Raw genomic sequence first — 113,916 nt, 5'->3', positions numbered from 1 at the left:
GTCCACAGCCTTACCGCTTGGCTACATCCCAATTTGGCTTGCTCTTATATTATACGCTTTTCCATCAAAAAGTCAACCAGAAATTTCAAATTTTCTGGCAAGTCCGCCCCCTGACGGATTCGCTCCGCTGACTCCCCAGGCTTGTACGCCGCGGATGCAGGATATTTTAGCTTGTTCAGTTTCTGACAGAATCAAGACGCAAAGCAGGTTTTTCCCATCGTTCAACCTCTGCGGTTATACCTTGTCCATGAATCGATTTATTTCCCAATTTTCAAAGATGAAAACAGGAAGAAAGATTGATTTTCGGTGTCCGCCACCCCCTTTTCTAAAACCCGGAATACGTTTGTGGGATCGGAAATCGGAGCTGTTTTTTATTTTCTTTCTTCTCGAATTTGTGCCCTTGCCGTCATTGTAGAATTTTAGTTCAAAAACAAGGCTAAAAAACGCTGTTTTCCGGAAAGATAAAATTGCACTTAAGGTTAACTTAAGGTACAATAAGAAAGGTTTTAGAAAAGGAAGCGTGAAAATGGAAAAAGTTAGAACTAGATTTGCACCCAGCCCAACCGGCTACATGCACATCGGAAATCTTCGCACAGCCCTTTACGAATATCTGGTCGCAAAAAAGGATGACGGAACCTTCATCCTGCGGATTGAAGACACCGACCAGGAACGTTTGGTCGAAGGTGCTGTCGATCTGATTTACACGACATTGAAGGAATGTGGTCTGGACCATGACGAAGGACCGGACGTCGGCGGCGATTATGGCTCGTATGTCCAGTCGGAACGTATGGCTTCCGGCATTTATAAAGAATATGCGGAAAAGCTGATCGAGCTGGGCGGCGCGCATTACTGCTTCTGCAGTGAAGACGATATTCATCGTCAGAAGGAAGAAGCCGAAGCCAAAGGCGTCTCCTTCAAATACAACGATCCGTGCCACAACATGACGCTGGAAGAAGCGCGGCAGCGGATTGCCAACGGTGAAAAATACGTCGTCCGGCAGAATATCCCCTTGACCGGCACCACTTCGTTTGACGATGAAGTGTACGGTCATATCGAAGTTGAAAACAGCATTCTGGATGAAAGCATCCTGTTAAAGTCCGACGGATTCCCGACGTACAACTTCGCCAATATCATTGACGATCACATGATGAACATCACGCACGTCGTGCGCGGCAACGAATATCTGTCGTCGACGCCGAAGTACAACCTGGTCTATCAGGCGTTCGGCTGGAACATCCCGAAGTACATTCACCTGCCGCCGGTCATGAAGGACGAGCATCACAAATTAAGCAAGCGCAACGGCGACGCGTCGTTTCAGGATCTGGTGGCGAAAGGCTATCTGCCGGCCGCGATCCTCAACTACATCGCGCTGTTAGGCTGGTCGCCGGAAACCGAACAGGAAATCTATTCGCTGGACGAATTGAAAAAAGCGTTCTCCGTCGAGCGTATCAGCAAATCGCCGGCGATCTTCGATATTGAAAAGCTGACGTGGATGAACGGCATGTATATCCGCAATCTGACGCTGGAGCAGTTCCATCAGCTGGCGCTGCCGCATCTGAAGAACGCCGTCAAGGGCGACTTTGACCTCGTTGAGATCAGCAAGATCCTGCAACCGCGGGTGTCCACGCTCAATGAGATTGACGAAATGGTCGATTTCTTCGACGCTCTGCCGGAATACGACATCGCGATGTACACGCACAAAAAGATGAAGACCAATTCTGAAATCGCCCTTGCCTCTTTAAAGCAGGCCCGCGAAGTGCTGGCGGCGCTGCCGCAGTGGAGCGAAGAAGCGATCCATGATTCCCTGATGAATCTGATTCAGGAATTAGGCATTAAGAATGGTCAGATGCTGTGGCCGGTCCGCACGGCTGTTAGCGGCAAGCAGTTCACCCCGGGCGGCGCGATTGAAATCGCCCACATCCTGGGTCAGGCGGAAACGCTGCGCCGGATCGATACCGGCATTGCCAAACTGAGCGAACAGGCATAACCCTCGTTCGTCTTCCCTGCCGCATCAAAACCAAATCCCATAGTAAAGAAAGGTTGGAATACAATTATGGCTGGATATGTCGTCGTCGGATCCCAATGGGGTGATGAAGGAAAAGGAAAAATCGTTGACGTTTTGGGAGATAAAATGGACATGGTCGTCCGCTTCCAGGGCGGCAACAATGCCGGACACACCGTGGTGGTCGAAGGCGAGAAAACGGTTCTGCACTTACTGCCCTCCGGCGTTCTGCATCAGGACGCACTGTGCGTCATCGGCCCGGGCGTCGTTGTCGATCCGTTTGTTCTGCTGAAAGAGATCGATGAACTGGAGTCCCGCGGCGTCAACACGGAACACGTCAAGATCAGCGGCCGCGCGCATCTGATCATGCCGTATCACGTCAAGCTGGACGAGCTGCAGGAAACGCGGCTGGCCGGCAACAAAATCGGCACGACCAAGCGCGGCATCGGCCCTTGCTACGCGGACAAATACACCCGCATCGGCTTACGTGCCTGCGATCTCGTTGATTTCGATAACTTCAAATCCAAGCTGGCCACGACCCTTTCAATTAAGAACGAACAGATCGTCAAGCTGTATGAGGAAGAACCGTTTGATTACGACGCGCTTGTTGAACAGTTCAAGGAAATCCGCGAACGCCTGCTTCCGCGCATCATCGACGCGGTCACCACAGTCAACGACGCCTTGGATCAGAACCAGAATGTTCTGTTTGAAGGTGCTCAGGCAAACATGCTGGATATCAATTACGGCACCTACCCGTATGTCACTTCCTCCAGCCCGACGGCTGCGGGAGTCTGCGAAGGCGCCGGCGTCAGTCCGTTCAAGCTGGATCATGTCATCGGCGTTGTCAAGGCCTACTCGACCCGTGTCGGCGAAGGCCCGTTTGTCACCGAGCTGCTCGATGAAGTCGGCGAGGAACTGCGTCAGGCCGGCAATGAATACGGCGCAACAACCGGCCGTCCGCGCCGCTGCGGCTGGCTCGATCTGTGCGTTGTCAAACAGGCTGCCCGGATTAACGGATTAACCGATCTCGTCGTCACGAAAATTGACGTCCTGTCCCAGTTTAAAACGCTGCCGGTCTGCGTCGGTTATGAAATCGACGGGCAAGTCACGACTTCCATCCCGGCATCCCTGGAAGAATACGCAAAAGCCAAGCCGGTCTACCGCATGATGGAAGGCTGGGAAGAAGATATCACCGGTATCCGCCAGTTTGAAGAACTGCCGGAGAATTGCCGCAAATATCTCGCGTTGATCGAAGAGATCACCGGCACCCGGATTTCGCTGGTTTCCGTTGGACCGGATCGTGAGAACAACATCGTCATTCACGATTTAACAAAATAACAAAATCTTAGAAAAAGCTCAGTCCGCATTCAGCAGGCTGAGCTTTTTTTCTGTTCCTTGACATCCGCTGATTCCCGAATGTCCTTTGTTTTTCGTTGACTGGCCTATCCTTACTTCTCTCCGGCAGCGTCTGGCGGTTAAAGAATCGGGATCCCGATCTGGATATTACTGAGTCCTTGTTCGTCGGTAAATTCGCCATATCGGATAAGATCATACCGCGCATTTTCATTCAGCTGACATGAAGCTGAGGGAAACCATTGATTATAGATCAGTTCGATGACCGGCTCCAGAGAGTCCTGGCATCGGCCTTGATATTCAAACACCACATAGCGGCTGGCCGGCAGCGTTAACCGCCGCATGCCCTTGGGGACAGACTGAGCTTGATCATCCAGAAGTTCCACCTGAGCCCCAGCCCAATAGGTAAACATCGGCCCCTTCTGCGAATTTGAGAACTCAGTATAATCATGAACGCCGATCAAGAAATCCGGATCGCTGCGTCCGGGGATTAAAGATTTATTTTGATGCAGCTTCCGCCAGGTCCGGCCGATCGCCCCAAACCCATGCCGGAGTTCGGCACAGTAACCGACGACCATGATCGCGTCTTCATCCCGAATTTGAATTTTAAAATTACGCAGCGCATCCGGCTGACTATTCTGCAATTCCAATCGGGGCTGCAGCGGCAAGTACAGCTTTCTGCGCCGATATATTTTTGGGCTGCAGTGATAAACCGCCTGAAACTGGCGGGAAAATGAACGCTGCGTCTGATAACCCGAATCCAAAGCAATCCTCAGGATCGGATCAGCAGTAAACACAAGCCGCCGCGCCGCTTCACTCATCCGCCGGCGCTGGATATAACGATGCACCGGCACGCCGGTCAATGCGGTAAACAGCCGGTGCCAGTGATACTTGGAATAGCCGACGGCAGCGGTCAGTGCGTTGAGATCCAGGGTTTCATCCTGCAGATGCTCCTCAATGTAATCAACAGCCCGGCTAATTTGTTCTCGATTGTCATTCATGCTTTCGCCTCCTGGTTCAAGCATACCCGAATCCGATTTCAGTTTTATCACCATTCTTGCGGCATTGGGAAATTGTCACGATTTTCCTGAATTCACCTCGAAGCTCTGTGCTTCATCCCCGGCTTTCTTCCTCCTCATCTTCACAGCTTAAACGTTCGGAAGACATCGGAATATGACGCTTGAGGAAAGCTTCCAGAATCAGCGCCACGATCAGCAGCAACCCCCAGTCGAGCAGCGGCAGCGAAGGAAATTCAAAATTCAGATTGATTGACGAGAAAGCCAGCGCGTCAATTTCCGTGATCGGAAAGAACTGGATCACCGCCGCCTGAATCAACGGTTCGATCAGTCTCACGGCGCAGAAACCGGCCAGCAGCCGATTCCCCTGACAGCATTTTTTAACGAGGACCGGCGATCTGTCTCCGCTGACAGCCATCCGCAGCAGCTGCCGGTAACAAAACCCGAAACCCAATAACAGAGCCATTTCCAAGACGCCCATTAAGCCGATCACAACCAAATTTACCACGAACAACCGGGAATGACTTAACCCAAACTGGCGCATCGTAAGCAACAGACCGGCGATCATAACGACGTTAACGATCATCACCGTAGCCATTCCCCAGCTCAACAGCCGCGCTAAAAGAAGCATTCGTCCGCGGTTATCTTTACGCCGGTAAATCAATGCCAGAACAATGGCCAGGCCTGCCAATAAGGCCTGCATTCCCAGACCAGCCCGAAACCAAACTATTGCGTTTTGCATCCTTGATTTCCTCCCTTATTCCTTCCACAAATCCAGCCGCAGCAGGTAAGCATCATTTTCAAACGATCGCGGCGTCAGCTCCGCAAACCCCAGCTTCAGCTGGATCGCAGGTTTTTCTAGGATCATCCGGATCAGGAAATGATATTCGTCATCCGCCGGAGCCTCCATTTCCACAATGTAATAACCAAACAGGGTCTTCCGGCTCCAATAATGCGTCAAGGGCAGCTGCACGCGCTGGCAGCTGCTCCACATGCTTGTCGTGTCCAACTCAGAATTACCTGGATAAGTAGTATTCAGAGGATCCAGCGAATAGACTGCGGCGTTTTTAGCCTGATAAAAATGTTTCTGTTCCACCAGCTGCATCGCAAAGCCCGAACAGGGCGTTCTTTGTGCGCGATCCTCATCAAACAGATACAGCCTTCGGCTGACAGCGGCCGCCGTGTCCTGCTGCACATAGTTAAAGAAAAGCGTCAGTTTCCCCTGCGGATTTTCAAACAGCCGGGCAATCGCAAAATGATCTTCTGTGCGATCAGAACCGCTGGTCAGATAGTGGAGCTGATGTTCTTTAACGTACTGATTTTGTTCTTCCGTCAAATTCATCGGATTAATTGAAGCTGTTTCGAATTTTGTGCGGTTCTGACTGACGCTGCATGTCAGCAGTACGCCCAGGATTATCAGCAGTACAATCCCGCGTTTCATAGTCCCATCCCCTTTTTCACCTTGGTTTCCCCTGCGCTGCGGCCGAACCGCGTTGATTTGCTTAATTCTATTATAAAAGAAGCGGAACTGAATAACCAGCGCCGCTTGTAAAACGTCATGAATTTGTAAATGATTCAGCTTGTTAAAAAAGAGAAATCTGCTGCGGACCACGGCTGAAGCGATAAGCCTCAATAATCGCTTTCATCTGGGTTAACAGGCCCAGCTGCCGGCATTCCGTTTCAATCATCGCCTTCAGCTCAAACGGCTTGCGGCAGGCGCAGCTGTACCGATTGCCATACCGGCGGATATATTTCTCTTTTAATCCCGGAAACTGTTCATCCAGGCATTGATAATAATACTCCCGCTGGCGATCGCGCATCGTCATGCCATAGCTGCAGTAAACAAACTGCGCGCCGGCTTCTTTCGCGCGAATTAAAATCTGATGAAGGTTCTCCCGGTCATCCGTAATTCCCGGCAAGACCGGCATTAACAACACACCGGTAAACAATCCTGCCTTCGACAGCTGTGCCATCGCTTCAAAACGCTGGGTGCTCGACGGGGCATGGGGTTCAATTTTCCTTGCCAGCGCATCGTCCGCCGCCGTGATCGTAAATTTGCACAGCACCGGAGAATGCTGATGGATCCGGCATAACAGATCGATATCTCTGACCGCGAGAATTCCCTTGGTTGCGAAACCGACGCCGAAGCCGTATCGATCCAGCAGAGCTAACGACCCGCGCGTCACCTCCAGCTGTTTTTCAAAGGGATTATAGGGATCGGTCATCGCGCCGTTCATGACGACACCGGTGCGCCGCTTACTTTTTAATTCTTTTTCCAGCAGTGTCAGCACGTCTTTTTTAACCATCACCGTATCAAACTGATCATTGCCGTAGCATTCGCTGCGTGAATCGCAGTAAATACATCCATGACAGCACCCGCGATACAAATTCATATTATAATCGCCGCCAAACCACCACTGGCCGTTCTTCATCGGCGCTAACAGCGTCTTGGCGCTGATCTCCGGTACTATACTCATCCTGTGATCCCTGCTTTCTGCTTGTGTTCTCTGCTTTATCCTACTTGGTGAAATCCACTTTTGCATCCCGTTGGATTTCCTATGAAACTTCTTTTAGTTTACCAGGGAATACCTGACAACAGGATGTCAGGTATTCTGTTTTTATTCTAGTTCCACTTCCTTATTATACTCTTCTGCCAAAGCAAGGATACACTGCCGCATTTTCTCCCGCACGTCTTCCGGCGCCAGCACCTCCGTGCAATCGGCCATGGACAACAGATAACTCAGCAGCCATTCACTGTCCGGGCAGGTAAACCGCGCCGTCGTCATTTCCGGCGTTGATTTCAGCTCGATCTGCTGGAAATCATCCATCAGCCGCGCAATCCCCTGCGGCTGGACCTTCATGGTAATCGTCACGCTCTTCCCACTGTCCGGCAGCGGCGTCAGAATGGTATCCGGCAGCGGACGCGGCTCAAAACTTTCGTCAAGTTCTATGACTTCGCGCATCCGCACAATTTTGAAAAACCGTTCTTCCTCCCGCAGTGTGCACCAGCCGTAACAGTACCAGGCCTGAGCCTTAAACACCAGCCGCAGTGGTTCAACAATTCGATGCGTCGCCTCCCGGTTCAGTCCGTAATAATCAAATTGAATGCGTCTGCGATTACAAATCGCATGGCGCAGAAGACTGAATAAATCCGGTTGATCCGCAGTCTTAGACCATAACGAAAAATCCGCTTCGATCCAGGACTGACGCGGCTGGCCCAGCAGCGCGGAGACTTTTTGCAGTACCTGCGTTTCTTCCTGAACACCGGTGGACCGCAAGCCTTCCAGCAGCGCCGTCAGTTCCTGCTTCTCCGCTTCTGAAAAAACAGTTTTGTTTAAGACGAACGTATCCCACAGCTCGATCCCGCCGTCTTTTCCCCGCCGAGCGTAAATCGGAATTCCCGCCTGAGAGAGAAAATCAAGATCGCGGTAAATCGTCCGCACGGACACCTCAAAGCGGTCTGCCAGCTCCTGAGCTGTAATTTTTTTCCGTTCTAAAAGCAGGTAGACAATTTCAAAGCATCGGTTCATCTGCATTCCGGGATCCTCGCTTTCAGAATTTACATATCCTGCTCTGATTATATCAGAACCGGACCGGCCTGCCTATTGAAAAGGCAAGCCTTTCTTGAATACCTCATCGAATACAGCTGAATTAGTCCAAATTAGTATAAAACAGAAAGTTCGATCCCAAGCGTTCGTTTTTTCGTTTATTGTTCTGATCCTGCAAAAAAGCTCAGGCTTTCCCGCTTTCCCGTTTCTGTTTCAAATAAGCGCGGTTATGCAGATAGGAAGCATCATTCGGTTTCAAGGCGCCCGCCTTTTCATTCGCCTGCCAGGCTTCGTCCCATTTCTGCATCTGATCATAGCAGCAGCACAGCCAGATCCACGGGATATAGCCGTAGCAATCCAGATTGACAAATCCGCCCCGGTCGAGCGGTAAGGGCAGCGTCGTCGCCAGCTGATACCAGAAAACAGCGCATTCCCAATTCTTTTCAATAAAGAAATATCGTCCCAGTCCGCAGCAGATTTCCCCACGCGGCGGCGCATAACGAAACGCCTGGATCAAGCTTGAAAATTCTTTTTGTCTTTGTTTCAACGCATGCCAGCAGCGAGCCATACTTAAACAGGCATCGATTTTATTTTCCGACCAGCCGGCGGGATCCATCAGAAATAACTCATATTCGGATAAGGCTTCCTCATACCGTTGATGATCCGCCAATTCCCGGGCGTAATAATACCGCTGCCGGGTATCCATCGTTCCCGCCTGCTTCAGTTTTTCCAAAATTCGCAGATTGCGCTGCGGATCCGCGCAATGCAGCTTATGATGTTCAATGGCGATGTCGCTGACATACCGGCGGGGCACGAAAGGAATTGTTTCATGAACCGCTCCCTTCCAGCGCAAATGTGCTTTCCTGCGGATCAGCCGCTCCCGGGGGAAGCAAAAGGTTGGCCGGCCTTCTTTGTCAAAACTCGTCCGATATTGCATAATGACCATATCACAGCGCTCATCCAGGGTTTGTTTCAGTGCGATCAATTTATCAAGTTGATCCGCAGGCAGGATATCATCCGCATCCAGCCAGAGAATAAAATCCTGGGTCGCCTGATCAAAAGCATAGTTCCGCGCGGCCGCAAAATCGTCAATCCAGGGGAATTCATAAATTTTTGCATGATGACGTTCCGCGATGGCGCGGGTCTGATCCACCGATCCCGTATCCACGATCACCAGTTCATCCACGGCTTTTTCGACACTGCTGAGGCAGCGGTCTAAGACGTCTTCTTCGTTTTTAACGATCATACATAAACTGATCGTAATCATAACCAACCTCCTTTTTTAAACCTCACTCACCTTACTTTATGCCATCGTTGCGCAAAGCGTTCGGCAAAAAAAGCTGCGCATAAAAACCGGCAGCTTTTTCTGTGTCAGCTTTGACTTCTGCGCAGCTTGACAATCGTCATCGTGAGCGTACATTCCCTCACCGTGCCGGCCGTGTTAAACGTCAGCGTAAACGGTGTTGCGGACGGGACCTCAATGATCATAGATACTGCCCCAAAAGCACTAGAGCGTTCCACAGCTGTCATAAAATAGATACCGAATTCGATATGCGCAGCTCCGTTGTAAAACGGCGTTACCTGAATAAAGGTCGGTGTCATTGTAAGCGCCGATACTTCGTAATCAATTTTATAGAAACCCGGCGCCAGCGTTACCCGTGTCGGTTCACTCAACACAATATTACCAGTTGGATCCACCATCGACTGGCCCATCGGTATCAACGCCGCATTGTCAAACACGGCGCCGAAGTTAATGAAGGAAGCAAAGATGTCGTCGGGAACCGGCCCTTCCGGACCGGTTGGTCCCGTAGAACCAGGGCTTCCCGTTATTCCGGTTGCACCCGTAGGTCCGGGAGTTCCTTGCGGTCCAGTTGCCCCGGTAGCCCCGGTTATACCTGGAAGCCCCTGTGGACCTGTGGGGCCTGGATTCCCAGCGGGTCCTATTGGGCCCGTGACGCCTGTTGTTCCACGTTCGCCCTGGGATCCCTGACTGCCGGTCGGACCGGTAGGACCAGGTATACCTTGGATCCCCGTGACTCCTGTGGGACCGCGTTCTCCCTGCGGCCCTTGACTGCCAGTCGGCCCCATCGTGCCTTGCGGGCCGACTGGCCCCTGTATACCTTGAATTCCCTGGAAACCTCTTGGTCCTGTAGCACCAGCAGGGCCAGGAATCCCCTGACTTCCCTGAGCCCCCGCCGGGCCCGTGGCACCCGTTAAGCCTTGCGGCCCCTGAGGGCCGGCAGGTCCCGTTGCCCCTGGCAGGCCAGGATCTCCAGGAACTCCTTGCGCACCTTGCGGCCCCATTGGTCCTTGAGCACCGGTAGGACCTGTGTTCCCAACAGCACCTGGAATACCTTGAGGGCCTGCTGGTCCTTGTTCACCTGGATAGCCGCGGGGTCCTGGATTTCCCTGAACACCAGGTCTTCCTTCCGGTCCTGGAATCCCCGGCTCTCCCTGCGGCCCTGCCGGCCCTCTTGCCCCTCTCGGTCCAGTCGGCCCAGGACAGCCGCGCGGACCTGTTGGCCCCGGACAACCACAACAGGACCGCTCACATGAATCTCCTTGATGATCTCAATCCAGAGAAGAAGCATAATTTCTGTTTCGCATTCAATACACCTTCTTTCAGTCAAGTTATTTTATGCCTTCTCTAAAATTCGGTCTTTGACGCCGGCCTAGTAGGAATCATAGATTTTTCCGCAAATTAAAATATAAAACCAGCCAATCGTCAGATTTCTGACAAATCGGCTGGCATTTAAAACGCCTGAAATCAGATTATTCCATCCGTTAATCACAGAATTGGAGTATAAGCCTTGTTTTTAATCGTCTTCTTCAGGCGCCGGATCGAGCTTCTTGACGGTCAACGTCACTGAAACTCCTGAGCCCAGTGTTAAATTCAAGGCTAGTAAAGCGGAAACCGCCATTGTAAGAACATCGCCGGCGGCCAGTACTTCAAGCACGCTGCCGGAAAAGATTGATTCTATTCCGATTGCCAATAAATGCGTTTCCCGAGTGCTGGTAATCGCTGTTCCGTTCTTTCTGACCGATAGGGAAACCGCAGCGCCTAAGGAGGAGGAGGCATTGAACATATAGTTAATTTCATAAACGCCCGCCTGTTTAATCGTCAGACTGTTAGCCGTAGCCGTTCCGACATTTTTGATCGGCATCAGCTGCGGTAACGGCAGCGTCACCGGGGTATTGATAATGAGACTTAAGGACTGCGATGTGGCATTGTAGCGTCCGCCATAACACGGCAATCCACCGCCGGCCCCCGTTGCGCCGGTTGGACCCATTTGGCCGTCAGCACCAGTCGGGCCTGTTGCCCCAGGTTCACCCGCTAAACCCTGGGCTCCATCAGCACCATCCGCCCCTGCCGGACCGGTTGCCCCCGTAGCCCCTGTTGCGCCAGTCGCTCCCGTTGCTCCCGTTGCGCCGGTTGGACCAGTTGGACCAGTCACGCCGGCTGGGCCTTGAACGCCTTGTGGGCCAGTTGCGCCCGTGGGACCTGTAACACCGGTAACCCCCGTCGGACCCGTTGCGCCATCAGCCCCCGCCGGACCTTGTGGACCTTGTGGACCTTGAACGCCTGTCGGGCCGGTCGGACCGGTTGCTCCCGTGGGACCGGCAATTCCCTGAACACCTGCTGGACCGGTTGCCCCCGTGGGGCCTGTTAATCCCGGAACACCTTGAATCCCTTGCGGGCCCTGTGGTCCAGTAGCTCCGGTTGCACCCACCGTACCGGCAGCTCCGGTAGGACCCGTTATCCCTTGCGGGCCAGTTGCGCCGGTAGGGCCTTGAACGCCTTGTGATCCAGTCGGGCCGATTGGGCCTTGAACACCATCAGCTCCGGTTGCACCCGTGACCCCTGCGAAGCCTTGTAAGCCTTGCGGACCTGTAGCGCCGGTTGGTCCCACGGATCCAGTTGCACCGGCCGGACCTTGTGGACCTTGAGGACCCTGTGGTCCCTGCGGACCTTGAGGACCCTGAGCTCCGGTTGCGCCGGTATTTCCCATCGGACCCTGAATTCCTTGGAAGCCCTGCGGACCTGTCGGACCCGTAGCTCCAGTCGGACCGACAGGTCCTTGTAAGCCTTGTGCGCCAGTTGGTCCTTGCGGACCTTGCGCACCGGTAGCACCAACTAATCCTTGCGGACCCTGCGGGCCGGTTGGACCTGTTATTCCTGTATCTCCTGGGATTCCCTGCGGACCCTGCGCCCCAATCGGACCCTGTGCGCCGGTTGGCCCCCGTGAACCTGTCGGTCCCGGAATTCCCTGGAAGCCTCTTGGACCGGTAGCACCCGTAGCGCCCGTATTTCCCGGACGTCCCATCGGGCCAGGTTCCCCTTGCGGACCCTGCGGGCCCGGATAACCGCGCGGACCAATCGGGCCTCTTGCGCCGGTTACGCCTTGCGGGCCGGTCGGGCCCGGTTCTCCCTGAGGACCTTCGGGTCCCCGGCAGCCACGCGGACCTTGAGGACCCGGAACACCTGGACATCCTCTTGGGCCGGTCGGGCCCTGTTCACCACGGCAGCCCCGTGGTCCTTGTGGTCCTTGTTCGCCGCGGCAGCCGCGCGGCCCCTGCGGACCTGTCGGCCCGGTGCAGCAGCATTCCGGGCGCGGACGCGGCGGGCAGCAGGAACGTGAATCTTCTTCCTCCTGCCAGTCAATCGGCCGGCAGCCATGATGTCTTCTTTCATCGTTCATCATCTTCACCTGCTTTCTGAATGAGGATTCTCATTCAATCCATACTATGGTCCTTTCCTTTCATTCGTTTGACGGCGGCCTATCCAGACGCCGGAAATCTGAATTCTTTTTCAAAAATTAACCTCCGGTTTAGGCAAAGGGTGTTAGTTCATCCCTATCTGCACTCATGAAATATCCGTTTATCAATTAAGCATAAAAAAACCCGGATCTGTTTTTTTCAAGATCCAGGTTCAATAATCCATTTTATATAGAATTCAAGCCTAAAGCAATCCGACACGCTTGAATATGTCGTCGACGTGCTTCAAATGATATGACGGATTGAAACAATCATCAATTTCAGCTTTGCTTAACAACGCCGTCACCTTCGGTTCCGCTTCCATTAACGAACGGAAATCAATCTTCTCATTCCAGGATTTATTCGCGTTCGGCTGGACCAGATCGTAGGCTTCCTCCCGCGACATTCCCTTTTCAATTAACGTCAGCATAAACCGCTGCGAGAAAATCACACCGTAAGTCTTATAGATGTTATCGCGCATATTGTCTTCAAAGACCGTCAGCGTATCAACGATCCGCGTAAACCGGTTCAGCATGTAGTCGAGCAGTTCCGTCGCATCCGGCGCGATGATCCGCTCAGCACTGGAATGCGAGATATCCCGCTCATGCCACAAAGCGACATCCTCGTAGCTGCTCATCATGTAGCCGCGTAAAATCCGGGCGCAGCCGCACATGTTTTCAGAACCGATCGGATTGTGCTTATGCGGCATCGCGCTGGAGCCCTTCTGTCCCTTGTTGAAGTATTCTTCCACTTCACGGACTTCTGTCCGCTGCAAATGACGGATTTCCGTCGCCATCTTTTCAATTGACGTCGCGATCAGCGCCAGCGTCGCGAAATACTGTGCATGCCGGTCGCGCTGCAGCACCTGCGTCGAAATCTTCGCCGAATGAATGCCCAGCTTTTCACAGACATAATCCTGAACGAACGGCGGGGTGTTGGCAAACGTACCGACGGCGCCGGATATCTTCCCGGTTTCCACCATCGCCGCCGCTTCCTCAAACCGCTGCAGGTTCCGGTTCATTTCTTCAAACCAGAGCGCAAATTTCAAGCCGAAAGTTGTGATTTCCGCATGCACGCCGTGAGTCCGGCCCATCATGACCGTATCTTTGTACCGCAGCGCTTTTTCCTTCAAAACATCCTGAAACCGATGCAGATCTTTCCGCAGAATTTCATTGGCCTGCTTATACAGATACCCATAAGCCGTATCGACGACATCGGTAGAGGTCAGGCCGTAATGAACCCACTTCCGTTCCTCGCCCAGCGATTCGGAAACCGCCCGGGTAAACGCCACGACGTCATGTTTGGTTTCACTTTCAATTTCATAGATCCGGTCGATGTCAAACGAGGCATTCTGCCACAGCTTCGCCACGTCTTCCGCCGGGATTTCCCCCAGCTGACTCCAGGCCTCGCATGCCAGCAGCTCGACCTTCAGCCACGCGCCAAACTTGCTTTCCTCGTTCCAGATCGCCCGCATTTCAGGGCGGGAATAACGGTCTAACATAGCTCTCCTCCTCTAGTTTATTTCTGTTTAATCACTTTTTGGAAACTGAACAGCGCGGTCGGATACTGCCCGCTGAAGCATGAAACGCACAGATCCTGCGTCGGGATCGCCTCGCGCATCTGTTCGATCGTCATGAATTTCAGCGTATCCGCGTTGATGTAGGTGCACAGTTCGTCAACATCCATCCGGGCGCTGATCAATTCTTCATACGTCGAAGTATCGACGCCGTAGAAGCATGGACTGCTGAATGGGGCAGAAGCGATCCGCACATGCACTTCCGTCGCTCCGGCATCCTTTAACAGCTTGACAATCCGGCGGGATGTCGTGCCGCGCACGATGGAATCGTCAACCATGACGACGCGCTTGCCGCTGACAATGCTGCTGATCGCGCTCAGCTTCATGCGCACGCCGCGTTCACGCTGCTTCTGCGTCGGCTGAATGAAGGTCCGGCCGACATAGCGGTTTTTGATCAAGCCGATTTCATACGGCAGACCGCTGGCTTCGCTGTAGCCGATCGCGGCTGACAGACTGGAATCCGGCACACCGATGACGATATCCGCTTCGACGTCGTCGCTCTTGGCCAGAAGCATCCCCGCATGACGACGGCTGGTATGGACGTTGATGCCCTCGATGCTGCTGTCCGGGCGGGCAAAATAAATGTATTCCATCGCGCACATTTTGTGCTGAACTTGATCTGTATAATGAAAGCTCTTGACGCCGTCGCTGGCGATTCTTACGACTTCGCCCGGTTCGATATCCCGGATAAACTTCGCGCCGACGATATCAAAGGCGCAGGTTTCCGAGCTGATGCAGTAGCCATCCTCAAGGAACGCCAGGGACAGCGGCCGCAGACCATTCTTATCGCGGACTGCGTACATGCAGTCCTTGGTCATGATGATGAACGCGTATGCCCCTTCCATCTTACGGCAGGCGCCCATGATCTTCTCGACGAACGTTCCCGCTTCCCGCTGGATCAGGTGCAGCATGATTTCGCTGTCGCTGCTGCCCTGGAAAATGCTGCCCAGATTCTCCAGCTCTTCTTTCAATTCGCTGGCGTTGACGATCTGACCGTTATGCACCGCCCCAAAATGACCGGTATGCGCGCGGACCATGATCGGCTGCACGTTTTCGATCTCATTGCCGCCGTCGGTCGAGTACCGGACATGACCGATCGCATGAATGCCGTCCATCTTGTTGATCGTTTCGGTATTGAAGACCTCCGTGATCAGACCCTTGCCCTTGATGCACTTGATGTTCTGACCGTCGCTGGTCGCAATCCCGGCAGCCTCCTGGCCGCGATGCTGCAGCGCGTGCAGACCGAAGTAGGACAGCGAAGCGGCCGAGCTGACATGATACACGCCGAACACGCCGCATTCCTCATGAATCTTACCGTTTAAAAAATATTCGTTTTCCATTTTCATTTTGTATTCACCCACTGGCTCAAACGCCCGTATATCTCCTCATAAGCGCCGATGACGTCGCCCATATCTCTTCTAAAACGATCCTTATCCAATTTCTTATCCGTGCCCTTTTCCCAGAAGCGGCAGGTATCCGGCGAAATTTCATCCGCCAACAGCACGCGTCCGGTGCTGTCCTTCCCGAATTCCAGCTTGAAGTCGATCAGGCGGATGCCGATCTGATCCAAGATTTCCTTTAGCGCTTCATTGACCTGCGCGGTGATCTCGTAGATCTGGTCCAGTTCCTCGCGCGTCGCCAGTCCCAGGCCGACCGCATGGGTGTCGTTGATCATCGGATCGCCCAGCTCGTCGTTCTTATAACAAATTTCATAAACCGGCGTTTTCAGTTCTGTCCCCTCGTCAATTCCAAATTTCTTCGCCATGCTTCCGGCGACGACGTTGCGGACGATGACCTCCAGGGGAACGATTCTGACTTTCTTGCACAGCTGATCGCGATCATTCAACGTTTCGATCCAATGCGTCGCAATCCCGCGGCGATTCAGCTCATTAAATAAAATCGTCGTGATCTTGTTGTTGAGCACGCCTTTGTTGCGGATGCTGTCCTTCTTCAATCCGTTAAACGCCGTTGCGTCATCCTTATAATGGATGATTACCCGGTCCGGATCGTCGGTGGCATAGACCTGTTTGGCCTTGCCCTCGTACATCATTTCCTGCTTTTCCATTCGCTATCCTTCCTTTTCTCTCAATTGACCTTTCCAAAATAAAAAACATATTGTATCCACAATATGCACTGAAAAACTCCTAGAATGAAGTCTGCGCCTGATTCGGTCCTTTCTTCATAAAGAGTTCCTCCTTTAGGGTCACTCGGCATTCACCTTGACTGCTCATTTATAAAAATGGGGGAAAAGGTTACTTGTAGTCCACACATAGGCCAGTGGGTAGATACGTGTCAGCCGAAATTTGACACCTATACAAGTAATGCAAATCTGACTGCTATCAGATTTACAGGTATATAATACACTTCTTCCCCTTGCTTGACAATGATTTTTTAAGCTTTTTTCAGCTTTTCAGGATTGTTTTTCGCTCAGCTCCATCCAGCGCTCCGTTTTGCTTTCCAGCTCGCTTTCCGCCGCCTCCCGCCGCTCGCTCAGAACCTTAAGCTGAGCATAGTCCGACGTGTCGCTGAGTTGAACATCCAGCTCCTGAATTTTCTGTTCCAGCGCCGGCAGCCGGGCCTCGATTTCATCCAGCTCTTTCTTTTCCATATAGGTCAGCCGGTTAACTTTCGGCTTGACGCGGACCGGCGTTTCCCGCGGTTTAGCCTGTTCCGCTTCCGCCTGCTGCTCCAGATAATCAGTATAGCTCAGGTTGCTGAAGCTCAAATGTCCCTGGCCTTCATAGATCAAAAGCCGGTCGCAGGTGCGGTCGAGAAAATAGCGGTCATGACTGACGGAAAGCACCGCCCCGCCGAAATCATCGAGATATTCTTCCAGAAGCATCAGCGTCGGAATATCCAGGTCGTTGGTTGGTTCGTCCAAAAGCAAGACGTTCGGCGCTTTCATCAGGATTCCCAGTAAACCGAGCCGGCGTTTCTGGCCGCCGGAGCATTTGCCGATCGGCTGCCATTGCTGCTTCGGATCGAATAAAAACCGCTGCAGCATTTGCGAAGCGCTCATCTGTCCGTCCGGCGTGTCGATCACCTCGCCGATCGCGCGGACGTAATCAATAATGCGCTGATCGGGATCCATTTCTTCCAGCTCCTGGGAAAAATAGCCGATCCGCACCGTTTCCCCGATGATGATCTTCCCGGCGTCAGGCTGCAGCTGCCCTACAAGCAGCTTCATCAACGTACTTTTGCCGCAGCCGTTAGGGCCGATAATGCCTAAGCGCTCGTGCCGGCGAACGATGTAGCTGAAATCCGTGATCAGCGGCTGACCGTTGATCGCCTTGGACAGATTGCGGATCTCGATCGTCGTATTGCCTAAACGGGAACTCAGGGAGCCGAGCTTAAGCTGATCAGGATCCTGAATCCGTTCTATCGCGCTGAGCTTTTCAAAACGTTCGATCCGTTCCCGGCTCTTGGTCGAGCGGGCCATCGCCCCGCGCTGAATCCACTGGGCTTCTTTGCGCAGATACGCCAGCCGCTTGCGCTCGCTGGCCCGGGCCATTTCCTCACGCTGCGCTTTCAGCTGTAAAAAGCCGGAGTAATTTGTCTGATAGGCATAAACATGCCCCGACTCCACCTCCAGAATTGCGTTGGTGACGCGGTCGAGAAAATAACGGTCATGCGTGACCATCAGCATCGCTTTATTCGATTTGATCAGCCGCTTTTCCAGCCACAGAATCATCTGTTGGTCAAGATGATTGGTCGGCTCGTCCAGGATCAACAGGTCGCAGGGACGGATCAAGGCGCAGGCCAGCGCGACGCGGCGGCGCTGACCGCCGGAACACGTTCCCACCTTCTGACTCATGTCGTTCATTTTTAACTGGGTCAGGATCGATTTGGCTTCATATTCCTGAACCTCGTCTTTTTTCTCCGCGCTCTCCAGCACGGTTTCCAAAATGGTTTTCTCCGGATCCAGCTGCGGCTGCTGCACCAGACAGGAAATCTTTTTGCCCGGTACCAGCGTAACCGTTCCTTCATCCGGAGTTTCAAGGCCGGCAATTAAGCGCAGCAGCGTCGATTTCCCGGCGCCGTTGACGCCGACGATGCCCCATTTTTCTTTTTCATTAATGACCAGGCTGACATGATCCAGAACCGGATCTGCGCCATAATTTTTAACCAGATTGTCTGCCGAACAAATCAATCGCTCCGCCTCCCTTCCTTATTTCAGACCTGCGCTGCACACCGCTTCGGCCTGTTCGCCGACAACGACCGCAAACACCGCACCGTCGTTTAAAATGCAGGCATGTTCCAGCTTATCCGCTTCTTCCGGAAAATAATTGGCATTCTGCTGCTGCATTGCCGCTAGACTGGATTCGATCACCTTTCGCGCTTCGTCCGGATGGCTGACCTCAAACACCGCAATCTGATCGGCACGGGTATCCGCCGCCATTTTCATCTGCTGATCGAGCACTTCGTCCGGAGCGAAGAAATAAAACGCGTCGATCTGATCGGTGTCCACATCGACCAGCGTTTGTTCAGGATCTGCTTTCCGGCTCAGCTGCTCCATCACTTCCGCCACGCTCTTCGCGTTCGGCTTGGCCGGGCTCTGGCAGCCTGTGATCAACAGCGCTGTCAGGATCAATACACTCCATTTTTTCATTGTTGCTCCCTTCCTCCACATGTGTTTTGATATAATCTTGATAAATTTTGAAACCGGCGGTATTCAAATGCACGCCATCGTCCGTCAGTTCCGCGCGCAGATCGCCGTTTTCATCCGTGAACAGCGGCGCCGGGTCAAGCAGATAGACTCGTTTTTCCTGCGCCAGTTCTGTAAAAATCGCATTGTATTCAGCGATTCTTTCCGGTGTAACCTCTTTTTCACGGGCATAACCTTTGGCGCTGCAAGGATAAATTTTTTGAAGCAGCAGCACGGCGTCCGGCTGGATTTCGCGCAGTCCGTCAATCAAGCTGCCCAGCTTCTGTTTGAAAACTGAGCTGTATTCCCATCCCAGTTCGTTGTAGCCGACGATCAGAACCAAACGCCGGTAAGGTTTATTTTCCAAGGCTTCCCATACGGTCTGTTTCTCAGTTCCTTCCCCAATCACCTTTTTGATCTGCCACTGGTTGATCGACAAGCCGATCGAAGCCAGGACGTCCGACTGCGGAAATACCTCGTAGTCAAAAACGCCAACAGCCCGCGAATCGCCTAAAAACGCCGTATCGGAAAAGAATTCATCCGAGACCGGCGCGGTCTCCGCCAACGGCTGGCTGTAATCAAATTCCGTGATTGTTCTATAACAAAGACACCCTTTCGGCGTCGTGTTTTCTTTCAAAACGGCGGAAGAATCCACCGGTTGTCCAGCACAGCCGGTTAAACAGAACGACAGGAGTAAACTCAAGCTTTTTTTCATCTCATTCACCTGCCTTCTCTATTTTACAACCTTTTGAACGAAGTGCAATTCTTCTTTCATGAAAGAATGTGGAATTCGCTTACTTTCAAAGGAAGGAAATATTTTCCGGTCCGATCGCCCGGCATTTTTATTTCCACATAAAATAGAATGGTGAGTTTAAAATGAAAAAAGGATCTATTCAAACAGATCCTCACTTTCGCTTTCCGTATAGTCCGGCAGTTCCGGCAGCTCATTAAGGCTGACCAGCTTGAAGCTGTCCATAAATTCCTCGGTCACTTCAAACAGAATCGGCCGTCCGGGAGCTTCTGAACGTCCCGCTTCCCGGATCAGTCCCCGCGCCTGCAGCTTACGCAGCATCATATCGCAGCCCACGCCGCGGATTTCTTCAATTTCCACCCGGGTAATCGGCTGCTTGTAGGCAATAATCGCCAAGGTTTCCAGCGCCGATTGCGACAGCGCCGTGTTTTTGGCGTTCGCGAACAGCTTCTGCGCGTAAGGATGAATTAAAGCCTTGGAGACAAATTTGAATACTCCGCCGTAATCAACGACCTCAATCCCGCGCTGATCCTCTGCGTACATCCGCTGTAAATCCTCGAGCACCCGCCGCGCCTCGCTTTCGCTGATATCCAGCACCGCCGCGCATTGCGGCAGCGTCAGACCTTCGTCGCCGACGATAAACAACAAACCCTCGACGATCGTCAACGCTTGATTTTCCATGGTTAAGCTCCCCTCCTAAACCAGATCGTATCCGCATCGTCGACAGTAAAATACAACTGATGCGTATGCGCCATATCCAGAATCGCCAGAAATGTGACGATCGTTTCATGAATTTCATGACAGTCTTCCAAAAGCCGTTCAAAGCTGAACGTTTCCGGTAAATCCGCTAACCGCGCCGTGATCTGCAGGATCCGATCCTCAACGGAAATTTCCTTCGCCGTATATTTTGTTTCAATCGGTCTTAACAGCTGCATCCGGCGCAGACATTTTGTCATCGCTTTCGCCAGTTCATACGGACTGCCCTGCACGGGTTGGTTTTCGTTGGCTTTGATCCATTCCTCCGATTCGATGGAAATCGGCTTGGTTATTTGACGCTGCCGGTCCAGATACAGCTGTTTGAGCTGTTCGCTGATCTCCTTGAACTGTTGATATTCCAATAACCGGCGGACTAAGCGGTCTTTCGGATCTTCCTCATAGGCGTCGTTGAGTTCCGCCTCCTGCTTCGGCAAGAGCTTCTTGCTTTTGTATTCAATCAGCGTCGCCAGCTCGACGAGGTATTCGCTGCATACTTCCAGATGCATTTCTTCCATCTTATTTAAATACAAAAGATACTGTTCTGTCAGAACATGGATATCCAGATCAAACAGATCCAGCTCCTTTTCCTTGATCAGATGCAGCATCAGATCGAGCGGTCCTTCAAACTGATCCACGGCGACTGTAAACGACACAAAAAACCACCTCTTGTTTCTCATTATAACAAAAAGTGGCTTTCAGCACTAGATTTTATTTCTTATCCATCGTGAAGTTGCCTAAGAACAGCCGCTTGAATTCTTTTCCGTTGAACGGAATGAGCGGATATAGATAGGGAAAAGGACCGACCTGGGTTTGTAAAAGCAGAATCAGATGGATCAGGATTCCGATCAAAAAGCCGCGGTAACCGCCGATCACCACCATCACGATCAGCGCCAGACGCACAATTTTATTCGCCATCGACAACTCATAGCCCGCGGTTACGAAATTACCGATGTTGACAATTGCCGTCATGATCAGAATCTCCTGCGTATAGGCTCCGTAGGCAATCGGCGCGTCGCCCAGCACAAACACCGCGACGATGCCCAAAAGGCTGGAAAGCATCAACGGCGAATGAATCAGGGAGAGCCGGATCCACTCGATCAAAAGATCCGCGATCAAAACCTGCACGCCGAAAGTAATCGGCCCGGGGATTTCGGGCAGCGGCAGGTTCAGGCGCGTCGGATTCTGCTGCATGACCAGCACCATCCATAAGGGCAAAAGATAAATCGAACAGAACACGCCGGCCAGTCGGATCGCCCGCATGACCAGCGAGATCACCGGCGTCTGGGTATATTCCTCAATCTGCTTGGTCTGTTCAAAGAAGGTTGTCGGCAGGATCACCGCCGAAGGACAGTTGTCAACCAGAATGATCAGCGAACCTTGAAGCAGATGAATCGCCGCGATGTCAGGCCGTTCGGTATAGCGCACGTGCGGATAGGGATTCCACGTCTGTCCATACATCAGCTCGCACAGCTGGCGTTCGCTGGTCACCTCCGCATTGACCGGCAGATGATCGATCCGATTTTGAAAATCGTGAAGAATCGAGGGATGGATCAGATCGCTGATGTATAAAACAAAGATATCGGTCTTCGTCCGGCTGCCTTTCTGATAGGCTTTCGTCACCAGCTTGGGATCACGGATCCGCCGCCGCACCATCCCCAAATCCAGCATGATATGCTCGATGAAGCCGTCGCGGGCGCCGCGGACGCTCTTTTCAACCGTCGGCTCGCTCGGCCCGCGGGTCGGATAGGAACGCGTGTCGACGATAAACGCGTACGCGCTGCCTTCCAGAATGACCAAAGTCTGGCCCTGCAGGATCTTATCGAGCGCGTCCTCCAGACTTCCCGCCTGTGTTACCGTCGCTGGAAAGAATGCCAGATTGCCCTTGTCGAAGACCAGACTTTCAACGATCGGTTCAATGGAGGTCGTACCGGTCACCCCGCCGACGAACACCAGCAGGCATTGCCGGTCGTTGACGTTGACCGAACGGATCGTCAGGTCGAAACAGTCGGTCGCCTGCCGCAGCCAGTCAACGTTCTTCCAGGCTTCCGCTGAAAACGGGGTCTTCCCGGTCATAGCTTCGGCTTAAAGATCAGCGCCGCTAAAAATGCAAAGTAGATCGCGCTGGTAATCCCAGCCGCCGTCAGATCCAGCATCCCCAACGGAATCCCTAATAAGCCTTGCTGCGCCACTCCATCCATAACAGAATGCATCAGCGAATGGCCGAAGCTGGTGATCGGCAGCAATGCGCCGGCATGGCCGAATTCAACAAGCTTATCATAGAGATTAAAGAAATCAAGGAACGCGCCGAGCACAACGAACAAGCTCGTAATGTGCCCGGGCGTCAGATTGGTATTATCATAAATCAGCTGTCCGGCCAGACAAATCAAGCCGCACACGACAAACGCGCCGAAATATTCCATCATCATTCACCGACCGTCCCTTCATACACGATGGCGTGCGCAATGCACGGGATCGACTCCTTCTGCTGCACGATCACCGTTGAAAGCAGCGCGCCGGTTGCGACCACCATGATCTTATGCAGCGCTTTCGTTCTTAATAGATCGAACAAATAGGCGATCGTCACCACCGCGCTGCATGCGCAGCCGCTGCCGCCGGCAAACACTTCCTGATGTTCGCGGTCATAGATCAGAAGACCGCAGTCGATCAATTTATCATGCGGATCCATGCCCTTCTGCTTGAACAGATCGATCAGCATGCTTCGGCCGATTTTGGACAAATCACCGGTGACGATCAGATCATAGTCGTCAAAACTCGTCCCGGTGTTCTCAAAATGCCGGCAGATCGTATCGAAGGCGGCCGGAGCCATCGCGCTGCCCATGTCATTAGGATTGGTGAACTGCCAGTCGAGAATCCGGCCCAGCGTGGCCTGCGTCAAACGGATCGGCGTCTTTTCATGTTGGAAGATCATCGCCCCCGCCCCGGTGACCGTATAGGTCGTTGTTTCCGGCTTCTGCACACCGTATTCATTCGGATAGCGGAACTGTCGTTCAGCCGTCGCGTTGTGCGAACTGGTTAAGCCCAGCACCCGTTCGGCGTGACCGCTGTCGATCCACATCGCGGCGTTGGCGGCGATCAGCGTGGAATTGGAACAGGCACCGTATAAGCCGATAAACGGTATTTCGAGGTCGCGGGCAAAATAGTGGCTGGTCCCCAGCTGGTTGAGCAGATCACCGCCCAGGATCAGATCAAGATCACTGGTTTTACATCCCTGTGCCCGCAGTGCATGATCGCAGGCTTCGGACATCAGCCGCCGCTCAGCCTGTTCATAGGTTTTCTCTTCGCAATAAATATCGTCGAACAGCTTGTCAATTTTATCCTTTAACGGACCCTGAGCTTCCATCGGACCCGCCGCCGTTCCGCAGCCGCCGACAAAGACAGATTGAAAATGCAGCGTCTTCATAACAGCGACACCACCCATCGCAGCAAGCCCAGCGTATACGCCGCGGCGATGCCGTAAGTCAATACGGATCCGGCCAGCTTGAACATCGTGCTGCCGATGCCGTAGATCGGTCCTTCACTGCGGCCTTCCATGGCGCAGGATGTCAGCGAATTGGCGAAACCGGAAATCGGGATAAACAGACCGGCCCCGCATTTCTGCGCGAGCTTATCGTAAATGCCCAGTCCTGTCAGCAGCGCCGTAACAAACACGACGGTGATGACCATCGGCCCGGCTGCGGCCTTGGCGTCTAAGCCCAGCAGCTGTTGATACATCGTTAAAAGACCCTGTCCGATGATCCCCATCACCCCGCCGCTGACAAACGCCCACAGCGCCTTGCCTAACGTTCCCTTTTTCGGTGCGGTCCGCTTGGACGCTTCTTTATAGCCTTGTGTACTCATCAAGATTCCTCCTGTCTATCCGCTAGTATGGACAGGATTTTTCCGAACAAACATCAAGACCGCAAAAACCCGGCAGACTTCATTATTCAGTTAAAACGGAGGAAAAATAGAAAAGGCGGCAGACGCCGCCGGTGATATTTTCTTTTCGCTGATATTAGTCGCCTGTCCGATGGGATTGCGCTGAATAGTCCTCAGTTTGATTAAAACCGGAAACGATTTCTTTTTTTAACTGTTCCAGTTGTTGAAGACTGATCTTGGTACAGAGCTGGATGAGCTGATCATTACAATGATTTCTCAGCATTTCCTTTGCGGTTTCTAATCGTTGCTTTTCGATGCCTTGTTCAATACCTTCTGCCAAGCCTTCCCGTTTGCCTTCAAAGCGCAGCTGCGCCATGTCCATCATCCGCCGGTTATGCTCAAACGCCGCATCCCGCATCGCCGGATCACTGCTCATTCGCTTCATTACGCTGTCCGCCTCCTTAAAGATTTCATCCTCTTCCACTAACCGGGCAGCCACCGAATCACTGTGTTCCTCGTCATACCGTTTGAGAAACCAGCACCACTTTTCCGCCCGGCTCAGTTCTTCATAGCTATGATTCATCTGAATTATCTTCTTCATCTCTATGATAACCACCGAGATCAGATTTGTCAAGATGTCATGATCCAGGATCTCCGCTAACTGATAGACATGAATCGCTTTCTCCGGCTGATCTGCCTTCGCCGGAAAGTCGAAGTCCAGCAGAAACAGCTGATCCACCGGCGTCAACGCGGTATACGCCAGGCCTTTGTTATCCGGCCGGTTGACAAGCGTCGCAGCGTAATAAGCGCTGCGGTTGGGAATCTCCATCTTGTTGGAGCCGCACTGCATCTCGAAATCGATCAGCCGATCCGGCGTTAAGCGGGCGCAGATATCCAGACGGATATCCTTGGCCTGGAAGCCTTCGGTCAACAGCTCCGTAGAAGTCAGATCGACCTTGTCCACGACATAATCCCGAATACTTTCGGTCAGATCCTTCACCAGCCGTTTTCCAATCTCCGGATCATAGGTCATCAGGGATTTGAACACAAAGTCATTCGTACAGCGCAGCTTGTAGTTGGATGGAGCCTGAGGTTTGGAACGTTGCTTTTTCGCTTTTATTAAAGTCATAGGTTTTATCCCTCCCTTATACCTATTGCGCTTTTTTGCGAAAAGCCCCGCTATTTCTTCATTTTTCATCATTTTTTCACAGAATGAAGACTCTTTCCAACACAAAAAAAAGCGAACAACAAGCTCTTTTGTCCGCTTATATCCTCAGATTTCTTGTTTTACAAGTTTAGTCGGTAATCACATCGACGTTTAACTGAACGCGTTTCCCCAGCCGCACCAGTTCTACGCCCGCTGCATTGAGCATCTTCTTGGAAGCGATGACGTTATCCGCCGCCGCATACTTATCGTCTTCATAGACGATTTTACGGATCCCGCTCTGGATGATCGCCTTGGCGCACTCATTGCAGGGAAACAGCGACACGTACAGCGTGCAGCCGTGCAGATCGCGCGTGCTGTTGAGAATCGCATTCAATTCGGCATGAACGACGAATGCATACTTCGTTTCCAACATACCGCCTTCCCGATCCCATGGAAATTCATCGTCAGAGCAGCCGATCGGCAGACCATTATAACCGATTCCGACCACCTTGTGCTCCTGATCGACGATCACTGCGCCGACCTGGGTTGAAGGATCCTTCGACCGCATCGCCGACAGATGAGCCAGGCCCATAAAATACTCGTCCCAGCTTAAAACATGTTCTCGCTTCATCGTTCATTTCCTCCTAAAGTGACGAACCCACGTAAGTTTCGACCATCTTCTTGCTTAAATGATCGCCGTAGAAGTCCAGATGCAGATCTTTCAGCATCTCCACCACCATCCGGTCCGTTCCCGGATAGATCGTATCCAGCTCCCGAGCCTGCGGCTGAACCGTCTTCAGGCCAAGGAACACAACGGCTACGCACAACGCCACCATCGTATTCTTACGCAGCTGCGCCCACGAATCATTGCGGGTCAGCACGACGCTGATCAACAAGCCGCCGACAAAGCCGCCGAAATGCGCGGCCAGCGAAACACCCGGCATCAGACTGATCATCAGGTTGATCATCAGGATCAAAAGGAACTGCGTGCGCAGCTGCGGCTGAAACAGAATCCGCGTCTGAATGCCGTACACCAGAAACGCCGCCAACAGACCGTACAGTCCGCCGCTGATGCCCATCGCCACAACGTTGCCGCTGCCTAAGAAGACAAACGCCGAGCCGAATAAAATCGAACCGAACAGAATGATCAGATAATTCCGCACGCCCATCAGCTTTTCACAAAGCATCCCCATGTTGTAAAGCGCCATCATGTTCATCAACAGATGCCACAGATCGACGTGAACAAACGCGCTCGTCAGCCAGCGCCAGTACTCGTGGGCGCCCACAACAAACGCTTTATAGTAGCCGCCTAACAAAATCGCGACGGAAACGCTCACTTCCCCTGAGCCGCCCAATTCCCTGAACATCCAGGAGAACACCACGCTTAACAAATAAATGACAAGGCAGATGCCCATCAGAATCATCGTCGCTTTCGGCGGCGCCAGCGGTGATTTTGCCTGCGGACTCTGCGCGCGCTGCCGCTGCAGCTCAGCCAGTTTCTGGGTGATCTTATTGTATTCCTGCTGCGGATCCTGGATCGGCTGAACCGCGTGGTCCAGCCCCGGGAAGACTGCCGTCAGCTGCGGGTCGGATACCGTCTGCGGCGAAATCGTCACCAGATCGATCTGTTCCTCCTGATCCTGCACCGCTTCATCGCTGATATGAATATCCAGCAGATCACAGTTGCGGCGGAATAAATTCCGGATCGACTGATGGATCTTCAAAATCCGCGTCTTATCGAAAAACACCGTGCTCAAACGGGTTTGCGACAGCCGGATGACCGGGTATTCCGGATGCTTGGGATTCCCCAGCCAGATCTCGTCCTGCGCCTCGCGCAGAGAGATAAACTGATATTGGCAGACGGATATAAAGTAATACGCCAGCTGCAGCAGCTGCACGTCTTTTTCAGTACAATTCATAGCCCGCTCCTCTCCTGGCGCAGCTGTGTTAACAGCGCTTCAAATTCCGGCGGCAGCGGCGCTTCAAACGTCATCCGCTCGCCGGTGGAAGGATGGGTAAACGACAGCTGGTAAGCATGGAGCATCTGGCCCTGCGTCGGCAGCGTCTTGCGCAGCGAATACTTCGGATCGCCAACGATTGGAAAGCCGATATACTGCATGTGTACACGAATCTGATGCGTGCGCCCGGTTTCCAGGCGGCAGCTGACCAGCGTGTAGTTGTCAAACCGCTCCACAACCTTGAAATGTGTAATGGCCGGCCGGGAGTTTTTCTCCGTAACCGCCATTTTCTGACGATCCTTCTCATCCCGCCCGATCGGCGCGTCGATCGTTCCGTATTCGTGATTGATCGCGCCGTGCACCAGCGCGTAATATTGCCGGCCTGCGGTTTTTTCCGCCAGCTGCTTCGCCAGCGACTGATGTGCATTGTCATTCTTGCAGGCGACAATCAGCCCGCTGGTATCCTTATCAATCCGATGCACAATCCCCGGCCGCAGCACGCCGTTGATCCCCGAAAGATCATGGCAGTGCCAAAGCAGACCGTTGACCAGCGTATGATCCGGATTGCCCGGTCCCGGATGGACGACTAAGCCCTTCGGCTTGTTGATGACGATCACGTCGTGATCCTCATACACGACATTCAGCGCCATTTCCTGCGGCTGCGCTTCCAGCGCTTCCTCCTCCGGCAGCGTGACCTCGATCTCGTCCCCGGCTTTCACCTTATAGCTGTTCTTGACCGGCAGGTCGTCGATCCGCACAGCTTCCTCGTCGATCAGCTGCTGCGCGCGGCTGCGCGAACAATCGTCCATCGCTGTGCTTAAATACTTATCCAGGCGCACGCCCTGGTCTTGTTCCTCAACGATCAAAATGCGTGTTTCCATTACTGTTTCTCTCCTTCCGGCCGGATCAGCGTGATCAGGATCAGCAGTCCGACGCCGACGCACAGCGCCATGTCCGCTACATTAAAAATCGGAAAATCATATCCGAAGATGATAAAATCAAGAAAATCCCGGACATAGTGAAACGCCACGCGGTCGATCAGATTGCCCAGCGCACCGCCGATCACCAGCACCGTCGCCAGCCGCGTCCATGTCTCTTTCTTGTCCGTCTTCCATAAATACCAGGAGAAGCCAACGACGGCTACGGTGGTGATGATGTAGAAAAACATCATCTTCCCCTCGAGCAGACTCCAGGCCGCGCCGGTATTCTGCGCGTAAGTAATATTGAAAAAACCACGGATGACCGGGATGCTCTGGCCGAGCGTCATCGTCGACTGCACCCAGAACTTCGTCAGCATATCCAGCGCCAGCACCCCTGCCAGCAAGAGTATTTCTTTTAATTTCATAACTTCCACCATTTTCTATAACGCTAGTATTGTATCATACGCCGAACGGTTTTTCAAAGCCTACACTTGCGCGCCTTTGTCGTGTTTTTCAAAGAGAATCAACGCTTTTTTTCAATCGCCCGCTCCCACAGCCGGACGTGCACCTGATCGCCGGGTTGTTTGCCGATCTGAGCGCGGATATCCTTGCGGATGCCGAGAATGTGTCCGGGCGTGCCCATCCGCACCAAACTGCCCTGATAGGGGATACCGTCAAACTCGGCGAAAACCGCGGCGCGGCCGCGGCCGAATTCAGTCCGCACATCCCAGGGAAATTCAATATATGCCCCGTCCAGCCCTTCAACTTTCCGGATTACGGCATCAAATTCATAGATTTTTGGATTCAATTTCATCACCTTCCCGTAACTTAGTCTGGCTCTCAATCTCGCGGATCACCCGAATTACAGCGAAACTTCCTCCACCACCAAAGAAAACCGCCGTTCAGCGGTTTCTTTGATTTTACTTCAACTCGAACCAGCGCTAAAACCTGAGCCTAAGCGCAGCGCACACCAAACTGAATCAGCCGGGCCCGCGCCTGTTCCAGATCACGGTTGACGTCTGCCGGATCATGAGCGTCGCTGGCCGTAACGACCCGATTGCCCACCTCGGCCAGAAGGGTCAGCCACAGATCGGACAAGCCGAAATCCGGATGGGCGTAGCGCCAATGACAGCCGGTGTTGCATTCCAGCGCGATCCCCCGCAGCTTCGCTTCCTCAGCGATCTCACGAATCCTTCCCGGATCCATGACCGCCTTGGCAGACGCCATTTTCACGGTATCGGGATGTCCGATCTGATCGAACAGCCCGCTTTGCACAGACTGCAGCACGCAGTCCAGATAGCGGTCAACGACGGTCTGATGCTCGTATTTCTGCCATAACAGCGGCTGGGAAAATGGCATGTCGTACAACAGACCGTCAATCGAATGAACACTGCCCACCAGAAAATCCAGCGGCAGCTCACGGCAGATTTCCCGCAGAAACAACTCGCTTTCCGGCGTGTAGCAGACCTCCAGACCAAACCGGACCTCCAGCGGCCAGACGCGCTGCTTCAGCTGCCGGACCAGCTCCAGATAGTCCGTTAAAGAATCTTTGAATTTTCCTTTTCCGCTCAGCCATTGCGCCTGCAGCGGATCGGCTTCGATCACGCTTTGGTAGGCCGGCCGGAATTCACGGAAGCGGTGGGTATGGTCCAGGATCTGCAGACAGTCCAGTCCGGCTTTCTGCGCCGCCGAGACAAATTGTTCAACATAGGCCGCGCTTAAAGGTCCGTGTTCCAAATGCACATGTCCGTCGATTCTTTGCATCCTGACCGCCTCCCGCCAAAGTTCTTAATATTCTTTCTTCTCTACGATTTTAACAGAGCAGATCCAGGAAATCAACAAACTGGCAAGAAATGCAGCGGCAATTCCGCCGATCAATATCGGCAGCGTAATCCAATCCGTGCCGATATTCAACATCTTTAACAACGCCGCCCCGCCGTAAGTGATCCCAAAGATTACCACGATCACCATCATCATCATCATCCGGCTTTTTTCCGCGCCGTATTTATAAATCAGCGGGATTAAGACGAAGTCGATGATGCAGGCCGCCATCGAGATGAGAATTCCCGTGACAAACTGTTCAGCAAGGCTGACTCCCGGCTGCAGCGCGGCGAACAGCACGGACACCAGTCCGTTAAACACCACCGCCAGCACGCCCAGCAGAAGCAGAAACAGATATTTGGAAGCGACCAGCTTTCTGCGGCTGACCGGCAGCGTTGCGGCGAAGCTGTCCCAATGCGCCAGATCATCGTAGCTGAACGAGGAGATAACCAGCGACACGACGAGCAGCGAAATCATCGCGCCGATGACTGAAAAGCCGTCGATCGCCATCATTGAAGCGATAAAAACGATCGCCATCAGCGTCAGCACGCGGACAAATTCAGAGACGACAAACAAGTCCTTCAACAATAAGCCTTTCATTACCGTAATTCTCCTTTCACCATGCAAAGCATAATTTCTTCCAGCGTCGCCGCTTCGACATTCAGCTTGCCAAACGCCTGCCGGACTTCCTCGCGGTTGCGGACTAATCCCTGACAGGTTAAACTCTGCGGCACGATCGCCAGCAGCGAATCGGAATCAATCTTTTCAATCTCCGAACGCGCCCCCTTGACAATCCCATATTCGTCATGCAGGACATCCTTCGGCAGCGAAAACTGCAGCCGGCCCTGATGGATAAACGTCACCCTGTCGGCAATCTTTTCAATGTCCGTTGTGATGTGGCTGGAAAACAAAATCGAATGCGTTTCATCCTGAATAAAGTCGTAAAACAAATCGAGCATCTCGTCGCGGACGATCGGATCCAGGCCGCTGGTCGGTTCGTCGAGGATCAGCAGGCGGGCGTTGTGCGAGAGCGCGGCGATGATCGACAGCTTCATTTTCATGCCGGTCGAAAATGTCTTGATCTTCTTGTTCAGCGGCAGCCCGAAGCGTTCGCACAGCTGCAGAAACTTCGTTCTTTCCCACTCAGGATAAATGCCGGACAGTATTTGTTCAACGCGTTTGACCGTCAGCGGATCGTGGAAGTGACAGCCGTCCAGCACGACGCCGATCTGCCCGCGTTCCCGTTCGCTTAACTGCTCGAACGGCTTGCCAAAAATACGAACTTCGCCGTCGTGGCGGATTAAGCCGAGAATTGATTTGATCGTCGTCGTCTTGCCCGCGCCGTTCTCACCGATGAAGCCCATGACTTCGCCCGGATTCAGCTGCAGACAAAGATCATTTAATTCAAAACCGGAATATTGCTTGTGCAGATGTTCTATTGATAAAATGGCGTCCATGATTACTCCTCCTTATACAGCAGGGTCAGAATCTCAATCATTTCATCCAGGGAAATCTCGCTTAAGCGCGCCAGATTCACCGCAGTGAGCAGCTGCTGCTCGATCCGGCGGTAATTCTCCTCGCGGATCAGCTCCACATTGCGCGCCGCCACATAGCTGCCCTTACCGCTTTGCGTTACGATGAAGCCTTCACGTTCAAGTTCTTCATAGGCTCGCTTGGTTGTGATCACGCTGATCCTTAACTCCTTGGCCAAGATTCGCATTGAAGGCAGGGCGTCCCCTTCCTTTAACGCGCCGTTAAGAATCAGATTTTTGATCTGGGCGGTAATTTGTTCATACAACGGCTTGTCGCTCGTGTTGCTGATAAAGATTTCCATGCCGTCACCCTTTCTTACTGTATATATACAGTATATACGCTATATTCATTCTGTCAAGTCTCTTAACATAAAGAAAAAACAAAAATAATTTTACGATTTACCGAAAATCTGTCTCATTCAGAGTCAGAGTCATGATTTTATGCCTGGGATATTCATGTTTAAAGGATCCAGCTATCCTGATGCAAAATTACAACCGGGATCATTCCAATCCTACGTTTGAGGAATGAGCGCTGACTCTGCCGAGAAGAACAGCGAAATTTCAAAATTGAATATTCTCAATGAACGTCCTTCTTTCATTGCTTTTTGAACGAGGATTAACAGAAAAATGGAAGCCTTGTCGAACGCTGGCTTCCATCCTTCTTTGATTTCCGTTTTTCGTATTTAGAACGCTGCGGTAAACAGCGCCTTTTCTTCCAGCTCATACGGCTGGTAGCGAGCCTGCGTCTTGTCGATCTGATGGTTTGACACTTCCGCTTCATAACCCGCATCCAGGATCCGCTTCAGCTGCTCTTTCACCTGCGAGCTTTCCGCATTGCCCAGCGTCAGCTGCCGCAGCGCCAGCACCTCGTCCTGACTTGAGATCAGCGCCAGCGTCACCGGCATTCCCGTCTGAGCCAGAATGGCATCCGCGCTTTCGCTTTCCTGAATCACAAACGGCAGATCCGAGGTTTCCAGCACGTCATCGATGTTGACGGTAAAAAACACGACGGTATCCAATGGCAGAAATGCCAGCCGGCCGGGATTCCGGCGGAAGGCCTTGATTTCCTCATCCTGCCACACGGCGTCTTTGATCAAGATCAGCCACTGATCCTCCACAAAATCGATCATCACGCCTTCTTCAATATGGAACGGACAATGCGTTCCGACTTCCAGTTTCATGGTTTGACTTCCTCTCCTTTAACTGCGGCCGCGGTTAAGCAGCTGGTTCTCCAGGTCTTCGTTGAACTGCGCGGTATACAGCCGGGCATAATAGCCGTCCAACCGCATCAGTTCGCCATGCGTTCCCTGTTCTACTATCTTACCCTTTTTCATGACCAGAATCAAATCGGCGTTGACGATCGTCGAGAGCCGGTGCGCGATGATGAAGCTTGTCCGACCTTTCATCAGGTGTTCGATGGCATACTGGATCACCTGTTCCGTTTCCGTGTCGATCGAAGCGGTCGCCTCGTCGAGCACGAAGATCCGCGGATCCGCCAGCACGGCGCGGGCAAATGAAATCAGCTGCTTCTGCCCCGTCGACAGCCGTGAACCGCCCTCGCCTACGTCTGTGTTGTAGCCGTTTTCCAGACGCAGAATGAACTCGTGCGCGTCGACCATTTTCGCCGCCGCTTCAATCTGCTCATCACTGGCATCCAGCCGGCCGTAGCGGATGTTATCCTTTACCGTGCCGGAGAACAGATGCGGCGCCTGCAGCACATAGCCGAGATGGGAGTGCAGCCAGCCCAGCGAGCGTTCGCGCACGTCTTTCCCGTCGATCAGCACCTGTCCGTTCACCGGCTGATAAAACCGGCATAACAGATTGACGACCGTACTCTTGCCGGAACCGGTTTCTCCGACCAGCGCGACGGTCTGGCCGGCTTTCACCTTCAGGTTGAAATCGGTCAGCACACGTTCGCCCTCAAGATATTCAAAATCGACATGCCGGAACTCCACGTCGCCGACTAACGGTTCATAGTTCTGCAGCTTCGGCTCCAGCTCTGTTCCGTATTTTTCAATCACTTCCGGGGTATCGACAATCTGCGGTTCACTGTCCAAAAGCGACAGCACCCGCTCCGCGCTGGCCTGCGCCAGCTGCAGCTCGGCGATCAGCCGGGCAATCTGCCTCAGCGGTTCAAAGAACTGCGTGGCGTACTGCGTAAACATCATCAGCGTGCCGAACTGCAGCGTCTGCATCAGCACCTGATGGCCGCCCGACCACAGGATCGCCGCGGTCGAGATCGCACCCAGACCCATGACCACCGGCATAAACAGCGCGGACAACGTCGCCGCGCGCACGCTGGCCGCCTTCATCTCGAGCGTTTCTTCATTGAATTCTTTTAAGTTATCATCTTCGATGACCAGTGTCTTCGTCGTCTTGGCGCCGGTGATGCCTTCGTTGAACGCGCTGGTAATCCGCGAGTTAATCCGCCGCACGCTGCGGTAATTCTTGAGAATCCGAACCTGAAACCACACGCTCAGCCAGGCCAGCACCGGCACGACCATCAGCACCAATAACGCCAGCTTCCAGTTGACGAGCAGCATGACGACGCTGACTCCCAGCATCACCGCTAAGCCCCAGATCAAATCCATCAGACTCCACGACAGAATTTCCGCCAGCCGGGCAATATCGCTGTTCATCCGCGCCATTAACCAGCCGATCGGCGTCCGGTCAAAGTAGGAAAACGAGAGCGTCTGCAGCTTGGCGAACGCTTTCTGGCGCACATCGTAGGAGAACGCCATTTCAATTTTACCCGCCTGCATGAAAAACAGATAGACGCTGAATGCCTGAAACAGCACGCCTGCCATGTAAACTCCGGAAAACATCCACAGCGAGCTGTCCGGCTGACCGCCTGCGGCAAACGTGTCGATCGCGATTTTGTTGAGGATCGGAAACAGGACATCGCAGCCGGCGACGGCGACCATCAGGATCAGCAGCCGCACCAGCTCCTTGCGCAGCGGTCTCATCAGCACGAAGATCCGCTTCCACAGACCGGCATCCAGCGATTCCGTATTGTATTGTTGTTCTTCAAAACGAATCTGACTCATGCTTCCTCCCCTCCTTCATTCATCCGGGCCGTCTGGATCTCGACGATCCGGCGGTACAGCCCGTCTTGCTCAAGCAGCTGAGCATGCGTTCCCGCCTGAGTGATCCGGCCTTGTTCCAGCACCAGGATCAGGTCGGCATCCATTGCCGAAGCCACCCGCTGGGTGATGATCAGCGTCGTGGTCTGGCTTTGCACCTCTTTTAAAGCCGCGCGGATCTTTGCGTCGGTCTGGGTATCGACCGCCGACAGCGAATCGTCGAAGATCAGAATCGGCTGCGGCGACAGCACCGTGCGGGCGATCGCGATCCGCTGCTTCTGTCCGCCGGAAAGCGTGACGCCTTTCTCACCGACTAACGTGTCGTAGCCGCGGTCAAACTCCGCGATGACTTCGTGCACCGACGCAATCCGCGCCGCCTGTTCCACTTCCTCGCGATGCGCCCCGCGCCGGGCTAAGTGAATGTTATCGTAAATTGTTTTCGAAAACAGGAACGGTTCCTGCAGGACGATGCCGATGTTCTGGCGCAGCCATGTCCGCTGGATGTCTGTAATTTCATGTCCATCGATCCGAATCTGGCCGGACGTCGGATCGTACAGCCTCATCAACAGATGAACCAAAGTGCTTTTGCCTCCGCCGGTCGGCCCGATCAGCGCCACCGTCATGCCCTTCTCAATCGTAAAGGTCAGATCCTTCAGCACCGGCTGACTGTCGCCTTCATATTGAAACTGAACATGATCGAACTCAATCCGGCCCTCGATCGGCGGCGTTTCCCCGCTGGCCACATCTTCCGGAGTTTCGTCAAGAATTTCCTGCAGACGTCCGATGGACACGCTCATTTTACCCATATCGGCAAGAATCCGGCCGAGGTTGCGCACCGGCCACAGGATCATGCCTTCATACGAAATGAACACGAAGAAGCTGCCGACGCTCAGATCACCCCGAATTGCGGCGAAAATCCCGGCCAGGATAATCACGAAGATCTGCGTCAGGCAGATCAGGTCGCTTGTCCCCCAGTACGCGCCCAGATACTGAATCATTTTAAACGTCAGATCCCGGTAGCGGGCATTTTTCTGCTCGAACTTCCGGATTTCCTCCCGCTCGTTATTAAACGCCTTGACAACGCGGATGCCTGATAAATTCTCCTGCACCGCCGTACTCAGATCCCCCTCAGCTTCATCCGACGCTAAAAACGCCTTCTGCACGCGGGTAAAGAAAACATACGCGTAAATCACTAACAGCGGCATTGAGATCACCGCCAGCCAGGCCAGCGGCCGGTAGATGGAAAACAGAATCAACAGCGCGGCCAGCGCCGTCGCGACGGAATAAACGACCTCTGAGATCTGTCCCGCCAGAAAGCGCCGGATCTGATCGACATCGCTCGTGCACCGCTGCACCAGATCGCCGGTTTTAATCCGCACATGGTAACTGAACGGCAGAGACTGCAGATGCGCGTACAGCCGGTTGCGGACCTTGCGGCACACTTCCTCTGAAATCACCGCGTTCCAATACCCCCGCAAGAACACGCACACGCAGATCAGCGCGTTAATCGCCAGAATCGCCGCGGCGCCGATCCACAAATTCCGCTGCAAATACGCCGCCCCGCCCAAATGATCCAACAGCCACGCCAGAACCGGATTGTTAGCCGGCTGGGCATGGATGACATTGTCGATCATAAAGCTGAACAACAGTGGTGAACACAGGTTCAGAAACGCATACACGCACACCAAAATAATCATCGCTGCCATCCGTTTCCGGTTGCTTTCTAAAAACTCCCAAATAAAATGAAACTTCCGCATGATTTCCCCTCCTTCCGGAATCCAAAATAAAAAGCACGCTCAGCAGTGCTTTTCATTTGTTTCTGATTCATTTTCATCCATCACTTCTGCCAGATACTCAACCGGCGTCACCTGCGTCATCAATTCGATGACGTCAAACGACAAACCGATCTCCACCAGCGTTTTCGCAACTTCCATCTGCGGTTTTTTCATACGCTCTCACCTGTTCTTAGGCTGAGCGTTCCGCACTGAAACTATCCTTTAGTTTGATTGGAAGTGTTTGGTTAACGCCGTTGCGATCTGATCAGGACAGGACGTCGGCTTCGCGCCGCAATGAACTCCCTGAAAAGCTTCTACTACTTCTTTGACTGTTTTCCCCTTGATGATTCTGGAAATGCCTAACAGGTTGCCGGGGCAGCCGCCGGTGATCACAACGTTGGTAATAACGTCGCCTTCCAGCTCAAAATCAAAGCGCTTGGAACAAACGCCCTGGGGGATATATGTAAATTTATCTTTTGTCATTGTCATATAAAAAACCTCCTGTCGACTACGGTTATCATGATACCATGGTTCATTTTCCTTCACAAGTCCAAAAATACAGAAAAGCCGGAATTTTCCGGCTTCGATTCAGATTCTGAACAGTGATTCAAATTTCTTGAAGATTTTATTATCCGCGATGACCAGCAGCTGGTCGTTGGCCTCGATCGTGTAGAACGCATCCGGAGAAATCGAGAGATGTTCCTTCGGATTCTTGCGGATCCCCAAAACGTTAATGCCGTAATTGGTCCGCAGTTCCAGCGCTTTCAGCGTCTTGCCGACCCACTTGGCCGGGGCTGCGATCTCAACGATGCTGTAATCATCGTCGATGTCGATCAAATCAATGATGTTGCGTGAAACCAGCTTCTTCGCTACCCGCTCGCCCATCTCTTTTTCCGGACGAACGACGTAATCCGCGCCGATCTTCTGCAGGATCTGCATGTACTTTTTATTTTTCGCCTTCGCCATGATAAACGGAATTCCCAGCTCGCGCAGGTTCATGACGCCCATGATGCTTTCTTCCAGGTGCGATCCCGTCGCCACCACTGCCGCGTCGCAGTCCTGAATGCCGATCGCGCGCAGCTGGTCGATATCCGTGAAGTCCGCCTGAATCGCCTGCGTTACAAAATCGCTGACGCGGTCCACGCAGGCCAGATCCTTATCGATCGCGATGACTTCGTGATTGTATTGCGAGAGGGTCTTGGCGATCGTCGATCCGAAGATCCCTAAGCCCAGAATAACATACTGTTTCATTTCCGACATAATTCCTATTCCTCCTACCCGATCAGCACGTCCCCGTGCGGATAAACGAGATTGTTTGTTTTACGGTTTTGTTTCATTCGCATCAACGAAAGCACGATCGTAATCGGACCGACACGGCCGATATACATCAGCGCGATGATCACGATTTTGCCCAGCGCCGACAACAGCGGCGTCACCCCGGCAGACAGTCCGACCGTCGCAATCGCGGAGAACGCTTCAAACGCGATCGGCAGGAAACCGATTTCCGGATCGCTGAGCGTCAGCAGAAAGATCGCGATGATCAACACGCAGGCATAAGTCAGCGTGACGGCGAACGCCTTGTGGAAGGTGCCGGCCGGCAGCGTCCGCTTGAACAGCGTCATATTGCCGGCGTCGCGGATCTCGGACACGATCAGCACGAACAGCATCGAGAACGTCGTCGTTTTGATACCGCCCGCGGTGCCGCCCGGCGAACCGCCGATGATCATATAGAACAGCATGATGAACAGGGAAGCGCCTCGCAGCATCGAGAAGTCAATGGTACTGAAGCCCGCCGTTCGCAGCGTCGTCGACTGGAAGAACGCCGCCATCACTTTCTGCGGGAAACTCATCCATCCGAGCGTATCCGGATTGGTAAACTCCACTAACAGGATCAGCAGCGTCCCGCTGCCTAACAACGCCCCGGTGATCACCAAAACCAGCCGGCTGTGCAGCGAAAGCCGCGTCCACAGCCGTTTCCAGCTGAACTTTTTTTTCTCCGGCAGCACCCGCCGCAGGTCAAACCAGACCGCAAAGCCTAAGCCGCCGGTGATGATCAGACCGCAGACCGTGAAATTAATCAGCGGATCGGTCGCGTATGCCATTAGGGACGACCGCGTGATATTATCCAGTCCCGCATTGCAGAACGCGGAAACGGAAAGGAATACCGAATTGTAAAGCCCCTGCGTCAATCCATATTCCGGAATGAAGCGCAGCGCCAATAGCACCATGCCGATCGCTTCAAAAATAAAGGTGTAGCGGAAGATGCTTTTTAGAAAGTTGGGAATGTTGTCGGCGTCGTTTTTATTTAACGAGTCCTGCAGCATTTTCTTTTCAGAAAAGTTCAGCTTGCGCCGCATCAGCGTCAGAAACAGCGCCAGCAGCGACATCAGGCCCAGTCCGCCGATCTGCATCAGGAAAATGATGACCGTCTGACCGATCAGATTGTACTGATCGATCACGGCAAACGGCATCAGCCCGGTCACACAGGTCGCCGAGGTGGCAACAAACAAACTATCTAGATAACTGGCCCGCATGCCGGGATTCTGCGAAAGCGGCAGCCACAGCAGGAAGGAACCTACAAGGATAACAAGGACAAAGCTCAGCGCGATCATCCGGGTCGGCCCCAGAAACCGCAGCAGCTTATCTCTGATCGGCAGTTTGAAGTTCATGATCTATTTCCCTCCTTAGAAAGGAATCGAACCAGCGGCATTCCAAACCGCAGCGTTACCAAATCGTTTACAACCTGACATATTTCACTATTGCCTTCCAGGCTCATCAGCATGCCCGCCGTTTCCGGCGTACATCCCAACTGGCGCTGCAGCTGGCAATTCATTTTCTGACAACAACGTTTCAGCGCTTCCTCCATCGTTTTGGCGGAGGCCAGCGCATAGAGCTGATCCTGATCCGTCACCCATGGACCTGCGCAGGCTTGCTTGAGGACTTCGACCTTTACCGAGACCTCAGCCGCAATTTCCGCGCCGCTGCCCATCACCTCGCCGTCGCCCATAGCCGCATGCACATCACCCAGTGCTAATAGCGCGCCGGGATGAAAAACAGGCAGATAGACCACTGAGCCTTCACGGATTTTACGGCAGTCCATGTTGCCGCCGTGTTCACCCGGAGTTCCGCAGCCAACTTCTTTTCCCTGCGGGGCTACGCCGATCACGCCGATCATCGGATCCGCCTTGACGATCAGATCGCTGCGAAATTCCAGCTGGCGCTCCTGTACCGGCAAAAAGTGAATCATTCTGCGTGTCACAAGCTCTTTCATCGTTCCGCTGTTGGGATAACTGCCAACCAACGCCCGGCTTCCCAGCGAGATTTTCTCGATCGTGACCTTCAGCGTATCACCCGGCATGGCTTCTTCCACTGCCGCCGGCCCGTTTGCCGGATTAATCCGATGACAACGCCTGTCCGGCTCGTCCGGCGTGACCTCGTCACTATAACAATCCATCGTTTCAAACGTAATCCGATCTCCTGAATGTACGTTGAGTACCGGTTTATTCTCAGAAGACATCGCATAGATCACATGATCTTTCGCAATCTTATTCATAACCAACCCTCTTTAAGCGTATACGATTCCTAGTCTACACCTTTTAATACAAATACTCAATACTCGGGCTTTGAAAATTTTACAAAAAAGCATAACATTCTTTCCGCGCAGAAAAAAGACTATAAGAATTCACTTATAGCCCTAGTACTAATACGCTAAAATAAATCCACATTTATTTTAGCGGACATTTCTTTGAAAAATGTGATAAATCACTTCCACATTTATACCAAGTTCCCCATTCTTCTGAAGAATTTGATGGATCTGTGGCAGTCCCTCCATTATCCTTCGGAGTATACCATATACCATCCTTTAAAACATATTCGTTTTTATAATATTGCTTTGAGTCTACATAATCAGGATTAGAAATGCAGAATACCTCATTACCCTTTATAAGATCTTCTAGATTGGAATTTTTATTTATAGACAGGCCACTCCCATGAATACGATAGACATTCCCTTTATAAAAGAAATATTCACCTTGAGGAACATGTTTCCCTATTTTAACAAGATCTTCTAATGACGGAATTTTATCTAAGACTGAAAAATCTACGTTATTGCCAGTGCTGCCTAAAGCGTATGCCGCATAAATGAAATTAGGATTATTCTCATCAACATAGAATGGTCTATCCGTTATTTCTTCAATAACACAGACTTTTTTATCAGCATCCCACGTGTTCCCATCAGCCTCACATTTCTGCTGGTTGGCTTTTTCCTGATCGAACACGCACATCTTGGTGTTGTTATCAAGGATGAGATCGCCGGAACACGTGCAGGCCTGAGTGGCTTTGTCATAAGTCCCGCCGCTGCTGACGCACATATATTGTTCGACCGGGATGCAGACCTTATATTCAACGCCGTCTTTCTTCTCCGTTCCTTCCAGAACGTAACCCGCCAGGCATGAACAGGTTTCCGCAACGATGTCAAACTGGCCCTTGCTGGCTTCACAAACCGCCTTGTAAGGCGAAGGAATGTAGGTCGGCATCGGTTTAGACGACGGGTACACCGTCGGTTCCGGCTTCTTTACGTCGTCCGGCGTCAATGAACCATCCGGATTGGATGAAGGTTTATAACTGCCGCCGCAGCCTTCCGTGGATTGAACATAGCGGATCCATTTCTGATCGGTAATGTTCCAACAATAATCCCCTTCCCCGTTGGGATGCACCGGCTGCTCAATCAGGCCGTCGCTGACCAGCACCTGCTGCCGCGCGGCGTCGTCCGCGACCGATTCAAAAATATCTTTATTTTCGATCTCATGAAACGAAGCGTAGGAATGCGTGGCAAAATTCAACAGCTCTAAATTAGAATCTGAAATCTGATCGCCTGCGGATTTCGCGAAGCCTGACATCGTCGGGACCAAGATACTCAAAAGCGTAAATAAAATCGCAACTGTCACGATCATTTCCAATAATGTAAAACCACGTTTCTCTTTCATTGTTTTCACCTTTGTTCTTTGATTAGGATTATTATATCATACTTCTAAATCTGCCTGCTTAATTCGTTTTACTTTTGTTCATAATAATGATATACTCCTAGGCGAGCGATTTTAAGATGAAAGTGAGAAATACATGAAATTTAACGAACTAAACCTATCCCCTGAGATGAGCCGCGCCATCGCAGACTGCGGTTACACAGAGGCTACCTATATCCAAAGCGCGTGCATCCCGGTCGTCATGAACGGCGGCGACGTCATCGGACAGTCCCAGACCGGCACCGGCAAGACCGCCGCGTTTGCGATTCCTATCATTGAAATGCTGGAGGTCACAGACCGCAAGCGTCCCCAGGCCCTGATTTTATCCCCAACCCGCGAGCTGGCGATGCAGGTCTGCGATGAAATCCGCAAGTTTACCAAATATAAAGAAGGGATCCGCACCGTCGCCGTTTACGGCGGCCAACAAATCGGCAAGCAGATCCTGGAATTGAAAAAAGGTGCCGACATCGTTGTCGGAACCCCGGGCCGTGTACTCGATCATATCCGGCGCCGGACGCTGCGCTTTGATCAGTGCCGCGTACTGGTTCTGGATGAAGCGGACGAAATGCTGAACATGGGCTTCCGCGAAGATATTGAAACCGTCATCGAAGCCCTGCCGCAGCAGCGCCAGACGGTCTTGTTCTCCGCGACAATGCCCAAGCCGATCCTGGAGATCACCTCGCAATACCAGACCAATCCGGTTCATATCAAGACGCCGCAGACGCAGATCAACACGCCGAAGATTGAACAGGTCTATTACATCTGCCCGAAGGAAGCCAAGAAAGAAATTCTGATGCAGCTGATCTCGATGCAGAATCCGCATCTGGCGATGATTTTCTGCAACACAAAGAAAATGGTCGACGAGCTGACCTCAGATTTAGTTTCCAAGGGCTATCCGGCGGCCGCGCTGCATGGCGACATGAAGCAGGAAATGCGGACCGGCGTCATGGACAATTTCAAAAAAGGCAAGATCAACATCCTGGTGGCCACCGACGTTGCCGCCCGCGGAATCGACGTTGACTCGATGGACGTTGTCTTTAACTATGATCTGCCGCAGGAATCTGAATATTATGTTCACCGCATCGGCCGGACCGGGCGTGCCGGTAAGGAAGGCCTGGCGGTTACGCTGATCACTGCGCGTCAGAAATACGCGCTGCGTGATCTGGAACGCACAACCCGCTCCAAGCTGACGCAGAAGCCGCTGCCGTCACTGGAAGAAGTCCGCAAGATCCGCCTGGACTTCTTGCGCGAAGATCTGGAACACCGGATGACCCGCGATGTCCCGGAGCCGCTGGCGGCGATCATCGACACGATGAAGGACGACGGCTATTCCTACCGTGAAATGGCCTTAGCTCTGGCCTATCAAATTGCCGGACATGAGATGTTCGATGAATCGGCCTGGAACGCTTCTGCCCGTCCGGCGTTAACCGTTACGGAAAAAGGCATGAGCGAACTGATCCTGGATATCGGTTCCGATCAGGATGTCAGCGCCGCGATCATCGTCAGCGCGATCGCGACCGCAACCGGACTGCCGGGCAAGGATATCGGCAAGATCCGGATCAGCGCGCAGGAAACGACCGTGCAGATTCCGCGTCAGTTTGACCGTGAGATCGCCGACGCAATGAAGAATACGCCGATCAAAGGTCAGACGGTCCACCCGCTTCTGATGGTTCGTAAAGGCAAGGATTATTCCAATCTCCCACCGAAGCGCCGGGCGGCTTCCAAAGGGCCGCGTCAGCGCGGACGCCGCCGCGACAGCCGCGATTAAATTTAACACATGAAAAAGCCCCAAGCTGCGGATCAGGATGCAGCCTGGGGTTTTTCTTTACGCTTCCGTCTTCTTTTTTATTTTACGGTTAAGCTGCGGGTGATCCAGATAACACTGCGTCACGCTGACGATCATGTTGACATCGTAGGAGCCGCCGATGGAATAGGATAGCTTCATAATATCCTTGGTCAGATCTTCCAGGTCGTCACAGTCAGCCTGGTTGGCCTGGAGCTTCCGGGCTACGATTTGTTTGCAGGATTCCAAATCCTGCACCGTCGCAAAATCAAACAGGATTGATTCTTTCATGTCATTTCCCACCCTTTTGCTTCAATCATAGCATAATATTTTGAAGTTTCAATTAAATTGAGATGACCGGAAGAAATAACCATGGTAAAATAATTCAGGAATTATCGTATTTTTTAGATAGGGGTATTTATGAAGCATATATTCATCGTGAATCCGACTTCCGGCAAAGGGGACGGGAAGCGGGCCGCGGCCGCGATTCAGAAAGAAATCGAACAGAATCATCTGGACGGCGAAATCCGGCTGACCGAATACGCCGGACAGGCTCAGAAGCTGGCGGCGGAAATCAAACCGGATCCGGAAACGATCGTCTATGCGGTCGGCGGCGACGGTACGATCTGGGAAGTGCTCAACGGTCTGCCGCCGGGATTGCGCATGGGCATTCTGCCCTGCGGTACGGGCAACGACTATTACCGGATGATCGATCAGCGCAAGCTTCCCTTCGCGCAGATGCTGCACGAAACCATTCAGGGAAAAACGGTCGAGGTCGACTTCGGGCAATGCCATCACTGGCGCTTCCACAACTGCACGACGCTGGGACTGGACGCGCGGGTCAACGACCTGGCGATCAAATTGTACCAGAACTATCCGCTGCCGCGGTTTTCCGTCTATGGTCTGGCAGCCGTCCTGTGTGCGCTGAAACCGGCGCCGTTTGAGCTGGTGTTAAAAACGAAAACAGAAACGATCCGGCAGAAAGCGATCATCGCCGCCGTGATGAACGGCAGCTGCTACGGCAATGGCTTTATTGCCGCGCCGCAGGCGGATCTGCAGGACGGCTTATTCGACATTTGTGTTATCGAACCGCTGACGTTATGGGAAACGTTGTGGCTGATGCCGAAATACAAGCAAGGCAAGCACACTCATTTGAAGCAATGCAAGATGCTGCGGGCTTCTGAAATTGAGATTCATGTCGACAAACCGATCTTAATGCAGTCAGACGGCGAGGGCTTTACCTCCAATCATGTGCGGATTACGACCGGGCCGTACAAGCTGCCGCTGATCGTACCGCAGGCTTCGCCGTTAAAAGCTGGAACCGAAGAATGAAAAAAGATCCTGAATACCGGACTTTCGGTCGATATTCAGGATCTTTTCTTCTTGCCTGAAGCTTATTATTCAAGAAGCGTACTCTGCCGTTCAGCGGATCACCGCGGCGAACCGCGCATGAATTAACTCGGCTAAGAGCTGCGGCGCCATTTCAATCTGCGTGCCGATCTGACCGCCGCTGAAGATGATCGTCGCCTGTTCCAAAGCGGTTTGATGAAGAATCGTCGGAAACAACTTCTTCATCCCAATCGGACTGCAGCCGCCGCGGATATACCCGCTGACGCCCAGCAGATTTTTTACCGGAATCAATTCGACCGCCTTTTCATTGACCGCCTTCGCGGCTTTTTTCAAATCCAATTCGGCCGCTACCGGAATCACAAATACATAATAGGCTTTACTTGACGCCTGCGTGATCAGCGTCTTATAAACATGTGCGGGATCTTCGTTCAGCATCGCCGCCACGCTCACCCCGTCGACTGCTTCCTTATCGTGATGCGGATAGGTATGCACCTGGTAGGCAAGCTTCTGCTTATCCAGAATCCTCATGGCATTTGTTTTAATTTCCTTCATCGCTTGCGCCCCTTTTCTTTTCATGGAATCTGTGATTTATTATACCACGATCTCAAGCCAGGAAAAGAAAAACCATCCCCGCAAAGAGGATGGCTTGCTTTCACGCTAAGAATTAATAGTTCGTCGGACGCAGCATGAAGTAGCTCTTCGGATGCGCGCAGACCGGGCAGACTTCCGGAGCGCTTTCGCCGATGTGCAGATGTCCGCAGTTGCGGCATTCCCAAACCTGTTCGCCTTTGCGGACGAAGACTTCGCCGCTTTCAATGTTCGCCAACAGCTTCAGATAGCGTTCTTCATGTGTCTTTTCAATAGCAGCAACGCCTTCCATCGTCTTCGCAATGGCATCGAAGCCTTCTTCGCGGGCTTCTTCCGCCATCTTTGCATACATGTCGGTCCATTCGTAATTTTCGCCGGCCGCCGCGTCTTTCAGGTTGTCCACGGTCGAAGGCATACCGCCGTGCAGCAGCTTAAACCACAGCTTCGCATGTTCTTTTTCATTATTGGCCGTATCTTCAAACAACGCCGCGATCTGCTCATAGCCGTCTTTTTTCGCCTTGGACGCATAGTAAGTGTACTTGTTGCGAGCCTGGCTTTCACCAGCGAATGCAGTCATCAGATTCTGTTCAGTCTTTGTGCCTTTCAAATCTTTCATGTTAATCTCTCCTTTTCTTTAGCGGCCAGCTTTCACAACTGGCGATGAGGGTACAGCCCGCCTGCGCGCGCTGTTCTCTATTCTCTATTTTACCAGAGATTGCCAGAATTACCAGAGCCGGCTGCAAGAAAGTTCGCAACGCGGAAGAATTATACGCCGGATAGTTTGGAAAGCAGGGATTCTCCCCGGCGCAGCAGGTAAAAGCCCATTCCTGCAGCCAGCAGCGTCATTCCCAAAGCGACCGCCGCCATCATGGCCGCCGGTTCCAACGGAGCCCAGAACAAGAGACCGGCGATCAGCAGAAAGCTGAATCCCATTCCAGTGAAAACCGTGATCATTGTGCTCAGACTCTGCTTTACCACAACGATCTCCCGGTCATAATCAAACCGCGGAAAATGCAGGTTGACGATCAGCCCAAACAAGCCGGAGCACAGCGCCGTCAACAGGGTCAGCGCCAATAAAAGCACGGTTGTGACCGGCGCGAAATGATAGACAAAGCTCAGGATCAGAATGCTCAGCCAGCTGACCGGCACGTTGAGCATCAGGTTCAACGCCAGCTTCGCGCCCAGATAACGGTTGGCCGGAATCGGCAGCGACCGCATGATCCAGAAATGCTTGCCTTCCAGTGAGATCGATGTCGCCGTGATCGGACAGATCATCTCGCAGAACAGACACGCCGCCAGCAGCAGCATCGCAACCGGGTCGGCAAACGCGCGGAAGTCGACGCCGCTTTCCAGCATGATCTGCACCATCAGATCCTTCTGCGCCGCCAGCATCACCGCGCACAGCGCTACCATCACCGGACCGACCATCGTGTTCATGACTAACGACGTGGAGCCAAAATACCGCCGCAGCTCCTTGCGCAGCAGCGCCGCGTTCATCGAAGAGACTTCAAGCTTAACCTTCCCGCCCGCTTTGGCCGGGGTCGTCCGCGCTTTTTGATTCAGCGCGTTCCAGACCGGCGCAATCAAGATCAGAAACAGAATCAGGACCAGCGAGGAAAGGGCGATCAGCTTCAGCAGCTCAGCGAGATTCCCGTTGATCATCGCCATTGTCAGCCAATACACCGGAGCCAGCCACGTTTGAATCGGCTGAATCAGCGCGGCGATATCCTGCGCCTGTCCGGCCTGCCCCTGAAACAACGTCATGACCGTCATCAAACCGATCACCATCCCCAGCGACAGCACATTGCGGATCAGCACCGGATGCTTGACATGACTGGAAACCAGGCGCACCACAACCGCCGCCAGACACGCTACACTCATCGGTACAATCGGCAGAAACAGCTGGCCGATCAGTCCATACAGCAGAAATGTCGCGGGCATCGCATAGCGCAGCTGAAACAGCGCCATCATCGGCAGCGTCAGAAACGCGCTGTAGATCAACATCATCGCAACTAAAGCGACCAGTTTGGACATCAGGATCTGACGCCGCGTCAGCGGCATGCTTGCCAACAGATCATAATCTTGGAAATCAAATAAATACCCTTGCGCGTGATAGAAACCAAAAACCAGAATCAATCCGAATGCCGCGCTCAGCATCGACAGCGGGATCAGCATGTTCAGCGCCGCCGGCACGCTTTCGATCATCGCCCAGCTGTAAAGGCCTGACAACCCGATCAGCATCGCCGCCGCCAAAAGCACCAGCAGAGAACTGAATTTCTTCCGGCCGCCGAAGGTGCGGGCCATCTGCCAGATCAGCTGTTTCAGCGAAAGCCGGATCAGGACAAACGTTCTATTCATGATCGGCCAGCTCCAGGAACACCTGTTCCAGCGACTGGTTGCCCGTGACTTCCTCCATCGTGCCCAGCGCCGCCAGACGTCCGTCTTTCAAGATTCCGACATGATCACAAAGCTTCTGCGCGACTTCCAGCACATGCGTCGAGAAAAAGATCGTATTGCCGCAGTCGCAATGCTCGCGCATCAGTTTTTTCAATAAGAAGGAAGCCTTCGGATCCAGACCGACGAACGGTTCGTCCAGCACCAGCAGTTTTGGTTCATGCAAGAATGCGCTGATCAGCGCCAGCTTCTGCTTCATACCGTGCGAATAACTGCTGATGGGCATTGCCAGCGCCCCTTCCAGCTCAAACAACGCCGCATATTTCTGAATCCGCTTCGTCCGCGTTTCTTTGTCAATTTGATAAATGTCGGCTACGAAGTTGAGATATTCATCTCCGCGCATGATATCGTAGAGATCCGGATTATCCGGAATATAAGCCAGATTTTGCTTACAGACTAACGGTTCCTGACGAATCGAATGACCATCGATCCGGATTTCCCCCTCGTCGAAGTCCAGAATCCCGACGACCGCTTTGATCGTCGTGGTCTTCCCTGCGCCGTTAGGACCGATGAATCCGAAGATCTCGCCGTTTTCACACGTCAGATCGAGATGATCCACCGCCGCCTTGGCGCCATAACGCTTTACTAAGCCTTTAATTTCCAGCATTTTACTTCTCCTTTTCCTTTTTCCTGAACAGCAGCCAGGAATAACCCAGCGGCAGCAGCGCCGCGGTAAAAATCAAAATCAGGATAACAGCCGTCCGCCAGGCCAGCGGCACAAAGCAGGACAACAGAAGCAGCGCGCCGGCGAGGCAGAAGCAATATCCGCCGAAGCGCTGGGTTTTATTCCAGTTATCGGGATCGTCAAAGCTCCAGATCGTCTTCACCCCGACCAGATAGTTCTGCTTGATTTTCGGCATGACGTTGCCCAGCGCCAGAAACATCAACCCCGTCATGACAGGCAGAAGCAACTCCCCGTCAATCAGCGTCACGCCGAAGATCTGGCCTAAAATCCAGCCGTACATCAGAAACAGAAAGATCTCGGTGACGCCCAGAATAACGCCGTAGGATTTTCTAAACTTCACATAGTTGCGTTTGCGCGGATCGATCATCGGCGAGATCATCATCAGCGCCGGAAGTAAAAACAAGGTGACCGGGAAAATCCAGATCATGACTTTCGGACCCGTATCGTCCGCCAGTCCCTGAACATTAAAATGCGTCGGGATCACTTCCGGCAGCGACGGCCATACGATGAAGGTGATCACAACCGCCAGTACCGGAAGAATTAATAATTTCCAATCGAAGAACTTTTTCAACTCAATCCCCACTCTCTTTTTCCTTGATGAACCCTAAGGCCCAGCCCAGCACTTCAGAAAACACGCTCATGTTCAATTCGTAATAGATAAACTTGCCGTCGCGGTCGTCGCTGATCAGATCCGCCTTCCGCAGCACCGCCAGATGATGCGATACCGTCGCGTTGGTCATCTGAAAATGCGAAGCGATTTCACCCGCGGTCAGCCGTTTCTCCTTTAACAGCTCCAGAATCTCACGTCGTGTGGGATCGGATAAAGCTTTAAAGGTCTCCTGCATCCCCACTTCTCACTCCTCCTATCATTTAGATAATTATCTAAATGTATTATAGAGTCACCTTCTATCCTTGTCAATTCTTATTTTTCTTCTTTTCTTTCTTCAGGCGAAGGATTGCCCGGACTCCCCATTCAGAGTAAAATAAGATTAACGCCAAAACGGCGAAGGAGAATGTTATGTTGGAATTCAAATTTGACACGCAGCTTTTAATTGAAGGCGAGCATCTTTCCGAGGATGCGATTCATGATTACATCACAGAGAATATCGAAGGCGACTGCCTGTTAGCAGTGGGCGACGAGGAACTGATCAAAATTCATTTTCACACCAACACGCCGTGGAAGGTACTGGAATACTGCGCCAGCCTGGGTGAGATTCACGATATTGTCGTTGAAAACATGGAACGTCAATCCCAGGGGCTGCAGGGTTAATCACGGATTTTCCGTGAATTAACAGGTTACCGCCATGGAATGGTTCATTCTACTGTTTTTCTTTTTATTCGGATTGGTGATCGGCTCGTATCTTAACGTCGCGATCTACCGCTTACCCCTGCATCTGTCAACGGCGAAAGGCCGCAGCTTCTGTCCGCAATGTCATCATCCCTTATCCGCGATGGATCTGATTCCGGTTTCCAGCTGGCTGGGCCTGCGGGGAAAATGCCGCTATTGCCACGCGCCGATCTCCCCGCGTTATCCGCTGATCGAGAGCTTAACCGGAATCTTATACGCGTTGTGCGGCTTCTATTACGGGGCTACGCTCACCGCCGTGCTGCATTGTTTGTTTCTTTCTATCTTGATTGTCATGGCGATGATCGATCTGGATACAATGGAAATTCCCGACCGGCTTTCCGTGTTCATTCTGATTCTCGCCGTAATCGCTCTGATGCTGGAGCCTTCCTCCATCCCCAGCCGGATTCTGGGTGCGCTGATCATCAGCGTCCCGTTCTGGATCCTGTCGCGGTTGAACGCGATGGGCGGGGGCGATGTAAAAATCATGTGCGCCGCCGGGTTTTATCTGGGTGCGCCGTTGGTTCTGACTGCGTTTGTCTTAAGCAGTTTCATCGGTGCGATCGCAGCGTTATATCTGATGATCTGCAAAAAAAAGGACCGGAAATCCGAGATTCCCTTTGGTCCCTTTCTGGCAATCGGCCTGACGCTCAGCGTGCTTTGGGGCAACGCCTTGATCCAGGCTTATCTCGCCTTATTCTAAACGACAGCTTACGCTGTCTTTTTTTAAAAGTAGTACGTTGAAGCCGAAGGCGCATAGGACAGGTATTGCTGCAGATCGGCTTCTTTCAGACAGCGCTCATGCGCTGTTTTTTCAGAGATCTTCCCTTCCTGCACCAAACGTGCCAGATCGTAATCCATTTGCCGCATCCCGGCCTTCTGGCCTGTCTGTAAGACGCTGCTGATCTGATGCGCTTTGTTTTCACGGATCATGGACGCAATCGCATCGTTGGTCAGTAAAATCTCAAAGGCCGCCAACCGGCCCGGCTGATCCTGACGGACTAACAGCTGCTGCGTGACGACGCCCTTCAGCACGCTTGCCAGCTGAACACGAATCTGACCTTGCTGAGCTTCTGGAAACACATCGATAATGCGGTCAATCGTGCTGACCGCCGAATTGGTATGCAGTGTGGAGATGACCAAGTGACCGGTTTCCGCTGCCCGGATTGCGGCCTGGATCGTTTCAAAATCGCGCATCTCGCCGACCAGAATGACGTCCGGATCCTCACGCAGCGCACTGCGCAGCGCATCCGCAAACGACGCGACATCCACGCCGACTTCGCGCTGGTGAACAACGCTGGACGCATGTTCAAAGCGATATTCAATCGGGTCTTCAATCGTAATGATATGCGCTTTGCGTTCATGCGAAATCGAATTGATCATCGCAGCCATCGTCGTTGACTTTCCGCTCCCGGTTGGCCCCGTAACCAGCACCAATCCCCGCGGCAGCGTGGAAAGCTTGCGCACGGCTTCCGGAATCATCAAATCATCAAAGGAAGGAATCGTATTGCGCAAAAGACGCAACGCTGCGCACGGATTGCCTTTCTGATAATAAGCATTGACACGCACGCTGTAGCCATGCGCGTCCTGGAATCCGAAATCCAGATCCCCCTTCTGATATTCTTCCTGCTGAGTCCGGTTCATGACCGTCGCCAGCATCGAGTGAATGTCTTCCTTCGTTAAGGGTTCATCGCCAAGGATCGTCAGTTCCCCTAACATTCTTGCCACAACCGGCAGGCCGACCGTCAAATGTAAATCGGTACAGTCCATCGCCCGTCCTCGATCCATCCAAGCTTGTAAATCCATCATGATCACCTCGTTTATACTGTTCATTGTACGCTGAAATGCAAAGAAAGAAAAGAGAGCGGTTACGCTCTCAAATTTAGAATTATTTTCCAGGATCAAACTCAACTGGGAAATAGCCTAGTGTATTTGCATCAGTCCCGTACTTTACATATGATCCTGTGGAATCATCTACATACGTACATACAGATGTTTCAATGTCACCATCTTCCCAAAATTGTTTATATACATTAGCAGTTGCTGAACATAACTTAACCGTTTTATCTGCAGCAGGATACATTTCGGTAGTTTCCGCTGTCTCAGACGCTTTTATTGCTGTATAAATTGCTCTAGCATTGGCTTCATTAGCTGTTCTTTTCGCATCTTCTGTAAATCCAGTCAGCTTCGGCACCAGCATCAACATCAAAGCGACTAAAATAGCGACGACAACGATCAATTCAATCAGGGTAAAACCTTTCTTGTTGTTCTTTGCATTCTTCCTCATAATTTTTATATTCCTTTCGTATTGAACACTATCATTATATCACGGTTATCATAAAAGCGTTATGATAACCGTGTAAAAAAATTAAGATTTTTGTAATAATCCAATTAGGATTCCGAATTAAATCGTATAGATGACCCGCAGCATTTCTTCCATCGACGTCTGTCCTTTGATAATCATCTTGACCATTTCCTCCGACAGCGTAGTCATTCCAGCTTTGATAGCGGACTCTTTAATCTTATTCGTATCGTTGGAGCTGACGATCAGATCGCGGATCTCCGCGGTCAGCGGGAGAATTTCAAATAATGCGGTACGCCCTTTATATCCGCTCTGGTTGCACCGGACGCAGCCATGCGGCTTATAGATCGGACCGGTATAGCCGCCAAGCAGCTGACTTTGTTCCGCGGTCGGCATGACCTGTTCCTTGCAATGCGGACAAAGCTGACGGGCTAATCGCTGAGCGACGATACCGACTACCGATGAGGATAACAAATACGGTTCCACATTCATGTCTTTTAAACGGGCAATCGCCGTAGCGCTGTCGTTGGTATGAATGGTAGATAAAACGTAGTGGCCGGTGATCGCTGAACGCACCGCAATTTCCGCGGTTTCTTCATCACGGATTTCACCGATCATAACGATATCCGGGTCCTGCCGCAGAATTGAGCGCAGAGCTGAAGCAAAAGTTAATCCCGCCTTGGCGTTGACCTGAACCTGATTGACGCCCATCATCCGCTTTTCAACTGGGTCTTCAATCGTGATGACATTGACTTCCTCTCTTGCCAATTCATTGAGGATCGCGTACAGCGTCGTGGTCTTACCGCTGCCGGTCGGGCCGGTGAATAACAGGATTCCATACGGCTGATGAATCATCGATTCCATCAAATCATAGTCTTTCTGCTGCAGACCGAGATCTTTCAACGTCGTAAGCTGCTGCAGACTGTGGCCTAACAGACGGATAACCATCTTCTCGCCATACACCGTCGGCAATGAGGATAAACGGATATCCAGACTCTTGCCGTCAATCTGACTTTCAATATGTCCATCCTGCGGAATTCGTTTTTCCGCGATGTTCATATTGCCCATGATTTTGATTCGCGTGATCAGCGCATCATGAACGGACTTCGCAATCCGTGTGAATTCATGCAGAACGCCGTCTGTTCTAAACCGGATCACCGTCGTCATTTCAAAGGGTTCAATATGAATATCGCTCGCGCCTGTTTCATAAGCCTGGCGGATCATGTTGTTGACAAACTTGACAACTGGCGCATTATCGACGCGCTGCGTCAATTCGGAAAGCTCTTCGTTCAGCGCTAAGTCCTGATCCTCGGTCAGATCTTTCTGAATTTCGTCGATTGCGCTGCTGACATTGGCTTGCGCGTAGTTCCGCCGGATTGCGTTTTCAATCATTTCTTTTGGAGCTAAAACCGGAGATACCGGGATTCCGCAGGAAGCTTTGATATCTTCCAGCGCGTAGAAGTCAAGCGGATCGCTGGTGGCCAGCTGCAATGCGTTGTTCTTGATTTCTAACGGCATGACCTGATATTTCTTCGCAACGTCTTCGGAGATCAGCCTTACGATATCACTGTTGACATTAATCTGGAAGCCTTCGTATACCGGAACGTTCAGACGCACGCTTAACGCTTTCAGCTTCTTTTCTTCTGTGATATAGCCTAATTCAATTAAAACGTCGCCCAGGCGATTGCCGGGATGCGCTTTCTGATGCGCCAGCGCGCTGTTCAGCTGTTCCTCTGTAATATAACCCTGTTCCAGCAGCAGCTGGCCGATCGGAAGATTTTTCACTTGCCTGCGCCTACCTTTCTATCGCGATATAGCCTTCAGACAGGACAATGCTGAAATCCTGGCGGCCATAATCAATATTCATACATTCTACCGCCGATTCCGCGCGATATTTTTCACCATTCTTGTTAAAGATTAATACGATCTTCACCGTCGTCGTATCGCTGTCGTAATCTTTAGTTGCCGTCGACAGCTTGACATCGACTTTGTAGCCGTTATAGAAATCGGAAGAATACAAGGGCTTCGGCGTCCCGCCAGGAGAATCCCAAACCTGCAGCTGTCCGTTGACAACACTGTAAACAAGAAAGTTCCGGCCATATTCGTCTTTGAATTCCGTTATCGCTTTTTTCTCGCTGACAAGGGATTTCGCAGTCTGCATCGGCTTGCTGATCTGCTCGATCAGAATCTGTGCTTTGTCTTTGAGATCGGTCTGCAAAGCGCTTTTCTGAAAGGTTGCGATCATCGGTCTGAAGATCGCGGTCAGACCGATCACCAGCGTCGTTAACAAGCCGACGACCAGCACCATCTCAATCAGCGTAAATCCACGCTTTTTCATGAAGGATCCGCCTCAAAATAACGATAGTTAACCCGGCCCTTGGCATCGGAATACGTCTTCATTTGTCCCGGAATGGAATAGCTTTGTCCATCCAGCAAGAAGGTCAGCGACGAATCCTGCGCCGTAATTTTCACGCCGGCAATTTTTTCACCCGCGATCGCCTTGCGCACCTTTAACTCGCTGCGGCTAAGGCTGTCTGATTCCATCGTCAAGGAAACGCCGGAAGTAAAAACCTTCGTCAGCGAAGTCACGATAATGACCAGAATTCCTAACGAGATCACGATTTCCAATAAAGTCATGCCGCGTTTATTCATGACGGTCCCTCCTTTCTTTAAGGTTGGTAATAGTACAAGTCGAAATAATAAGCTTCTGCTCCGCCTAATTTGAACACCTCATAAATATCCGCATTATTTCTGGCCTTCAGATTGACACTGCTGACGAGTTCACTGTGCTCGAATTCACAAGCCTGCAGCCGACCATTCATCGTGATATTTTCGGCCTCAAAAATAATCTTAGGCGCAAAAACACTCACATTGACGTCGCCCTGAATTCTAACCGGATGAGTAAAAACGAGGATAATATTTTCACTGTTCAACAGATTCGTCGAGACCTGATCGCTGAGCACCGGATTTTCATCTTCAATAAAAAAGACCGGCCGATAAAACTTGTTTTCACTTTCAACGATCAACTGATTCGGCATTTTAGCTAAATTAACGAACGAAATATCAAGTAATTTTCCATTTTTAATCTGTAGTTTTTCCAGATTAGGATTTGAAAATTCATAAAATATCGCTGAATCGTCGGTAATTTTAATATCTATATTGTCATCCGACGAAGTAACTTTACGATAACCTTCAATACTTTCAATTTTTCTGGGGATTAGCGGAAGATTAAACATATACTTTTCAAAAAGCGCATCGGTAGGTTGAATTTGCCGAATTTCCCCAGTATAAGAGGCATTCACGGGTTCAAAGCTGCCTGTATAATAGATCGCTCCCGTTACTGTCGCATTCTTCAATACCAGATCACCTTTACAAATGACGTCGCCATCGATGACGACTTCCCCCAGCGTATCGCTGCCAATCGTCGCTTTTGTGTATTCAGCTGGTTCCAAGACGACATTGCCGTCAATATGGCCGGTAACCACAGGATTCTTAATGTTCCGGTAAATTAAGACAACTTTGGGATCCAGATTTTTCTGCAAATCGTCAATTTTTTCATCTTCAGAACTGATGTTTCCGTTTACGTTCTGCTGCGTTACCGTCAAATCGGAAATTGCATTAATCCAGAAGCTGGCGGAATGATCCGTTGGAATCCGGCATTCGTTAATCAGGACGGCACGTTTTGACAGGCTTTCCTTACTGGCAATCTCTCTTTCAATCCCATTGGGATCAAAAAACTGATTCATATATTTTGTAGCCTGCACGACGGCGGTCATCTGAGATGTTTTATCTTCATATTTTGCCTCTGCAGTAATAAATATCCTGCTCTTAGACCACAAAAGCCAACCGTGAGATTCATTATAAAATGCATCCCGAGTGATAGTATATCGGTATTCACCATGATCGCCATAGCTGGCCCAATCACTCACAACCTGATCTTTACTTTCTTCAACAACCTCGATCAGCGTCTGCCGCAGGCTTTCTTCATCCAGCTGCGTGATCAGCGCCTCTACCGCGCTTTGGGCGATATAATCCGCCTGCTGCTGGGTCACGTCCGCAGCTGTCTGCTGGAAAGCCCGGCGGGAAAGAGGAATCAAAGCGGCGGCAAAAATCAGGAACACCATAAACAAACAGATTGTCAGCAACAATGTGCTTCCCCGTTTTGACCGCATCGCGACGCCCCCTTTCTCTTTAGTTAATCGTTAAACGTGTAGAACTGGATATGAAATGAACCCTGCATCTGCTTTTCTTTCTCATTGACCGACAGGGACGTAATCGAAATGACCTGCGGCAGCTGCTGGATTTTATCCATCGCGCCGATCATCTGATCCATCGAACCAGTGACCGTGAAATCCGCTTCCACCATCAGCACGACGCTTAACGCCTGTTCGCTGCCGGGCAGTGTCGCGTAAGTCAGATCCGAGATCGTCAGAGAATCCCATTGTTTGATAAAATCCGCCATCGTTTCATACAAGTATTCATCCTTCAATTCAGAATACTTCGGCGGCACGAAGCGGTCGGCCAGATTCTGCAGCTGAACCGCCAGATCCTCATGATCCTGATTCAGGGCGTCCAACATGTCGATCATCAGCTGCTGCTGCGCCAGCTCGTCCTCGATCTGCGTCCGCTCGCTGATCAACTCCTCATGTTTATTCTGCATCGGCGTTAAGAGAAACTGAATCCCGACGACGTTCAGCAGCATAAATGCCAAGACGACTAACAGAATTTTTTCGCGCTCTGAGAGTTTCATTCAACGTCCACCCCCTTCAGCGTCAACGTGATCAGAAAATTGTAATTTTTCTTACTTTCATTATAGGTAAAACCGGTATAATTCACATCCGCAAACCAGTTTGTCGAACGCAGATCCTGCGTGTATTGGGATGGAGAAAGCCGGCTGCCTGCCGTACACGTCAGCTGAACTGCCAGTCCGTCCTGCACCTGCAGCCCGCTGATCGCGACATCCTTGGGACGCAGCGCCTGGATCTGCTCGAACAGCGTTTTGGAAAACTGCTCGGTCTGTTCGCTGTACTGCAGCACCTGCAGCGCGTCTTCAATCTGTTGGCGGGTCAGCGAATTCTGCGTTGACAACATCAGCGCATCGTCATACTGCTGCAGCCGTTCCGGCAGCTGCAGCTGGGCTTCCACCTGCTTGATCGCGTTGTCTTCAATCTGATTTAAAGCAAATTGACGATAGCACAAACCGCCGAGAATCAGCGCGTTGATTACGAACAAGCCCAGGATCACGCGCAGGCTGCGGCGCTGCTGGTAAGCCTCGGTATAGCGCTGGTGATTAATCCCTTTAAACAGATCATACGGACGGGCCAGCAGCGCCAGGCCATAAACGGCGCAGACCTGCGAGGAAACCTCGCTTGCGCTTAAGCCGCTGACTGCCGGGAAGATCTCCGTCGGCAGCCGCAGCACCTGCGTCAGCTCGCGGGCAATCGACTCGGCATTCTCCGTCGTTCCGATCCGCACCAGCTCCACCGGCGAATCCGGATTCTTAATCCGCTGGAATTGAACAAGCTGGGAAATCCGCTCGTTCATCACGGTCAGCGGCGTCTGATTGCGGTCAAACCGGAACACATTGGAGAACATGAAGCGGCCGTTGTTGAACAAAACCGACGTACACACTTCATCGGAACACCACGAATAAATCGCGGTCTTTTCTTCCTGCAGCCGCATCCCCGCCTGGATTAACGCCAGCGTCGAGGTGATCATCCGCTGCGGCTTAAGCCCCGCGGCTTTTAACGCCTTACTGTAAGTATCGCCATACGACTGCGGAACAACGACCGTCAGACTTTCGCTGCCGTTTTCCGCCTGCGGCAAAATGGCGTAATCGACGGTATTTTCTGTGATGTTGCCGATCTGGCGGGCTAAATTGAAATAGAGATTCTTTTCCAGCGCCTTCGCCTTCAGCTTCGGGGTTTCAATCTGGCGGTAGATCACTGCCGTGCTGTCGGCGATCACCGTCACACTTTTGCCCTTAAGCCCCAGCTCGGAAACCATCGTCTTCGCCCATTGGGCAAAGGCTTCCTCATCCTGAATAAATCCGTTGATCAGCAAGCCTTCAGGAATCGCGCAGGAATGCGTGCGCTGAACCTCAAGCTTGTGTTTTTTTGCTTTTCCCCAAACCACAACGGCATGCCGCTGCATAATATGCAATAGTATCATAATGCTTCCCCCTGCTATGCGATCATCCCGTAGGAATCATAAATTGGCATGATGATGGAAATAATAACGAAGAAGATGATGATCGCCAGAATTACGATCATGATCGGCTCCATCAGCGCGACCATCTTCTGCGTCGCGTTGTCCGCTTCCGTATCGTAATAATCTGAGATCGAATTCAGCACTTCCTCCAGTGATCCGGATTCCTCACCGACATACATCATCGAGTTCAGCAAGGGATCGAACGCTTCGGAAGCTTCAATCGAGCGGGAGAGCATCTCGCCCCGCCGCACCCGTTCGCAGATCCAGTTCACCTTTTCGGTAAAGTAGCTGTTGTTTAAGACGTCGCCGGAAACCTGCAGCGAATCGATGACGGAAATCCCGCTGGAATACAGCGAGGAAAACGTCCGTGCAAACCGCGAGGTCGCGACGATCCGGTTCAGCGTTCCAAACACCGGGAATTTCACTTTTATCTCATCGAAGCCCCGGCGGATTGCCGGCACTTTCAAGGCCATCCGGAAACCGAGGATCGCAACCAGCACACCCAACAACAGAAACGGCCAGTACGCGACGATGAAGTTGCTCATGGAGATCAGCAGCAGCGTATTCCACGGCAGCTCCATATCTCCGACCATGCTCAAAAAGCTCGGCACCACAGAAGTCATCAGCGCGAGAATGACGGCAACGGTCACCACCAGCAGCATAATCGGATAGATTAAAGCAGAGGTGACCTTGTTGCGCAGCTTATATTCTTTATCGTAATGTCCCGCCATGCGCTCCATGACGGAATCCAGCGTACCGTTCATCTCCCCGGCCTGCACCAGATAGATCAACAGCGGCGGAAACGCCTGCTGGCATTGCTTCATCGCCAGCGTCAGCGAGGAGCCCTTGCGGACTTCCTCGACCAGCTGGGCATACAGCTTCTTCATTTTCTTCTTATCGCTTTTCTGCCGCAGCATTTCCAAAGCGTTGACTAATGGAATCCCGGAGCTTAACATCGCCGACAGCTGCTTGCACATCAGAGAAAGCTCCTGGTTTTTCGGTTTCACTGCCTGGTTTTCCCATTGCGCCTTGCGGTGCGCGTTCAAGCAGTACAGGCCTTCGTTATTTAAAAGCGAGTAGAGATGCACGACGTCCTCCGCCCGCTTCTCACCCCGTACTTTTTTACCTTCGTTGTTCACCGCCGTATAAAGATAGGATTCCATTCGCTACACATCCTTCGTTTCGGTTAGATCATTTTTATTATTATATCATTTTTAAGGATGTCTGCCCAGAATTCAGCCGTAAACTTCCAACAATTTTAAAGGAGAGAGAGACTATGCGCATTGATTTCAATTGGATTCAGGAGCTTCAACAGAAAAACATCGAGCTGCAGCGCCGGGTGACGATGGCTCCGTACACTTCGTTTCACATCGGCGGCCCGGCGGAGTTAGTGGCGCTGCCCGACACCGCGGACAAACTGCGTGCCTGCATAGAGCTCGCCCGCCGTGCGAAAATTCCATACCGCGTCTTAGGCCAGGCCAGCAACGTTCTGATCGCCTCCGCCGGTTATCCCGGCATGATCATCCTGCTCAGGTCCAACTGGGCCGGACTGAGCCGGGAAGGCACACGGCTGCGGGCGGATGCCGGACTCACGATAAAACGGCTGTGCGACGGCGCGATGCAGGCGGGCTTATCCGGTTTGGAACGTTTGTATGGAATTCCCGGCAGCGTCGGCGGCGCGCTGCACAACAACAGCGGCGCTTTCGGCACAGAGCTTTCAGAGATCCTGGAATCCGCCCAGATTTTAGTCGACGGTGAAGAAAAAACCTTCACCCGCGATCAGCTGCGCTTCGGCTATCGTTCCAGCCTGCTCAACGATCAAAACCACGTGTTAGTCAGCGCCGTCTTTCGCCTGACGCCGGGCTGCCGCCAGGAAATCAAAGCGCTGATGGAAGAAACCATGGCCCACCGCACTGCCAAGCAGCCGTTGGACTACCCCAGCGCGGGCAGCGTATTCAAGCGGCCTGCCGGTCACTACGCCTCAGCCCTGATCGACCAGTGCGGACTCAAAGGCAAACAGATCGGCGGAGCCCAGGTCTCGGAAAAACATGCCGGTTTCATCATCAACCGCAATCAGGCTTCCAGCGGCGATGTAACAGCGTTGGTCGCGCACATACAAAAGGAGGTCTTCGATCAGACCTCCGTCGTTCTGGAATGTGAAATTGAAACGCTTTAACGTGTGAATTCTTCCTTGACCTGCTGCAGCAGCTGCGGATCCGAGGCCAGCTCAACCGCGCACATCGCCAGTGCGCTGGCGCCGTTTTCCAATCCGGCGCGGCCCTGCGGACTGATCGTCGCGGCCGCCATCTCGCGGGAATGACCAGTCACTTCACATCCGCAGATCTGGATATATCCGTGCAGCGCCGGACAGCGGTAGCTGACTGCACCGATATCACTGGAACCGCCCGGCACCTCGTCGACCTGCTGGATCTCGCTTAACCCCAGTTCGGCATATTGCTTTTCCAGCAAACTGCACAGCGTATAATTGATTTTATTGTCTTCATACGGACATTCGTACATGCTTGTTTTCAGAGTTGTCCCCGCCATCTGGCACGCCCCCTCGGCGCACTGCACCGCCCGCTGCGACATCGCCTTAGCGACGGCCATCGTCGGCGCGCGGAAATAGTATTCCAGCGACGCATAAGCCGGAATGACATTGGCCGCTTCCCCGCCATCCTTAACGATCCCGTGAATAAAGCTGCCCGGTTCCGTAAACTGCCGCAGCATGTTGATCGCGACAAACGTATTGACCGCGGCATCCAGTGCGCTCCGGCCTTCCTGCGGATGACAGGCGTGCGCGTTTTTGCCAAAGAATTCAAATTTCAGCGGCATCAGCGCATTGGTTCTGCCGCCCAGCCGGTTTTCCGTGCCGGGGTGGATCATCATCGCAGCGTCGAGATCGTCGAAGCAGCCCTTCTCGGCCATCCGCACCTTGCCGCCGAAGTTTTCCTCAGCCGGCGTCCCGATCACCCGGACTTCCCCGCCCAGCTGATCGATCACCGCTTTATAAGCGCCGCCCGCCAGCACGCCGATCGCCGCGATCAGATTGTGGCCGCACCCGTGGCCGACCTCCGGCAGCGCGTCGTATTCGCATAAAAACGCGATCTTGGGTCCCGGCTTTCCGGAATCATAACGGCCGATGAAGCCGGTTGGAAGCAGATAGCTGCGCTCCACCGCAAACCCCAGCTGTTCCAGCTTTTCACATAACAGCGCCATCGATTCAAATTCCTGATCACCCAGTTCAGGATGCTCATACATCGCCTTGACCAGATCCATGCCTTCGTCAAGATGCTGCTTAACCCATGCCTTGCATTGTTCTTTCATACCCATTCACCTCATGGTTAAAAATTTATCATGTTCCATCCGGTTTGTCACGTCTTTCCGCTTAAATCCGGCCGCAATTCCGGATTTCTTTTGCTTGCGTGCAGAGAAAAAGCAGGGCGCTGCTGCAAACAAACGCTCTGCTTCATTCTTATTCGACGATCTCGCCGGCCTGCGTCAGCGCCCACTTGGACACGCTCGGGCCGATCAGTTCATAAATCAGGGTCCCGCACAGGACAACTGCCCGCACAGTTTCCGCGTACTGCGGCACGACGGTCTGCGCGACGACGGTCAGACCAATCGCGACGCCGGCCTGCGGCAATAACGCCCAGCCCAGATACTTCTGCACCGGTTCGCTGGCGTGCATGATCTTCGCGCCCGCCCAAGCGCCCAAGAACTTGCCGACCACGCGCATGACGACGTAAATGATGCCGACCAAGCCGATCGAAGGCAGAATGCTCAGCTTCAGATCCGCCCCGGAAAGGACGAAGAACGCCATGAAGATCGGCGGCGTCAGCCGGTCGGCAATCGCCATGACCTTGTCGCTTTCGTTGGAAATGTTCGCAAAGACCGCGCCCATCGCCATGCATGTCAGCAGATCGGAGAAGCCGAACGTGCTGGAAACAAACAGCGCGATGAAGATAAACGCGTAGATCAGTGCCTGACGGTTATCCTCGTCATGGAAGAATTTCAGCGGGATCAGCAGGACAAAGCCCAGGACGGCGCCGCTGCCCAGCGAACCGAGAATCTCGATCACCGGATCCATCAGCTGCATCATCAGGTTGCCGCTGCCCGGGTTTTCGATCATCTGGGCGATCGCCACCGCGATGCCGAAGCCGATCAGCGCGACCGCGTCGTCCAGCGCGACGACGCTCAGCAGCGTTTCCGTCACCGGGCCCTTCGCGCGGTACTGGCGGATGACCATGATCGTGGCGGCCGGCGCGGTTGCCGCCGCGATGGCTCCCAAGACAAATGAGAACGCAGGATCAAAGCCGAAGGCAATCAGCGAGGCAATAACCAGCACGACCGCCACCATCGCTTCCAGGATCGCGATGACGATCGGCGTCATGCCGACGCGTTTGAAATAGCTGGCCTTGAATTCACTGCCGATTGAAAAGGCGATGAAGCCCAGCGCCACACTGGAAATAAAGCCGAGCTGACTGAGCGCGTCGGCGTGCACAAGATTTAAAACGGATGGACCGACGATCAGACCGCCGATCAGATAGCCGGTGACGTTCGGCATTTTGACCAGCTTCATCAGCCGGCCGAAGACCAATCCCGTCAGCAGCAGGATCGCTAAACTCATTAATTGCTGCATCGTGATTACCCCTTCTTCACAATGCCCTTAACATAGCTGACCGGCACCGTGAAGACGACGCCCGTGTTCGGCTCGTCCAGATTGCCGACGTTCTTTTCGATGATCTGCACCGCGTGTTCAACATCCTCATGATTGAGCACCATGAAGATCGTCTTGCTGTTGACCTGTGAGTTGTTTAACAGCGCCCGCAGCGAACCGAACAGATAATCGTGATCCGCTAACAGACGCGCCATCCCCGCGCTGTCGATGATCGTCGCGCTGAATTTCTTTTCGTTCGATAAGTCTTTCAGCAGCTGATCTAATTTATCAATCTGATTCATGACAAAAAATAATAATTCCATACAACGTCCCTCTTTTCTTAAAACCTGTTTTATTATAGCACCGGTTTTCCGTTTGACAAGGAATTTCCCCGCAAGAAAACCGCAGATTTGGGAATACTGGAAACGAGGTGATTTTTTTGGAAAAATCAAGCGCTTTCACCGTCGAGTTCTCCGCCGATCTGCACCGGCGGCTGCCGATTGAAGAAAGCTTTGACTGCGTCAGCACTGTCTTTGATCTCAAGCAAGGTCAGGGTGAGCTGATCTTTATCGACGGCTTCGCCAAGGACGAAGTGATGGAGAAAATCATGGAACACATGATGAAGCTGGATCCGCTGGCGGAGGCTTCCGTCAGCGGCTGGCTGGCCCGGCAGATTCCCTATCTGGAAGTGGAAGGCACAACGGATCTGGCTCAGGCCGCCGACGCCGTCTTAAGCGGAACGTTGTTATTTCTGGCTGAGGGCGCTCAGGAGGCGGTGCTGATCGACGCCCGCAGCTATCCGGTCCGCTCGATGCAGGAGCCGGAGGATGACCGCGTGCTGCGCGGTTCGCGCGACGCGTTTGTCGAAACGCTGATTTTCAATACCGCGCTCATTCGAAGGCGAATCCGGGATCCGAAGCTGATCTATGAATATGTCCAGGTCGGCAGCCGGTCCAAAACCGACGTCGTGCTGTGCTATCTGCGCGACAAGGTTGATCAGGAACTGCTTGAGAAGGTGCGGACGAAACTCAACGACACCGAGGTCGAAGGTCTGAGTCTGTCTCAGGAAAGTCTGGCGGAATGTCTGCTGCCCAGGCAATGGCTCAACCCGCTGCCGCGGATCCGCTTCACCGAACGGCCCGACACCGCCAGCGCCAGTATTCTTGAGGGCAATCTGATCGTCCTGACGGACAACACGCCTTCGGCGATGATTCTGCCGACGCATTTCTTCGATTTCTTTCAGGAAGCCAATGATTATTACTTCCCGCCGTTAATCGGAACGTATTTAAAGCTGGTGCGGATTCTGATCTTTTTCCTGACGTTGTTCTTTACCCCCTGCTGGTATCTGGCGCTGAGCTGTCCCTGGCTGCTTCCGGAAAGTCTGCATTTCATCCTGATTGAACAGACTGCGGCGATCCCTGTTTTAGCGCAGCTTTTGATCATCGAGGTGATGATCGACGGGCTGCGGCTGGCGTCGTTAAACACGCCTTCGTCTTTATCCAGCGCCTTCAGCATCCTCGGCGCGGTGATTTTAGGCGAATATGCCGTCAGCACTGGTTGGTTCAACGGCGAGGTTATTTTATACATGGCCTTTGTGGCGCTGAGCAATTACGCGCAGCCTAGTTTTGAGCTGGGCTACAGCTTTAAATTCTTCCGCATGAGCTTGTTGATTCTGATCGCTTTGCTGGGGCCATGGGGATTGTTGCTGGGAACGGCAGCGATCCTTGTGCTGATGCTGAAAACCGACACGCTTTCCGGCAACTATTGCTATCCGCTCTATCCCTACGACGGCACAAAGCTGCGTTCGCTGCTCCTGCGCAAGCCCGCAGATCACCGTCATCCCGGCCGGCCTTCCTGATTCTGTTTTTAAACTTGGCTATGAAAAGGCTGCGGCAAAGGGGTTCCCTATACCGCAGCCTCATTTTATTTGTTGATTTCGATCTTCAATGCGGAACACAGCGGTTTTAAGGCATCGGGATCGCACCAGTCGCATGCTCCCTGTTTTTCGCTTTCCAGCATCGCCCGCGCCCAGGGTTCAAGGGCAGCCGGATCTTTTTTAAGCAATGATTTTTTCAGCATCCGGCACAGCGTGCGGTCCGCAAAATTCATCCGTTGTTCATCGTAACAACCCCGGCCATAAAACAAGACCGCTTCCGGCAGACTCGCCTTCAGCCGGCTCTGCATCAGGTTCAGCCCCTCTGCGTCAGCCGGACTGGCGCCCACCGCAAACACGGCGATCGTTTTCCCTTGCAAACGCGCCCGGTGTTTTTTCAGAAAATCAACGCCGGCCACCGTTCCGGCATATACGCCGCCCATTAAAACGATCGTCTCATAGCGGTCAAAATTCCGCGGATTGAAATCTTTTGTTTCTGCGAGATCACAAGCCGTGATCGCTGCCAGCCACCCGGCGTACCGCCGCGACGCACCATACTTCGATTTAACAAGAATCAAGATCGGTTTCATCGACGTTCTCCTTCCAGGGCGTCAATGCCCGCGGTCAATTTAACGAAAAGCTTGAAGAATTGTTCTGTTTCCGCTTCGCTGAATGCGCCGAATAACATTTCCAGACGCGCTTGAAACAACGCGCCCATGGATGTGAAATATGCTTCCAGTGCCGGTGTGGGTTCGATCAGCGAAGCCCGGCTGTCCGCCGCGCTGGGATGCACGCTGACCCATCCCTTGCGCTCCAGGGCCTCCGCCAGTTTTTTTACATTCTGGCGCGAACAGCCTAACAACTTTCCCGCCTCGGTCAGCGTCAGCTCGCTATCAGACTGCCTTACGATCGTCAAAAGCATGAACTGCTTCAGCGTAATCTGCGGAATCTCCTGATCAAACACCGTTTGAAGCCGGGTGGCAGCGATCATCAGCTGGCTGAAAATGGCTTTTCGCTGATGCTGAGGCGTATCGGAAAAGCGCTGAACTAAATCCGAAATTTCCATGATTTTCTCCTTTATAGTAACTTATTACCTTTTTATTATAGTAACTAGTTACCCATTTGTCAATCGAGATCAGTTTCTCAACAAAGAAAAAGCCGCGGACATTCATTCAGAAACGCCGCGGCCTGACTTTTATTTTAGGACAGCTTCTGCTGCCCGTCCTCTCTCTTTCTGCCTATCCGGCACAAGCGGGAACACTTTTGGAATCGGAAGCCATTGAAAGCTCAAACCAGAACACTGAGCCTTGACCGACCTCGGACCGCACGCCGTATTGGGCATGATGAAGCTCCAGAATCTCCCGCACGATCGCCAACCCGATCCCGCTGCCGGCGCTGGAGCGCTTGTGCGTCTTATCAACCTTGTAATAACGATCCCAGATGTAATTCAGCTTATCCTCACTGATCCCTTCGCCATGATCCTCTACTTCCACGCGCACCCGGTTCCCGTTGACGAGCTGACGGATCACAATCCGTTTATCGTCCAGCGAGTAGTTGATCGCGTTGTTGATGAAGTTATACAAAACCTGACCCAGACGGTCCGGATCGGCGTTAACCCGCACGGATTCCGCAGGCTGAAACTGGATATCAAAGCCATCCTGCGTCATAAACTTCTCATAACGGTACAGCACAGTCTGAATCAGCTGTGTCAGATCAAAATCCTGGATGTGCAGCTCGATTTTATTCTCCTGCAGCTTCGACAGGTCCAGCAGATCGTTAACCAGATTGGACAGCCGGTGCGCTTCATCAATGATGACCTGCACGTTTTCCGGCGTATTCTCTCCCGGCAGATCGCGCATCATCTCGCCATAACCGCTGATCATCGTCAGCGGCGTGCGCAGATCGTGCGATACGTTAGCGATCAAATCCCGGCGCATCTGATCGACTTCCTTCAGCTTGCGCGTCGTGTGGTTCATCGTATCGTTGAGCTGCGTGATTTCCTTATATCCCCGGCCGGTGAAGACAATATCGTAATTGCCCTCCGCCATCTGCCGGGCGCTCTGGTTGATATTGACGATCGGCTTGACGATCTTGCGCGACATCAGATAGGCCAGCCCCAGCGAAGCGACGACCACGATCAGCGCGATATAGCCCAGCTGCGTGCGCAGCGTTTCCGTCGTCGCATTGATCGGCGAAATATGTGTATTGACCATGATGATCGTTTTAAAGTAAGAGGTATTGTCCACGATTTTAAAATAGATCAGATTCTTTGATCCATGTTTATTCGAGAGAAGCAGGTTGCCGTTAGGCAGCTCGCTGACGACCTTCTCCGACTGAATATCCAGATAGGAACCGCCGTTGGCCTGAGCCTGAGCGACGTATTCGGCAATTTCGGCATTGCTCAGATTATACAGCTGACAGCCCATCGTGTTCGTGGTCTGAATCTGCCCCAGCCCGTTGAGCACGCGGATGCACGCGTCATTTTGGCGGGCCTGCTGAGCGACGATTTCCGTAAACTTCTCGCTCTCCAGATTCGCCGCCAGCGTATTGCCGATCTTTTCTATTCCTTCAATCTTAAAGCGCTGGTAAAAACTGTCTAAGAAAACAACCTGAAACAGCCACAGCAGCGCTAACAGCGCGATCACAAATGCCAGAAGGTACTTGACGAGCTTCCACTGCAGGCTAGTTTCCGTTTTCAAAGCGATAGCCTACCCCTCTGAGCGTCGTGATGTAGCGGCTGTATTCCCGCAGATTCTTACGCAGCAGCTTGATATGCGTGTCCAGCGTCCGCTCGTCGCCGAAAAAGTCATAGCCCCAGACATTCTGAAGCAGCTTTTCCCGGGTCAGCGCGATCCCGCGGTTTTTAACAAGGTAGAACAACAAGTCGTATTCCTTCGGCGAAAGATTCAGTTTTTCATCTTTAATCTTCACGATCCGCCCGGTGAAATCGATCGTCAGATCGTTGATTTTGATCAGCTCTTTTTTCTCGCTTTGGGACGTCCGCTTCAGGATCGCGTGGATCCGCATCATCAGCTCCTTCGGTGAGAACGGCTTGACGACGTAATCGTCCACGCCCAGATCGAAGCCGTGAATCTTATCGTACTCCTCGCCCAACGCTGAAAGCAGGATAACCGGCACGTTCTCATGCGTTTTGCGGATTTCCCGGCAGGCTGAAAAGCCGTCCAGATTCGGCATCATAATATCCATGACGATCAGATCGTAATTTTCCTTCATCGCCTTGTCAACCGCTTCCAGCCCATCACAGGCCTCATCGACCGCAAAGCCTTCATATTCCGCATATTTACGGATCATCTCGCGGATTCGCTGTTCGTCGTCCACGACTAAGATTTTAACCATTCGGATACACCCCCTGATTTCTTTCTTATTCTACCCTGAAGATGTGAATACTAAGTGAAGTTTATTCCGGTTGCGTCAGCGAACTGACAAATTCCTGCCATTTTTCATTCTTCTCGATAAAGATCGCGCCCTGACGCTGCCGCTGGGAATCATAATAGGCAAGCGTCATGAATTCCTCCGAGGACAGCGGCGCTTTCTGCAGCTGCTCCGGCAAGTTTTCAGCCAGCCACTCAGACAGCCTTAAATTAAAGCTTTCATAATCCAGTTCACTCTGTTGGCGGATCTGTTCGAGCTGATTGTCATACATACTGTAAAAATCCAGAAACCGCACATGATCGGCATAGGTCTTTAAAAACTGCTGGTTGACAAACGAGCTGTAAAGCTGAAAGACGGACTGGTAGCGAAGCAAATCGACATTCTGCTCAGTGCGTTCACCGTTTTCAAACGAGATCAGCGCTAAACTCAAAAAGCAATAGGAATCCTCGGACTGGCGGCAGGCAATCTGCTTTGTTTCGTGAAGCAGATCGGAAAAACTCTGCTGCTGTTGCTCCTGCTGCAGTTGACGGGCAAGCTGATCGACCTGACTCTTGTCCAGTCCGGCTGAAGTTCCATTGGCTTCAATCCAATAAACCGACTGCGGATCAAGACCGCGGTAAAGCAGCTGATATTGATCATTAGCGCTTAATATCGCTTCCAGCGGCGGAATTTGATCCGGTGAAAAATTCACATAGAAATCAGAATACCCCTGCCCCTGATAAAACCGCACAATCATGTTGATCGAGCCTTCGGTATATTCGTTTTTAGCGTTGCTTTTGAAGATGAGCCGGATCAATTCCGGATCCTCCAGCCGCAGCTTCAGCAACGCCTCGTACTGACGCGTGCCCGCCAGCGAAGACGGCGCGATGCCGACCGCGCTGACCTCCTCGATCGGGATCTGCCGCGAAGCCTCGCGGCGGACCAGAATCCGCATCGGAAAACGAATCAGCGCTGCGATCACCACCACCGCCAGAAAGCTGATCAGCGTCTTGCGCAGACTGATGAATTCCCGCCGTGCCAGATAATCGTAAAGATGGTATAAAATCAACAGAATGCCCGCATACAGAAGCGCCGAAATCCAGTCCTTCATGCCCAGCGTATAGAAAATCGGCACAAAAGCCGCAATCCGCACCGCTTCATGCGCGGCTTCGCTGATAAAGGAAGTCTCCGCCACTTCGACCTTGCGCCGGATAAACGCCCAGCAGCCCAGCGCGGAAGCCGCCAGCGTATTGATCAGCATTATCCAGCAGCGGCTGTAGCTGAATGCCGTGTGGTTGTTGTAATCCGTCACCCGGAACGACTGACGCATGCCGGACAGACTGCTGGTCAGCTGATCGAACGCGATATATGGCAGCGTATCGGTTCTCCCTTCATCCTTCACGATCCGCATGGAGTAGGGATTGGTCAGGGTATCCGTCGCCTTCGAATTTGAGAATTCAGTCTGCGACAGCTGATCATAATTGTAAAACTGCGTCTGGAATGTATAGTGAAACCACCCTGGCAGAAGGGTCAGCACCGCGACCAGGACAAACTGCACAAAGCGGTTGCCGGTCAGCGACACCGCCAGACAGCAGAACGAATACACCATCATCATGCTTAAGCCCCACAAGATCAGAAACCGGATCACCACGCCGTTTTCAACGATCAGCTGGGGATTGCGCAGCAGCGTAATGTGCAGCATCAGAGCCGCGATCAGAACGTTGATCAGCAGGAAAAGCATCCCTCCGGCCCAGTTCGACCCGTATAAAGTTTTACGCGGGACCGGCGAGGAAAACACGAGATCACTTTTCTTCTTGCTGAAAAGAAAATCAAACAACGTCGCGCAGGTTGCGAGGGGAAGCAGAAAACAGGCCAGAAAGCTGACGATCCCTGAAATTTCGGAAAACGCGGCGACCTGCATCACCTCCGGCGCGCGGCTGAGCGAAAAACAATTGATCAGAATTCCCGCCTGATAAATGATCATCGCCACCAAAAGCAGTCCCTGAGCGCTGCGGAAATTCTGCCAGAACACTTTAAAATTAAAGACGGAGCGAATCGAACTCATAGCCGTATCCCTCCATTTCATAGATAAACACTTCTTCCAGCGACAGCGGAAGCAGATCGAGGATGATCGGCTGCTTGCTGCGAAGCACATCGGTCACCAGCTCGCGGTCGCCCTTGACGATCATCGTCGCAATCGACCCGCTTTTCTTGTAATACAGCACCTTGAGCTGACGGAATTCATCGCGGTCAAACGTCTTATCCGGCAGCGCAATCTGCACCTTAAACATCTCGGTTTTCAACGAGTCGATATCACTTTCAAACATGATCCGCCCTTCCACAAGCAGTCCCATGTGATCGCACAGATCTTCCAGCTCCCGCAGATTATGCGAGGTTAACAGCACCGTTGAATTACGCTGGGCAACGTCCTCCGACAGCACCGATTTTACCAGCGAGCGCATGACCGGATCCAGTCCGTCAAATGTTTCGTCGAAGAAAAAATAATGCGCCCGAGTCGACAACGCCAGAATCAACGCGCCCTGCCGCTTCATACCTTTGGAGAAATTCTGAATCCGCGCCTCGGTATCAAGCTTGAAATGATCGCACAGCATCTGAAACCGGTGGCGATCGAAATGCTCGTACAGACTGGCATAATAATCCGCCATCATCCGGAAGTTGTAGTTGGGAAAAAAGTACAGCTCATCCGGAATAAAAACGATTTCTTTTTTAATCTTCGCGTTGTCAAACACCGCTTCCCCATTGATCTCGGCCTTGCCTTCACTGGGCTGATACACCCCTGCCAGCATCCGCAAAAACGTCGATTTTCCCGCGCCGTTTGCGCCGACTAAACCATAGATGCTGCCCTCTTTGATCGCACAGTTCATCTGCCGGATGACAGTTTTATTCCGAAATTTCTTGCCGAGATTTTCCGCGACGATCATGCCTTCACCTGCCTGCGGCTGACGGCGGGTTTCACCCAGCGGGATTCAAACTGTTCCGCGAACAATTCCATCTGGATGCAGTCGTACCACTGGCCGCCGATTTTCTTAGCCTGATGATAACGCCCGCATTCCTCAAAACCGACTTTTTTGTAACAGGCGATCGCCGGCAGATTATACGAATAGACCTCCAGGCGGACGCTGTGACAGTTTAATAAATTCAGGCAGTAATCGCACAACAGGCCCAGCGCCTCGCTGCCGCAGCCCTGGTTGTGATAATTCCGGTCGCCGATCATGATACCCACGCTGGCCCACTGGTTAACCGGATCCCAGTTTGTGATGCCGCAGGTGCCGATCGGCTGCTTGCTGTCGCGGGCGATAATTAAGAAATCCCGTCCGCCCTGCTCCATTTGCTTTAATATCTCGATTTCCTTCTCCAAGGTGATGTTGGAAGCGGCCAGCGTCGTGCCCAGCGTCACCTCCAAATCATTGACCCAATGGACGAGCCGTTCAGCCTCCCGACTGTCCAGCGGTGATAAAATGACTTTCTCACCGATCATTTTCTTGATGTTCATCGCAATCTCCTACCTTTGCTTCTTTCATTATAGCCGAGCCGGGAAATGAAAAAAAGGCTCAATTTCTTAAGCCTTTATGACAGGATCTTATTTTTTACGAATGCTTGCCGCAGCTGCAGCTGTGACCTTCGCCCTGATCATGGTGATGCGTGCAGACCGCTTCCGGATCATCTGCGATCTGTCCTGCTGCATAGCTTTCCAGCACCGCTTCCGCGCTGCCGCTGACACCGCGGATGACCGTGATACCCTGCGCTGTCAGCGTCTGGTACGCACCCTCGCCCATACCGCCGCACAGACATACGGTTACACCATGTTCCTTTAGAAAGCCTGCCAGTTCGCCATGACCTTTGCCCTTTGTCGGCACGACAGCGCGGTTCACGAGTTTCCCGGCTTCTATGGTCGCGATCAGAAACGCCTGTGTCTTACCATAATGTCCGAAAACCTGTCCGTTCTCGTAAGGAATTGCCGCTATCTGCTTCATTTCTCCAACAGTCCTTCCAGTTTTTCAGCCGCTTTCGTCATCCATTCGCCTTCAAAATCTTCAATTCGTCCAGCGTCGCACAGGCTGGCAAACTGCGGATTGATCGGCAGCCGCGCCAGAATATCGAGTCCCTTCTCCGCTGCGACCTCGTCAAGTTTGCTGTGACCAAAGACTTCGATCCGCTTGCCGCAGTCCGGGCATTCCAGGTAACTCATGTTTTCCACGACGCCCAGCACCGGGATGTTCATCATATTCGCCATATTGACAGCTTTGGCAACAATCATGGAAACCAATTCCTGCGGTGAGGTGACGACGACGATGCCGTCTAACGGCAGCGACTGGAAGACGGTCAGCGGAACGTCGCCGGTTCCCGGCGGCATGTCGACGAACATGAAGTCGACGTCCGACCAGATCACTTCGCCATAAAACTGCTTGACCATCCCCGCTAAAATCGGTCCGCGCCAGATGACCGGCGTTTCCTCGTTGTCCAGCATCAGGTTAACAGACATGATCTGAATGCCGGTCGAGCTGACAGCCGGCAGAATTCCGTCTTCATTGCCATAGGCCATGCCATGGATCCCGAACACCTTCGGAATCGACGGGCCCGTGATATCGGCATCCATAACGGCGCTCTGATGCCCGCGCCGCTGCATCGTCGCCGCTAACAGCGAAGTGACTAACGATTTGCCGACGCCGCCCTTGCCGCTGACGACGCCGATGATCTTGCGGATCCGGCTGTGCGGATTCGGTTTTTCCAAAAAGCTCTGCGGCTCCTGCCGGCTGGCGCAGTTAGCGCTGCAGCTGCCGCAGTCGTGATTGCATGTTTCACTCATAATTTAGTCCCTCAATTCTTTTTCTCACGATTGATATTATACCATTTCTTTTTACAACAATCCAACGCTGTGCCTGAAATCTTTTGAAATGGTTTTCCTGTTTGGGTGGATTCTTATCCGGAGAAATCAAAAAGAAATTTTACTTTTCCTGAAGATTCCAATTCTTTTTTGCGTTTTTTTGCACAAAACACAAATCCTAACCTATGAGGAACAAAGCTGAAAAAACAGTGAAGGAACGCCGTAAAACCTGGTTTTTGTAAGCATAATCCGGTATATTCCTGATTTGTTGGCAATATTAACCTTTTCGTTCACCGCTTAGAATGGTAGTGAAATGAGGTGAATTTATGATCGATTACAGTCCATTTTGGAAAACCTTGAAGGAAACTGGCGTAACACAGTACGATTTGATCTACCATCATAATATCAGCCGCGGCACGATTCATCGCATGCGCAAAAATAAGCCGCTGACCTTAGTCACCGTCGATATCTTGTGCTCGATTCTGGAGGTTCCCATCGAAAAAGTCGTCTGCATCCGTCCATCCGATCCGGATTGCGGAACTTCGCTTTGATCCTTGCCCGGTAAACAAAAAGACCCTCATCGGGTCTTATTTTTCTTATGGTGACTCGTACGGGATTTGAACCCGTGAATGACGCCTTGAGAGGGCGCTGTGTTAACCGTTTCACCAACGAGCCAGTGCTTAATTATTATAGCTTATCAAAAGAAAATATTCAACAAAAAACGGTGCGAATTGCACCGTTTTTTTCATTCAGGTTCTGACTTATTTCGCTAACGCTGTCTTTGCGGTTTCGACGATCGCCTTAAAGCCCTTCTCGTCGTGAATCGCGATTTCCGACAACATCTTGCGGTTAATCGTGACCCCGGCCAGCTTTAAGCCGTGCATCAGCTGAGAATAGCTCATATCGTTCATTCTCGCCGCAGCGTTGATTCGTGCGATCCACAGTTTGCGCATATCGCGCTTCAGCTGCTTACGTCCGATATAGGAGTAACGCAGAGAACGCATGACCTGTTCGTGGGCTGTACGGTACAGCAGGTGCTTCGAGCCGAAATAGCCCTTCGCTAACTTTAATGTTCTTTTTCTTCTTGCGCGGGTAACAGTTCCGCCTTTTACTCTTGGCATGTTCTAACGTCCTCCTCTAATTAGTCCTGAATCAGGTACTTGATCCGCTTCATGTCGGTCTTGTCGACCAGCGCCGACTTTCTCAGCTGTACCTTCTGTTTATGGGTTTTGTTTGCTGCAAAGTGAGAGATATAAGCATGGCTTCTCTTCAGTTTTCCGCTGCCTGTTCTTTTAACACGCTTTGCCAGCGCCTTTTTTGTTTTCATCTTTGGCATAATCAAGTCCTCCTATACTTTTTTATTTCTTCTTCGGTGTCAGAACCACAGACATCGTATTGCCTTCCAGGGCCGGAGCCTTTTCAACGGACGCAATATCCGACATCTGTTCGACGAAGCTATTCATAACCTTTTTGCCGACCTCCAGGCGCGTGATCAGACGGCCTCGAAAGCGCATATCAATCTTGACCTTCATTCCGTCTTCAACCCAGTTGCGGGCCTGACGAAGCTTCGTATCAAAATCGTGCGTATCAATAACCGGGGATAAGCGCATGGGTTTAACCTCTGTGACATGCTGATTCCGCTTGGCTTCTTTCGCCTTTTTCTGCGACTCAAAACGATACCGTCCGTAATCGACAATCTTGCAGACCGGCGGATTTCCATTCGGAGCGACACACAGCAGATCAAGTTCATAATCGTAGGCTTTTTCCAGGGCTTCCCGGCGCATCATCACGCCTAGCTGCTCTCCTTTTGGGCCAATGACTAAGACTTCTTTGAAACGAATGTTTTCATTGACCAGATCATCGTTGGTCATGACTTTCTTGCTAATAAACGACACCTCCATATTGCAAAAAAGCAGGTACTCCTAGAATACCCGCTTCTACTTACACAGTTCTCTTTGTGTTTGCAGCGTCAACCCAAGTCTGAAGGACATCAGGTGAGAAGGGGCACTTCTACTTTCTACATACTTTTTCTTTGCTTGTTTACTTTACCATGGAACACACGGCTTGTCAAAGGTTTTTTCCAAAACTTATCCGGCTGCGGAATGTTTTGCGCCACAAGCCTGCTTAACGAAGTGCGGATCGCCTCGGTAATCTTCAGCTTCAGCGCTGCATAAACTCCCGCAGCGCTTCCGCCTGAGCCGCGCCGTCTTCAACTCCCGCGCGGTATAAGGCATGCAGCTCGCTGCGGTCCTTTTCCAAGCGGCCGATAACGACCGGCTTTTGCGGCTGGATTACCAATACCTTGCCCTGCGCTTTTAACGCTTCGATTTCCTCAAGCGTTTCATTATAACGCAGATGACGGGTTGCCATCTGCTCGATCAGCTTCGGATAGCGGCGGTATTTCGTGCGGATCAACGGCATGAGTTCGTTCGGCTTTTTCCGATATTCAGCGCACTGCGTCAGTACGATGACGTTCTTTTCGCAGCCCAGGCGCATCGCTTCCTTGACCGGAATCGAATCGCTGATCCCGCCGTCCAGATATTCCTGACCCTCGATTTCGACTGTGCGCGACAACAACGGCAGCGAACTGGAAGCCTGCAGCCAGCGGATATCGCGATGCAGATCTTCGATGAGCGGATATTCCGCTTCGCCGCTGGCCAGATTGGTCACCACCGCCCGAAACCAGCCCCGGCGTTGCGCAAATGCGGCATGATCATACAAATCCAACTGATTGGGAATCGTATCATAAAGCATCTTCACGCCGAAAAAATCCCCGGTCGTCAGCCACGAACGCACGCTGCAATAGCGCCAGTCGTTGAGATAGCTGACATTGACGCGGTAAGCCCGGCCGCGCTGTTTCGATAAAAAGCTCGCGGCGTGGCAGCTGCCGGCGGAAACCCCCAGCGTCCCGTCAAATTCCAGACCGGCGTCTAAAAACGCGTCCAGCACGCCCGCCGTATACACGCCGCGCATGCCGCCGCCCTCCAGCACCAGGCCGATCTTTGTTTCTTCCATTACGCTTCACCAACCCTTTCCGCGTTCAGTTCGTCATACCCGGTCAACGGGTCCGGCGTCCGCGTCAGCCGCCAACCGTCCAAGTGAAGCAGAACGATCTCCGCCGTCGTGTTGACAAGGCAGCCAGACGTCAGGTGCCCGCCGAAAGTATGCAGATCCTGATCGCATACGCTGATATGCACATGCATCCCCTGCTCGCTGATCGTACCGCTGAGCGAAACAATCTCCGCGTCAACTTGTTTTTCATAAATCGTAACGCCGTCGGCCATCCGGAACCGGACGACGCTCAAGCAGCCGGCGCAGGCCATAACCGCCGCAGCCTGAATCTGACGCTCGGCGCAATAGCGTTCTATCGTCTCCGCCAGATCCTGTCCCGGCAGCACTCTGAAACATTCTGTATTCATTTACGATACCTCCTGAAAAAAAGAAAAAACCGGAATGAAATCCGGCTGTTTGTTAAAAGAGAAATCCAACGACCTTGACGTCAACCAGATTGCATTTCAGGCTGGTCATCTGCAGAATATTCTGGTAGATCCGATCCTGCAGCGTTTCGCAGACCGCATTCACGTTGGCTCCGTATTTCACTTTGATTTCCGCCATAACGTTTAAACGGTTGTTTGCGATTTTGCATTGAATCGGTTTCTTCAGCGTTGTCGGTTCGATGGCATACGCCTGGTCGACGTCGTCGATCGAGATCTGGGCAATCGTTTCAAATACACCTTTTGATAAGGCGATCAGGCCTGTGCCTTCGTCTTTTTCTTTAATCTGAATATATTCCTGAGCCAATTCATTCACCTTCTTTGTTCCTATTATACCAGAGAAAGCCCAAGATGCCAAAGAAAATGAAACGGGGTTTTTATTTTTAGCGAGCCTACTTGAACGTGACTTCCGGCACCCGTTCATCCTGCAGCTGATCTGCGGCGATCTTCATAATTTTCGAAGCGTTCTCCGCCCCTGCCAGTGTTTTCGGGCATCCGATCCGCACGACCTCATCCTCCAGCTCCGCGACGCAGCCCTCCATTCCGGCCTGACTCAGCGCAGCGACAATCGTTTCCTCAGTCTTCTTGTTTTGTTCCACCTGTCCCGCCTGCTGCAGCGCGTCCTGTTTTTCTTCGGTGCTGGCCGACGGCGACGCGACGATCGACTGGGAGTTCTGGGCCTGGGCATTATGTTTGTCCTGCAGCTGCTGCTGCATCGTGGCCAGGGAATCCTGATCCTCGTTCTGTCCGGTTAAAAGCTGATCGGGATTCAATTGTCCCTGATCGGCCGGCAGCGTCACATAGTAGATTGAAAGCATCAGAATCAATGTAAATAAAGTGAGAAATGCAAATGCCTGTTTATTCATATCACGGCCTCCTGCTCACTTGTACTGTATGCGGCAGGCAGCCTGGTTATGAGCGTTTTGAAGATCAATAAAACAGGGCGCAGATTTTATGCTTCAGATGCGTAAGGATATCCTTGCGCTGCAGCTGATATTCCTCCAGACTTTCCAACATCTCGTCCAGACGGTCGATTTCCTCATGAAACAATTCCATAATCTGAAGCAGACGGTCTTCGTGGATGATCTCGACCTTGCCGACCTCCACCATCGCTTCCGCGACGCACCGCAGCAGATCGTCGCGGATCGTCTGGGCACTGACGTTGTCCAGCGCAGTGAATTTCTTCTCGTACCAGAAGCGGTTGACAATCAATGATTTCAGCACTTCGACAAACATCGTGAAGTCCTGGATATTGTTGCCCGGCTGGATCGCGAAAAGCATGACGAAGAACACATGCCACTCAAAATCAATGTTGATGATGCTTTGCCAATACCGGCCGAGCACATCGCAGAACGGATCGTAATGGATAAATTCTTTCTCGAGCGTAATCGGTTCCGTGAAATCAAGATCGCTGATTTTCAACAGGTTGAAATGTTCGAAATATTCGACCATTTTCTGCTGCGGCTGATCCGACTGAACGAAGTCTTTAATATAGATATACTGGCTGAGCACGGCGCTGCATTTCTTGAAATCGGTCGTAAATCCGATCGACTCAATCATTTTGATCGCATACAGGTCGCTGATCGATTTCGCCATAAACATCTTGAAACCCCGTTCGCTCATGCCGATATCTTTGTCTTTATTCTGGTTGAGAATCTGGGTATAGACGATTTCCAGCTGGTGATCGACGACATCCAGATTATCGCGGATCGAAGCCAGTATGTCTTTCATAAAGCTGTCGAACATCACATACTGGGTATTTTTATAAACGACCTGATGCTCGATCTCGCTCCAGAAGGAATGCACCATGGATTTGATCTGCAGTTCAAAATTCACTTTACGGCCGTTGAATAAATAATAACCGTCGATCCGGTAAATCGTAAAGCCGTTGCGCTGCAGCTGGGGCTGGGGCATCGCCAGATTCAGACAGAGATCCGGATAAAGCATGCATTGGGCATATTCCTGATCTTCGACAAAGCTGAAATGATGGCGGATCGCCTGGTAAATCCGGTTTTCATCGCTGATAAAGCGGCATTCTACGGTCAGGCCGATCAGATCGGGAAGGAAATTGAGAACTTCCTCGCCTGTTGAAAACTGCAGATAGTATTTGTTGCGGATCATTTTTTCTTTCAGCGAGCCGATTGATTTTATCCGCGAGCTGAAGCCGACGACATAATCCATATAGTCTTCCAGAAGATGCTCGAAGCAGCCTTTAATCGCTCCTTCGACATATTGGTAAGACGGGTTGTTCAATTCCAGCAGTTTGACCGAATCGTCGATCAAATCGAACAGTTCAAGACGCATGGGATCAGCCTCCTTCAGCGTGTGCGCAGTCCTTTGGGATATTTATTTTTAATCACGGCGCCGTCGCTCTTGCCAAAGCCGACGGGATAGCCTTCATAACTCAGGCAGAGAAAACCGCGCGGAGCAGCGGCAGTTAACGGCAGCCCCTGCAAATATTGCGCGAGCTGGTTTTCATCCAGCGCCGCGGTGTTCTTAAACCGGTCCTGAAGCAGAGCGGACATATAGAAATGATGGTGCGGCTCCACTCGATTTTTGACGATTTCCCCGGCCATAACGCCCTGCCGCAGCACCGGAATGTTCTCCAGCTGGATAAATTCATGGCGCATCAAAGACAGCCGGTCTTGCTCAAGATGGAAATGCAGATCGGAAAGGTCCGTCAGCTGATCGCTGAGAAACTCCCGGACGATTGACGACAGCGGCGCACTTTTGAAAAACCGCTGACGGACAGCAGGCTGAGCCACTGTTTTACGCAGCTTCGCAACGAAGTGTCCTTCGCCTTGATCCATCGGAAAGATCCGGCGGACTTTCGCGCCGTCGACCAGTCCGGTTGACAAACCGGGCCGGCCGAAATCCACGCTGCAGTCAATCAGCTCCATTTCCGGATGCTTCCGCAGAAACTGATCGATAACCTGTTCGTTTTCCTCCGGCGCGTAGGTGCAGGTTGAATAGACGAGAATTCCCTGTTCCTTCAGCGTGAATACCGCCGATTCCAATATTTTCTGCTGCCGCTGGCCACAGGCCCGGACATGTTCGACGCTCCAGTCGGCCAGCGCCCGGTCTTCCTTTTTAAACATACCTTCACCGCTGCAGGGAGCGTCGACCAACACTTTGTCCATCCAGCCGCCAAGCTGCGGACACAGCCGTTCCGGGGAAGCATGGGTTATCACCGCTTCGCTGACGCCCAAGCGTTCCAGATTGCTCATCAAGACGCGCGCCCGGCCGCCGTCGATTTCATTCGCGATCAGAAAACCGGATTGACCGATCCGCGCCGCGATCTGCGTACTTTTCCCGCCCGGCGCCGCACATAAATCCAGCACCCAGTCGCCCGGCTGCGGATCCAGAATGGTCACCGCTGATGAGGCTGACGGCTCCTGCATGTAAAACAATCCCTGTCGATGATAAATATGATTGCCCAGTCCTGTTTCCGAGCCGGTCAGCACAAAGCCTTCCTGAGCAAACGGCGACGGCGACAAGGAAGCGAATTGACGCTTGACTAAGGCATCCGGCTGGATTTTTAACAAATTGGCGCGCAACCCGCGAAACGGCGGGTTGTTCAAGGTTTCAACGTAAGCATCATAATCCGGCCCCAGCAGCTCCCGCATCCGCGCTAAAAATTGTTCATTCATCGCGCAGTTCCTGAAAATAGTCGCGGACAGCCTGCTGATCGCGGTGAAGCTGCTCGATCAGTTCCTGCAATGAGGCAAACTGCCGCTCCGTCCGCAGCCGTTTGTAAAAGCGCAGCCGCATCGGCTGATCGTAAAAATCTTCCGTACAGTCCAGCAGATTGGCTTCGACCGACAGCTCGCGGACCGGATTGCAGGTTGGATTATGTCCAATATTGATCATTGCCTTCCAGCTCCGTCCTCCGCTTTCCGCCTCGCCGGCATACACTCCGCCTAATGGCAGCAGCGTTTCCTCCTCAGTCTTTAAATTTGCGGTAGGGAACCCCCACTCGCGGCCCTTCTGTCGGCCATGCACAACCACGCCGCGGATTTCATAGGGATAGCCCAACAGCCGTCCGGCTTCCGCCACGTCGCCTTGTTCCAGACAACGGCTGATCCGCGAGGAACTGATCTTATCTCCCTGATCGTTGACCGCTTCAATCACCACGACGTCAAACCGTCCGGCGGCCTCGGCTTTGAGCGTTTCCACGCTGCCGCTGCCGAACTTTCCATAATGAAAATCAAATCCGCAGATCAATGCCTTCAAACGGCAGTGCTCCGCCAGCATATCGATGAACGCCGAAGGCGAAAGCTCGGCCATTTCCTTAACGAAATCCAGCACGATCACCCGGTCGATTCCCATTTTGCCCGCCAGCTCGATGCGCTGCTGCAACGTCGTTAAATGCTGCACCTTTTGCATCCGTCCGATCGTAATCCAAGGATCGGGGGAGAATGTGATCAGCGCGCTTTCACATCCAGCAGCTTTTGCCCGCCGGATCGTTTCGTCGATCAGCGCCCGGTGTCCGCGGTGCAGACCGTCAAAATAGCCAATGCAGGCGCAGACCGGTTCGGTCAGAACCGGCTCGCCATGCGTTTTTATCATATCTACTTTCATTGATGTTTCTCCTACCATAATCCCCGCAGGCAGCGGTAAATTCCATCTTCCTGCCGTTCCATCATCGCCAGCACCTGATTTCCGCTCACGACGCCGACGACAGGCTCCATGCTGTCCAGACACAAACGCTTGCCGTTTTTAATATCCGGAATCTGCGCCGGTGTCGCTTCTATCAGCGGATATTGACTAGCAATGCCGTCATAGATGGAAACAAGCTGAAAATGCCCCTGCTTCACCTCATCCAGCGGCTGACACTGATCCAGGGTATAACCGCAGGCCCGGGTGCGGATCAGACTGCTCATCGTGCCGACGGTGCCCAACTTTTCCGCGATATCCTCGCACAAGGTGCGGACATAAGTTCCGTTAGAACAAACGACACGGAACCGGATGCTCGCCGCAACTTGCAAAAGCTCGATTTCGATGATCTCGACAGGCCGTTTTTCCCGTTCGACCTCCACGCCCTCACGGGCATATTCATACAGCTTTCTGCCGTCCTTTTTGATGGCGGACACCATCGGCGGCAGCTGCATTGAAACGCCTAAGAAGCTGTTCAGCACAGCCTTTATCTGCCCGGGTTCAAGCTTGATCTCCGGTCTGGTTTCCAACGGTTTGCCCCAGATATCGCCGGTATCGGTTTTCGTGCCCAGCGTCAGCTCGGCGATGTATTCCTTCGTCTTGCCTGATAAATACGGCAGCGCCTTGCAGGCCCGGCCCAGCAGCACGACCAGAACGCCCGTCGCCTGCGGATCCAGGGTACCAGTATGGCCGACGCTCTTGATGCCGGCGGCTTTACGGACCTGATAAACGACGTCGAACGACGTCATTCCTGCCGGTTTATTAATTAAACAAATTCCGTCCACTGTATCACTCCAAACTCTACGTTTCATTATACCAAGGCTCACTTCCGTTTGCAAAGCCTATCGCCGCATCCGCGCAAATCTCACACGGAATGTTCACCTGGGCTTCAAACAGGGCCTGTGGTATAATAGGACGGAAGAAAAAAACGCAGGAGGACTGACTGATGAACGCGATGAAACAAATTTTAGGCTGTATCCGCAAAGCCGACCAGGACTACGGTATGATCGCCGATCACGACCGGATTGCGGTCGGCGTTTCCGGAGGCAAGGATTCCATGCTTTTGCTTTATTGCCTGCATCTTTACCAGCAATTCTGCCAGCGGATTCAAAGCAAGCAGTTTGAAGTCGTCGGCATTCATATTCAGATGGGCTTTCCCGACATGGACTTCACGGACGCCGCAGCTTTTTTCAAACAGCACGGTATCCGCCTGGAGCTCGTGCCCAGCCGAATTTACGATATTTTAAAGATCCAGGCCAATGACGACGGTTCTTTAAAGTGCTCGTTATGCTCGACGCTAAAAAAGGGCGCCGTCAACCGGGCCGCAAAGGACTTCGGCTGTACGAAGGTCGCGTTTGCGCACCATGGAGACGACGCCATTGAAACCTTATTAATGAATGCGATTTACGGCGGCCGACTGGCGACCTTCGCGCCGAAGATGTATTTGTCCAACGCGGAAATGCCGTTTATCCGCCCGTTTATCTATGCCCGGGAAAATCAAATCCGCGCGGCCGTCGAAAGCTGCGGCGTCCCGGTAGTGAAGTCGACCTGTCCGATGGACGGCTTTACCCGCAGGCAGGATATGAAAGAAATGCTCGAGCGGCTGTATGCGGAATACCCGATGGCCCGCGACAACTTTCTGCTGATGCTGCACAACGAAAAGCAGCTCAGTCTGTGGCATGAGGAAACCGCTGATGAGCAAGCTGAGCTTCACCCCATCAGTAAATCAGAATCTTAAAGCCGTCCGGCAGCCGCAGCTGGGCGGCTGTTTTTTGTTCGTCCAGGATGCGATGCTCGCAGGCGTCGCATAAGATCAGCGGCTGGCACAAATCGAATTCCTCACGGATTTCCGGCGGACTCATTTCCTGCAATCCTTCGACAATTTCCCGCAGCGTCAGCGACGGGTCGGCGCTGCATTCAAAATATTGGTCGCAGCAGACTAACTCAAAACCTAGTAATACTTCATTTTCCATGTTATTTTATCTCCCTCAATCGTTGCATTTGTTCACCTTGAATCCACACACTTTCCTGCTCTGTTAAATTCGCCACAGCGGCGGGCACCGGAAAAAACAGCTGCTGCCGCAAGCCCGGCCCCGACCAAAGCGTCAAAGAAAAATCAACTAGTCTCCGCCAAGAACCGCGCTGGATTTCATGCGCGGCGGCGACCAGGACGAACGGTGTTTCTCTTTCAAAAAAGGAAAAGATTTCCACTTCGCTTTGCCGGGAAGTTTCGACGATGGGATAAGGCCCGCCAAGCTGCCGGATTCTGGCTGCGCAAAGGCTGGCGTCATAGCCGGTCACAACCAGATGCTGCCGCGCGTGCAGCGTTGCGTAAACGGGCTGGCACAAAATCGGATCCACGCCCAGAAAAACGGCGTTCTTTTTCAGCCAGCTGCGCGGCAACCGTTCGGGCAGCCGCGGCAGCTGCCAGCGTTTCGGCTTCATTTCCGCAGGCGGAGGAAGCGGCCGGGCCAGAACAAAGTCCATGACGCTTTCTTTAAAAAACAAGCCCTTTCCGGTCGCCAGCGGCTGAGTCCAGGTTCGTTCCAGCGCTTCGCCAAGCTGCGCCGGCGCGGCCGGGCCGAGGATGTAGCGGATCCGCAGGTTCTGCGCCAGGCGCAGCGGCAGCCGGCTGATCTGCTTCTCGGCACAAAATAAATACAGGTTCAGCGACGGGCCCTCTTCCAATAGCCGTTGAAACAGCGCCAGATGATCCCAGCGATCCAAAATTGCGCCAAGCTGAAGCACCACAATCAGTAAGGGGATTTCAGCAGAACGGCGCTGCCGCAGACCGCGGTCAAGCAGGCTGAAAAATCGCTCGATCCATTCCGGATGCTTAAAGGACAGGACTTCGATCACTGCCGGCTCTGCCGAGAACTGCGGCAGCTGATCCAGCGGATCCAGCACGACAAATTCAGCCGTTTCGTCAAACCGGCCCGCGCTTTGCACAAGACATTGCAGAAATGCCCGCTGGGCCGCTGCTTCCTCGCTGATCAGCAAGCCGTGCGCCAAAGGGTGTACAATCACCGGCGTTGCGCGGTGAAGAGGATCGTCGCCGATCCCCAGAACCAGACCCGCTGTCTGTCTTTTTAACATGTCCAGCTCTACCGCCGTGGGAAGCGGCGGCCATAACGGTGGAGCAGATAAACCGCGGCGGTCCGCTTCCCGGATAATCGCCGCCATCAGCGCTTCGCTCTGACGCAGGCTGGCATTTTTCCCATGCTGCGTTTCGCGGATGGGTTTCAACCGGAAATCCAGCCAGCGCACGACCGGGTCCGGCGTCTGCTTGCCGCCCAGCCAGGCGCATTGCCCCTGTACTAAATCCTGCTGACTTAGCAGAAGAAACTGCCCGGGCCGGCTTAACCGCAACGCTTTATCGCAATGCAGAAGCTCCTGACTGTCCTGTTTCTGCGCCACTTTCAAGCAGAGCTTAAAATTGAAATTACTCCACATCTGTTCATCGACAATCCCTGCCGGCCGCTGCGTCGCCAGGATCAGATGCAACCCCAGGCTGCGCCCAATCCGGCAAATCTGAATCAGATCCTGCATAAATTCCGGCTGAGATTGCTTCAGCTCAGCGAATTCGTCGATGATCAGTACGCAATGCGCCAACGGCGGCAGCTGGGGATGATCAAGACAAAGCTGGCGGTAGTGATCCAGATCGGAAACAGGCTGTTTTAACGCCGTCTGCGCCTGAGCGAAATACCGCTGCCGCCGTTCGCACTCCTGACGCAGATAGATCAAGGAACGTTCTACACCGTTTTCTGCGACATTGTTCAGCTCTGCGCAGCAATGCGGAAGCAGCCGCCCTTGGAATCGCAGCTGTTCGATCAAACTGCCGCCCTTGTAATCGATGATGGCAAACTGCAGCTGATCCGGGCTGTAATGCCAGGCCGCCGAAAGCACGAGTGTTTCCAGCAGCCGGCTTTTCCCGCTGCCCGTCATTCCGGCGATCAGGCCGTGGGGTCCCTGCCCTTTTTCGTGCAGATCCAGAATGACCGGCTGCCCCTGTTCGTCCAGTCCCAAAGGAATCCGCAGCTGCGTCAGGCTTGCCGCTTCCTGCCAGGGCGGAGCGGAAAGCATTGGTTGGGCAACCAGGCTTTGAAAATCAACCTGACGGTGCGATCCCCGGCTTCTTTGTTCCGCGCGGTAAAGGGACAGAGCGCTTTCGCGAAAATTCTTCGCATAGCTGAAATCAACGTCAAATTCCTGGACCAGCTGTCCCGAGCGTGTCAGAATCCGGCCATGACCTTGTTCGATCATCAGAATCCGCTGCGCCGCCAGGCGCAGATCCGATATCCGAGCGGCCCATTGCCAGACGCAGGATTTCGCTTTGGGTGTTCCAAAGCAAACAGCCGCACCCGGATCGCTCACCAGCGTCCAGACCGGAATCATGATTTCCTGAATCTGCCGCCGCCCGCGGTCCCAATCGTCCTGATTTGTCCAGATCCGCCGCAGGCCCTGGTCATCATAGAGCTGAGGCAGCCAGCAGAGCGTTTCAAAAATGTCCTTGGAAATGGGACCGAGCCAGGCCAGAGCCGCGCTCTGAGCCTGGTGATGGACCGCAAACGTCATCAAAACCGTATTGAAAAACGCAAACAGCGATTTCTCATCGCAGACCAAACCGATTTGGTCAAATTCAAAGAGATCCCAGGGCAGCGGCGCGGCGGCGCTGAAGGAATGCGTCGTTTGCCAGACCTCGATCTGCCGCTTGACCTCCTGATCCGCGGCATTGCGCAAATCGAGTGTCTCCAGCTTCATTTTGGGAATCAGCGTCAGCCGCTGACGGCCTAAACACAGCTTACCGAACAGCGGATGAGCCGCGTCGGTATCGAATACAGTCTGTTCCTCAATCTGTGCGATTAACCTTTCGGCGTCCGGATAGCACCGCTTCAAAAACGTAACCGTTTCCCGCAGCGCCGCCTGGCAGGTTTTCTCCCAATCTTCCAGCACTCCCGTCAGCCATCGTTTTTGCCGGAGCCGGTCACGCCGGTTCAACAGGACGTTGACGGTCAGCTGAGCCAGCGGCCAGAACACCGCTGAAAACATCATGACGGCCGGCATCAGGACCATCATTCCCGCCGCCCCCTGACCTAGCGATAAACCGACGGTGATCGAGGCTGCACCCATCATCAGCGAAGGTCCGATCGTCATTACACTGAAGGTCATGGGTCTGAATTTAACCGGAGGGCCCTGAGGTAAGGTGAGCGAGCATTGCGGATCAGCGGGGTAAAACTGAAACGCCGGATGAAAGGAAAGCGTCAGCTTATCGGATGGCTGGTACATCCAGTCGGTCAAGGTTTGCCAGCGCAGCGGCTTCAGCTTGATTTTGAGCCGCATTCCCGGGTTGTTGACCGCGATAAAAGCAGGGTGAATCAAAACGGTGACCGCCGCAAACTGCAGGCGCATTCCTGCTTCCAGACGGGTCTCGCGCTGATGAACGCCGTTGACGATCATACCGGGAAACATCGCTTTTTCCTCAGCCACATTCTGATCGAAGTCCAGCATCGCCCACGGCTCGTCCTGATTGCCGCAGGTATTCGTCAATGCTGCCTCGCTGAGCATCCAGCGGCCTTGAGGCCGTTGATAAAGCTTGTATTGATCGTAACCGACATCCTCGAAATAGTAGTAAAGATCAATTTTTTCATAAAACGGAAGATAGCAAAGCTCGTCATGACGCCCTTTGATCAAGCGGCAGCGGCGTGAGCTGTCCAGAAACTGCAGCGTCTCGCTGAGCTGCGCCTGCCAGCCTTCCCCCTTCCGGGTAATCGCCAGCACGCCGTCGGCCTCCACCGCGAAGAATAAGCCGCGCTGAGAACAAACATGGCGGACCGCCAGCCGGTGCTGCCATAAAATACAGACGATCATGCCGCCTCGGTCCGCACATGAATATGGCAGCTTGTCTTGTAGGTTTCAGTCGGCTCGGTAATCGTGACGATCGTATCCCCGGCTTTAACCGCCCGCACCCGGCCGGTCTGCACGACAGTCGCGATATCCGGCTGTGCGACGGAATAGATCAGATCCGACGCCGCCACGCCTTCCGGCAATCCGCGGATCACGATCTGTCCGCTTTGACCGGGACTTAAAATCAGCTGGACTTCCGCCAGTTCGATCCGGTCGGTGTTGATGATCGGGGCCGGGGTCGGCGTGGACGCGGAATGTTGGCCGCGGGTGCAGTGATCAACGAAGATCCCATTTTCCAGGTGTGTGCGGCCATGCGGATTGAGTGTCGCGTTATTCTCGTTCAGGATGGAGAATGTGCGGCCCATGCCTAACCGTCCTGCCAGCGAGTCGGACGAATTGATCTCCAGCTCCAGGATGCCGTGGACGTTCAGATCGCTGCAAAACTGCAGATTTGCATGGACGGGCTGACTTTCCAAAGGTAATTCTCCTGCCTCGCGTGGTTCCAGCCCGCCGTTTTCTCCAATCCAGGCCGTCGTTCGCATCACGCCGCGCAAGCCGGTCTGAAGCAGCAGATCCATCAGTGAAATTCCGGCGGCCCGGGCGGAAGCTTCCACCGCAGCTGTCATTTTCGAAGACCCTTGAAAAATAAAATCATGACGGTGTTCAAGCTGATGAATCAGCCGCGGAACGCCGTTTCTTATTTCCATGCCGACGCTGCCTTCCTGACTTAAAAGCAGCTCGATCTTGCCGCCGGCGTAGCAATGCAGCTGCAGGGTTAAAAGCAGATCGACAATCGGAAACTGCGGCACCGGCAGCTTGATCTTCGCAATGGGGATCACGGTGTTCGCCTCCTTCCGCGCGTTGGTAAAGGAAGCGGTCAGCGAGCTTAACAAATCATGCGGATCCAGGCCGGAAAAATCGCTGGTCAGCGTATTGGACACCCCGCGCGTCAGACCGGCTGATTCGCTCATCGTAAAATCCAGCTGAAGACGGCCCTCCTTGCCTAAACCATTCCAGGCGATCACCGGATGCACGCCCGTCAGGTCATAGTCCATCTGCAGCGTCGCGCCGTTCGTCATTTTCTTGGCCGCGTGGACATGAATGCCGCTGGCCGCTACGCTCCAGCTTACCTGCGTCCCGCCGACTTCAAACTGCTGCTTCATCAGCGCGAACCGCGGTTCTGCCGCTTCGGTCAGGTTCATCGCGACCGGCAGCAGACCTGAACTGTCCTGCGCATAGGGCAGGATCTCCGCCTGACTCCAGTCGGCGTCAAACGAGAGGTTAAACTGTGTCTCAGCCAGCCAGGTCTGCGGATCTTCCGAATGAACTTCAGCCAGAATCTGATCTTCCGTTTCGACAAGGGAATCCGTGACATAAACTTCATTCTTATCCGGATCCGTGAACCATTGTCCGACTTGTCCGCTTTGGGTTGGCTCCAGCGCAATCCGGCCCGTTTCATCCGGCCTGGCCTCGCCGCCCCATAACCCCGCAGCCTCCCATTCGAACCTTTCCTGATCCTCAATTTCATTCAGGGAACGCGTCAGCGCCGCCAAGGAACTTGCGGCTTCCTCCGCCGTCAGCCAACCGTCCAGTTTCGTCAGAAATCCCAGCGTTTGGCAGCGGTCCAATGACTGCGCCTCGCCGTCGTAAGCTTGAAGCAAATTGATGCATGCCGCTGTCCGTGAAATCCGCTGCCGGTCCGCTTCGACCTCCACGCCCCAGTCTTTCAATGCGGCCAGGCCGGCGGCGGAAGCGTCAAAGAACAACGTTTCCGCCAGCATCTTCGCCCAATCGCACCGCAGAACGCCCGACGGCTGCGGCATACAGCCGTCCGCCATCATCAGCACCGTCAATCCGGCCGCGGCCAGACTCCGCCAACGTCCGCGCATATGCTAAAACGAACCGGCGTTGTTTTGGATCGTCGCTTCCAGTGTATCGTAACTGGACACGGCGGTATCCAGAAACCGGGCATACGATTCGATGATCTGCTTCTGGGTCTCAAACTGCGCCGCAAATTGATTGAACCGTTGCCGGATGGCCTCGGAACCATCGCTCTGCCACACCATCGCCAGGTCGTTCATCTGTTTCTTCGCTTCGATCAGCGCGCTGTAAATCTGTTCGTTGCAGACGCGGATAGCGCCGGATGTATCCTTAACTCCCGCTAAAGAAATCTTTAAGTTGTCCATTTTTTCTTCCTCCCTTTAATTAGCCAGCCGGCTGGCCTGCGCCGCCAGTTCTTCCTGCATCTGCCGGTAGCTGCGAGCCGATGCATTCAAAAATTCGCTGTACTGCTGCATCAACAGCTCCACTCTTCGAAAATCGTCCTGATAGCCCTGAATCTGTGTTGTAAAGGCCAGATTGTCCCGGCCGATCCAGGTGTTGGCCGCCATCAGCTCAACGCGTTCATACAGCCGCGCTACCGTCCTTTCCACCTCCTGTCGCAGTTGTTCGATCTGTCCGGCACACGCTTCCAGCCGGGTGGGTTCCACCGCAATCGTTCTCATTGTGTTCTCCTTTCTGCACGCCCCTAGTATTAATATTGCGGTTTTTTTGAAAAAGCCCCCTAAAAAATGGAAAAAAGTTTAAAAAAGTTAAAAAAAATCCTGTCTGATTTATTTCAGACAGGATTCCTGGTTACGCATCGTGATTAATTTGAGAGATAATCGAGTCGATCCGTTCGCCTTTTTCTAGCGAATCGTCGAGCTTGAAAATCAGATCCGGCACCTTGCGGATCGAAAGCCGCTTGCCCAGCTCCGAGCGGATAAAGCCCTTCGCCCGGTTGAGCACCTTCAGGCCCGCTTGCTTGCGTTCTTCCTTGCCTAAGAAAGAAACGTAAATCGTTGCGTAGGAGTAGTCGTTGGTCACCTGTACGTCAGTGATTGTGACGAACCCGACGGACGGATCCTTCAGGGAAAACTGAATAATATCCGTGACGTCTTTGAGAATGATCTGCGCTACTCGTTCTTGTTTGACAGACATGAGCGTCCCTCCTGTTTCTTCAGGAAAAGCGTGTCCTTAATTCTGAGGAACCTCCTGATCGGCGTAGGCCTCAATCAGGTCGCCTTCCTTAATATCGTTAAAGTTCATGATCGTTAAGCCGCATTCATAACCGTTGCTGACTTCCTTGGCGTCGTTCTGGAAACGCTTCAGCGAACCCAGCTGACCGTCGTAAACGACGATGCCCTGACGAATTAAACGCACCTTGCAGTCCTTGACCAGCTTGCCGTCGGTTACCATACAGCCGGCGATCGTGCCAATCTTGGAAACCTTGAAGGTCTGGCGGACTTCCGCCTGTCCGATGACGACTTCCTCGTACACCGGCGCCAAAAGGCCCTTCATCGCCAGTTCCATTTCCTCCATAGCTTTGTAGATAATGTTGTGCAGACGAATCTCGACGCCTTCTTCTTCCGCCTTTTTACGCACGTTGGCGTCCGGACGGACGTTGAAGCCGTAGATTACCGCTTTGGAAGCGCTCGCCAGCATGACGTCGGATTCGCTGATCGTGCCGGCGGTCGAACGGATGACGTTGACCTTAACACCCTGCACGTCCAGCTTCTCCAGCGAGGACTTGACGGCTTCCGCCGATCCCTGCACGTCGGCCTTGACGATGACCGGAATTTCCTGGACCTCGCCGGCTTCGATCTGACGGGCCAGATCGTCTAAGCTCATCGCTGAGCTGCTCTTGCGTTCCTGTTCGATCTTGGTCTGGGAACGGCGCTCCGCGATCGCGCGGGCCTGCTTTTCGCTGTCGAAAACCTTGAACATATCGCCCGCCACCGGAACGTCGTTTAAGCCGATGATCTCGACCGGTGTCGACGGCTTCGCTTCCTTGATTTCACGGCCGCGGTCGTCGGTCATCTTTCTGACCTTGCCGAAGCAAGCGCCGACCACAATGCAGTCGCCCGTATGCAGCGTGCCGTTTTGAACCAGCAGCGTAACGACCGGTCCGCGGCCCTTATCGAGCTTCGCTTCGATGACCGTGCCGGTAGCGTTGCGCTTCGGGTTGGCTTTCAGTTCGCGCATCTCCGCAACGACCTGAATTGTTTCCAGAATATCCTGGACGCCTTCTCCCTGCTTCGCCGAACACTTGACAAAGATTGTATCTCCGCCCCATTCTTCCGGCAATAAGCCCAGATCTGACATTTCATTCATGACGCGGTCCGGGTTGGCAGCCGGCTTATCCATCTTGTTGACAGCGACGATAATCGGAACATCCGCCGCTTTGGCATGGTCGACCGCTTCCTTGGTCTGCGGCATAACGCCGTCGTCCGCAGCAACGACGATGATACAGATATCGGTCACCTTCGCGCCGCGGGCACGCATCGCGGTAAACGCTTCGTGGCCCGGCGTATCCAGGAACGTAATCTTCTTGCCCTGGACACTGACCTGATAGGCACCAATGTGCTGCGTGATGCCGCCGAATTCACCTTCGACGACCCGCGTCTTCCGGATCGTGTCCAGCAGCGTGGTCTTGCCGTGATCGACGTGACCCATGATCGTAACGATCGCCGGGCGCTGAACCAGATCCGCCGGATTTTCTTCAATTTCATCTTCCAGGCTGTCCTGATCCACTGGAATTTCTTTCTTGACTTCAACACCGTACTCCATGCAGACTAACTCAATCGTTTCATCATCCATCGAGCTGTTGATCGTCACCATCTTGCCCAGCATAAACAGCAGCTTGATGATATCGCTGGCATTGCGGTTCATCTTCTGCGCTAATTCCCCGACGCTGATCCCTTCCTCGTAGGTAATGCTGGTTACGGCTTCCATCTTCGGCCGTGGGTTATAGGAATTATTGGAATTGTTGGATCTGTGGTTATTCCGTCTTCCCGAGTTATTCCTTCTTTGTTGTTTAGCCAATACCTTCACCTCATTTCATAACTGCATCCTGAATAGACCGGGCCAGTCCCTCGTCCAGAACCGCGCATGCGATCCGTTTGGGCTGACCAAGCGCGGCCGACAGTTCTTCAGCCGTTCCCTCGACTATCCAGTCAACGCCGTAGAAACGGCATTTATCCTGAATCTTCTTCTGCGCGTTGCTTCCGCAGTCCGTGCAGAGAAGAACCAGCTTCGCTTTGTTTTGGCGGATTGCCGCCATCACGCTGTCCCCGGTTGCGACCTTGCGGGCGCGGGCAGCGATCCCCAGCAAGCCTGAAACCTTGTTATTCACCGAGAACCTCGCGGATTTTATCATAAACCTCTTCGGGGATCTCGCATTCCAGAGCGCGTTTCAGACTTTGCCGCTTGATCGCCAGCTCGAGCGCCGCCGCATCTCTTTTCAGATACGCCCCGCGGCCGTTCAGCTTGCCGGTCAGGTCCACTTCCACCGTGCCCTGCGGTGTTTTCACGATCCGCAGCAGTTCCTTTTTCGGACACTGTTCCTGCGTCGCGACGCATTTGCGCATCGGTATTTTCTTCATCGTACTCCCTCCCGTCTTTCCAGTTTATTTTTCTTCGTCGTAGTATTCGTCGAATTCGTCGAAATCGATATCGTCCTCAATCCAGCTGTTCTGCGCTTCCAGTTCTTCCTGGCGGCGGATTTCTTCCAGCTCTTCCTCTGAATAGACTGGCTTGAATTCGTAGTCCTTATCCTTCTTCAGATCTTTCAAACGCAGCTTGCGGTCATCCTCGCGGACGTTCTTGCGGCGGCGCAGCGGCGCTTTTTCTTCGGTATGCGACGGGGACTGCGTCGGATCGGCCAGCCGTTCAAAACGGGATACATACTCGCGGCGTTCGCGAATCTCACGCTTGGCCCGGACCGGTTCCTCTTTCTTGACAGGCGCAGCCGGTTTGACTTCCGGCTGGACTTCAGCAGGTTTGACTTCCGGCTGAATTTCCGGTTCCGGTTGGATTTCCGGCTCTGGCAGTGTTTCTTCTTCCGCTATCTCCGGTTCCGGTTCGACTTCCGCTTCCGCCTGCGGCGTTTCAACGACCGCTTCTTGGACAGCTTCCGCTTCCTCAGCAACTTCCGGTGCTTCGATCACAGCTTCCAGCTCGTCATCCGGTTCTGTCTCCACTTCCTGGACGCCGGCTTCTTCCAGCTGCTTTGCGATCCGCTGTTCCGCCAGCCGCTTCTGTTCCTCAGCGGCGAACTGCAGCATCATCGTCTTCCAGTCGATGCCCTGTTCCTCAATCTCGCCGGCCGTCTTGATATCGATCCGCATGCCGGTCAGCTTCACGGCCAGGCGGGCGTTTTTACCCTTCTTGCCGATCGCCAGCGACAGCTGGTTGTCCTCGACGACGACTAACAGCGAACGCTTGTCCTCCGTCGGCAGCACAGCCAGAATCTGGGCCGGAGCCAGCGCGTTTTTAATCAGCTCGCTGATGTTGTCGCTCCATTCAAAGATATCGATTTTCTCGCCCTTCAGCTCGTCGATGACGACCTGAACGCGGCTGCCGCGCGGACCGATGCAGGCGCCGATCGCGTCGACGTCCGGATTGTTCGACCAGACGGCCATCTTTGTCCGTTCGCCGGCTTCCCGGGCAATCGCTTTGATCTCAACGACGCCTTGGTAAATTTCCGGAACTTCCTTTTCAAACAAACGCTTGACCAGCTTCGCGTCGGAACGGGAAACCAGCACCTGCGCGCCCTTGGTATCCTTGTTGCATTCAGTGATGACGACGCGGATACTCTGGCCTTCAACGTAGCGTTCGCCCGGGATCTGAGCCGCGCGCGGCATCAGCGCCATCGTTTTTCCCAGATTGACGACGACAAACTTCTCCTCAACCGACTCAATCATGCCGGTGACCATTTCGTCCAGCTGATCGATGTATTCATCATAAACCGCCTGCTTCTCCGCTTCACGGATTTTCTGCTTCATGACGTTTTTCGCCAACAGCGCGGCAGCCCGGCCGATCTGGCTGATATCGACTTCGTGATCGACTAAATCGCCCAGCTGATAACCCTTGTCCTTGACGTCGGCCAGCGCGACTTCCAGTTCCTCGTCTTCGACTTCCTCGACGACGGTATATTGTTGGTACACATGAATCTGACCGTTGGCTTCGTTGATATCGACACGGACCAGCACGTCCGGAATGTCGATGTGTTTGCGATAGGCTTTGGCTAAAGCCTCCTGCAGTGCGGCGATGACGATTTCCTTGGTGATCTTGCGGTCATCCTCGATCGTCTGCATCGCCTTCAAAAATTCTTTGAAATTCATTGCGATTTCTCCTCCAAGTCCTTACAATTTCACAGCCAGGCGGATCTTTTCAATTTGATCCAATTCCACCTGAGCCTTGCGGGTTACGGCTTTATCGCGATAGCTAAGGGTCAGGGTGGTTTCATTCATTTCCAGTAAATCGCCGGTGATTTCCATCATCGATTTGACCGGACTTTTTAAACGGACGCAGACATGCTTGCCCAGCGCACCGCGGATTTCCCCGGCGTTGCGCAGTTCACGTTCCGCGCCGGGCGAGCACACCTCCAAAAAGTATTCAAAGCTGATCCAATCGTCATGGGCATCCAGAGCTTCAGAAATTTTCTCCGAAACTAAGGCGCAGGTATCGATGTCCATAGATCCGTCAGCTCTCATCACTGCGATCTGAAGAATCCGGGATTTCTTTTCGTTCACCCATTTCAGATCGTAAAGCTGAATGCCAAGGGAGTCCAGGACAGGCAGAATCAACGTCTTAATGTTTTCTAACTGTTCCATTTTTCTCTCCTTATAACATGAATGAAGGAGTGGCTTTCACCACTCCTGCTGTTTCTTTATACACTCTTACTATACACAGAAACAGCGTAAAAATCAAGCTTTTTCTGAAATCAAGCCGCGCTTTTCCTCACGTTTTTCAGAGTTTCTTCTCCTCCGCAACCTTACGGCGGAATTTCAGCAGTCCCAGATACCGCAAAATATACAGGCTCCAGTGCAGCCGCGCGCCGGCGCAGAAGACGACTAAAAAGACGATCACCAGCGTCTGTTCCGGCAGAAAGAGTTTCAAAATCGTAAACACCGGAATAAACAGGATCAGCGCCGCAACCGGAAACAGCTGCGTCAGCGACGCCGCAAACGGCTCCATTTCAATGCGGTAATGACAATGCGGACAGTCGAATTCCCGGATTTCATTGAGCTGGGAAGCCGGGATTTCTTCATGACAGACAGGACATTCAATTTTCATAGCACCGCTTCCTTCAGAAAGAACGGATTCTCTTCTGTCTCTATTATAACAGGAAAATCCGCCCGCTGGCGGATGATTTCACCGGTTCTTTTCAATGGAGTCCTTTTCTTCCAGGCTGCCTGCGCTCCCCGGCAAAATGCCGACTCCCGCTTATTCCGTTATCCTGAAAAGCTTAAAACAGACTCAGCTGATTTTCTTCCTGCATGCCCTCCAGCGTGCCCAGCACCTCGAGCTTGCGCATCAGCGTTTGGGAGAGCTGGGTGCGGTTTAACAGATCTTCTTTGGATAAGAACTCGCCCTGTTCCCGCGCCTCGACGATCGACCTGGCCACGTTGGCGCCCAGACCGTCGACTGTCGTAAACGGCGGAATGATTGTCTTGAGATCGTCCGGCAGCACGCGGAATTCCGTCGCCAGGGATTTGTCGATATCAATGTTGGAGAAGCGGTAGCCGCGCGCGTACATCTCCAGACAGGCCTCGAACATCGAGTACAGATCTTCGTCCTTTTTCGTGACCTGACGCTTGGTCTCCGGATTCGATTTCATGGCCTGAATCTCGTCCATCCGCCGCTTGATCGCATCCATGCCCTTGACCATCGTTTCGATTTCATAGGCGTCGCAGCGCAGCGTAAAGAACGCGACATAGTACCAGTAGGGATGATGGACCTTAAACCACGCGATGCGGATCGCCATCATGACGTACGCGACGGCGTGGGCTTTCGGGAACAGATACTTAATTTTTAAGCAGCTGTCGATATACCATTGCGGAATGTTGTTTTCCTTCATCAATTCGATCCATTCCGGTTTTAAGCCCTTACCCTTACGGACGCTTTCCATGATGAAGAATGAATCTTTCTTCGGCATTCCTTTTTCAATCAGATACGTCATGATGTCGTCACGGCAGCCGATGACGTCGTGCAGCGTCAGCCCGCCGTCGATCAGATCCTTGGCGTTGTTCAGCCAGACGTCGGTGCCATGGGACAGACCGGAAATCCGCAGCAGTTCGGAGAACGTGCTCGGCCGGGTCAGTTCCAGAATGCCGCGGACAAACTTCGTGCCGAATTCCGGCAGGCCGACCGCCCCGGTCGCTTCGCCATACACCCGCGGATCGGCTTTCAGCGCGTCGACGGAATTGAAGATCGACATCGTTTCCGGATCGTTCATCGGAATCGTCGTCGGATCGATCCCGGAGATATTCTGCAGCAGACGCATCGCCGTCGGATCGACGTGGCCGAGGATATCGAATTTCAAGACGTTGTCATGGATATCATGGAAATCGAAGTGCGTCGTTTTCCATTCGGAATCCGGATTATTGGCCGGATACTGAACCGGCGTAAAGTCATAGACGTCCATGGAGCTCGGGATGACGATGATGCCGCCGGGATGCTGGCCAGTTGTCCGCTTGACGCCCTCACATCCGTTAGCTAACCGCAGCCGCTGCGCCTGGCGCATGTTTTCCAAGCCCATTTCCTCCGCATAACCGCTGACGTAGCCGAACGCCGTCTTCTGAGCGACCGTGCCGATCGTCCCGGCGCGGAAGACGTGATCCTCGCCGAAAACCGTTTTCGTAAAGGCATGCGCCTTGTCCTGATATTCGCCCGAGAAGTTCAAGTCAATATCCGGAACCTTATCGCCCTCAAAGCCCAGGAAGGTTTCAAACGCGATATCATGGCCGTTGACAATCATCTCCGCACCGCATTTCGGACATTTCTTCGCCGGCAGGTCAAAACCGGACTTCACCGAGCCGTCGGTGATGAATTCGGAGTGCTGGCAATCCGGGCAGACGTAGTGCGGGATCAGCGGATTGACCTCGGTGATTCCCGACATCGTCGCGACAAAGGAGGAGCCGACCGAGCCTCGCGAGCCGACCAGATAGCCGTCTTCATTGGACTTCTTGACCAGCAGGTGGGAAATGTAGTAAATAACCGCGAAACCGTTGCCGATAATCGAGTTCAGCTCACGCTCCAGACGTTTCTCTACGATTTCCGGCAGCACTTCGCCATAGGTTTTATGCGCGTTCTCATAACAGATCGTCTTGAGCTTCTCTTCGGAGCCTTCGATGACTGGTGTATACAGCTTGTCATGCACCGGCAGCACCTTTTCCACCTGATCAGCGATCGCGTTGGGAGCTTCGACGACCAGCTCATAGGCCAGCTGGCGATCCTCAACCCAGTCGAATGCCTGAAGCATCTGGTTGGTCGTCAGGAAATGCTGATCCGGCGTCACGGTGCGGGAGCGCCGTTCCTTATCGTAGATATACAAAGGATGACGGACGCCGCCGATCCCCTGCGTCTGAATGTAGATATCGCGCAGGATTTTTTCTTCCTTTTTGCAATAATGGACGTCGCCGGTCGCGACGACCGGTTTGTTCAGCTTCTTCGCCGTCCGGATTATCCGCATCAGCACCTGCTTCAGCCGGTCGGTATCCGGCAGGGAATGAGATTCGACCAGTGGCCGGTAATTCTCCAGCGGCTGAATTTCGATGTAATCGTAAAAAGCAATCGCCGCTTCGAGATCCTGCTGGTTGCGGTTAGCCGCCAGCTCGAACACCTCGCCGTTGTAGCAGGCCGAGCCGATCAGCAGATTCTCACGCAGTTCCTGGATGCATCGCCGCAGAATCCGCGGTTCAGCCAGAAATTCTTCGCCGCTGCTTTTGGAATTGGCTTTGCCGAAGACTGCCAGATAATCGGTATTGGACAGCGTAACCAGCTTGAACAGGTCCTTCAGACCGGCCTGGTTTTTAGCGATCACGTTGACATGACGCTTCATGACTTTGACAAACGCCTTTTTATCCTGCAGATTCTGCAGGTCGGCGACAGTCTGTGCGCCGCGGTCCTTGCATTCCTTGATCATTAGCATAAATACGCTCGCCAGCACGTCGGCATCGTAGTCCGCACGGTGCGCGACTTCTTCGTCGTAGGTAATCCGGTAATGGCGGGCGATGTTGCCCAGACGGTAGCTGCGGCGGTCGGAATGCAGCGCGCGCGCCAAGTCCAGCGTATCGACGACCGGATTGGTCAGCGGCGCCATGCCGATGCGTTTGAGTTCTTCATTGAGGAAGTTGTAGTCAAAGGTCGCGTTGTGCGCAACCAGCACTTTATCACCGATAAAATCGACCAGCTCCTGCGCCACCTCGGCAAACGGTTTGGCCTGGGCAACGTCTTCGTTGGTAATGTTGGTTTTTTCTGAAATAAAGGCGTTGATCGGCACCGGCGGCTTGACGAACAGCTGTTTGGTTTCCTTGATCTCGCCCCGTTCGATCACAACCGCGCCGAATTCGATGATGTGATCAAAGCTGCAGGATAAGCCGGTGGTTTCCAAGTCATAGACGACATACGCCGTATCGCTCAGCGAATCGGCACGCGGATTGCGGATAATCGTCAGGAACTCGTCGACCATGTTCATTTCAACGCCGTAGAGAATTTTAAATTCGCGGTCCTTGTTGCCCTTGAGCAGCTTGGCGGCGCAGCTCTGCGCCTTCGGGAACGCCTGGCAGGCCATGTGATCCGTGACCGCGATCGCGCGGTGTCCCCACTTAAACGCCTGCGTCACCAATTCCTCGACTTCACAGACGCCGTCCATTTCCGATTTATTCGTGTGACAGTGCAGCTCGACGCGCTTGACGTCGGCCGTGTCCTGTTCCTCTTCCTTCTTTTCCAGCTTGACGATATCGTCCGGGAAAAACACCAGCTCCTTAGAAAAGGAATCATAGCGGACTGAACCGTATACACGCACGTCGTCCCCGACGCCGACCTCGTTCAGCTTTTCCTTCGGACAGCGGGCGCTCTCAAACCGCTTGCAGGTAATCGCATCGTCGTTATCCTTGACGTAAAGCGTCTGGATCTCGTTGCCGGTCTTTTTGATCGTGATCGAATCCTTCTCAAAAATCGTTCCGGTAAACTGCACGTTCTGGATCTCATCGTTGATTTCCTTTAACGCCAGCACGGTATAATCTTCCATCTTTGTACGCCGTGAACGATAGCTTGGCTTATCCGCGGAATACGCCGGCTTGGCCTGCGGCTTCGGCGCTTCCTTCGGCATCTTCACTTCGATCTGAGTGAAGCTGGCCGCCCGGCAGGAAAACTCAAAATCATAGCTGATCCCGGCATTCTGCATGAAGTGATCAAGCTCTTCCCGGCAGGCCAGTGCCTGCTGCTTCAGCGTTTCGTCAGTAAACAGACAATCGACAACCTGATCCTTCACCGTCGGGATCGCGTCCTTCAAGCCCTGACCATAGCGCGAATGTTCGCTGAAGTATTTGCAATATTTCAACATCTCGCCGGAATCCAGATCGCAGACGTCCGCGCTGATCCGCAGCTCCACCGGACAGCCGATCAATTGGATCAGGCCGTCGTTAAAACACTGCAGCTGTTCCAACGGCAGCGTCCGCGGCAGCTGAAGCTCCAGCACGACTTTCTTTTTCGCGGCGATAAATTTACAATGCGTGATTTTCCCCTGTTCAAAATAAGCGCTGTCCAGACCTTCGATCTGAACCTTGCTTAACGTTTCTTTTAATTCGATTGTTCCCATTGGCGCATCTCCATCCTGTTCCTGGGTATCATTCTACCATTTTTCACCTTGAAATAGAATTGAAATTATCTTTCATCAGACTGACGGGAAATTGATAGGACATTCTGAAAATTAACTTCCTCTAAAGTTACTTTTTTCATTGCAAACCCAAAATTGACAGAATTCACAACGGCCTTCGCAGCTAAGCTTTTCCAGGTAAAGGGATTTCCCAGGAATAAAACAGTGCCAATCTTCCTCTGACCTGTCTGATTTATTCGTTTCCCTGCTCGTAAAATTAAACGTCATGTCCGATTTACTTTGAAATGAAAAACGAAGCCCGTTTTTCATTTCAGGCTTCGTTTTTAACTTACTTTTTAAAGAGAGGCGACAACTTCTCCGGCAATCCGGCCAAACGTCAGCGTTCTGCCAATCGCGACGCCGACAATGTACTCCGGATAATTATGAGCGAAGAATCCGCCGCTGCAGTCACCCGCTGCATACAGCCCTTCAATCGGCTCGCCTTCGGTGTCCAGAACATTCATATGGGTATTGATCCGCAGTCCGTCCAGCGTGCACAGGATCGTCGCTCCCTGACGGGCTCCATAGAATGGCGCTTTATCCAGTGCCAGCATCCGGTAGCTTTCCTTGCCGAAGTCTTCGTCTTCACCCTGGGCGCAAAGTTCGTTGTAGCGGTTGACGGTGGCAACAAACTGATCTGCCGGTATATGCAATTTTTCAGCGAGTTCTTCTAAAGTATCGGCCTGCTGAACATAACCGCCTTCGATTAATCCATGCAGCAAGCCTTCTGCCGATTCGTGATCAAAGATCTGCAACAAGCCGCCGGACTGGCTCGGCTCAATGCGGGCGCAGCCAATTTGATACATCTGTTTTACATGTTCATGCCAGTTGCTGTCAAAAATCGTATTGTATAACCGCTTAGGCTGCAAACTTCCTGCATGAAGCATGAAATCATACGGCAGACTTTCATTCACAAAGCGCTCGCCTTTCAGATTCACCTTCAAAAACGGATGCGATCCAAAAATCAGATAGCCAAAGTCATCCCAGTTTCCATCGATAAATCGGTCCGGCTGAATTGCGCCGCGGTCAAACAACATGGCGGTCCCGTCGTCGTCTTTCGCCGCGCCGATCCAGACAGCCGCTTTTATTCCATCGCCGGTATTGTAGCCATGAGAATCCGTACTGGTAATGGATTTATAGGCGGTAGGATTCAATTCCTTGAGCATTTCCTTATCCGCGGAATAGCCGCCGCAGCACAGGATCACACCTTTGGAAGCGTTGATGCGAATGTAGTCCTCACCATTTTTCGCGATAACACCCGTCACCCGTCCGCCTTCTTTTCGTTCAATCTGAACAAGCGGAGTTTCATAGCGGATTTCTACGCCAAGACTCTTGATATAATCAACGACGGGCATGAAGTAATCAACAGTTTCATGCGTCTCATCATTTTGCAGATTATGCATCGTCGGAAATATCTTGTAGCTGCCATGGCTGCCATGACCAATGTCCCACTCCATGTGCATTTTTGTGCCCGGGACCTTCTCCGCCATCAAATCAGCCAGCCAGTCGATCATTTCCCCAGAACGGTCAGCCCATAACTGAATCAGTTTCTGATCCGCCCGGCAGGAAGCATATTTCATCAATTCTTCTACCAGCTCCTGCTTATCGAAATCCACACCGGCTGCTTGCGCGGCCTTGCTTCCAACCGCTCCCAGCCAATGTCGTTCGGTGCCATGGATAAGGAGTTTTTCAATCATCAGAACCTTGGCGCCTTGTTCAGCCGCTGACGCCGCCGCAAAAAGGCCTGCTCCGCCGCCGCCGACAACTAATACTTCAGTTTCAACCGTTTCCTTGATTTGATCCTCAGCAATTTTAGCCGGGGCTTCGTTCCATTTTAAAGCAGCCTGTGTTTCTGGTTTCGGCGTTGTCTGGTTTGTTGTTTCACCGGTTGAGCAAGCGGTTAACAGCCCCATTGCTGCGGCGGTGACGGCCGTTGCCGCGCTCCCTTTCAGAAATTCGCGGCGGGTAATCCCTTTTCTATTCATATTTTTCTTTCCTCCTGATTACTAGTTTATTCACAAACTAAATTAAAAAAAGGGTGAAAATTAAGAATGATACAACAAATTCATTCTTAAAAACTACCCCTTTAAAATAAAACCGATACGTTTAAAATACCTTGATCCGCCAGTTTAGCTTGTATTTTTTCGGCTTCTACAATTTCTTTTTCATTTTGACAAATCAAATCTACCTGCCAGCGCGTTAAGTAAAAGCGGCCAAAACGAAGCAATGATTGCAACACGTATTCATCGAGCGTAACTGCATTGTACGCTTCCGCCTGATTTTCGTATTTCATAAAATCCATTGGCAAGAGGATCCGCAATGTCCAGTTATAACGAACAGCCCATCGCATCAGAAGATCGTAGCCAAACATCACTAACGGCTGAATGGATTCAGTTTCCATGCTTAAGGTATCTGTCAAATCCACGGTCACGGTTAACATTTTTCTCAATACCGTTTCACTCATCGCTGAGAGGCGCTGATATTTTCGATACATCATGGAATCCATCGGTTTCTCAAATAAATTATTCTCTTTTCTGAATTTTGAAAGCAGTGGTCTGATTTGACTTTGATCCAAGATTGAATATTGAGACGGCGCAATCCGCCAGCGCTGTTTCCACTGACTCGGTGAACAGCTATACATCTCATGGAAATTGCGATAAAAGCTTTTACGATCGCTGAATCCACAATCCAAAATGAGATCTGTAATGTTCATATCACTAAAAAACAGTCGTTTTTCTGCCTGTTCCAACCGCAGCTTCATCACATAATCCATAAACGACATACCAAATACTTCTTTCCATAAAGTACTCAAGTGTTGCGGCGTGACGCCTGCAGCCTGCGCCGCTTCTCTTAAAGTAATTTTCTCATGAAGATCCTTCCGCAAATAACGCAGGACTTGAAACAGCCGGTCTTTCTTTTCTATCGACATATACTGGTAATATTTCAGCTGATCATTAAACACGGTATATTCTAAACAAAGCAGCGATAAAATGAAATCAGCCTGGCAGCTTAACGCTTTATCCTGCGGTTCTTCTTCCATGATGAAATTAAGGCAATCGGAAAGAAAAATCTGGTCACGCCCGGATTGAAAGGTGTCGCTGCGATCCTTCCAACGCAATGTTTCCGCTTTAAAAATCAAGTCTTGTATTTCCGGATAGAACGCTGCCGCACGCTCGGCGTCGATTTGTATAACCTGGACCAGACAGCCCTGATCACTTCGGCACTGCCCCAGCGTATAGCGGTTAACGATCAAGAATTGACCTTCTTTCACCTTTTCAAAGGAAGCGCCGAGTTTGACTGTCATTTCATTTTTCAATACATAAAACAAATAGAAAAACTGCTCCGAATAAAAAAGCGCAGTTGACTTCATATCCAGTACTCTGGTTCTTACAATCGCTTCCATCCATCATCCCTCTTACCTAGTATAACTGATAACCGCATCTTTGCCGAGAACTTTTCCTGTCTCCTTTTTTGACCTGCCGATTGCGCGTCATTCCGATTTACCTTGCTTCACAGAAAACACCTTGCCAAGCAGCTCGGTCCGTGTTTTGATAAATTTTTAATCCGCATGCGCTGAATCCCGGGCAAAGTGCTGCCCAACGAAAAAAAACCGATTCAAAGCATTCCTGCGAACCGGTTTTTATCAGATTTCAGCGCAAACCTGGATTTATGAATCAGAAGATCCCGCTCAGCAGGGAAGCAACCGCTTTTGCCAGCATGCCGAACAGCGAGAAGTCGTTGCCAGCGTTGATCAGCATCCAGTTGGCAATCGTATGTGAATACGCCAGCGCTGAGAAGCCGACCATAACGACCATCACCGCCGCAGCGACAAATGTCCCGATCACCGCGCCGCGCAGACCGCCCTGGCCTTCGCCCAGGATCGCCGCTGTGCCGCACTCGAAGAACGAGGTGATGACTAACGGAACCAGCATAATGCCGAAGACCTGTGTCGCGTTGCAGATCAAAATTAAAACAGTAGAGGTGATCATCGCAACGACAAAGCCGATCAGCACCGCGTTCGGTTTATACGTGAACAGCATCGGGCAGTCGTAAGCCGGAATTGCATTCGGAACGACTTTCTCCGAAATTCCCTTAAACGCCGGAACGATCTGGCTGATCAACATGCGCACGCCCTGCAGCAACAGGATTAAGCCTGCGCCGTAATTCAATCCCTGCGCAATCGCCACGACGACGACGTTTTCCCCTTCTGCCAGCATCGTCGGAATCGTCAAACCGACGATCACAAACATCACAAAGATGACCAGGCAGCCGGTGATGGAAATTTCACGGAAGAACGACAGCGCCTTGGGAATTTGAATGTCCTCCGTCGATTTTTCCTTGTTGCCGACTTTGGAGGCGACAAACCCGGAGATCAAACCGAGATAACCGGTCGGATGTCCCAGCAGGAAGCTGTTGTCCTGGGTGACCGCAAACGTGTATTTCTTGAGTGCCCACGGCATCAGCGACCAGTATAATGCGGAACAGATTGCCCCGAAGAGAATCAGCGGCATTCCGCGCAAACCGCCTTCGACCCCGGCGGCCACAAAGATAAATGGGAACCACCAGAGCATGTGGCCGGTTAAGAAGATCGTTTTAACCGGCGTGAAACGGGCGATCAACAGATGCAAGATCATCCCGATAAACATCGCCATGCCGATATCGCCGCCGAAAGAGGCGGTGAAGGTCGCGTCGTTCAGACCTTCGGCAACGGTGCCGTTCAGCGACTGAAACGCCGTGTTGATCGGCAGGATCGACTGCACCAGCATCGAAACACCGGTGTTCAGGATGACCATGCCGAAGGCTGTCATCAATGCGCCCTTAACGATCGTGCCGAATGGTTTTTTCTGCAGAGCCAGTCCGAGGGCTGCGATCAAGCCCAGCAGAACCGGCGGATTACGAAAGATACTGTTAATTATAAAATTCATCAATTCCATGGTGTAAATCCCCCTTTCGATTTACTGCTTATCCTTGAGAAACTGGCGGACCTGACTTTCTACTTCAGCCAGATCCATGTAGCGGGTAACGGCCAAAACAGGAACGGAGACACTTTGCGACAATTCCGGCTGCAGCTGCGGACTGGTAAAAATAACATCGCAGTCCGTACTGTGAGCCGAGGTCAGATCAGTGTTTTCGACTTCGACGTCCAATCCCAGCTTGTCCGCGACTTTCTGTAAGCTCATTGCCAGGATCAGGCTGGATCCGACCCCGAAACCGCACACGGCGACAAATTTCATTTCGTTCACCTCCTTTGTTGAACAATTTATCTAAGATTCATCCTGACGGATCAATCTCAAGATCTCCTCAGCGCTGCCCTGGCACAGCTTGTCAATGTTGGCCTGATCGTACAGAATCTCGGTCAGCTCGGCTAACGCGCGGATATGCGAAGTGCTGTCCACTGTCGCCAAAACCGCAAACAAATTGACCGGCTTTCCCAACAGATCGACGGCTTCCTTCACGGAAAGAATCGCCATGCCCAGCCGGTGGACATGCAAAGCTCCGCTGGCATGCGGCAGCGCAAAGCGGTCGGCCAGCACAATATAAGGACCATACTTCTCAATCGAAGCGATCATTTCCTGAATGTATTCCGGATCGATGCTCCCATCAAGAACCAAAGGCTGCGCCGCTTCGGCAATCGCGGACTGCCAGCTGTCAACATGGTTTAAAACACGGATTTTATCGGATGTGATCAGTTCTTTCAACATAGGACTTCCCCTTTCTTCTTTATGTTTATAGAGCAGAGCTTCCAACTCTCTGACGAGCGCCGGCCGGTTTTGAATTTCGCAATACTTTTCGATAATTTGCAATAACGGATGAACCTCCGGTACCGAATCAGGCATTGAAATCCCTGTGCATTTCTCCATTAACAGACAGACGTCCTGACGATTCAGCAGCGGGTTGACCTGAATCAACTTATCGTCATAACCCGCAATCGGCATCGTGGACACAATATAATCATACGCGGCTGTGATCTGCGGCAGGCGCTGCAGCGATACCTGATCGACGATCTGGATCAGCGGCACGCTTTGTTCGATCTGAATCTGAAGCATTTTGGAAACCATCAGCCCCTGCGGACAGACAAGCAGAATCCGGCTGCGCATGCGCCGGTGATTTTCCTGGCTGCGCAGCACACCGCCGAAATAAGCGGTGAGAAAAGCAATTTCTTCTTCCCGGATGCCTTTGAATTCAGGGAATATCTGTTCGTCCTCCAGAATCAGGCGGATCATCGTAAACAATTCAAAATAACGGGATTTAATCTCATCCAGACAGAAATTTCGAATTGGAAACTGAAACTGAATCCGGTAATAAGAAGCTAATAGATGCTGGGCAATGCTGCGGCGGATCATTTCCCGGTCTTCAATAACCACCGCCATCCGGCTTTCAAAACAGGTGATCAGCCGCGTCACGCCCTGGTCAACGATCGTCTGTTTTTCACCGGCGTCCAGCGTTGTCAAGGAGCTGATAAACGCCGTGAGATAAGCAGCTTCCAGCGGATCGGCGATGTTTAAGTCCTCCGCCACGGATTGACGGTAGCGGAAGGCTTGGGTTTCCTGCGTCCAATCGGAGCGGATCCGGCATTGTCTGGCCATCCGCAGCCGGATGAACCGAAGCATCGCTGAAAGCAATGCCATTGAATAATCCGCTAATCCAAGCTCATTTTTCTGATTAAACGACAGGATTTCGTCGCTGATACGGTTGATCAGGTTGTTATCGTTATACAGACAGTAAAGGAAACGATCGCGGATTTGATTTTCATCCCCGCGGATCTGATAGGTTCCCTCGTCATAACGCAGCTCAATGCCCTGCGCGTCCAGCTGGTCGCGAAGCTCGTTCATCAAATAGGTCATCGTGGAATGACTGATCTGAAGTTTCTGTTCCATCTGTTCCTGACGGGGAAAATCATCGCACAGGATTTTATAGAGGATAAATTCCAGCTTTTCTTCCGTTCCCTGCTGCGTAAGTTCCTGATCGGCAAGCATTTGGCTGACGCGCTGGAGATCACCGACCATGACTAACTGCCCGGCAACTTTTTTCAGCTGCGCGCAATGACGCAGACTATAATTAATTTCTTCAATGTCATAGTAGAGCGTGCGTTTGGAAATCTTCAGTTTCTCCAACACCGTTTCAAAAGGAAGGCCCGGCGACCGCAGAATCCAGCGGATCAGCTCGCTTTGTCTTTTCTTCATGGTTTCTCCTCTTCTTTATTATTCCTTAATTATTATAGAGGGACAAGAACGGCTTCTTGCACAGAAAAGCTAAACGATTGCACGGTCTGAAGGGATCCGCCTCCTGTACCGGCAGATTAAACCGCTGTAAATAAAGGGCTTCTGTTTACCGGCTTTCAGGAATAGTTTTAGCGGATTGAAACGAAAAAAAGGAGCGGGTTTCCGCTCCTCTTCGGACTGACAGATTGAAATCCTTATTTGTTGTTCTGACGGTTGCTCTGGTTGTTCTGACGATCGGACTGGTGCTGACGATCGTTGTTGTTCTGCTGGAACTGATTTTCCTGCGAGAATTCAGAACGATACTGATTGTTGTTCTGACGGTTTTCCTGGCTGTGCTGGCGGTCAGACTGGTGCTGACGATCGCTGTTGTTCTGCTGGAACTGGTTTTCCTGCGAGAATTCAGAACGGTACTGGTTGTTCTGACGGTTGCTCTGATTGTTCTGACGATCGGACTGGTGCTGACGATCGCTGTTGTTCTGCTGGAACTGGTTTTCCTGCGAGAATTCAGAGCGGTACTGGTTGCTGTTCTGACGGTTTTCCTGGTTGTGCTGACGGTCAGACTGATGCTGACGGTCGTTGTCGTTCTGGTTGTACTGGTTGTTGTTCTGATTGTTCATGATTTCCATCTCCTGTCCAAATTCGGTGGCATGCTTGCAAATTTCTTTTTGCTTCACATTTTGAAGATATTCGCTTTTGCGTTCAACCAGGGCTTCCTGGTAGTCAGCGCCCAGCTCGTAAGCCATCTCATATTTGTAATCGTTCTGGCTTTTCCGGGACGGACACTGATAATCGCGTTTACGATAATCCATCATTTTTTCTCACCTCAATAACAGTATGGCTGTCTTCGTTCAGCGGCATTCAGAGAAAGCTTCGGCGAGTGTTTGGGAAGAAATGGAAAAAGACCGGGACGCTTTAGCTCCCGGTCAACTTATCAGGTTTTCAGCTCAGAACAGATCATCTTCCTGCGGCGTGGCGGGTGTGACGACGACGGTTTCCATTTTCTCTAGGCACTCATCGATCAAGGCTTCAAAATCCCAGCCGGCTTCCATCTTTTCCGCTTTTTCCGGATGCGGCTTGGTCACTGGATTTTTCGGTGTAAAGATCGTGCAGCAGTCCTCAAACGGCAGAATCGACGTTTCATAGGTGTTGATGCGGCGGGCCACGTCGATAATTTCCAGCTTATCGTAGGTGACGACCGGCCGGATTACCGGCATGTCGATAACGTGATTGATCGTCTGCATGCTTTCCAGCGTCTGTGAAGCGACCTGCCCGATGCTTTCGCCGTTGACGATCGCCAGGCATTTGTATTTCTGCGCGGCCCGCTCAGCAATCCGGTACATCATGCGGCGCATGATCGTGATGGCGTAGCTTTCGTCGCAATGCTTGTAAATCGCCAGCTGCAGATCGGTAAATGGAATGATATGCACCTTGATGCTGCCCTGGTATTTCGAGATAATTCCGGCTAAATCCAACACTTTTTTCTGAGCACTGCTGGAAGTATACGGCGGGGAGGCATAGTGAATGCATTCGATCTCCACGCCCCGTTTCATCGTCAGATAGCCCGCGACCGGCGAATCGATGCCGCCGGAAAGCATCAGCAGCGCTTTGCCGCCCATGCCGACCGGATAGCCGCCGGCGCCTTTGATCGTATCCGCCATCACATAGGTAAATTCCTCGCGGACCTCAATGCCAATCCGCAGATCCGGGTGGTGGACGTCAACCTTCATTTCACTTTCCTTCAAGATCTTCGTTGCGACGGCACGATTGATCTGGTCGCTGACCAGCGGGAATTTCTTATCATGACGGCGGGTTTCGACTTTAAACGTCCCCTGACCGCGTTCCATGGCCACCTGATAACCGGTTTCCACCATCGCATCGAGATCGGAACGGATTTTCAGGCAGAGCGAAAACGAACTCAGGCCGAAGATTTCCTTCAAAATCGCGCAGATTTCCTCCGGCTCCGTTCCATGCAGATGAATGTATAAGCGGTCAAAGGTCCGCTCATACGTCAGCTTGTCATAAGCGCTTAACGAGGCTCGGATGTTGTCGGTCAGCTTTTTGATAAAATCCTTACGGTTTTTACCCTTGGTCGACAATTCGCCATAGCGTACTAAAATGTGATCATATTGAATGGGTTCCATATTTATGTAGTATCTCCTTCAGTTCCCGCAGAAATCGATCGACTTCTTCCGGCGTGTTGCGGCTGGAAAAACTGCAGCGGATGCTCGACAGCGCCCGCTTATCACTCATTCCCATCGCCTTGAGGACATGGGACGGCGTTTTGGACTTGCTGGAACAGGTGCTCTGCGCGGAAACGCAGATATTCCGGCTGTTGAGCGCGTTCATCATGACTTCCGAGGGGATCGTTTTGCATGAAAAGTTTAAAATTGCGCTGACGCCGTTGTCCGGACTGTTGATTTCAATCTCAGGCAGCAGCGCCAGCCCCTCGCGCATCCGCTGATTCAGCTGACGGGTCACCGTCCGGTACAGCGTCTGTTCTTCCAGCGCCAGCCGCAGGGTTTTGGCCAGCGCGATGTCGGCTACGGAATTGGCCGTGCCGCCGCGCAGTCCTTGTTCCTGCTGACCGCCGCTGATGATCGGCACCAGATTCACATGCTGCTTCTTCATCAAAAAGCCGCTGCCCTTCAGGCCCTCGATCTTATGCGCGGAAAAGCTTGCCAGATCGACCTGGTTCAGATCCAGATCAATTCGCTTCAGTGCCTGCACACAGTCGATATGAAGCAAGGCATGGCTGTTTTTCCGGACGATCTTTTTCATCGCTTCCAGCGGCATCACGCTGCCGACTTCATTATTGACCGCCATGATCGAAACCAACGCCGTTTTCTCGCTCAGCGCCTGCTCAAGCTGATCCAGCCGGACGACGCCCCGTTCGTCGACGTCTAGCCAGGTCACATCAAACCCGAACACTTCTTCCAGCTGGCGCATCGCGTTGGCGACGCTGGAATGTTCGACCTTCGTCGTAATCAAATGGTTTTTCCTGCCCATCGCGGCAAACGCCGCACCTTTGACCGCCATGTTGTTGGCCTCGCTGGCGCCGCTGGTAAAAATAATCTCATGCGGCTGCACCTTCAGCAAAGAAGCAATCTGCGAGCGGCTTTTCTCCATCAGCCGGGATATTTCCATTCCTTCGTCATACAAAGATTCGCTGTTGGCGAACGACGTTTCCAACAGCGAGTTAACCAGTTTGCGGACTTCCGGATGCACCGGCGTTGTACTGGCATTATCAAAATAGATCGCGTTATCAGGCAGCACTTTGCGCATTCTCCTTTATCAGCTTTTCATACGAACCCGGATGAATTCTTTCAATCGTCGCCAGCGCCACGGTCAGCGCCTGCGTGTATTCGCCGTTGCGGAAGCACAGCTCGGCCCGGGTCAGCTCCGAATCGATATCCGGATACGTCGAACGGTATTTATTCCCGAAAACAATCGTATTCTCTACCATGATTGCCATGGCGACAAGGTTGTTCACATTGTTATACAGCTTGTAAATATAATCGATCGCGTCACTGAGCGTGGCGTTCATCAGCTGTACGTTAAGCGGCGTATCGGTTAAGAGGTCTTCAATCGAGCGGACATATTCGACCGCCCGCGCCAGATCGCCTTCATAGGTAGCGGAGATCGCCGGCAGTTTGTTCTTGCGGATTTTGACCTGCATCTCATTCATGATCAGCTGCAGCTTCAGCAGCTGCTTCTTCCCCCGGGCCTCGTCGCTGCAGGCGCTGTCCAGCCGCGCTTTCAACTGGTTGACCTCAGTCAGCACGGCGTCGGCTTCCTGCTGAAGCTCTTTTAAGGAAATCAAAATCGTCGAAGCGGGAACGGAATTACCTTTGATCATCTGCATGATCTTAACACGCATATCTTCGATTTCAATGATCCGCTGCTCACGCAGTTTAATCTGATCGGTCAGATCCTCAATCCCAAACCGCACTGAAACCTTCGCCATCAGCTGGCGGACATACTGACTGTTTTCCTTCAGCTGCAGCACGGTCTTTTCCGCTTTTTCTTCAGCCTGACGCATTTCGTCATAGCTCTGGCCTTCTTTTTCAATCTGCGCCAACAACTGGCTGAGCCGCTTTTTATCCTCGTCCAGATGCGCCCGGATATGAACGGCTGTCCCCTGCTTCAGTGCAGCCAGATCTTCTTTCAGCGTTTCGCTGATCACTTCCAGATTGCGCGGCACTTCCAGATGGTGCAGATAAACGCCTTTTTGTTTCTGCATCGAATAGCTGCGCGAAACCTCGTCGATCAAATTTGGAATCAGGCCGCGCGCTTCCTGAAGCAGCTGCGGCAGATTATTGATGATATCGGTCAGATCGCCCAGTGCTTCACGGATTTCTTCCAACTCTTCCGAAGCTTTTTCAAACTCCGAAGCGTACATCCATTCCTCAAACGCCGAGAACATTTTCTCTGTCGCGGCGATCCGGTTTTCGATCGTTTCCCAGCAGAACAACAGCTGGGCGCTCTTTTCCTGCGCCTGCAGCTTCAGCGTCCGGAATTCTTCCTTCATCTGCGTGACTTCCGCCCGCTGCGCCGTTTCTTTCTCAAGAATTTTATCCAGGAACGCTTCCAGCTGATGGACCTGTTCCTCGCCCAGCTCCATCATGTTGTCCAGATCATCCAGATTGATCCGCGCGTCTTTCAGCTTGCCGACCAGTACCATGTCTTCCGTGTCCGCCAGCATCTGTGCGATCTGCTTGAGATTGGCCTGCGCCAGTTCAAAATCATCTTTGCAATGCGTAACCTGCGCCATCGTCTCCTGATTGACACGGGCGATGGCCACGGCTTTGTTCAGCTTAAACGGCAGCGGCACGCTCTTGATCGAGTTATACCGGACTTCCAGCTCCGAGAGCTGCGCCTTGCAGTTCTTGATCTTTACCTTTCGCATGATGAACCAGATTATAAAAATAACAAGAATGACCACCATCGCGATGATCACTTCTTTTCGTGTCAGAATTTCCAGTACCTTCTCCAACGCATACCACCTCTTAGTTCTTATTTTATCATAAAGCGACAAACTCTCATAGGTTAAAAGTGAGTTTTTGACAACTTCTTCTCCACCGCGAAAAACACGCCGCGCGCTTCCTTTTATTACGCTTCACAAGATCAGCTCCATCAGAATTTCATCTTCATCCCGCTCGTCGGTTTCCACAAAGCCCAGCGACCGGTACAAGTGCGCCGCAGCCTGATCTGCCTCACGGTAACATAAAACAATGCGTTTTACCTGGCGTTCACGCAGATTTTGAAGCAACAGTTCCATCGCTTTCCGGCCATAGCCCCGGTGCTGAAACCGCTGATCAATAAAGAATTGATCCAGAATGATCTCCCCCGGTTCCGCTTCCCGCGTCATCACCAGGCCGAGTTGGTCTTCCCCCTCCTCAATCACGCTGACCTCGCTGTTTTGATGGCGAAACGCATAGGCGCGGGCTAAAATCATCGGTGCGCTGCTCAGATAACTGCTTTGTTCCAGCGTCACGCTCAGGCTGCAGACCTGGCGGTAATTGTGCTGATCAATCGTCGTAAACCGCATCTTTTTCTCCTCCTGCCGCTGATTTCGATTTCCCGCAGCGCTTGTTTTCTCATTATAAACTTTTCACCGCTCTCAATTCAACTCCGATTTCCGCAAAACGCCTTTGTCAAAGGGATTTATTTCATTTTTCGATTGACAGAGAGCAAAGAAATCTGCTATACTTACCTAGCGTTTAATAATAGCAGCTTACAAAGTTGCGCAACCGGCGTTGGTACTGGAATTCTTTCCAGAGCAGAAGTAACTTGCTGCTTCAAGCGAAACTGCCGTCTACCAACACCCTGCGTCAATGATTTGTACCTGTTGTTGTTTTATGTGCCATAAAACACACAAGGAGGAATTGAAAATGGCAAGAAATACTGGACCAGTTTGGAAAATTTCCCGTCGTCTGGGCTTCTCGATCCTGGAAACAGGCGAGGAACTGCAGCGCCGCACTTATGCGCCGGGTCAGCACGGACCGACAAAGCGGATTAAACTGAGCAACTACGGCACGCAGCTGCGTGAAAAGCAGAGAATCAGAAACATGTACGGTGTTAACGAACGTCAGTTCGCGAACACTTATATCAAAGCGGAAAAGATGGCTGGCGTTAAGGGTCACAACTTCCTGTGCCTGCTGGAATCCCGTCTGGACAACATCGTTTACCGCATGGGCTTCGCCAGAACTCGCCGTGCTGCCCGTCAGTTAGTCAACCATGGTCATATCCTGGTTAACGGCAAGAAGGTCGATATCCCTTCCTTCACAGTAAAGCCGGGTTCTACGGTTGAAGTCAAGGAAAAGTCCAAGTCGATGGCTTGCATCGCTGATGCTTTAGAAGCAACGCTGAACACGGTCGCTTTCGTTACCGTCGACAAAGAAAACAAAAAAGGTACTTATGTCCGCATGCCGGAACGGAACGAACTGAATCAGGAAATCAACGAACTGCTGGTTGTCGAATACTACAACCGATAAGCCAAAGAAAGCCTTCAAGCAAGGCTTTTTTTATATTTCACCTTGTTTTTCAAACGCCATTCCGATACACTGAAAATAGAGAAAGAAGGCAAACGTATGGGTGAATTGTCAAAACTGCCGAATCTGGGAAAAGAATTGGAACGTCAGCTGAACGAAGTCGGGATCACCACCGCGGATCAGCTGATCGCGCTGGGCGCCCAGCAAGCCTGGTTAAAAATCCGGGCTGTCGATCCTTCTGCCTGCATCCACCGCTTGTACGCTCTGGAAGGCGCGATCCAGGGCATAAAGAAAAGCAAGCTCAGCCCTGATAAGAAGGCTGAGCTCAAAGATTTTTATTCTGTTTACAAATAAGCGTCAGGGGGCTGTGACAAATCAGGAAAATAAGAAAAAAGCTCACAGCCATTTCTCTAAGTTTTCCACAATTTTAGATAAAACGAATGGA

Annotated in this window: 113 protein-coding genes, 2 tRNA genes and 1 riboswitch (1 of these 116 only partly in view); of the genes, 12 read left to right on the top strand and 103 right to left on the bottom strand. The window is 52.4% G+C overall.

Annotated features, from left to right (window positions below; genetic code table 11):
* Window positions 1–31, bottom strand: a tRNA-Gln gene (locus tag DWY25_RS05880) (it extends 44 nt beyond the left edge of the window).
* A 495-nt stretch (window positions 32–526) separates the two neighbouring features.
* Here DWY25_RS05880 and gltX point away from each other — a divergent pair.
* Both gltX and DWY25_RS05870 read left to right on the top strand, forming a co-directional pair.
* On the top strand, window positions 527–1,987 hold the full coding sequence (gene gltX / locus DWY25_RS05875; protein WP_117894458.1) for a glutamate--tRNA ligase: 1,461 nt from the start codon (window positions 527–529) through the stop codon (window positions 1,985–1,987).
* A gap of 66 nt (window positions 1,988–2,053) precedes the next feature.
* A complete protein-coding gene (locus DWY25_RS05870) occupies window positions 2,054–3,340 on the top strand; it encodes an adenylosuccinate synthase (protein WP_117894457.1) in 1,287 nt (428 codons plus the stop codon).
* 137 nt (window positions 3,341–3,477) lie between these two features.
* On the opposite strand, the gene DWY25_RS05865 is transcribed toward DWY25_RS05870, so the two are convergent.
* The 39 genes from DWY25_RS05865 to DWY25_RS05670 all read right to left on the bottom strand — a co-directional run bounded on the left by DWY25_RS05865 (window position 3,478) and on the right by DWY25_RS05670 (window position 41,499).
* Entirely contained in the window at window positions 3,478–4,356 is an 879-nt protein-coding gene (locus tag DWY25_RS05865; protein WP_117894456.1) for a helix-turn-helix domain-containing protein, read from the bottom strand.
* Between the two features lie 112 nt (window positions 4,357–4,468).
* Complete coding sequence (locus DWY25_RS05860) at window positions 4,469–5,113, bottom strand: hypothetical protein (protein WP_117894455.1); 645 nt, start codon at window positions 5,111–5,113, stop codon at window positions 4,469–4,471.
* Between the two features lie 15 nt (window positions 5,114–5,128).
* Window positions 5,129–5,812: a hypothetical protein gene (locus tag DWY25_RS05855; RefSeq protein ID WP_117894454.1), complete on the bottom strand. Its 684-nt coding sequence runs from the start codon at window positions 5,810–5,812 to the stop codon at window positions 5,129–5,131.
* A 142-nt stretch (window positions 5,813–5,954) separates the two neighbouring features.
* Entirely contained in the window at window positions 5,955–6,848 is an 894-nt protein-coding gene (locus tag DWY25_RS05850; RefSeq protein WP_117894453.1) for an SPL family radical SAM protein, read from the bottom strand.
* 141 nt (window positions 6,849–6,989) lie between these two features.
* Complete coding sequence (locus DWY25_RS05845) at window positions 6,990–7,907, bottom strand: helix-turn-helix transcriptional regulator (RefSeq protein WP_117894452.1); 918 nt, start codon at window positions 7,905–7,907, stop codon at window positions 6,990–6,992.
* A 196-nt stretch (window positions 7,908–8,103) separates the two neighbouring features.
* Window positions 8,104–9,186 (bottom strand): glycosyltransferase, encoded by a 1,083-nt coding sequence (locus DWY25_RS05840; protein ID WP_117894451.1) that lies wholly within the window; start codon window positions 9,184–9,186, stop codon window positions 8,104–8,106.
* 104 nt (window positions 9,187–9,290) lie between these two features.
* Window positions 9,291–9,632, bottom strand: a complete 342-nt coding sequence (locus DWY25_RS17840) for a hypothetical protein (protein ID WP_117894450.1) — start codon at window positions 9,630–9,632, stop codon at window positions 9,291–9,293.
* A gap of 500 nt (window positions 9,633–10,132) precedes the next feature.
* Window positions 10,133–10,510, bottom strand: a complete 378-nt coding sequence (locus tag DWY25_RS17835; RefSeq protein WP_117894449.1) for a hypothetical protein — start codon at window positions 10,508–10,510, stop codon at window positions 10,133–10,135.
* Window positions 10,511–10,735: 225 nt separating this feature from the next.
* Window positions 10,736–12,619 carry a BclA C-terminal domain-containing protein gene (locus DWY25_RS05820; RefSeq protein ID WP_147336666.1) on the bottom strand — a complete coding sequence of 628 codons (1,884 nt, stop codon included), beginning with the start codon at window positions 12,617–12,619 and terminating at the stop codon, window positions 10,736–10,738.
* Between the two features lie 260 nt (window positions 12,620–12,879).
* On the bottom strand, window positions 12,880–14,175 hold the full coding sequence (gene purB / locus DWY25_RS05815) for an adenylosuccinate lyase (protein WP_039865099.1): 1,296 nt from the start codon (window positions 14,173–14,175) through the stop codon (window positions 12,880–12,882).
* Window positions 14,176–14,192: 17 nt separating this feature from the next.
* Window positions 14,193–15,596, bottom strand: coding sequence for an amidophosphoribosyltransferase (purF, locus tag DWY25_RS05810; RefSeq protein WP_117894448.1), 1,404 nt, complete (start codon window positions 15,594–15,596; stop codon window positions 14,193–14,195).
* Window positions 15,593–16,315: a phosphoribosylaminoimidazolesuccinocarboxamide synthase gene (gene purC, locus DWY25_RS05805; protein WP_117894447.1), complete on the bottom strand. Its 723-nt coding sequence runs from the start codon at window positions 16,313–16,315 to the stop codon at window positions 15,593–15,595. The genes purF and purC overlap by 4 nt, the downstream gene beginning before the upstream one ends.
* 174 nt (window positions 16,316–16,489) lie before the next feature.
* A riboswitch (purine riboswitch) is annotated at window positions 16,490–16,588 on the bottom strand.
* Window positions 16,589–16,660: 72 nt separating this feature from the next.
* Window positions 16,661–18,400 (bottom strand): ABC-F family ATP-binding cassette domain-containing protein, encoded by a 1,740-nt coding sequence (locus tag DWY25_RS05800; RefSeq protein ID WP_117894446.1) that lies wholly within the window; start codon window positions 18,398–18,400, stop codon window positions 16,661–16,663.
* A 334-nt stretch (window positions 18,401–18,734) separates the two neighbouring features.
* Window positions 18,735–19,610: a GDSL-type esterase/lipase family protein gene (locus tag DWY25_RS05790; protein ID WP_117894444.1), complete on the bottom strand. Its 876-nt coding sequence runs from the start codon at window positions 19,608–19,610 to the stop codon at window positions 18,735–18,737.
* A gap of 174 nt (window positions 19,611–19,784) precedes the next feature.
* Complete coding sequence (gene scpB / locus DWY25_RS05785; protein ID WP_117894443.1) at window positions 19,785–20,327, bottom strand: SMC-Scp complex subunit ScpB; 543 nt, start codon at window positions 20,325–20,327, stop codon at window positions 19,785–19,787.
* A 2-nt stretch (window positions 20,328–20,329) separates the two neighbouring features.
* Window positions 20,330–21,055, bottom strand: coding sequence for a segregation and condensation protein A (locus DWY25_RS05780; RefSeq protein WP_039865097.1), 726 nt, complete (start codon window positions 21,053–21,055; stop codon window positions 20,330–20,332).
* Between the two features lie 55 nt (window positions 21,056–21,110).
* Complete coding sequence (locus DWY25_RS05775) at window positions 21,111–22,475, bottom strand: spore germination protein (protein ID WP_117894442.1); 1,365 nt, start codon at window positions 22,473–22,475, stop codon at window positions 21,111–21,113.
* Complete coding sequence (spoVAE, locus tag DWY25_RS05770; RefSeq protein ID WP_420809863.1) at window positions 22,472–22,828, bottom strand: stage V sporulation protein AE; 357 nt, start codon at window positions 22,826–22,828, stop codon at window positions 22,472–22,474. Before spoVAE ends, DWY25_RS05775 begins: the two co-directional genes overlap by 4 nt.
* Complete coding sequence (gene spoVAD, locus DWY25_RS05765) at window positions 22,825–23,823, bottom strand: stage V sporulation protein AD (protein ID WP_006060614.1); 999 nt, start codon at window positions 23,821–23,823, stop codon at window positions 22,825–22,827. The genes spoVAE and spoVAD overlap by 4 nt, the downstream gene beginning before the upstream one ends.
* Window positions 23,820–24,260: a SpoVA/SpoVAEb family sporulation membrane protein gene (locus tag DWY25_RS05760; protein ID WP_117894441.1), complete on the bottom strand. Its 441-nt coding sequence runs from the start codon at window positions 24,258–24,260 to the stop codon at window positions 23,820–23,822. The genes spoVAD and DWY25_RS05760 overlap by 4 nt, the downstream gene beginning before the upstream one ends.
* A 154-nt stretch (window positions 24,261–24,414) precedes the next feature.
* Complete coding sequence (locus tag DWY25_RS05755) at window positions 24,415–25,407, bottom strand: Rpn family recombination-promoting nuclease/putative transposase (RefSeq protein WP_181981714.1); 993 nt, start codon at window positions 25,405–25,407, stop codon at window positions 24,415–24,417.
* Between the two features lie 166 nt (window positions 25,408–25,573).
* Entirely contained in the window at window positions 25,574–26,056 is a 483-nt protein-coding gene (locus tag DWY25_RS05750; protein WP_006059173.1) for a deoxycytidylate deaminase, read from the bottom strand.
* Between the two features lie 13 nt (window positions 26,057–26,069).
* Complete coding sequence (locus DWY25_RS05745; protein ID WP_117894439.1) at window positions 26,070–27,344, bottom strand: rhomboid family intramembrane serine protease; 1,275 nt, start codon at window positions 27,342–27,344, stop codon at window positions 26,070–26,072.
* A complete protein-coding gene (locus tag DWY25_RS05740; RefSeq protein WP_117894438.1) occupies window positions 27,341–28,264 on the bottom strand; it encodes an RluA family pseudouridine synthase in 924 nt (307 codons plus the stop codon). The genes DWY25_RS05745 and DWY25_RS05740 overlap by 4 nt, the downstream gene beginning before the upstream one ends.
* Window positions 28,264–28,728 carry a signal peptidase II gene (gene lspA, locus DWY25_RS05735; RefSeq protein WP_117894437.1) on the bottom strand — a complete coding sequence of 155 codons (465 nt, stop codon included), beginning with the start codon at window positions 28,726–28,728 and terminating at the stop codon, window positions 28,264–28,266. The genes DWY25_RS05740 and lspA overlap by 1 nt, the downstream gene beginning before the upstream one ends.
* 98 nt (window positions 28,729–28,826) lie before the next feature.
* Complete coding sequence (locus tag DWY25_RS05730) at window positions 28,827–29,117, bottom strand: DUF1905 domain-containing protein (RefSeq protein WP_117894436.1); 291 nt, start codon at window positions 29,115–29,117, stop codon at window positions 28,827–28,829.
* Window positions 29,118–29,257: 140 nt separating this feature from the next.
* Window positions 29,258–30,067 carry a PHP domain-containing protein gene (locus DWY25_RS05725; RefSeq protein ID WP_117894435.1) on the bottom strand — a complete coding sequence of 270 codons (810 nt, stop codon included), beginning with the start codon at window positions 30,065–30,067 and terminating at the stop codon, window positions 29,258–29,260.
* A gap of 24 nt (window positions 30,068–30,091) precedes the next feature.
* Window positions 30,092–30,724 (bottom strand): ABC-2 transporter permease, encoded by a 633-nt coding sequence (locus tag DWY25_RS05720; protein ID WP_117894434.1) that lies wholly within the window; start codon window positions 30,722–30,724, stop codon window positions 30,092–30,094.
* Window positions 30,724–31,581: an ABC transporter ATP-binding protein gene (locus tag DWY25_RS05715; protein WP_117894433.1), complete on the bottom strand. Its 858-nt coding sequence runs from the start codon at window positions 31,579–31,581 to the stop codon at window positions 30,724–30,726. The genes DWY25_RS05720 and DWY25_RS05715 overlap by 1 nt, the downstream gene beginning before the upstream one ends.
* Before the next feature lie 2 nt (window positions 31,582–31,583).
* Window positions 31,584–31,958, bottom strand: coding sequence for a GntR family transcriptional regulator (locus DWY25_RS05710; protein ID WP_117894432.1), 375 nt, complete (start codon window positions 31,956–31,958; stop codon window positions 31,584–31,586).
* A 381-nt stretch (window positions 31,959–32,339) separates the two neighbouring features.
* Window positions 32,340–32,837 (bottom strand): hypothetical protein, encoded by a 498-nt coding sequence (locus DWY25_RS05705; RefSeq protein ID WP_117894431.1) that lies wholly within the window; start codon window positions 32,835–32,837, stop codon window positions 32,340–32,342.
* An 18-nt stretch (window positions 32,838–32,855) separates the two neighbouring features.
* Window positions 32,856–34,703, bottom strand: coding sequence for an ABC transporter ATP-binding protein (locus DWY25_RS05700; protein ID WP_117894430.1), 1,848 nt, complete (start codon window positions 34,701–34,703; stop codon window positions 32,856–32,858).
* Window positions 34,700–36,496, bottom strand: coding sequence for an ABC transporter ATP-binding protein (locus DWY25_RS05695; protein WP_117894429.1), 1,797 nt, complete (start codon window positions 36,494–36,496; stop codon window positions 34,700–34,702). The genes DWY25_RS05700 and DWY25_RS05695 overlap by 4 nt, the downstream gene beginning before the upstream one ends.
* A 39-nt stretch (window positions 36,497–36,535) precedes the next feature.
* Entirely contained in the window at window positions 36,536–36,688 is a 153-nt protein-coding gene (locus DWY25_RS17700) for a hypothetical protein (protein WP_006059159.1), read from the bottom strand.
* 48 nt (window positions 36,689–36,736) lie between these two features.
* Window positions 36,737–37,003: a TIGR03905 family TSCPD domain-containing protein gene (locus DWY25_RS05690; protein WP_006059158.1), complete on the bottom strand. Its 267-nt coding sequence runs from the start codon at window positions 37,001–37,003 to the stop codon at window positions 36,737–36,739.
* A 99-nt stretch (window positions 37,004–37,102) separates the two neighbouring features.
* Window positions 37,103–37,774 (bottom strand): potassium channel family protein, encoded by a 672-nt coding sequence (locus DWY25_RS05685; RefSeq protein ID WP_006059157.1) that lies wholly within the window; start codon window positions 37,772–37,774, stop codon window positions 37,103–37,105.
* A 14-nt stretch (window positions 37,775–37,788) separates the two neighbouring features.
* Window positions 37,789–39,183 (bottom strand): TrkH family potassium uptake protein, encoded by a 1,395-nt coding sequence (locus DWY25_RS05680; protein ID WP_117894428.1) that lies wholly within the window; start codon window positions 39,181–39,183, stop codon window positions 37,789–37,791.
* Window positions 39,180–40,067 carry an acetamidase/formamidase family protein gene (locus tag DWY25_RS05675; RefSeq protein WP_117894427.1) on the bottom strand — a complete coding sequence of 296 codons (888 nt, stop codon included), beginning with the start codon at window positions 40,065–40,067 and terminating at the stop codon, window positions 39,180–39,182. Before DWY25_RS05675 ends, DWY25_RS05680 begins: the two co-directional genes overlap by 4 nt.
* A gap of 172 nt (window positions 40,068–40,239) precedes the next feature.
* The gene (locus DWY25_RS05670) at window positions 40,240–41,499 is read right to left on the bottom strand and encodes a type II secretion system protein (RefSeq protein ID WP_117894426.1); all 1,260 of its coding nucleotides are present in this window, start codon (window positions 41,497–41,499) and stop codon (window positions 40,240–40,242) included.
* 133 nt (window positions 41,500–41,632) lie between these two features.
* Between DWY25_RS05670 and DWY25_RS05665 the strand changes: the two genes are divergently transcribed.
* Window positions 41,633–43,303: a DEAD/DEAH box helicase gene (locus DWY25_RS05665; protein ID WP_117894425.1), complete on the top strand. Its 1,671-nt coding sequence runs from the start codon at window positions 41,633–41,635 to the stop codon at window positions 43,301–43,303.
* Between the two features lie 57 nt (window positions 43,304–43,360).
* On the opposite strand, the gene DWY25_RS05660 is transcribed toward DWY25_RS05665, so the two are convergent.
* A complete protein-coding gene (locus DWY25_RS05660; protein ID WP_006059152.1) occupies window positions 43,361–43,609 on the bottom strand; it encodes a hypothetical protein in 249 nt (82 codons plus the stop codon).
* Between the two features lie 129 nt (window positions 43,610–43,738).
* Between DWY25_RS05660 and DWY25_RS05655 the strand changes: the two genes are divergently transcribed.
* On the top strand, window positions 43,739–44,650 hold the full coding sequence (locus DWY25_RS05655) for a diacylglycerol/lipid kinase family protein (RefSeq protein ID WP_117894424.1): 912 nt from the start codon (window positions 43,739–43,741) through the stop codon (window positions 44,648–44,650).
* Window positions 44,651–44,740: 90 nt separating this feature from the next.
* Here the strand turns inward: DWY25_RS05655 and ybaK are convergent, their stop codons facing one another.
* The 6 genes from ybaK to DWY25_RS05625 all read right to left on the bottom strand — a co-directional run bounded on the left by ybaK (window position 44,741) and on the right by DWY25_RS05625 (window position 49,240).
* Window positions 44,741–45,220, bottom strand: a complete 480-nt coding sequence (gene ybaK / locus DWY25_RS05650) for a Cys-tRNA(Pro) deacylase (protein ID WP_117894423.1) — start codon at window positions 45,218–45,220, stop codon at window positions 44,741–44,743.
* A 112-nt stretch (window positions 45,221–45,332) separates the two neighbouring features.
* The gene (rbr, locus tag DWY25_RS05645; protein ID WP_006059148.1) at window positions 45,333–45,872 is read right to left on the bottom strand and encodes a rubrerythrin; all 540 of its coding nucleotides are present in this window, start codon (window positions 45,870–45,872) and stop codon (window positions 45,333–45,335) included.
* A 149-nt stretch (window positions 45,873–46,021) separates the two neighbouring features.
* Window positions 46,022–47,614: a hypothetical protein gene (locus tag DWY25_RS05640; protein ID WP_117894422.1), complete on the bottom strand. Its 1,593-nt coding sequence runs from the start codon at window positions 47,612–47,614 to the stop codon at window positions 46,022–46,024.
* Window positions 47,607–48,317, bottom strand: coding sequence for an ABC transporter ATP-binding protein (locus DWY25_RS05635; RefSeq protein ID WP_117894421.1), 711 nt, complete (start codon window positions 48,315–48,317; stop codon window positions 47,607–47,609). Before DWY25_RS05635 ends, DWY25_RS05640 begins: the two co-directional genes overlap by 8 nt.
* 1 nt (window position 48,318) lies before the next feature.
* Entirely contained in the window at window positions 48,319–48,978 is a 660-nt protein-coding gene (locus tag DWY25_RS05630) for an SdpI family protein (RefSeq protein WP_117894420.1), read from the bottom strand.
* On the bottom strand, window positions 48,968–49,240 hold the full coding sequence (locus DWY25_RS05625; protein ID WP_006059144.1) for an autorepressor SdpR family transcription factor: 273 nt from the start codon (window positions 49,238–49,240) through the stop codon (window positions 48,968–48,970). Before DWY25_RS05625 ends, DWY25_RS05630 begins: the two co-directional genes overlap by 11 nt.
* A gap of 173 nt (window positions 49,241–49,413) precedes the next feature.
* On the opposite strand from DWY25_RS05625, the gene DWY25_RS05620 reads away from it, so the two are divergent.
* Both DWY25_RS05620 and DWY25_RS05615 read left to right on the top strand, forming a co-directional pair.
* The gene (locus DWY25_RS05620) at window positions 49,414–49,665 is read left to right on the top strand and encodes a hypothetical protein (RefSeq protein ID WP_006059142.1); all 252 of its coding nucleotides are present in this window, start codon (window positions 49,414–49,416) and stop codon (window positions 49,663–49,665) included.
* Window positions 49,666–49,699: 34 nt separating this feature from the next.
* Entirely contained in the window at window positions 49,700–50,443 is a 744-nt protein-coding gene (locus DWY25_RS05615; protein ID WP_117894419.1) for a prepilin peptidase, read from the top strand.
* A gap of 23 nt (window positions 50,444–50,466) precedes the next feature.
* Here the strand turns inward: DWY25_RS05615 and DWY25_RS05610 are convergent, their stop codons facing one another.
* The 9 genes from DWY25_RS05610 to DWY25_RS05570 form a co-directional block, all read right to left on the bottom strand.
* Entirely contained in the window at window positions 50,467–51,546 is a 1,080-nt protein-coding gene (locus DWY25_RS05610) for a type IV pilus twitching motility protein PilT (protein WP_244925939.1), read from the bottom strand.
* Between the two features lie 82 nt (window positions 51,547–51,628).
* Entirely contained in the window at window positions 51,629–52,027 is a 399-nt protein-coding gene (locus DWY25_RS05605) for a type II secretion system protein (RefSeq protein ID WP_117894418.1), read from the bottom strand.
* A 117-nt stretch (window positions 52,028–52,144) separates the two neighbouring features.
* Window positions 52,145–53,827: a GspE/PulE family protein gene (locus tag DWY25_RS05600; RefSeq protein ID WP_117894417.1), complete on the bottom strand. Its 1,683-nt coding sequence runs from the start codon at window positions 53,825–53,827 to the stop codon at window positions 52,145–52,147.
* Window positions 53,828–53,837: 10 nt separating this feature from the next.
* A complete protein-coding gene (locus tag DWY25_RS05595; protein WP_117894416.1) occupies window positions 53,838–54,380 on the bottom strand; it encodes a type II secretion system protein in 543 nt (180 codons plus the stop codon).
* Window positions 54,377–54,694 (bottom strand): type IV pilus modification PilV family protein, encoded by a 318-nt coding sequence (locus DWY25_RS05590; RefSeq protein WP_117894415.1) that lies wholly within the window; start codon window positions 54,692–54,694, stop codon window positions 54,377–54,379. The genes DWY25_RS05595 and DWY25_RS05590 overlap by 4 nt, the downstream gene beginning before the upstream one ends.
* Window positions 54,695–54,711: 17 nt before the next feature.
* Window positions 54,712–56,214 carry a hypothetical protein gene (locus DWY25_RS05585; RefSeq protein ID WP_117894414.1) on the bottom strand — a complete coding sequence of 501 codons (1,503 nt, stop codon included), beginning with the start codon at window positions 56,212–56,214 and terminating at the stop codon, window positions 54,712–54,714.
* Window positions 56,215–56,237: 23 nt separating this feature from the next.
* Window positions 56,238–56,792 (bottom strand): hypothetical protein, encoded by a 555-nt coding sequence (locus tag DWY25_RS05580; RefSeq protein ID WP_117894413.1) that lies wholly within the window; start codon window positions 56,790–56,792, stop codon window positions 56,238–56,240.
* On the bottom strand, window positions 56,789–58,213 hold the full coding sequence (locus tag DWY25_RS05575; RefSeq protein WP_117894412.1) for a PilN domain-containing protein: 1,425 nt from the start codon (window positions 58,211–58,213) through the stop codon (window positions 56,789–56,791). Before DWY25_RS05575 ends, DWY25_RS05580 begins: the two co-directional genes overlap by 4 nt.
* Before the next feature lie 14 nt (window positions 58,214–58,227).
* Window positions 58,228–59,415, bottom strand: a complete 1,188-nt coding sequence (locus tag DWY25_RS05570; RefSeq protein ID WP_117894411.1) for a type II secretion system F family protein — start codon at window positions 59,413–59,415, stop codon at window positions 58,228–58,230.
* Between the two features lie 113 nt (window positions 59,416–59,528).
* Between DWY25_RS05570 and murB the strand changes: the two genes are divergently transcribed.
* Window positions 59,529–60,428, top strand: a complete 900-nt coding sequence (gene murB / locus DWY25_RS05565) for a UDP-N-acetylmuramate dehydrogenase (protein WP_181981712.1) — start codon at window positions 59,529–59,531, stop codon at window positions 60,426–60,428.
* Here the strand turns inward: murB and DWY25_RS05560 are convergent.
* The 3 genes from DWY25_RS05560 to DWY25_RS05550 form a co-directional block, all read right to left on the bottom strand.
* Entirely contained in the window at window positions 60,425–61,576 is a 1,152-nt protein-coding gene (locus DWY25_RS05560) for a M20 family metallopeptidase (protein ID WP_244925938.1), read from the bottom strand. The two genes, murB and DWY25_RS05560, sit on opposite strands and share 4 nt — an antisense overlap.
* A 148-nt stretch (window positions 61,577–61,724) precedes the next feature.
* A complete protein-coding gene (locus DWY25_RS05555) occupies window positions 61,725–62,891 on the bottom strand; it encodes a cation:proton antiporter (protein WP_117894409.1) in 1,167 nt (388 codons plus the stop codon).
* A gap of 5 nt (window positions 62,892–62,896) precedes the next feature.
* Window positions 62,897–63,232: a hypothetical protein gene (locus DWY25_RS05550; protein ID WP_006059125.1), complete on the bottom strand. Its 336-nt coding sequence runs from the start codon at window positions 63,230–63,232 to the stop codon at window positions 62,897–62,899.
* A 107-nt stretch (window positions 63,233–63,339) separates the two neighbouring features.
* Between DWY25_RS05550 and DWY25_RS05545 the strand changes: the two genes are divergently transcribed.
* A complete protein-coding gene (locus tag DWY25_RS05545; RefSeq protein WP_117894408.1) occupies window positions 63,340–64,767 on the top strand; it encodes a spore germination protein in 1,428 nt (475 codons plus the stop codon).
* 65 nt (window positions 64,768–64,832) lie between these two features.
* On the opposite strand, the gene DWY25_RS05540 is transcribed toward DWY25_RS05545, so the two are convergent.
* From DWY25_RS05540 to DWY25_RS05500, 9 genes are all read right to left on the bottom strand, one after another.
* Window positions 64,833–65,372: a flavodoxin domain-containing protein gene (locus tag DWY25_RS05540; RefSeq protein WP_117894407.1), complete on the bottom strand. Its 540-nt coding sequence runs from the start codon at window positions 65,370–65,372 to the stop codon at window positions 64,833–64,835.
* The gene (locus DWY25_RS05535; protein ID WP_117894406.1) at window positions 65,369–65,848 is read right to left on the bottom strand and encodes a MarR family winged helix-turn-helix transcriptional regulator; all 480 of its coding nucleotides are present in this window, start codon (window positions 65,846–65,848) and stop codon (window positions 65,369–65,371) included. Before DWY25_RS05535 ends, DWY25_RS05540 begins: the two co-directional genes overlap by 4 nt.
* 172 nt (window positions 65,849–66,020) lie before the next feature.
* Window positions 66,021–67,481, bottom strand: a complete 1,461-nt coding sequence (locus DWY25_RS05530) for a sensor histidine kinase (RefSeq protein WP_117894405.1) — start codon at window positions 67,479–67,481, stop codon at window positions 66,021–66,023.
* Entirely contained in the window at window positions 67,465–68,139 is a 675-nt protein-coding gene (locus DWY25_RS05525) for a response regulator transcription factor (protein WP_006059119.1), read from the bottom strand. Before DWY25_RS05525 ends, DWY25_RS05530 begins: the two co-directional genes overlap by 17 nt.
* A 61-nt stretch (window positions 68,140–68,200) precedes the next feature.
* The gene (locus DWY25_RS05520; RefSeq protein ID WP_117894404.1) at window positions 68,201–70,219 is read right to left on the bottom strand and encodes a hypothetical protein; all 2,019 of its coding nucleotides are present in this window, start codon (window positions 70,217–70,219) and stop codon (window positions 68,201–68,203) included.
* A complete protein-coding gene (locus DWY25_RS05515; protein WP_006059116.1) occupies window positions 70,194–71,096 on the bottom strand; it encodes an ABC transporter ATP-binding protein in 903 nt (300 codons plus the stop codon). The genes DWY25_RS05520 and DWY25_RS05515 overlap by 26 nt, the downstream gene beginning before the upstream one ends.
* Window positions 71,093–71,668, bottom strand: coding sequence for a GNAT family N-acetyltransferase (locus DWY25_RS05510; RefSeq protein ID WP_117894403.1), 576 nt, complete (start codon window positions 71,666–71,668; stop codon window positions 71,093–71,095). The genes DWY25_RS05515 and DWY25_RS05510 overlap by 4 nt, the downstream gene beginning before the upstream one ends.
* A gap of 94 nt (window positions 71,669–71,762) precedes the next feature.
* A complete protein-coding gene (locus tag DWY25_RS05505; protein WP_117894402.1) occupies window positions 71,763–72,149 on the bottom strand; it encodes a NifB/NifX family molybdenum-iron cluster-binding protein in 387 nt (128 codons plus the stop codon).
* Window positions 72,146–72,982, bottom strand: a complete 837-nt coding sequence (locus DWY25_RS05500) for an Mrp/NBP35 family ATP-binding protein (RefSeq protein WP_006059113.1) — start codon at window positions 72,980–72,982, stop codon at window positions 72,146–72,148. Before DWY25_RS05500 ends, DWY25_RS05505 begins: the two co-directional genes overlap by 4 nt.
* A gap of 344 nt (window positions 72,983–73,326) precedes the next feature.
* On the opposite strand from DWY25_RS05500, the gene DWY25_RS05495 reads away from it, so the two are divergent.
* Window positions 73,327–73,551 (top strand): helix-turn-helix domain-containing protein, encoded by a 225-nt coding sequence (locus DWY25_RS05495; RefSeq protein ID WP_117894401.1) that lies wholly within the window; start codon window positions 73,327–73,329, stop codon window positions 73,549–73,551.
* Between the two features lie 48 nt (window positions 73,552–73,599).
* Here DWY25_RS05495 and DWY25_RS05490 read toward each other — a convergent pair.
* The 12 genes from DWY25_RS05490 to truB form a co-directional block, all read right to left on the bottom strand.
* Window positions 73,600–73,675 (bottom strand) — tRNA-Glu (locus DWY25_RS05490).
* A gap of 86 nt (window positions 73,676–73,761) precedes the next feature.
* On the bottom strand, window positions 73,762–74,121 hold the full coding sequence (rplT, locus tag DWY25_RS05485; RefSeq protein ID WP_117894400.1) for a 50S ribosomal protein L20: 360 nt from the start codon (window positions 74,119–74,121) through the stop codon (window positions 73,762–73,764).
* A gap of 20 nt (window positions 74,122–74,141) precedes the next feature.
* Complete coding sequence (gene rpmI, locus DWY25_RS05480) at window positions 74,142–74,336, bottom strand: 50S ribosomal protein L35 (protein WP_006059109.1); 195 nt, start codon at window positions 74,334–74,336, stop codon at window positions 74,142–74,144.
* Between the two features lie 22 nt (window positions 74,337–74,358).
* Window positions 74,359–74,901 (bottom strand): translation initiation factor IF-3, encoded by a 543-nt coding sequence (gene infC / locus DWY25_RS05475; protein ID WP_006059108.1) that lies wholly within the window; start codon window positions 74,899–74,901, stop codon window positions 74,359–74,361.
* Between the two features lie 259 nt (window positions 74,902–75,160).
* Window positions 75,161–76,015: a patatin-like phospholipase family protein gene (locus DWY25_RS05470; RefSeq protein ID WP_117894399.1), complete on the bottom strand. Its 855-nt coding sequence runs from the start codon at window positions 76,013–76,015 to the stop codon at window positions 75,161–75,163.
* The gene (locus tag DWY25_RS05465; RefSeq protein WP_117894398.1) at window positions 76,015–76,419 is read right to left on the bottom strand and encodes a PPC domain-containing DNA-binding protein; all 405 of its coding nucleotides are present in this window, start codon (window positions 76,417–76,419) and stop codon (window positions 76,015–76,017) included. Before DWY25_RS05465 ends, DWY25_RS05470 begins: the two co-directional genes overlap by 1 nt.
* A 52-nt stretch (window positions 76,420–76,471) precedes the next feature.
* Window positions 76,472–76,801 carry an Asp23/Gls24 family envelope stress response protein gene (locus DWY25_RS05460; protein WP_039864357.1) on the bottom strand — a complete coding sequence of 110 codons (330 nt, stop codon included), beginning with the start codon at window positions 76,799–76,801 and terminating at the stop codon, window positions 76,472–76,474.
* Between the two features lie 85 nt (window positions 76,802–76,886).
* On the bottom strand, window positions 76,887–77,360 hold the full coding sequence (locus tag DWY25_RS05455; protein ID WP_006059104.1) for a SpoIIIAH-like family protein: 474 nt from the start codon (window positions 77,358–77,360) through the stop codon (window positions 76,887–76,889).
* Between the two features lie 64 nt (window positions 77,361–77,424).
* Window positions 77,425–78,798, bottom strand: coding sequence for a nucleotidyltransferase family protein (locus DWY25_RS05450; RefSeq protein ID WP_006059103.1), 1,374 nt, complete (start codon window positions 78,796–78,798; stop codon window positions 77,425–77,427).
* A gap of 14 nt (window positions 78,799–78,812) precedes the next feature.
* Window positions 78,813–80,144, bottom strand: a complete 1,332-nt coding sequence (locus tag DWY25_RS05445; protein WP_117894397.1) for an RsmF rRNA methyltransferase first C-terminal domain-containing protein — start codon at window positions 80,142–80,144, stop codon at window positions 78,813–78,815.
* The gene (ribF, locus tag DWY25_RS05440; protein ID WP_181981711.1) at window positions 80,137–81,075 is read right to left on the bottom strand and encodes a riboflavin biosynthesis protein RibF; all 939 of its coding nucleotides are present in this window, start codon (window positions 81,073–81,075) and stop codon (window positions 80,137–80,139) included. Before ribF ends, DWY25_RS05445 begins: the two co-directional genes overlap by 8 nt.
* Before the next feature lie 11 nt (window positions 81,076–81,086).
* The gene (gene truB, locus DWY25_RS05435; RefSeq protein ID WP_244925937.1) at window positions 81,087–81,962 is read right to left on the bottom strand and encodes a tRNA pseudouridine(55) synthase TruB; all 876 of its coding nucleotides are present in this window, start codon (window positions 81,960–81,962) and stop codon (window positions 81,087–81,089) included.
* Window positions 81,963–82,096: 134 nt separating this feature from the next.
* Between truB and DWY25_RS05430 the strand changes: the two genes are divergently transcribed.
* Window positions 82,097–82,888, top strand: coding sequence for a tRNA 2-thiocytidine biosynthesis TtcA family protein (locus DWY25_RS05430; protein WP_117894394.1), 792 nt, complete (start codon window positions 82,097–82,099; stop codon window positions 82,886–82,888).
* Here the strand turns inward: DWY25_RS05430 and DWY25_RS05425 are convergent.
* From DWY25_RS05425 to DWY25_RS05315, 23 genes are all read right to left on the bottom strand, one after another.
* The gene (locus tag DWY25_RS05425) at window positions 82,869–83,123 is read right to left on the bottom strand and encodes a hypothetical protein (RefSeq protein WP_006059098.1); all 255 of its coding nucleotides are present in this window, start codon (window positions 83,121–83,123) and stop codon (window positions 82,869–82,871) included. The genes DWY25_RS05430 and DWY25_RS05425 overlap by 20 nt on opposite strands.
* Before the next feature lies 1 nt (window position 83,124).
* A complete protein-coding gene (locus DWY25_RS05420; RefSeq protein WP_117894393.1) occupies window positions 83,125–87,018 on the bottom strand; it encodes an FtsK/SpoIIIE domain-containing protein in 3,894 nt (1,297 codons plus the stop codon).
* Window positions 87,015–88,943 carry an Ig-like domain-containing protein gene (locus tag DWY25_RS05415; RefSeq protein ID WP_117894392.1) on the bottom strand — a complete coding sequence of 643 codons (1,929 nt, stop codon included), beginning with the start codon at window positions 88,941–88,943 and terminating at the stop codon, window positions 87,015–87,017. Before DWY25_RS05415 ends, DWY25_RS05420 begins: the two co-directional genes overlap by 4 nt.
* 3 nt (window positions 88,944–88,946) lie before the next feature.
* Complete coding sequence (locus DWY25_RS05410) at window positions 88,947–89,240, bottom strand: pore-forming ESAT-6 family protein (RefSeq protein WP_006059095.1); 294 nt, start codon at window positions 89,238–89,240, stop codon at window positions 88,947–88,949.
* 15 nt (window positions 89,241–89,255) lie between these two features.
* On the bottom strand, window positions 89,256–89,558 hold the full coding sequence (locus tag DWY25_RS05405) for a WXG100 family type VII secretion target (protein WP_117894391.1): 303 nt from the start codon (window positions 89,556–89,558) through the stop codon (window positions 89,256–89,258).
* Window positions 89,559–89,688: 130 nt separating this feature from the next.
* Window positions 89,689–90,033 carry a 30S ribosome-binding factor RbfA gene (gene rbfA, locus DWY25_RS05400; protein WP_117894390.1) on the bottom strand — a complete coding sequence of 115 codons (345 nt, stop codon included), beginning with the start codon at window positions 90,031–90,033 and terminating at the stop codon, window positions 89,689–89,691.
* Between the two features lie 36 nt (window positions 90,034–90,069).
* Window positions 90,070–91,827, bottom strand: coding sequence for a translation initiation factor IF-2 (gene infB, locus DWY25_RS05395; RefSeq protein ID WP_244925936.1), 1,758 nt, complete (start codon window positions 91,825–91,827; stop codon window positions 90,070–90,072).
* A 100-nt stretch (window positions 91,828–91,927) separates the two neighbouring features.
* On the bottom strand, window positions 91,928–92,227 hold the full coding sequence (locus DWY25_RS05390) for a L7Ae/L30e/S12e/Gadd45 family ribosomal protein (RefSeq protein WP_117894388.1): 300 nt from the start codon (window positions 92,225–92,227) through the stop codon (window positions 91,928–91,930).
* Entirely contained in the window at window positions 92,220–92,477 is a 258-nt protein-coding gene (gene rnpM, locus DWY25_RS05385) for an RNase P modulator RnpM (protein ID WP_006059090.1), read from the bottom strand. Before rnpM ends, DWY25_RS05390 begins: the two co-directional genes overlap by 8 nt.
* A gap of 24 nt (window positions 92,478–92,501) precedes the next feature.
* Entirely contained in the window at window positions 92,502–94,217 is a 1,716-nt protein-coding gene (gene nusA / locus DWY25_RS05380) for a transcription termination factor NusA (RefSeq protein ID WP_117894387.1), read from the bottom strand.
* A 21-nt stretch (window positions 94,218–94,238) separates the two neighbouring features.
* Window positions 94,239–94,709, bottom strand: a complete 471-nt coding sequence (locus DWY25_RS05375; protein WP_006059088.1) for a ribosome maturation factor RimP — start codon at window positions 94,707–94,709, stop codon at window positions 94,239–94,241.
* 136 nt (window positions 94,710–94,845) lie between these two features.
* On the bottom strand, window positions 94,846–95,172 hold the full coding sequence (locus DWY25_RS05370; RefSeq protein ID WP_006059087.1) for a paraquat-inducible protein A: 327 nt from the start codon (window positions 95,170–95,172) through the stop codon (window positions 94,846–94,848).
* 172 nt (window positions 95,173–95,344) lie between these two features.
* On the bottom strand, window positions 95,345–99,700 hold the full coding sequence (locus tag DWY25_RS05365; protein ID WP_244925935.1) for a PolC-type DNA polymerase III: 4,356 nt from the start codon (window positions 99,698–99,700) through the stop codon (window positions 95,345–95,347).
* Window positions 99,701–100,053: 353 nt separating this feature from the next.
* The gene (locus DWY25_RS05360; protein ID WP_117894386.1) at window positions 100,054–101,742 is read right to left on the bottom strand and encodes an FAD-dependent oxidoreductase; all 1,689 of its coding nucleotides are present in this window, start codon (window positions 101,740–101,742) and stop codon (window positions 100,054–100,056) included.
* A gap of 101 nt (window positions 101,743–101,843) precedes the next feature.
* A complete protein-coding gene (locus DWY25_RS05355; protein WP_117894385.1) occupies window positions 101,844–103,160 on the bottom strand; it encodes a helix-turn-helix domain-containing protein in 1,317 nt (438 codons plus the stop codon).
* 271 nt (window positions 103,161–103,431) lie between these two features.
* On the bottom strand, window positions 103,432–104,691 hold the full coding sequence (locus DWY25_RS05350) for a PTS ascorbate transporter subunit IIC (protein ID WP_006059080.1): 1,260 nt from the start codon (window positions 104,689–104,691) through the stop codon (window positions 103,432–103,434).
* A 21-nt stretch (window positions 104,692–104,712) separates the two neighbouring features.
* Complete coding sequence (locus DWY25_RS05345) at window positions 104,713–104,991, bottom strand: PTS sugar transporter subunit IIB (protein WP_006059079.1); 279 nt, start codon at window positions 104,989–104,991, stop codon at window positions 104,713–104,715.
* Window positions 104,992–105,021: 30 nt separating this feature from the next.
* On the bottom strand, window positions 105,022–106,941 hold the full coding sequence (locus DWY25_RS05340) for a BglG family transcription antiterminator (protein WP_117894384.1): 1,920 nt from the start codon (window positions 106,939–106,941) through the stop codon (window positions 105,022–105,024).
* Window positions 106,942–107,174: 233 nt separating this feature from the next.
* Complete coding sequence (locus tag DWY25_RS05335; protein WP_147336665.1) at window positions 107,175–107,789, bottom strand: hypothetical protein; 615 nt, start codon at window positions 107,787–107,789, stop codon at window positions 107,175–107,177.
* Between the two features lie 135 nt (window positions 107,790–107,924).
* The gene (thiI, locus tag DWY25_RS05330; protein ID WP_117894382.1) at window positions 107,925–109,121 is read right to left on the bottom strand and encodes a tRNA uracil 4-sulfurtransferase ThiI; all 1,197 of its coding nucleotides are present in this window, start codon (window positions 109,119–109,121) and stop codon (window positions 107,925–107,927) included.
* Window positions 109,102–110,262, bottom strand: a complete 1,161-nt coding sequence (locus DWY25_RS05325) for a cysteine desulfurase family protein (protein ID WP_117894381.1) — start codon at window positions 110,260–110,262, stop codon at window positions 109,102–109,104. Before DWY25_RS05325 ends, thiI begins: the two co-directional genes overlap by 20 nt.
* A complete protein-coding gene (locus DWY25_RS05320) occupies window positions 110,243–111,973 on the bottom strand; it encodes a septation ring formation regulator EzrA (RefSeq protein WP_117894380.1) in 1,731 nt (576 codons plus the stop codon). Before DWY25_RS05320 ends, DWY25_RS05325 begins: the two co-directional genes overlap by 20 nt.
* Window positions 111,974–112,096: 123 nt before the next feature.
* On the bottom strand, window positions 112,097–112,528 hold the full coding sequence (locus DWY25_RS05315) for a GNAT family N-acetyltransferase (RefSeq protein WP_117894379.1): 432 nt from the start codon (window positions 112,526–112,528) through the stop codon (window positions 112,097–112,099).
* Window positions 112,529–112,871: 343 nt separating this feature from the next.
* Between DWY25_RS05315 and rpsD the strand changes: the two genes are divergently transcribed.
* Both rpsD and DWY25_RS05305 read left to right on the top strand, forming a co-directional pair.
* A complete protein-coding gene (gene rpsD, locus DWY25_RS05310; RefSeq protein WP_039864337.1) occupies window positions 112,872–113,474 on the top strand; it encodes a 30S ribosomal protein S4 in 603 nt (200 codons plus the stop codon).
* 96 nt (window positions 113,475–113,570) lie between these two features.
* Window positions 113,571–113,825 carry a TfoX/Sxy family protein gene (locus DWY25_RS05305; RefSeq protein ID WP_117894378.1) on the top strand — a complete coding sequence of 85 codons (255 nt, stop codon included), beginning with the start codon at window positions 113,571–113,573 and terminating at the stop codon, window positions 113,823–113,825.
* Window positions 113,826–113,916: the final 91 nt, after the last annotated feature.

Source organism: Holdemania filiformis (assembly GCF_003459085.1).
Classification (GTDB): Bacteria; Bacillota_I; Bacilli_A; order Erysipelotrichales; family Erysipelotrichaceae; genus Holdemania; species Holdemania filiformis.
This window is presented reverse-complemented; position numbering and strand designations above follow the sequence as displayed.

What these genes read in the sequence shown, in the direction of transcription:
- gltX (WP_117894458.1), top strand. Translation starts at nt 527, where the DNA reads ATGGAAAAAGTTAGAACTAGATTTGCACCCAGCCCAACCGGCTACATG.
- DWY25_RS05870 (WP_117894457.1), top strand. Translation starts at nt 2,054, where the DNA reads ATGGCTGGATATGTCGTCGTCGGATCCCAATGGGGTGATGAAGGAAAA.
- DWY25_RS05865 (WP_117894456.1), bottom strand. Translation starts at nt 4,356, where the DNA reads ATGAATGACAATCGAGAACAAATTAGCCGGGCTGTTGATTACATTGAG.
- DWY25_RS05860 (WP_117894455.1), bottom strand. Translation starts at nt 5,113, where the DNA reads ATGCAAAACGCAATAGTTTGGTTTCGGGCTGGTCTGGGAATGCAGGCC.
- DWY25_RS05855 (WP_117894454.1), bottom strand. Translation starts at nt 5,812, where the DNA reads ATGAAACGCGGGATTGTACTGCTGATAATCCTGGGCGTACTGCTGACA.
- DWY25_RS05850 (WP_117894453.1), bottom strand. Translation starts at nt 6,848, where the DNA reads ATGAGTATAGTACCGGAGATCAGCGCCAAGACGCTGTTAGCGCCGATG.
- DWY25_RS05845 (WP_117894452.1), bottom strand. Translation starts at nt 7,907, where the DNA reads ATGCAGATGAACCGATGCTTTGAAATTGTCTACCTGCTTTTAGAACGG.
- DWY25_RS05840 (WP_117894451.1), bottom strand. Translation starts at nt 9,186, where the DNA reads ATGATTACGATCAGTTTATGTATGATCGTTAAAAACGAAGAAGACGTC.
- DWY25_RS17840 (WP_117894450.1), bottom strand. Translation starts at nt 9,632, where the DNA reads ATGGGCCAGTCGATGGTGGATCCAACTGGTAATATTGTGTTGAGTGAA.
- DWY25_RS17835 (WP_117894449.1), bottom strand. Translation starts at nt 10,510, where the DNA reads ATGCTTCTTCTCTGGATTGAGATCATCAAGGAGATTCATGTGAGCGGT.
- DWY25_RS05820 (WP_147336666.1), bottom strand. Translation starts at nt 12,619, where the DNA reads ATGAACGATGAAAGAAGACATCATGGCTGCCGGCCGATTGACTGGCAG.
- purB (WP_039865099.1), bottom strand. Translation starts at nt 14,175, where the DNA reads ATGTTAGACCGTTATTCCCGCCCTGAAATGCGGGCGATCTGGAACGAG.
- purF (WP_117894448.1), bottom strand. Translation starts at nt 15,596, where the DNA reads ATGAAAATGGAAAACGAATATTTTTTAAACGGTAAGATTCATGAGGAA.
- purC (WP_117894447.1), bottom strand. Translation starts at nt 16,315, where the DNA reads ATGGAAAAGCAGGAAATGATGTACGAGGGCAAGGCCAAACAGGTCTAT.
- DWY25_RS05790 (WP_117894444.1), bottom strand. Translation starts at nt 19,610, where the DNA reads ATGAAAAAAAGCTTGAGTTTACTCCTGTCGTTCTGTTTAACCGGCTGT.
- scpB (WP_117894443.1), bottom strand. Translation starts at nt 20,327, where the DNA reads ATGGAAAATCAAGCGTTGACGATCGTCGAGGGTTTGTTGTTTATCGTC.
- DWY25_RS05775 (WP_117894442.1), bottom strand. Translation starts at nt 22,475, where the DNA reads ATGACCGGGAAGACCCCGTTTTCAGCGGAAGCCTGGAAGAACGTTGAC.
- spoVAE (WP_420809863.1), bottom strand. Translation starts at nt 22,828, where the DNA reads ATGATGATGGAATATTTCGGCGCGTTTGTCGTGTGCGGCTTGATTTGT.
- spoVAD (WP_006060614.1), bottom strand. Translation starts at nt 23,823, where the DNA reads ATGAAGACGCTGCATTTTCAATCTGTCTTTGTCGGCGGCTGCGGAACG.
- DWY25_RS05760 (WP_117894441.1), bottom strand. Translation starts at nt 24,260, where the DNA reads ATGAGTACACAAGGCTATAAAGAAGCGTCCAAGCGGACCGCACCGAAA.
- DWY25_RS05755 (WP_181981714.1), bottom strand. Translation starts at nt 25,407, where the DNA reads ATGACTTTAATAAAAGCGAAAAAGCAACGTTCCAAACCTCAGGCTCCA.
- DWY25_RS05750 (WP_006059173.1), bottom strand. Translation starts at nt 26,056, where the DNA reads ATGAAGCGAGAACATGTTTTAAGCTGGGACGAGTATTTTATGGGCCTG.
- DWY25_RS05745 (WP_117894439.1), bottom strand. Translation starts at nt 27,344, where the DNA reads ATGAATTGTACTGAAAAAGACGTGCAGCTGCTGCAGCTGGCGTATTAC.
- DWY25_RS05740 (WP_117894438.1), bottom strand. Translation starts at nt 28,264, where the DNA reads ATGGAAACACGCATTTTGATCGTTGAGGAACAAGACCAGGGCGTGCGC.
- lspA (WP_117894437.1), bottom strand. Translation starts at nt 28,728, where the DNA reads ATGAAATTAAAAGAAATACTCTTGCTGGCAGGGGTGCTGGCGCTGGAT.
- DWY25_RS05730 (WP_117894436.1), bottom strand. Translation starts at nt 29,117, where the DNA reads ATGAAATTGAATCCAAAAATCTATGAATTTGATGCCGTAATCCGGAAA.
- DWY25_RS05725 (WP_117894435.1), bottom strand. Translation starts at nt 30,067, where the DNA reads ATGCAAAGAATCGACGGACATGTGCATTTGGAACACGGACCTTTAAGC.
- DWY25_RS05720 (WP_117894434.1), bottom strand. Translation starts at nt 30,724, where the DNA reads ATGAAAGGCTTATTGTTGAAGGACTTGTTTGTCGTCTCTGAATTTGTC.
- DWY25_RS05715 (WP_117894433.1), bottom strand. Translation starts at nt 31,581, where the DNA reads ATGGACGCCATTTTATCAATAGAACATCTGCACAAGCAATATTCCGGT.
- DWY25_RS05710 (WP_117894432.1), bottom strand. Translation starts at nt 31,958, where the DNA reads ATGGAAATCTTTATCAGCAACACGAGCGACAAGCCGTTGTATGAACAA.
- DWY25_RS05705 (WP_117894431.1), bottom strand. Translation starts at nt 32,837, where the DNA reads ATGAAACTGGAAGTCGGAACGCATTGTCCGTTCCATATTGAAGAAGGC.
- DWY25_RS05700 (WP_117894430.1), bottom strand. Translation starts at nt 34,703, where the DNA reads ATGAGTCAGATTCGTTTTGAAGAACAACAATACAATACGGAATCGCTG.
- DWY25_RS05695 (WP_117894429.1), bottom strand. Translation starts at nt 36,496, where the DNA reads ATGCGGAAGTTTCATTTTATTTGGGAGTTTTTAGAAAGCAACCGGAAA.
- DWY25_RS17700 (WP_006059159.1), bottom strand. Translation starts at nt 36,688, where the DNA reads ATGAAAAAACCGCAGATGGAAGTTGCGAAAACGCTGGTGGAGATCGGT.
- DWY25_RS05690 (WP_006059158.1), bottom strand. Translation starts at nt 37,003, where the DNA reads ATGACAATGACAAAAGATAAATTTACATATATCCCCCAGGGCGTTTGT.
- DWY25_RS05685 (WP_006059157.1), bottom strand. Translation starts at nt 37,774, where the DNA reads ATGTCGGAAATGAAACAGTATGTTATTCTGGGCTTAGGGATCTTCGGA.
- DWY25_RS05680 (WP_117894428.1), bottom strand. Translation starts at nt 39,183, where the DNA reads ATGAACTTCAAACTGCCGATCAGAGATAAGCTGCTGCGGTTTCTGGGG.
- DWY25_RS05675 (WP_117894427.1), bottom strand. Translation starts at nt 40,067, where the DNA reads ATGAATAAGATTGCGAAAGATCATGTGATCTATGCGATGTCTTCTGAG.
- DWY25_RS05670 (WP_117894426.1), bottom strand. Translation starts at nt 41,499, where the DNA reads ATGAAAGAGAAACGTGGTTTTACATTATTGGAAATGATCGTGACAGTT.
- DWY25_RS05665 (WP_117894425.1), top strand. Translation starts at nt 41,633, where the DNA reads ATGAAATTTAACGAACTAAACCTATCCCCTGAGATGAGCCGCGCCATC.
- DWY25_RS05660 (WP_006059152.1), bottom strand. Translation starts at nt 43,609, where the DNA reads ATGAAAGAATCAATCCTGTTTGATTTTGCGACGGTGCAGGATTTGGAA.
- DWY25_RS05655 (WP_117894424.1), top strand. Translation starts at nt 43,739, where the DNA reads ATGAAGCATATATTCATCGTGAATCCGACTTCCGGCAAAGGGGACGGG.
- ybaK (WP_117894423.1), bottom strand. Translation starts at nt 45,220, where the DNA reads ATGAAGGAAATTAAAACAAATGCCATGAGGATTCTGGATAAGCAGAAG.
- rbr (WP_006059148.1), bottom strand. Translation starts at nt 45,872, where the DNA reads ATGAAAGATTTGAAAGGCACAAAGACTGAACAGAATCTGATGACTGCA.
- DWY25_RS05640 (WP_117894422.1), bottom strand. Translation starts at nt 47,614, where the DNA reads ATGAATAGAACGTTTGTCCTGATCCGGCTTTCGCTGAAACAGCTGATC.
- DWY25_RS05635 (WP_117894421.1), bottom strand. Translation starts at nt 48,317, where the DNA reads ATGCTGGAAATTAAAGGCTTAGTAAAGCGTTATGGCGCCAAGGCGGCG.
- DWY25_RS05625 (WP_006059144.1), bottom strand. Translation starts at nt 49,240, where the DNA reads ATGCAGGAGACCTTTAAAGCTTTATCCGATCCCACACGACGTGAGATT.
- DWY25_RS05620 (WP_006059142.1), top strand. Translation starts at nt 49,414, where the DNA reads ATGTTGGAATTCAAATTTGACACGCAGCTTTTAATTGAAGGCGAGCAT.
- DWY25_RS05615 (WP_117894419.1), top strand. Translation starts at nt 49,700, where the DNA reads ATGGAATGGTTCATTCTACTGTTTTTCTTTTTATTCGGATTGGTGATC.
- DWY25_RS05610 (WP_244925939.1), bottom strand. Translation starts at nt 51,546, where the DNA reads ATGGATTTACAAGCTTGGATGGATCGAGGACGGGCGATGGACTGTACC.
- DWY25_RS05605 (WP_117894418.1), bottom strand. Translation starts at nt 52,027, where the DNA reads ATGAGGAAGAATGCAAAGAACAACAAGAAAGGTTTTACCCTGATTGAA.
- DWY25_RS05595 (WP_117894416.1), bottom strand. Translation starts at nt 54,380, where the DNA reads ATGAAAAAGCGTGGATTTACGCTGATTGAGATGGTGCTGGTCGTCGGC.
- DWY25_RS05590 (WP_117894415.1), bottom strand. Translation starts at nt 54,694, where the DNA reads ATGAATAAACGCGGCATGACTTTATTGGAAATCGTGATCTCGTTAGGA.
- DWY25_RS05585 (WP_117894414.1), bottom strand. Translation starts at nt 56,214, where the DNA reads ATGCGGTCAAAACGGGGAAGCACATTGTTGCTGACAATCTGTTTGTTT.
- DWY25_RS05580 (WP_117894413.1), bottom strand. Translation starts at nt 56,792, where the DNA reads ATGAAACTCTCAGAGCGCGAAAAAATTCTGTTAGTCGTCTTGGCATTT.
- DWY25_RS05575 (WP_117894412.1), bottom strand. Translation starts at nt 58,213, where the DNA reads ATGATACTATTGCATATTATGCAGCGGCATGCCGTTGTGGTTTGGGGA.
- DWY25_RS05570 (WP_117894411.1), bottom strand. Translation starts at nt 59,415, where the DNA reads ATGGAATCCTATCTTTATACGGCGGTGAACAACGAAGGTAAAAAAGTA.
- murB (WP_181981712.1), top strand. Translation starts at nt 59,529, where the DNA reads ATGCGCATTGATTTCAATTGGATTCAGGAGCTTCAACAGAAAAACATC.
- DWY25_RS05560 (WP_244925938.1), bottom strand. Translation starts at nt 61,576, where the DNA reads ATGAAAGAACAATGCAAGGCATGGGTTAAGCAGCATCTTGACGAAGGC.
- DWY25_RS05555 (WP_117894409.1), bottom strand. Translation starts at nt 62,891, where the DNA reads ATGCAGCAATTAATGAGTTTAGCGATCCTGCTGCTGACGGGATTGGTC.
- DWY25_RS05550 (WP_006059125.1), bottom strand. Translation starts at nt 63,232, where the DNA reads ATGGAATTATTATTTTTTGTCATGAATCAGATTGATAAATTAGATCAG.
- DWY25_RS05540 (WP_117894407.1), bottom strand. Translation starts at nt 65,372, where the DNA reads ATGAAACCGATCTTGATTCTTGTTAAATCGAAGTATGGTGCGTCGCGG.
- DWY25_RS05535 (WP_117894406.1), bottom strand. Translation starts at nt 65,848, where the DNA reads ATGGAAATTTCGGATTTAGTTCAGCGCTTTTCCGATACGCCTCAGCAT.
- DWY25_RS05525 (WP_006059119.1), bottom strand. Translation starts at nt 68,139, where the DNA reads ATGGTTAAAATCTTAGTCGTGGACGACGAACAGCGAATCCGCGAGATG.
- DWY25_RS05520 (WP_117894404.1), bottom strand. Translation starts at nt 70,219, where the DNA reads ATGAGTTCGATTCGCTCCGTCTTTAATTTTAAAGTGTTCTGGCAGAAT.
- DWY25_RS05515 (WP_006059116.1), bottom strand. Translation starts at nt 71,096, where the DNA reads ATGATCGTCGCGGAAAATCTCGGCAAGAAATTTCGGAATAAAACTGTC.
- DWY25_RS05510 (WP_117894403.1), bottom strand. Translation starts at nt 71,668, where the DNA reads ATGAACATCAAGAAAATGATCGGTGAGAAAGTCATTTTATCACCGCTG.
- DWY25_RS05505 (WP_117894402.1), bottom strand. Translation starts at nt 72,149, where the DNA reads ATGAAGCAGATAGCGGCAATTCCTTACGAGAACGGACAGGTTTTCGGA.
- DWY25_RS05500 (WP_006059113.1), bottom strand. Translation starts at nt 72,982, where the DNA reads ATGAGTGAAACATGCAATCACGACTGCGGCAGCTGCAGCGCTAACTGC.
- DWY25_RS05495 (WP_117894401.1), top strand. Translation starts at nt 73,327, where the DNA reads ATGATCGATTACAGTCCATTTTGGAAAACCTTGAAGGAAACTGGCGTA.
- rplT (WP_117894400.1), bottom strand. Translation starts at nt 74,121, where the DNA reads ATGCCAAGAGTAAAAGGCGGAACTGTTACCCGCGCAAGAAGAAAAAGA.
- rpmI (WP_006059109.1), bottom strand. Translation starts at nt 74,336, where the DNA reads ATGCCAAAGATGAAAACAAAAAAGGCGCTGGCAAAGCGTGTTAAAAGA.
- infC (WP_006059108.1), bottom strand. Translation starts at nt 74,901, where the DNA reads ATGGAGGTGTCGTTTATTAGCAAGAAAGTCATGACCAACGATGATCTG.
- DWY25_RS05470 (WP_117894399.1), bottom strand. Translation starts at nt 76,015, where the DNA reads ATGGAAGAAACAAAGATCGGCCTGGTGCTGGAGGGCGGCGGCATGCGC.
- DWY25_RS05465 (WP_117894398.1), bottom strand. Translation starts at nt 76,419, where the DNA reads ATGAATACAGAATGTTTCAGAGTGCTGCCGGGACAGGATCTGGCGGAG.
- DWY25_RS05455 (WP_006059104.1), bottom strand. Translation starts at nt 77,360, where the DNA reads ATGAATAAACAGGCATTTGCATTTCTCACTTTATTTACATTGATTCTG.
- DWY25_RS05450 (WP_006059103.1), bottom strand. Translation starts at nt 78,798, where the DNA reads ATGCGTCTTGAACTGTTCGATTTGATCGACGATTCGGTCAAACTGCTG.
- DWY25_RS05445 (WP_117894397.1), bottom strand. Translation starts at nt 80,144, where the DNA reads ATGAATGAACAATTTTTAGCGCGGATGCGGGAGCTGCTGGGGCCGGAT.
- ribF (WP_181981711.1), bottom strand. Translation starts at nt 81,075, where the DNA reads ATGAAAGTAGATATGATAAAAACGCATGGCGAGCCGGTTCTGACCGAA.
- truB (WP_244925937.1), bottom strand. Translation starts at nt 81,962, where the DNA reads ATGAAACGTAGAGTTTGGAGTGATACAGTGGACGGAATTTGTTTAATT.
- DWY25_RS05430 (WP_117894394.1), top strand. Translation starts at nt 82,097, where the DNA reads ATGAACGCGATGAAACAAATTTTAGGCTGTATCCGCAAAGCCGACCAG.
- DWY25_RS05425 (WP_006059098.1), bottom strand. Translation starts at nt 83,123, where the DNA reads ATGGAAAATGAAGTATTACTAGGTTTTGAGTTAGTCTGCTGCGACCAA.
- DWY25_RS05420 (WP_117894393.1), bottom strand. Translation starts at nt 87,018, where the DNA reads ATGATCGTCTGTATTTTATGGCAGCACCGGCTGGCGGTCCGCCATGTT.
- DWY25_RS05415 (WP_117894392.1), bottom strand. Translation starts at nt 88,943, where the DNA reads ATGCGCGGACGTTGGCGGAGTCTGGCCGCGGCCGGATTGACGGTGCTG.
- DWY25_RS05410 (WP_006059095.1), bottom strand. Translation starts at nt 89,240, where the DNA reads ATGGACAACTTAAAGATTTCTTTAGCGGGAGTTAAGGATACATCCGGC.
- DWY25_RS05405 (WP_117894391.1), bottom strand. Translation starts at nt 89,558, where the DNA reads ATGAGAACGATTGCGGTGGAACCCACCCGGCTGGAAGCGTGTGCCGGA.
- rbfA (WP_117894390.1), bottom strand. Translation starts at nt 90,033, where the DNA reads ATGTCTGTCAAACAAGAACGAGTAGCGCAGATCATTCTCAAAGACGTC.
- infB (WP_244925936.1), bottom strand. Translation starts at nt 91,827, where the DNA reads ATGGAAGCCGTAACCAGCATTACCTACGAGGAAGGGATCAGCGTCGGG.
- rnpM (WP_006059090.1), bottom strand. Translation starts at nt 92,477, where the DNA reads ATGAAGAAAATACCGATGCGCAAATGCGTCGCGACGCAGGAACAGTGT.
- nusA (WP_117894387.1), bottom strand. Translation starts at nt 94,217, where the DNA reads ATGAATTTCAAAGAATTTTTGAAGGCGATGCAGACGATCGAGGATGAC.
- DWY25_RS05375 (WP_006059088.1), bottom strand. Translation starts at nt 94,709, where the DNA reads ATGGAACAGTTAGAAAACATTAAGACGTTGATTCTGCCTGTCCTGGAC.
- DWY25_RS05370 (WP_006059087.1), bottom strand. Translation starts at nt 95,172, where the DNA reads ATGAAAATTGAATGTCCTGTCTGTCATGAAGAAATCCCGGCTTCCCAG.
- DWY25_RS05365 (WP_244925935.1), bottom strand. Translation starts at nt 99,700, where the DNA reads ATGGGAACAATCGAATTAAAAGAAACGTTAAGCAAGGTTCAGATCGAA.
- DWY25_RS05360 (WP_117894386.1), bottom strand. Translation starts at nt 101,742, where the DNA reads ATGAATAGAAAAGGGATTACCCGCCGCGAATTTCTGAAAGGGAGCGCG.
- DWY25_RS05355 (WP_117894385.1), bottom strand. Translation starts at nt 103,160, where the DNA reads ATGGAAGCGATTGTAAGAACCAGAGTACTGGATATGAAGTCAACTGCG.
- DWY25_RS05350 (WP_006059080.1), bottom strand. Translation starts at nt 104,691, where the DNA reads ATGGAATTGATGAATTTTATAATTAACAGTATCTTTCGTAATCCGCCG.
- DWY25_RS05345 (WP_006059079.1), bottom strand. Translation starts at nt 104,991, where the DNA reads ATGAAATTTGTCGCCGTGTGCGGTTTCGGGGTCGGATCCAGCCTGATC.
- DWY25_RS05340 (WP_117894384.1), bottom strand. Translation starts at nt 106,941, where the DNA reads ATGAAGAAAAGACAAAGCGAGCTGATCCGCTGGATTCTGCGGTCGCCG.
- DWY25_RS05335 (WP_147336665.1), bottom strand. Translation starts at nt 107,789, where the DNA reads ATGGATTATCGTAAACGCGATTATCAGTGTCCGTCCCGGAAAAGCCAG.
- thiI (WP_117894382.1), bottom strand. Translation starts at nt 109,121, where the DNA reads ATGGAACCCATTCAATATGATCACATTTTAGTACGCTATGGCGAATTG.
- DWY25_RS05325 (WP_117894381.1), bottom strand. Translation starts at nt 110,262, where the DNA reads ATGCGCAAAGTGCTGCCTGATAACGCGATCTATTTTGATAATGCCAGT.
- DWY25_RS05315 (WP_117894379.1), bottom strand. Translation starts at nt 112,528, where the DNA reads ATGCGGTTTACGACGATTGATCAGCACAATTACCGCCAGGTCTGCAGC.
- rpsD (WP_039864337.1), top strand. Translation starts at nt 112,872, where the DNA reads ATGGCAAGAAATACTGGACCAGTTTGGAAAATTTCCCGTCGTCTGGGC.
- DWY25_RS05305 (WP_117894378.1), top strand. Translation starts at nt 113,571, where the DNA reads ATGGGTGAATTGTCAAAACTGCCGAATCTGGGAAAAGAATTGGAACGT.